Origin of the sequence: Enterococcus sp. DIV2449a, from assembly GCF_051711225.1 — a bacterium.
Lineage (GTDB): Bacteria > Bacillota > Bacilli > Lactobacillales > Enterococcaceae > Enterococcus_D > Enterococcus_D casseliflavus.
Genome location: NZ_JBIOME010000001.1, coordinates 1962672 through 2078014, shown reverse-complemented (window position 1 = coordinate 2078014; position 115343 = coordinate 1962672). Strand labels below are relative to the sequence as shown.

The 115343-nt window shown below is 43.0% G+C and carries 98 protein-coding genes, 1 tRNA gene, 1 pseudogene, 2 riboswitches and 1 other annotated feature (2 of these 103 cut by a window edge); of the genes and pseudogenes, 80 read left to right on the top strand and 20 right to left on the bottom strand.

Annotated elements, in window-relative coordinates; all coding sequences use genetic code 11:
* The 6 genes from IGI76_RS09750 to IGI76_RS09725 all read left to right on the top strand — a co-directional run.
* Positions 1–334, top strand: partial view of a DUF4064 domain-containing protein gene (locus IGI76_RS09750; RefSeq protein WP_311902419.1) — the 3' portion only. It extends 113 nt beyond the left edge of the window; only the last 334 of its 447 coding nucleotides appear in the window; its start codon lies beyond the left edge, outside the window; its stop codon occupies positions 332–334.
* Positions 331–1923 (top strand): glycoside hydrolase family 43 protein, encoded by a 1593-nt coding sequence (locus IGI76_RS09745; RefSeq protein ID WP_221693407.1) that lies wholly within the window; start codon positions 331–333, stop codon positions 1921–1923. Before IGI76_RS09750 ends, IGI76_RS09745 begins: the two co-directional genes overlap by 4 nt.
* 3 nt (positions 1924–1926) lie before the next feature.
* Entirely contained in the window at positions 1927–3420 is a 1494-nt protein-coding gene (locus IGI76_RS09740; protein ID WP_015509909.1) for an extracellular solute-binding protein, read from the top strand.
* A gap of 149 nt (positions 3421–3569) precedes the next feature.
* Positions 3570–4403, top strand: a complete 834-nt coding sequence (locus IGI76_RS09735) for a sugar phosphate isomerase/epimerase family protein (protein WP_156235906.1) — start codon at positions 3570–3572, stop codon at positions 4401–4403.
* 165 nt (positions 4404–4568) lie between these two features.
* Entirely contained in the window at positions 4569–5441 is an 873-nt protein-coding gene (locus IGI76_RS09730; RefSeq protein ID WP_194193763.1) for a VOC family protein, read from the top strand.
* Between the two features lie 64 nt (positions 5442–5505).
* Positions 5506–5733: a hypothetical protein gene (locus IGI76_RS09725; RefSeq protein ID WP_005229963.1), complete on the top strand. Its 228-nt coding sequence runs from the start codon at positions 5506–5508 to the stop codon at positions 5731–5733.
* A gap of 92 nt (positions 5734–5825) precedes the next feature.
* Here IGI76_RS09725 and IGI76_RS09720 read toward each other — a convergent pair whose 3' ends face one another.
* The 3 genes from IGI76_RS09720 to IGI76_RS09710 form a co-directional block, all read right to left on the bottom strand.
* Positions 5826–7097, bottom strand: a complete 1272-nt coding sequence (locus tag IGI76_RS09720) for a hypothetical protein (protein ID WP_311902421.1) — start codon at positions 7095–7097, stop codon at positions 5826–5828.
* Positions 7098–7293: 196 nt separating this feature from the next.
* Positions 7294–8520 carry an Ltp family lipoprotein gene (locus IGI76_RS09715; RefSeq protein ID WP_333719295.1) on the bottom strand — a complete coding sequence of 409 codons (1227 nt, stop codon included), beginning with the start codon at positions 8518–8520 and terminating at the stop codon, positions 7294–7296.
* 405 nt (positions 8521–8925) lie between these two features.
* Positions 8926–9008 (bottom strand) — tRNA-Leu (locus IGI76_RS09710).
* A gap of 195 nt (positions 9009–9203) precedes the next feature.
* On the opposite strand from IGI76_RS09710, the gene IGI76_RS09705 reads away from it, so the two are divergent.
* From IGI76_RS09705 to IGI76_RS09690, 4 genes are all read left to right on the top strand, one after another.
* Entirely contained in the window at positions 9204–10316 is a 1113-nt protein-coding gene (locus IGI76_RS09705) for a hypothetical protein (RefSeq protein WP_438781454.1), read from the top strand.
* Entirely contained in the window at positions 10313–11527 is a 1215-nt protein-coding gene (locus IGI76_RS09700; protein WP_333719294.1) for an ABC transporter permease, read from the top strand. Before IGI76_RS09705 ends, IGI76_RS09700 begins: the two co-directional genes overlap by 4 nt.
* Before the next feature lie 10 nt (positions 11528–11537).
* Positions 11538–12413, top strand: a complete 876-nt coding sequence (locus tag IGI76_RS09695) for an ABC transporter ATP-binding protein (RefSeq protein WP_074535217.1) — start codon at positions 11538–11540, stop codon at positions 12411–12413.
* 167 nt (positions 12414–12580) lie between these two features.
* A complete protein-coding gene (locus tag IGI76_RS09690; protein ID WP_005229975.1) occupies positions 12581–13798 on the top strand; it encodes a pyridoxal phosphate-dependent aminotransferase in 1218 nt (405 codons plus the stop codon).
* Positions 13799–13853: 55 nt separating this feature from the next.
* Here IGI76_RS09690 and IGI76_RS09685 read toward each other — a convergent pair whose 3' ends face one another.
* Positions 13854–14033, bottom strand: coding sequence for a hypothetical protein (locus IGI76_RS09685; RefSeq protein WP_005229977.1), 180 nt, complete (start codon positions 14031–14033; stop codon positions 13854–13856).
* A gap of 159 nt (positions 14034–14192) precedes the next feature.
* Between IGI76_RS09685 and IGI76_RS09680 the strand changes: the two genes are divergently transcribed.
* From IGI76_RS09680 to IGI76_RS09660, 5 genes and pseudogenes are all read left to right on the top strand, one after another.
* A complete protein-coding gene (locus IGI76_RS09680; protein WP_015509901.1) occupies positions 14193–15038 on the top strand; it encodes a helix-turn-helix domain-containing protein in 846 nt (281 codons plus the stop codon).
* Positions 15039–15106: 68 nt separating this feature from the next.
* Positions 15107–16252: an N-acetylglucosamine-6-phosphate deacetylase gene (gene nagA / locus IGI76_RS09675; protein WP_194193768.1), complete on the top strand. Its 1146-nt coding sequence runs from the start codon at positions 15107–15109 to the stop codon at positions 16250–16252.
* A gap of 123 nt (positions 16253–16375) precedes the next feature.
* Positions 16376–17215, top strand: a complete 840-nt coding sequence (locus IGI76_RS09670) for an SDR family oxidoreductase (RefSeq protein ID WP_311902425.1) — start codon at positions 16376–16378, stop codon at positions 17213–17215.
* A gap of 195 nt (positions 17216–17410) precedes the next feature.
* On the top strand, positions 17411–18112 hold the full coding sequence (locus tag IGI76_RS09665) for an ABC transporter ATP-binding protein (protein WP_015509898.1): 702 nt from the start codon (positions 17411–17413) through the stop codon (positions 18110–18112).
* Positions 18113–21535, top strand: a pseudogene (locus IGI76_RS09660) (FtsX-like permease family protein).
* Positions 21536–21579: 44 nt separating this feature from the next.
* On the opposite strand, the gene IGI76_RS09655 reads toward IGI76_RS09660, so the two are convergent.
* Positions 21580–22179, bottom strand: coding sequence for an FUSC family protein (locus tag IGI76_RS09655; RefSeq protein WP_005231932.1), 600 nt, complete (start codon positions 22177–22179; stop codon positions 21580–21582).
* Between the two features lie 98 nt (positions 22180–22277).
* Here IGI76_RS09655 and IGI76_RS09650 point away from each other — a divergent pair, with 98 nt between their 5' ends.
* Complete coding sequence (locus IGI76_RS09650) at positions 22278–23240, top strand: aromatic acid exporter family protein (protein ID WP_311902427.1); 963 nt, start codon at positions 22278–22280, stop codon at positions 23238–23240.
* Between the two features lie 32 nt (positions 23241–23272).
* Here IGI76_RS09650 and IGI76_RS09645 read toward each other — a convergent pair whose 3' ends face one another.
* A complete protein-coding gene (locus IGI76_RS09645; RefSeq protein ID WP_311902428.1) occupies positions 23273–24229 on the bottom strand; it encodes a Gfo/Idh/MocA family protein in 957 nt (318 codons plus the stop codon).
* 123 nt (positions 24230–24352) lie between these two features.
* On the opposite strand from IGI76_RS09645, the gene IGI76_RS09640 reads away from it, so the two are divergent.
* The 9 genes from IGI76_RS09640 (at position 24353) to purB (ending at position 32581) form a co-directional block, all read left to right on the top strand.
* The gene (locus tag IGI76_RS09640; protein ID WP_005229993.1) at positions 24353–24856 is read left to right on the top strand and encodes a hypothetical protein; all 504 of its coding nucleotides are present in this window, start codon (positions 24353–24355) and stop codon (positions 24854–24856) included.
* A 32-nt stretch (positions 24857–24888) separates the two neighbouring features.
* Positions 24889–25899, top strand: coding sequence for a M15 family metallopeptidase (locus tag IGI76_RS09635; protein WP_034696034.1), 1011 nt, complete (start codon positions 24889–24891; stop codon positions 25897–25899).
* Positions 25896–26501, top strand: coding sequence for a glycoside hydrolase family 73 protein (locus IGI76_RS09630; protein ID WP_311902429.1), 606 nt, complete (start codon positions 25896–25898; stop codon positions 26499–26501). Before IGI76_RS09635 ends, IGI76_RS09630 begins: the two co-directional genes overlap by 4 nt.
* A gap of 20 nt (positions 26502–26521) precedes the next feature.
* Positions 26522–27199, top strand: a complete 678-nt coding sequence (locus IGI76_RS09625; RefSeq protein WP_010749577.1) for a hypothetical protein — start codon at positions 26522–26524, stop codon at positions 27197–27199.
* An 82-nt stretch (positions 27200–27281) separates the two neighbouring features.
* Positions 27282–27379, top strand: a riboswitch (purine riboswitch).
* Positions 27380–27455: 76 nt separating this feature from the next.
* Complete coding sequence (locus IGI76_RS09620) at positions 27456–28037, top strand: xanthine phosphoribosyltransferase (protein ID WP_010749578.1); 582 nt, start codon at positions 27456–27458, stop codon at positions 28035–28037.
* Positions 28037–29341, top strand: a complete 1305-nt coding sequence (locus IGI76_RS09615) for a nucleobase:cation symporter-2 family protein (protein ID WP_010749579.1) — start codon at positions 28037–28039, stop codon at positions 29339–29341. The genes IGI76_RS09620 and IGI76_RS09615 overlap by 1 nt, the downstream gene beginning before the upstream one ends.
* Before the next feature lie 328 nt (positions 29342–29669).
* On the top strand, positions 29670–30158 hold the full coding sequence (purE, locus tag IGI76_RS09610; RefSeq protein ID WP_077453801.1) for a 5-(carboxyamino)imidazole ribonucleotide mutase: 489 nt from the start codon (positions 29670–29672) through the stop codon (positions 30156–30158).
* Entirely contained in the window at positions 30142–31269 is a 1128-nt protein-coding gene (purK, locus tag IGI76_RS09605; RefSeq protein WP_015509893.1) for a 5-(carboxyamino)imidazole ribonucleotide synthase, read from the top strand. Before purE ends, purK begins: the two co-directional genes overlap by 17 nt.
* Positions 31270–31282: 13 nt before the next feature.
* A complete protein-coding gene (gene purB, locus IGI76_RS09600) occupies positions 31283–32581 on the top strand; it encodes an adenylosuccinate lyase (protein WP_005231933.1) in 1299 nt (432 codons plus the stop codon).
* A 48-nt stretch (positions 32582–32629) separates the two neighbouring features.
* On the opposite strand, the gene pbp4 is transcribed toward purB, so the two are convergent.
* The 3 genes from pbp4 to IGI76_RS09585 all read right to left on the bottom strand — a co-directional run bounded on the left by pbp4 (position 32630) and on the right by IGI76_RS09585 (position 35820).
* Positions 32630–34678 carry a penicillin-binding protein PBP4(5) gene (gene pbp4 / locus IGI76_RS09595; protein WP_311902431.1) on the bottom strand — a complete coding sequence of 683 codons (2049 nt, stop codon included), beginning with the start codon at positions 34676–34678 and terminating at the stop codon, positions 32630–32632.
* A 1-nt stretch (position 34679) separates the two neighbouring features.
* Positions 34680–35285, bottom strand: coding sequence for a DUF1054 domain-containing protein (locus IGI76_RS09590; RefSeq protein WP_074932671.1), 606 nt, complete (start codon positions 35283–35285; stop codon positions 34680–34682).
* Between the two features lie 100 nt (positions 35286–35385).
* On the bottom strand, positions 35386–35820 hold the full coding sequence (locus IGI76_RS09585) for a hypothetical protein (RefSeq protein ID WP_016611022.1): 435 nt from the start codon (positions 35818–35820) through the stop codon (positions 35386–35388).
* A gap of 214 nt (positions 35821–36034) precedes the next feature.
* On the opposite strand from IGI76_RS09585, the gene purC reads away from it, so the two are divergent.
* The 19 genes from purC to IGI76_RS09490 all read left to right on the top strand — a co-directional run bounded on the left by purC (position 36035) and on the right by IGI76_RS09490 (position 61394).
* Entirely contained in the window at positions 36035–36760 is a 726-nt protein-coding gene (gene purC / locus IGI76_RS09580) for a phosphoribosylaminoimidazolesuccinocarboxamide synthase (protein WP_081116641.1), read from the top strand.
* Entirely contained in the window at positions 36751–37023 is a 273-nt protein-coding gene (gene purS / locus IGI76_RS09575) for a phosphoribosylformylglycinamidine synthase subunit PurS (RefSeq protein WP_010749587.1), read from the top strand. The genes purC and purS overlap by 10 nt, the downstream gene beginning before the upstream one ends.
* Positions 37020–37697, top strand: coding sequence for a phosphoribosylformylglycinamidine synthase subunit PurQ (gene purQ, locus IGI76_RS09570; RefSeq protein ID WP_010749588.1), 678 nt, complete (start codon positions 37020–37022; stop codon positions 37695–37697). The genes purS and purQ overlap by 4 nt, the downstream gene beginning before the upstream one ends.
* Positions 37690–39918, top strand: coding sequence for a phosphoribosylformylglycinamidine synthase subunit PurL (gene purL / locus IGI76_RS09565; protein WP_270275789.1), 2229 nt, complete (start codon positions 37690–37692; stop codon positions 39916–39918). The genes purQ and purL overlap by 8 nt, the downstream gene beginning before the upstream one ends.
* Complete coding sequence (purF, locus tag IGI76_RS09560) at positions 39903–41327, top strand: amidophosphoribosyltransferase (protein ID WP_016611027.1); 1425 nt, start codon at positions 39903–39905, stop codon at positions 41325–41327. The genes purL and purF overlap by 16 nt, the downstream gene beginning before the upstream one ends.
* 115 nt (positions 41328–41442) lie before the next feature.
* Positions 41443–42489, top strand: a complete 1047-nt coding sequence (purM, locus tag IGI76_RS09555; RefSeq protein WP_010749591.1) for a phosphoribosylformylglycinamidine cyclo-ligase — start codon at positions 41443–41445, stop codon at positions 42487–42489.
* Positions 42486–43070: a phosphoribosylglycinamide formyltransferase gene (gene purN / locus IGI76_RS09550; RefSeq protein ID WP_016611029.1), complete on the top strand. Its 585-nt coding sequence runs from the start codon at positions 42486–42488 to the stop codon at positions 43068–43070. Before purM ends, purN begins: the two co-directional genes overlap by 4 nt.
* On the top strand, positions 43063–44598 hold the full coding sequence (gene purH / locus IGI76_RS09545) for a bifunctional phosphoribosylaminoimidazolecarboxamide formyltransferase/IMP cyclohydrolase (RefSeq protein WP_333719292.1): 1536 nt from the start codon (positions 43063–43065) through the stop codon (positions 44596–44598). The genes purN and purH overlap by 8 nt, the downstream gene beginning before the upstream one ends.
* 16 nt (positions 44599–44614) lie before the next feature.
* On the top strand, positions 44615–45901 hold the full coding sequence (gene purD, locus IGI76_RS09540; protein WP_311902434.1) for a phosphoribosylamine--glycine ligase: 1287 nt from the start codon (positions 44615–44617) through the stop codon (positions 45899–45901).
* Positions 45902–46070: 169 nt separating this feature from the next.
* Entirely contained in the window at positions 46071–46985 is a 915-nt protein-coding gene (locus IGI76_RS09535) for an aldo/keto reductase (protein WP_213336599.1), read from the top strand.
* Between the two features lie 210 nt (positions 46986–47195).
* Positions 47196–48173 carry a GMP reductase gene (gene guaC, locus IGI76_RS09530; protein WP_005230038.1) on the top strand — a complete coding sequence of 326 codons (978 nt, stop codon included), beginning with the start codon at positions 47196–47198 and terminating at the stop codon, positions 48171–48173.
* A 121-nt stretch (positions 48174–48294) separates the two neighbouring features.
* The gene (gene wecB / locus IGI76_RS09525) at positions 48295–49395 is read left to right on the top strand and encodes a non-hydrolyzing UDP-N-acetylglucosamine 2-epimerase (protein WP_010749597.1); all 1101 of its coding nucleotides are present in this window, start codon (positions 48295–48297) and stop codon (positions 49393–49395) included.
* 390 nt (positions 49396–49785) lie between these two features.
* A riboswitch (M-box (ykoK) riboswitch) is annotated at positions 49786–49957 on the top strand.
* Positions 49958–50144: 187 nt separating this feature from the next.
* The gene (gene mgtA, locus IGI76_RS09520; RefSeq protein WP_010749598.1) at positions 50145–52736 is read left to right on the top strand and encodes a magnesium-translocating P-type ATPase; all 2592 of its coding nucleotides are present in this window, start codon (positions 50145–50147) and stop codon (positions 52734–52736) included.
* A gap of 434 nt (positions 52737–53170) precedes the next feature.
* The gene (gene pdhA / locus IGI76_RS09515) at positions 53171–54280 is read left to right on the top strand and encodes a pyruvate dehydrogenase (acetyl-transferring) E1 component subunit alpha (protein ID WP_005231936.1); all 1110 of its coding nucleotides are present in this window, start codon (positions 53171–53173) and stop codon (positions 54278–54280) included.
* A gap of 2 nt (positions 54281–54282) precedes the next feature.
* Positions 54283–55260: an alpha-ketoacid dehydrogenase subunit beta gene (locus tag IGI76_RS09510; RefSeq protein ID WP_005230047.1), complete on the top strand. Its 978-nt coding sequence runs from the start codon at positions 54283–54285 to the stop codon at positions 55258–55260.
* Between the two features lie 25 nt (positions 55261–55285).
* A complete protein-coding gene (locus IGI76_RS09505; RefSeq protein WP_333719249.1) occupies positions 55286–56932 on the top strand; it encodes a dihydrolipoyllysine-residue acetyltransferase in 1647 nt (548 codons plus the stop codon).
* Positions 56933–56939: 7 nt separating this feature from the next.
* Positions 56940–58346, top strand: coding sequence for a dihydrolipoyl dehydrogenase (gene lpdA, locus IGI76_RS09500; protein ID WP_005230052.1), 1407 nt, complete (start codon positions 56940–56942; stop codon positions 58344–58346).
* A 110-nt stretch (positions 58347–58456) separates the two neighbouring features.
* Positions 58457–58710, top strand: a binding site (T-box leader).
* Between the two features lie 50 nt (positions 58711–58760).
* Complete coding sequence (locus tag IGI76_RS09495; protein WP_333719247.1) at positions 58761–60032, top strand: O-acetylhomoserine aminocarboxypropyltransferase/cysteine synthase family protein; 1272 nt, start codon at positions 58761–58763, stop codon at positions 60030–60032.
* 162 nt (positions 60033–60194) lie between these two features.
* Positions 60195–61394 carry an MFS transporter gene (locus tag IGI76_RS09490; protein ID WP_325843841.1) on the top strand — a complete coding sequence of 400 codons (1200 nt, stop codon included), beginning with the start codon at positions 60195–60197 and terminating at the stop codon, positions 61392–61394.
* A 72-nt stretch (positions 61395–61466) separates the two neighbouring features.
* On the opposite strand, the gene IGI76_RS09485 is transcribed toward IGI76_RS09490, so the two are convergent.
* A complete protein-coding gene (locus tag IGI76_RS09485; RefSeq protein WP_201689339.1) occupies positions 61467–61991 on the bottom strand; it encodes a type 1 glutamine amidotransferase domain-containing protein in 525 nt (174 codons plus the stop codon).
* Positions 61992–62179: 188 nt separating this feature from the next.
* Between IGI76_RS09485 and IGI76_RS09480 the strand changes: the two genes are divergently transcribed.
* The 3 genes from IGI76_RS09480 to IGI76_RS09470 all read left to right on the top strand — a co-directional run bounded on the left by IGI76_RS09480 (position 62180) and on the right by IGI76_RS09470 (position 64341).
* Complete coding sequence (locus tag IGI76_RS09480) at positions 62180–63085, top strand: hypothetical protein (protein ID WP_333719246.1); 906 nt, start codon at positions 62180–62182, stop codon at positions 63083–63085.
* A 207-nt stretch (positions 63086–63292) separates the two neighbouring features.
* Entirely contained in the window at positions 63293–63565 is a 273-nt protein-coding gene (locus IGI76_RS09475) for a UPF0223 family protein (protein ID WP_140966325.1), read from the top strand.
* Between the two features lie 8 nt (positions 63566–63573).
* Entirely contained in the window at positions 63574–64341 is a 768-nt protein-coding gene (locus IGI76_RS09470; protein WP_333719245.1) for an inositol monophosphatase family protein, read from the top strand.
* Positions 64342–64476: 135 nt separating this feature from the next.
* On the opposite strand, the gene glf is transcribed toward IGI76_RS09470, so the two are convergent.
* On the bottom strand, positions 64477–65604 hold the full coding sequence (gene glf / locus IGI76_RS09465) for a UDP-galactopyranose mutase (protein ID WP_333719244.1): 1128 nt from the start codon (positions 65602–65604) through the stop codon (positions 64477–64479).
* Between the two features lie 234 nt (positions 65605–65838).
* Between glf and IGI76_RS09460 the strand changes: the two genes are divergently transcribed.
* From IGI76_RS09460 to IGI76_RS09335, 26 genes are all read left to right on the top strand, one after another.
* Positions 65839–68271, top strand: coding sequence for a glycoside hydrolase family 3 C-terminal domain-containing protein (locus IGI76_RS09460; RefSeq protein WP_333719243.1), 2433 nt, complete (start codon positions 65839–65841; stop codon positions 68269–68271).
* A gap of 91 nt (positions 68272–68362) precedes the next feature.
* Positions 68363–69373, top strand: a complete 1011-nt coding sequence (locus IGI76_RS09455) for a glycosyltransferase family 2 protein (protein WP_333719242.1) — start codon at positions 68363–68365, stop codon at positions 69371–69373.
* A gap of 193 nt (positions 69374–69566) precedes the next feature.
* A complete protein-coding gene (locus tag IGI76_RS09450; protein ID WP_333719241.1) occupies positions 69567–71951 on the top strand; it encodes a glycoside hydrolase family 2 TIM barrel-domain containing protein in 2385 nt (794 codons plus the stop codon).
* 10 nt (positions 71952–71961) lie between these two features.
* The gene (locus IGI76_RS09445; protein ID WP_333719240.1) at positions 71962–74523 is read left to right on the top strand and encodes an alpha-L-rhamnosidase; all 2562 of its coding nucleotides are present in this window, start codon (positions 71962–71964) and stop codon (positions 74521–74523) included.
* A complete protein-coding gene (locus IGI76_RS09440) occupies positions 74520–76094 on the top strand; it encodes an MFS transporter (protein WP_333719239.1) in 1575 nt (524 codons plus the stop codon). The genes IGI76_RS09445 and IGI76_RS09440 overlap by 4 nt, the downstream gene beginning before the upstream one ends.
* 81 nt (positions 76095–76175) lie before the next feature.
* Positions 76176–79247, top strand: coding sequence for a glycoside hydrolase family 3 protein (locus tag IGI76_RS09435; RefSeq protein ID WP_333719238.1), 3072 nt, complete (start codon positions 76176–76178; stop codon positions 79245–79247).
* A 5-nt stretch (positions 79248–79252) separates the two neighbouring features.
* Positions 79253–79705 carry a hypothetical protein gene (locus IGI76_RS09430; protein ID WP_438781438.1) on the top strand — a complete coding sequence of 151 codons (453 nt, stop codon included), beginning with the start codon at positions 79253–79255 and terminating at the stop codon, positions 79703–79705.
* 196 nt (positions 79706–79901) lie between these two features.
* On the top strand, positions 79902–80603 hold the full coding sequence (locus IGI76_RS09425; RefSeq protein WP_087627605.1) for a LytR/AlgR family response regulator transcription factor: 702 nt from the start codon (positions 79902–79904) through the stop codon (positions 80601–80603).
* A gap of 27 nt (positions 80604–80630) precedes the next feature.
* Positions 80631–81968 carry a GHKL domain-containing protein gene (locus tag IGI76_RS09420; protein ID WP_438781437.1) on the top strand — a complete coding sequence of 446 codons (1338 nt, stop codon included), beginning with the start codon at positions 80631–80633 and terminating at the stop codon, positions 81966–81968.
* A gap of 127 nt (positions 81969–82095) precedes the next feature.
* The gene (typA, locus tag IGI76_RS09415) at positions 82096–83934 is read left to right on the top strand and encodes a translational GTPase TypA (protein ID WP_005230064.1); all 1839 of its coding nucleotides are present in this window, start codon (positions 82096–82098) and stop codon (positions 83932–83934) included.
* A 240-nt stretch (positions 83935–84174) separates the two neighbouring features.
* Positions 84175–85542 carry a 23S rRNA (uracil(1939)-C(5))-methyltransferase RlmD gene (gene rlmD, locus IGI76_RS09410; RefSeq protein WP_115232445.1) on the top strand — a complete coding sequence of 456 codons (1368 nt, stop codon included), beginning with the start codon at positions 84175–84177 and terminating at the stop codon, positions 85540–85542.
* Positions 85543–85966: 424 nt separating this feature from the next.
* Complete coding sequence (locus IGI76_RS09405; RefSeq protein WP_333719237.1) at positions 85967–87628, top strand: phosphoenolpyruvate carboxykinase (ATP); 1662 nt, start codon at positions 85967–85969, stop codon at positions 87626–87628.
* Between the two features lie 73 nt (positions 87629–87701).
* Positions 87702–88130, top strand: coding sequence for a VOC family protein (locus tag IGI76_RS09400; protein ID WP_074932636.1), 429 nt, complete (start codon positions 87702–87704; stop codon positions 88128–88130).
* Between the two features lie 335 nt (positions 88131–88465).
* A complete protein-coding gene (locus IGI76_RS09395) occupies positions 88466–89296 on the top strand; it encodes a prenyltransferase (RefSeq protein ID WP_333719236.1) in 831 nt (276 codons plus the stop codon).
* A 107-nt stretch (positions 89297–89403) separates the two neighbouring features.
* Positions 89404–90096: a response regulator transcription factor gene (locus tag IGI76_RS09390; protein WP_010749609.1), complete on the top strand. Its 693-nt coding sequence runs from the start codon at positions 89404–89406 to the stop codon at positions 90094–90096.
* Positions 90089–91072, top strand: a complete 984-nt coding sequence (locus tag IGI76_RS09385) for a sensor histidine kinase (RefSeq protein ID WP_142974086.1) — start codon at positions 90089–90091, stop codon at positions 91070–91072. The genes IGI76_RS09390 and IGI76_RS09385 overlap by 8 nt, the downstream gene beginning before the upstream one ends.
* Positions 91073–91165: 93 nt before the next feature.
* Complete coding sequence (locus tag IGI76_RS09380) at positions 91166–91924, top strand: ABC transporter ATP-binding protein (RefSeq protein WP_010749611.1); 759 nt, start codon at positions 91166–91168, stop codon at positions 91922–91924.
* Between the two features lie 3 nt (positions 91925–91927).
* Positions 91928–93901: an ABC transporter permease gene (locus IGI76_RS09375; RefSeq protein ID WP_333719235.1), complete on the top strand. Its 1974-nt coding sequence runs from the start codon at positions 91928–91930 to the stop codon at positions 93899–93901.
* Between the two features lie 323 nt (positions 93902–94224).
* Positions 94225–94917, top strand: coding sequence for a M23 family metallopeptidase (locus tag IGI76_RS09370; RefSeq protein WP_333719234.1), 693 nt, complete (start codon positions 94225–94227; stop codon positions 94915–94917).
* A 128-nt stretch (positions 94918–95045) separates the two neighbouring features.
* Positions 95046–95597 (top strand): CDP-alcohol phosphatidyltransferase family protein, encoded by a 552-nt coding sequence (locus IGI76_RS09365; RefSeq protein ID WP_123833709.1) that lies wholly within the window; start codon positions 95046–95048, stop codon positions 95595–95597.
* A 141-nt stretch (positions 95598–95738) separates the two neighbouring features.
* Positions 95739–96722 (top strand): serine hydrolase domain-containing protein, encoded by a 984-nt coding sequence (locus IGI76_RS09360; protein ID WP_333719233.1) that lies wholly within the window; start codon positions 95739–95741, stop codon positions 96720–96722.
* Positions 96723–96992: 270 nt separating this feature from the next.
* On the top strand, positions 96993–97367 hold the full coding sequence (locus IGI76_RS09355) for a hypothetical protein (protein ID WP_333719232.1): 375 nt from the start codon (positions 96993–96995) through the stop codon (positions 97365–97367).
* Positions 97368–97532: 165 nt separating this feature from the next.
* Entirely contained in the window at positions 97533–97835 is a 303-nt protein-coding gene (locus tag IGI76_RS09350; RefSeq protein ID WP_333719231.1) for an antibiotic biosynthesis monooxygenase family protein, read from the top strand.
* Between the two features lie 59 nt (positions 97836–97894).
* Entirely contained in the window at positions 97895–98359 is a 465-nt protein-coding gene (locus IGI76_RS09345; RefSeq protein WP_333719230.1) for a hypothetical protein, read from the top strand.
* Between the two features lie 48 nt (positions 98360–98407).
* The gene (locus IGI76_RS09340) at positions 98408–98866 is read left to right on the top strand and encodes a DUF3788 domain-containing protein (protein WP_333719229.1); all 459 of its coding nucleotides are present in this window, start codon (positions 98408–98410) and stop codon (positions 98864–98866) included.
* Between the two features lie 316 nt (positions 98867–99182).
* Positions 99183–99596, top strand: a complete 414-nt coding sequence (locus tag IGI76_RS09335) for a VOC family protein (RefSeq protein WP_034858575.1) — start codon at positions 99183–99185, stop codon at positions 99594–99596.
* Between the two features lie 88 nt (positions 99597–99684).
* Here the strand turns inward: IGI76_RS09335 and IGI76_RS09330 are convergent, their stop codons facing one another.
* Positions 99685–100569, bottom strand: a complete 885-nt coding sequence (locus tag IGI76_RS09330; protein WP_015509864.1) for a LysR family transcriptional regulator — start codon at positions 100567–100569, stop codon at positions 99685–99687.
* Positions 100570–100780: 211 nt separating this feature from the next.
* Here IGI76_RS09330 and IGI76_RS09325 point away from each other — a divergent pair, with 211 nt between their 5' ends.
* The 3 genes from IGI76_RS09325 (at position 100781) to IGI76_RS09315 (ending at position 103105) form a co-directional block, all read left to right on the top strand.
* Positions 100781–101878, top strand: coding sequence for an alpha/beta hydrolase (locus IGI76_RS09325; protein ID WP_074535249.1), 1098 nt, complete (start codon positions 100781–100783; stop codon positions 101876–101878).
* 122 nt (positions 101879–102000) lie between these two features.
* Positions 102001–102513 (top strand): cyclophilin-like fold protein, encoded by a 513-nt coding sequence (locus tag IGI76_RS09320; RefSeq protein ID WP_333719228.1) that lies wholly within the window; start codon positions 102001–102003, stop codon positions 102511–102513.
* A 22-nt stretch (positions 102514–102535) separates the two neighbouring features.
* Complete coding sequence (locus IGI76_RS09315; protein ID WP_153884054.1) at positions 102536–103105, top strand: sugar O-acetyltransferase; 570 nt, start codon at positions 102536–102538, stop codon at positions 103103–103105.
* 78 nt (positions 103106–103183) lie between these two features.
* On the opposite strand, the gene IGI76_RS09310 is transcribed toward IGI76_RS09315, so the two are convergent.
* Positions 103184–104638, bottom strand: coding sequence for a flotillin family protein (locus IGI76_RS09310; protein ID WP_005230116.1), 1455 nt, complete (start codon positions 104636–104638; stop codon positions 103184–103186).
* 25 nt (positions 104639–104663) lie between these two features.
* Positions 104664–105209: an NfeD family protein gene (locus IGI76_RS09305; protein ID WP_016611105.1), complete on the bottom strand. Its 546-nt coding sequence runs from the start codon at positions 105207–105209 to the stop codon at positions 104664–104666.
* Between the two features lie 409 nt (positions 105210–105618).
* On the opposite strand from IGI76_RS09305, the gene IGI76_RS09300 reads away from it, so the two are divergent.
* Positions 105619–105747: a hypothetical protein gene (locus IGI76_RS09300; protein ID WP_005236316.1), complete on the top strand. Its 129-nt coding sequence runs from the start codon at positions 105619–105621 to the stop codon at positions 105745–105747.
* Between the two features lie 78 nt (positions 105748–105825).
* Here IGI76_RS09300 and spxB read toward each other — a convergent pair whose 3' ends face one another.
* The 3 genes from spxB to IGI76_RS09285 form a co-directional block, all read right to left on the bottom strand.
* The gene (spxB, locus tag IGI76_RS09295) at positions 105826–107559 is read right to left on the bottom strand and encodes a pyruvate oxidase (RefSeq protein WP_333719227.1); all 1734 of its coding nucleotides are present in this window, start codon (positions 107557–107559) and stop codon (positions 105826–105828) included.
* A gap of 127 nt (positions 107560–107686) precedes the next feature.
* Positions 107687–108379, bottom strand: coding sequence for an N-acetylmannosamine-6-phosphate 2-epimerase (locus IGI76_RS09290; RefSeq protein ID WP_010749630.1), 693 nt, complete (start codon positions 108377–108379; stop codon positions 107687–107689).
* A gap of 180 nt (positions 108380–108559) precedes the next feature.
* The gene (locus tag IGI76_RS09285) at positions 108560–109045 is read right to left on the bottom strand and encodes a MerR family transcriptional regulator (RefSeq protein WP_005230125.1); all 486 of its coding nucleotides are present in this window, start codon (positions 109043–109045) and stop codon (positions 108560–108562) included.
* A gap of 137 nt (positions 109046–109182) precedes the next feature.
* On the opposite strand from IGI76_RS09285, the gene IGI76_RS09280 reads away from it, so the two are divergent.
* Together IGI76_RS09280 and IGI76_RS09275 are read left to right on the top strand one after the other, a co-directional pair.
* Entirely contained in the window at positions 109183–110661 is a 1479-nt protein-coding gene (locus IGI76_RS09280) for an MDR family MFS transporter (protein WP_010749631.1), read from the top strand.
* Positions 110658–111365 carry a DUF4811 domain-containing protein gene (locus tag IGI76_RS09275; RefSeq protein WP_005230129.1) on the top strand — a complete coding sequence of 236 codons (708 nt, stop codon included), beginning with the start codon at positions 110658–110660 and terminating at the stop codon, positions 111363–111365. The genes IGI76_RS09280 and IGI76_RS09275 overlap by 4 nt, the downstream gene beginning before the upstream one ends.
* A gap of 134 nt (positions 111366–111499) precedes the next feature.
* Here IGI76_RS09275 and IGI76_RS09270 read toward each other — a convergent pair whose 3' ends face one another.
* From IGI76_RS09270 to IGI76_RS09260, 3 genes are read right to left on the bottom strand one after another with little or no spacing between them, the layout of a single operon-like run.
* Positions 111500–112654: a pyridoxal phosphate-dependent aminotransferase gene (locus IGI76_RS09270; RefSeq protein WP_115232426.1), complete on the bottom strand. Its 1155-nt coding sequence runs from the start codon at positions 112652–112654 to the stop codon at positions 111500–111502.
* Between the two features lie 17 nt (positions 112655–112671).
* Positions 112672–113394, bottom strand: coding sequence for an amino acid ABC transporter ATP-binding protein (locus IGI76_RS09265; protein WP_005230134.1), 723 nt, complete (start codon positions 113392–113394; stop codon positions 112672–112674).
* Positions 113387–114868, bottom strand: a complete 1482-nt coding sequence (locus IGI76_RS09260) for an ABC transporter substrate-binding protein/permease (protein ID WP_123833723.1) — start codon at positions 114866–114868, stop codon at positions 113387–113389. Before IGI76_RS09260 ends, IGI76_RS09265 begins: the two co-directional genes overlap by 8 nt.
* 415 nt (positions 114869–115283) lie before the next feature.
* Here IGI76_RS09260 and IGI76_RS09255 point away from each other — a divergent pair, with 415 nt between their 5' ends.
* On the top strand, positions 115284–115343 hold the beginning of the coding sequence (locus IGI76_RS09255; protein WP_438781429.1) for a 2,3-bisphosphoglycerate-dependent phosphoglycerate mutase. The gene runs 603 nt beyond the window's last position; 60 of the gene's 663 nt are visible here — the first part of the coding sequence; it begins with the start codon at positions 115284–115286; its stop codon lies beyond the right edge, outside the window.

Genomic DNA, 115343 nt, shown 5'->3' with positions numbered 1-115343 from the left:
TCAACGTGCGTTTCCCACTATACTGAATCAAATGACGGCAGAAGCAGCATTGGCGCAATTTCAAACACTCGGCGCTTGGTTTGGCTTCACGCTGTTGGCACTCCTGATATTGGTTTCAGTGGCGACGATGCTTGTTCGCTATCGTAATTATCGAAAGCAATCTTGTGCTATTTATTTTTTGACTGGTGTCGTGACATTGATTGGTAGTCAAATGATCGCTTTTCCGATTGCCTTTTGTTTCTTTTTAGCGGCGGGTTTTTGTTTTCTCCATCGCGATGACGGACACAAGAAAAAAACAACGGACGCAGTCAGCAAACAAGGAGGGGTTGCATGAAGGCAATAATTAATAATCCGATTTTAAGAGGGTTTCATCCTGATCCGAGTATTTTAAAAGTCGAGGATACTTATTATTTAGCGGTTTCTTCCTTTGAGTGGTTGCCAGGAATTCGGGTCTACTGTTCTCAAGATCTAGTCAATTGGTCCCATGAAACAGATATTCTGACCAATCAAGTGGATTTATTAGGCAACGCAGCAAATTGCAGCATTTGGGCACCGCAAATCAGTTACGCAAACGGACAATACTATTGTGTCTATACAAATGTTCGCAACACGACACGCCCCTTCAAAGACTGTCGAAACTATCTCATCACGGCTCCTACCATTCATGGGCCATGGAGTGAGCCCATTTACTTAAATGGTAGTGGCTTTGATCCGTCCTTGTTTCATGATCAAGAGGGGCGTATCTGGTTATTGAATGCGCTTTGGGATTATCGTAAGGATACACCAAATAAATCGGTGGGGATCGTGCTCCAAGAATACTCTGAAGCACAAGGCCGCTTGATCGGTGACAGAGTGCCAATTTTTTCTGGAACCCAGCTGGCGAAGACTGAAGCACCGCATCTTTATTACCACAATGAGTGTTATTACTTACTGACGGCAGAAGGAGGAACGGGTGCAGGTCATGCGGTAACAGTTTGTCGTAGTAAAACCATCGCTGGACCTTATGAAGTAGATCCGCATTTTCCCATGATACGTGCCTATCAGCGCGAAGATTCCCCTTTTCAATGTACAGGTCATGGCAGTTTGACGATTGCGCCATCAGGAGAATGGGTCATGAGCTATTTGATGACTCGGCCAGTAGAAGGGGCAGCGATCCTTGGACGAGAGACAGCACTCCAAACTGTCTATTGGGATCACGAAGGATGGCTGCGTCTTAGCAATAACGATACGATCCCAGATCAAACCATCAGGCTCGCTAGCGACGCTCAGAAGCAAAGGGCATCACCTGCTGTTTTTATTGATGACTTTAAAGGATCGTTGCAAAAAGCATGGAACGGTAGACGATTGCTGCCCAATGAAGAGTGGTGCAATCTGAGTGAGCGACCAGGGTATTTGCGATTGATCGGCGGAGAATCGATGCAATCGAACTTTCATAAGCACTTATTGGCGATTCGTCAACAAGACTTTTGTTTTGAAGCTGAAACAGTGATGGAATACCACCCCCAATCGTTCAATCAGATGGCTGGATTGTCGCTTTTCTTAAATGAAGAAAACTATTTGTTTTTCTACGTAACCTATGATGAAAAAGAAGACAAGGTCCTTCGGTTGCTGCGGTGTTGTGAAGGAGAATTTCACTTGTTCCCAGATAAATTGCCCCTCGCTGCTGCAAGTGAGCCGATTGGATTGAAAGTAGTCGGTTCTTATCTAGAAGCCCAATGGTTCTATCGGCAATCACAAACGTGGCATCCCTTTAAAAAGCAAAACATCCAGTTCTTGTCTGGTGGTTTTACGGGGAATTTCATTGGAATCAGTGCCCATGATTTAGATCACTTTGGCAAAAGCTATGCCGATTTTGAATATTTTACGTATCAAGGGAAAGATCCGCTCGATGATGGCTCCCTAAAAATAGAGAAAGAAGGTTAACAAATGAAAAAATTGAAAGTTGCAAGTTTATTATTATGTGCTGGACTGTTTTTAGCAGGCTGCGGCGATGGTGGAGGTTCACCTGAAGGACCAGAAAGCGAAGGGAAATCAAGTATTTCTTGGATGGCGATGCTACATACTGCTTCCCCACCATCTGGAGATGTCACGCAAAAGCTAGAAGAATACACAGGGGTCGAGATCGACTTTACGTGGGTGCCAGATGCTTCAAAAACAGAGCGCTTGAATGCAGCATTGGCGTCGAATTCTTTAGCAGATATCGTTAGTCTGACAGAAATCAATAACACAACCGTCCGCAGCTCACTCGCATCTGGAATGTTCTGGGATGTGGAACCCTATTTAGAAGAGTTCCCGAATTTGGCAGAAATTTCCGAAGATCGGTTAGAGTCTTCTCGAATTGATGGTCGAATCTATGGTGTTCCGTTTTTAAAACCGATCGCTCGTTATGGCGTCCTTGTCAGAAAAGATTGGTTGGATAATTTAGGCTTGGACGTGCCATCGACATTAGAAGAATTAGCTGCTGTCGCCCAAGCCTTTACGGAAGATGATCCAGATGGAAACGGTGCGGATGATACGGTTGGTTTCGTAGAGCGTGATGAGTCCTTTAACGTTGGGTTCCGTTCGCTTTCAGGTTACTTTGGTGCAGACAATTGGTTTACGATCACGGATGATGATGAAGTGATGCCATCCTTTATGCAACCAGAATACAAAGAAGCAATGGAATGGTTCCGTAATATCTATGATAACGGCTGGATGAATTCTGATTTTGCGGTAATGGCGAAAAATGATCAGAAGAACTATATCGTTCAAGGTCGTGGTGGGATCGTATTGAGTGGTTTGCAAGAAGTACGTAACTACATTGATGATGCAGCTGGTACTGATGAAGAGCATATGGAATGGGTCTTGATCAATGATATCGTCCATGAAAATGTGGAACGTCGTATCCTTTCTGATACCAATGGTGGAATGGGCGGCTGGTTAGCCATTCCGAAAAACAATGTTGAAACCGAAGAAGACTTACGTGTTGTTTTGAAATTTATCAATGATTTGATGGACGAAGAGCCGTTTACGTTGATGACGCAAGGGATCGAAGGGGTTCATTATGAAATTGATGATGAGGGTGTCTATGTCCGTTTAGATGATACGAAGTGGCAACAAGAAGTACAACCATTTTCTTCGTCTCGTCCATCAGAATTAGTAACAGTTTTCCCTTCAAGCAACCCATATGTCAACTTAGCCAATGAAAAGATTCGCGAAAATGAAGAGTTTGCGGTGATCAATCCTGCACAATCGCTGACCTCTGAAACCTATGATCGTTCATGGTCAAGCTTGATTGAAGGAATCTCAGACGCTTACTACCAATATATGACTGGGGAAATCGAGATCGATGGGTTTGATACAGCAATCGAAACCTTCTTAAGAAATGGTGGACAGCAAATCATTGACGAGTTCACGGAAGACTATCGTTCACAACAATAAAGGTCACAAAAGGTTCTGATCATCTATTGAGAAGAAATAGATGAAGTGAGGAGCCGCTACTGCTGAATGATTTGAAGACCAAGACCAGTTGAAGTGATTCGCTGCTTGGTCTTCTTTTTGCTTCAAAAGCAGTGAAGAAAGGAGAAGCTATGTTTCAACTAACTGTTCGGGGGCATGATTTAAAGAATTATGGGTCCCCAGAAGAATTAGCGCAAAAAATTGCCGCCCAAAACATTCATAACATTCAATTTGCATTAAATAAATCCTTCCCACAATGGGCAGAGCCAGAGCAATTAAGCCCTGGTTTAGGCCGCTTTTTCAAACGAGTTTTTGGTCAATCTCACGTTCAGGTCGCTTTATTAAGTTGTTATTGTAATCTGATCCATCCTGATCTGGAAAAACGGGAAGCGATTTTATCCAGATTCGAGACCTATCTCGCACATGCCAAATATTTTGATGCAGCTATGGTCGCAAGTGAAACTGGTTCGGTTTTGCCAAATATGGGGTATACCGAGGAAAATTTTAGTGACGTCGTTTTCGATGATTTGGTTCAGGTGATCAAGCGTTTGGTCCAAGTGGCTAAGAGACATCAAGTGATGCTAGGAATTGAAGCGGGCTTGAATCATCCACTATCATCGATCGACCGAATCCAAGAATTGCTGGAACGGGTACCCTCTGACTATTTAGGGATCATCTTTGATCCAACCAATCTGATTACTGCGAAGAACTATCAAGAGCAAGTCGCTTTGACAAGGGAAGCTTTTTCCCGCTTTGGCGATGCCATCGTTTGCTTGCACTTGAAAGACTATCAAGTAATCGATGGGAAAATCAAGGTAGTCCCATTGGGAGAAGGAATGATTGATTATCAACAACTATTGGCCATCACCGCTGAATACAAGCCATATTGTTATGTTGTGTTAGAAGGGACGACCGAAGAAGCGATGCAGCCAGCCATTTCACTGATTGAAGCACTGAAAAAGTGAGCGAGTTGTCTTTGATTGTGACTGATGAGGAAATGCTTTGTTTCTAGGAATCACGGAAGATCACGGAGTCCTTTCCTCAACAAGCAGATTTATTTACTTACTAAAAGTTAGTGTTATACTTAAAGGTACAAGTGAATGTAACTGTTTAGAAAAGAGGAAATAGCGATGAAAATGATTCAATCAACCTATCAAATCGATGCAGCAGCCGCAATTGGCAAAGTCGTTTTAAAAGTAGCAAACATAGAAAAAATGAGCCAGTTTTATTCGGACGTGATCGGCCTGACTTTATTGGAGCAAAGTGTAGATCACGCGCGATTAGGCGTGGGAGCGCAAGAGCTTTTAGTTCTAGAGAAGGTGAGTGATCCGTTGCCTTTGACACGGAAAACAGGCCTTTTCCATACGGCGTTTCTTTTGCCTAGCCGTAAAGACCTAGGAAATATGCTGATTCATTATTTGGAAGTCAAAGCTCCCCTCGATGGGGCCAGCGATCATGGATATAGTGAAGCGTTATACCTGACCGACCCAGAAGGAAACGGGATCGAAGTGTATCGTGACAAACCGATGAGTGAATGGGATATTCGAGCAGATGGTGAGATCGTAGGCGTTACTATCGAAATGGACGCGCAAGGCGTGCTGGGAGCCGCTGACCGATCTCAAACGACCTTTCCAGTTGGCACCACGGTGGGGCATGTCCATTTGAAAGTGGCGGACTTGGCAAAAACAGAAGAATTCTACACCGAAGTTTTAGGCATGCGTTTGACCTCAGATTTTGGTAGCCAAGCAAAGTTTTTTGCTGCTGGTTCGTATCATCACCATATCGGATCGAATATTTGGATGGGAAGAAATGTTCCAGCTATGGAAGAACAAGATCTAGGCTTAGCGTACTTTACGATCGTTTTGCCAGCTTTGGCTTTTTCTACGTTACGAAGTCATCTCAAGGCAAGAGGCGTTTCGTATGAGTTAGAAACAGACAGCCGCTTGCATTTGACTGATCCGAATGGGATCAATCTGATCATCGAAAGAAAGAATCAGCCTTAAGATGGAGGTTTTTTCATTCATGAAATGAGAGAATAACCTATAATCAAGTAAAAGGAGAGCAAGCATGAAAAAAAACGGGGCGGGACAATCACTATTTCTAGCATTATTGATCAGCATGGGCTTATTTTTCTTTGTCCAAGGGAAACAATTAATAGAAAGTGGGGCGTCTCCTGTGATTTTTATTGCTTTTTCGGCTTTTGCAGGAATTATCGGAGTTGGTGTCTATGGTCTTCAAGCAATAATGAAGCAGCATCGGCGCAAAGCCATGGTACCAATCAAAACCAAAAAATAAAGAAACCGGCCAATCTTAAACAGGAAGATTGGTCGGTTTTTTGTTTACGCTAAGAAAAAATGGGAAATTTGGTCTGTCTCGTCCACTACATACTAATTTTCCATGTTTTCAATCGCAAATTCGATCTCATCAGGTAAGAAGCCGTTCCCTTCAAGATGAGCAGCCATATTTCTTTGACGGATCCCTAACACCCGGCGGGATTGATTGGCGCGCCCTAAAGCATGGCGATACCAATCTACGTCAAGGGTCTCTAGTGCCCATTGTGTTTCCTCCGCAGTGAAACCTTCTGTTTCTAACAGTTCTGCCATCTCTTGTTTTGAATAAAAGCGACGATTTCCTTGAGCTCTAACGAGGAAAAAAGCTTCACGTTCTCGTTCTGTCGCATTGTTTTCGCGCTCATAGCGTGCTGCTACAGTCGGGGCGAGATGAAACCCTGCTAAAATCGTTTCCTCGGTCAATTCGTTATCAAACACGTAGGTTCTAAATTGAAAACGATTGTCGTTTTCCAGTTCAAGCCATAGTGATTCAACCAGAAATCGATAACCGACTGGAATCGTTTCATAAACTGCATCGGCAATTTCGTAAAAATAAGCGGAAACGGCTTCGTAAGGAGTCATTATCTCGGGAACGATTTCCGTCGTTTGCCCATTAAACAAAGTGATTGCGGCAGGGTATTTTTCGCCAGCATTCGTAAATGTGAGAATCTCCACTGGCTCATGTTTTGTTGAAAAGACATTCATGGTCACACCGTTCGCCAAATCAATAGCACTCTGCCACTCGATTTCTTGGTCATCGCTTTGTTGGTGTAAGTGTTCAAGTGTATCAGGTGTCAAACCAAGCTTTTCTCGTGTATCTTCATTAATTCCTTCTTCATCGGCAAGAGGACTGTTTGCTCCAGCGGTCACTAGTGCTAAATCCTCTTCGTATTCGTTGAATAATTCTTGCAATTTTGCTCGTCTACTGACGATGATCGGGCTCTCTTCATGGATGGCAAGTAAGGCTTCGATACGGCCATTGCGGGCGGCAACCCAACTGGGCATATCCAGATAGCGAGCTTCGATCGCTTCTTGAGCGAGTGCGATCATTTTTTCCGTGTTTTCAATGAATGCCGCCTTGTGTTTTGAGTTGCTATTGACCTGGTCTAGAAAGGCCAATTCTGCTTCTTTGCCTCGAATCATCAGTTCGAGATTTTCAATACTTAAATCATAAGTAAGATTTTCTGCATGATAGGTATGTTCCCAACCAGCATCTAAAGCTGCCCCGATGCGCTCAGAAAGTTCCTCAGGACTTGCTGAATTTATCGTCCCACATCCTGAAATCAGGGACAGTATTAGTAATAAAGGCAACAAAACTTGTTTTTTCATTTTTCTCCTCCTCGTGAGACTCTAGTAAACCTCGCCAATTTGTACGAATGAACGCATCAGAGCACTTTCTTGGGTATAAACATAGCCACAATATAAGGGACATCAACTGACCCCCAAAGTTAGACCCAAAAACCTAACTTTTTGGGGTCACTACAACAGTATATGGGCATCGTGATGCCCTTTTCTTCGCTAGCTTTTAGTTACCTATGTTTGTCATCGCGTAGTCGATTTGTTCTTCTGAAAAGTCTTCAAAAGTCAATAACCGGCGAATGTTCTCAGGAGGAAGACTCATCAAGGAATGGTAACTATTTGCTTTCTTCAACGCCTGCTCGTTCCAATCAATCGTGAGCTGATCAACTGCCCATTGTGCATCATTATGGGTAAACCCTTCAAATTCTAATTGTTGTATCAATCGTGCACGTGAGAAAGCCATGAGGTTCGTATAGGATTCGGCACGAGCGATCGCTCGTCTTTGTTCTGAAGATCCTTCATTCTCGGTCTGAGTTTGTTCGTCCTTGTTTTGCTCTTGCTGCAAAGCCGTAGCTGCTTCTTGTTTGGCGTTTGCTTCTTGAAGCTGTTGATACACGGTAGTGACCATGTCTTGATCAATGTCATGATCAAAGCCATAGGTCATCACCGCCAGCTGATGTTCATCAGAAGATTGATCGAATCGATTCATAAACATCATTGATTCACGAGGAATATTTACGGCGAGCGCTCGTAAAATCGTTTCATAGAAAGCAGCTTTTTGCTCGTCGGCAGTTTCCCGATTCAGAACAGTAAACCCAGATGCGTACTCCTCATCGGGCATCGCAAAAACGAAGACGTCAACATTCGTTTCGCTTGTGTGGTAAACGGTGGCAGTGAGTCCATCGTCAAGTTTGATTGTGCGATGAAGAGTAAGCGCATCTTCTGTGAGCTGCTGAAGCTGCTCGATATCGTCTGCCAAAAGCCCCAGCTTTTCCCGCGGGTCGGCTTCAGGAATCGTTTCGTTTGCTACCTCTAGTAGACTGTTGAGGTTGTCTTGATTACTGAGAATGATAGGGCTCCGTTCATGAATCGCAGCCAGAGCTTGGCTATAACCAATGCGGGCAGCAAACCAAGCAGGGACATCGATCCGACGCTCCACTAACGCTCGTTCAGCGGTTGCCATCAAATCAATCGTGTGGCTGATCAATTGCTGAAGGTCTTCGTCGGAAGAATCAAGTTCTTCCAAAATAGCCAGTTCGGCTTGGCTGCCTGCAATCAGCAATTCTAAGGTCGCTGGTTGATAATAGGCCCAACCCGTTCCAGACTGGTTTGTATATTCCAGTCGTGCGTCGATGCCAAGCGCAACGGTCTCTGACAGTTCTTCATCTGCCTTCGTGCAGCCGATAAGCAAAATAACGAATGACAATAGGGTGATCAGTATTCTTTTTTTCATTAGACTCCTTCTTTCTATCGAAAGTAACTGAGAAAACGGTCGGCAGAGGTTGGTTCATCTGGGGGAAGGAGGAGGGCAGGTGAATGGAAAAAATGTTGAAAAGATTTCCATCACAAGTTCATTCAAGCAATTGTTTCTGATACGCTAATAAGAAAAAACGGAACATCGAACTAAATTTTATGAATAGTCGTTGTATTATTCATTTTATATGAAAAATAGCGTGTAATGCAACGGAAAAAGAATTTTTATCGGTTTTTTATAATTAGGGAAAGGAAGCTTACTATCAACTTTTGAGGAGTAGGCGCTCAAGATCAAAGCGATCGAAGGAATTCATTGAAGGATCGCCAGGGGGGATCTTTTGTGTAAACAAAAAAACAGCTTCCCACAATGGGGAAGCTGTAAGGATGCGGAAAATGGGATTTGAACCCACACGAGCGATTGCTCACAAGACCCTCAATCTTGCACGTCTGCCATTCCGTCATTTCCGCAAATACTATAGAAGGAAACGCAGGCTAAGGTAGTTCTGTCACGCCGCGTCTAGAAAATATCTTACCTGATTTTCAGCAGGTTTGTCAATAACTTTTCCTCATGCTATTTGAAAGAATTTTCAGACTTTAGATTGCATTTTTTTCCATAAAAGGTATGCTAAAAGAATGAATAATTATTTTTTGAGAGGAGAGCAAATGAACTATTTTAAAAACCAACTGGCAAAAGCTGTTAAGCAGAAAACATTCATCTTCCTACTCATTGGTGCCTTTAGTTTGGGCTGCTGGTTTTCCATTTATTTGAAACTGATGGAACCTGTCAACTTGCCCGCTACCATTACCGCCGAAAAAGCGGAGGCTTCACGGCTTGTTGATCGCTACCAAGCCAATCAGTCGGGCTCGCCTGACCAGCAAGAGGTATATCAACTTTTGCTTGAAAATAATACACTGACCTCACGGCAGTTATCCAACTTGATTATGGAGGAATATGAACGATTTAATCAAACGAGTATTCAAATTGCGGAGCTAAAAAAGCAGATTTGGGCGTCTGAAGTTGATGACAAAGCCTTTTTACCGCCGATGTGGACGATCGAACAAGAGCAAACGGTCTATCAAGCCTTAGCCGAGCAAGAAAAAGATCCGGTTCTCACGGCTGCTAATACCCAGACGGCTGTCGCTTTGGCAATAACGTTTTTACTGAATTTTGGGTTCTTCTTCTGGGCTTTTTTTGCTAGTGACAATTTATTAGAAGAAAGAGAACACTTCTCCTTGATCCGCTCATACCCGCAGATTTTCCCAATTCGGATGGTCAGTAAGGTTTTTGTCAAAACGATCACCAATTTAGGAATCTTGCTCGTGTTTTTCTTAGGCGTCTTTCTTTCAATGAGCCTTCTGGGGGAGTTCGGGGATTGGCAGTATCCAGTAGCCGTCTATCTCAGTGGGGATTGGGTAGCCTTACCTTTTTGGCAGAGCGTTTTATATAGTATGGCTTCTTTTGCCTTGCTGATTGGTTTGATCGAATGCTTAGGTTTTGTCATGAACATGGTCGCAGCCAATCGATACGTCTCTTTCTTTTTACTGGTGCTTTTTTATGGATTCGGCTTGATTCCGATGCTGCAAAAGATCCCTATATTACCAGTTCATCTAGCTGCTATGGATAAATTTTATTCGGGTGCCTTTGCTTTGGGCTCTGGCACTTCTTGGGGCGTCTATGCCAGTTGGCTGCTGACGCTAGTGTGGATCTTCCTTTGTTTAAGCATCATGCTCGTTGCGGATAAACAGAATCGCTTGTTGAGAGGAGGCAAAGGATGAAAGACTATTTTTTCTTTGAATTACGCCAGTTGTTAAAAAGCAAGAAAACCATTGGCCTTTTTTGCTTGCTGCTGATCTACAGCGGCGTTTACAGTTTTTGGCAAAGAGACTTTCGCCCGATTGAACGAGTAGATAAAACAGAAATGCAACAACGCTATACTGTGCGACAAGATTTTCTTGATCAACAAGCAGCCAATCCCTCTGACCATTGGTCGGCATTCATGGCAGTCGAAATGTTTACCCCATGGAATGAAGCAGAAAAACAACGGCTCGACGCGCTAGCCGAGAAAGACTGGCAAGCATACGCACAAAGCACAAGTACTTGGTACCATCTCGCTTTGCAATTTACCGATGAACGAAATATATTTTATACCCCTGATTATTACACGTTTCGAAATTACTATGCTGGGTATGACGGGCGCTTCGGCTATGCATCAACCGCAAAACTGATGGAGGCTTTTAGCCAGCTGCCCAATAGCAAACTCTCTCAAGCAGTCATGGAGCAAAAAACGGGGGTGCAAGCATTACAGCGAAGCTTCACTGAATATTTACCGATTCTATTAATTGCTGTTTCTTTATTTTTGGCGATCGATTGCTTACCAAAAGAACGAAGACATAAATCCCTGTTTCTTTCACTGCCATTATCGGCAGAAGAGATCCTTTGGAGCAAAACGGCAGCATTGATGGTTGGTTCTGCAATCGCAACGCTAGGAACCATGTTCTTTATCTGGTTTGGCTCTGGAATTCAATTCGGCTTTGGTTCCTTGGAACTGCCAGTCACGATTTTATCATCGACCTTTGATGCCCGCTACCCGATCACAGATTTCAATGCTTTTGAGACCCAATCCATCGGTCTTTTTCTAAGTCAATGTTTTCTTGCGACGCTTTTCTTGCAGTTTATCTATTGTCGTGGCATCTTGCTGTTCAGTGCCCTGTTTCGCTCAGAGCTGATTAATCTGCTTGTGGCTGGTTTTTGTTTGCTTTCGCCCTTTCTTTTCCAACGGCGCTGGTTTAGTGCCTACCTTGATAAAACGCTGTATGTCTATCTGTATCAAAATGTGGGACAAGTCCTTTCAGGCTGGACACGCTTTTACTTTGGTTCTGCAGGATTTACGATTGAGAAAGGCTTACTTTTATTAGGCGGGGTTTGGCTTCTGATCGAAATGTGTTTCTTTTTGACGATCCAACGCAAAAAATTTCATTTAGCATAGGAGGAACGATATGTTAGAACTGAAAAATGTGACCGTCACGTATACGAGAAAAGTATTGGATCAACTTTCCGTTGCTTTTTCTCCCGGGGAGATCGTCGGGTTAGTCGCCCCTAACGGCACTGGGAAATCCACACTATTGAATGTGGTGATGAATTTCATCCAGCCGAATGAAGGCGCAGTATTTTTAAACGGCAGTCAAGTATATGTGACCAAAAAATCAGAAGTGGCAGCGCATCAACAAATTTCATTTTTTCCTGACCAAAATGATTTGTACAATGATTTAAGCGGACTCGAGCATTTGAAACTGTATCAGCGAATGTGGCGTTCAGAGGAACGCTTGGTGGAAGAAACGATTGCTCGTTTGCGAATGAGTGATTACATCAAACGCCCAGTGGGAACCTATTCGCTGGGGATGCGGCAACGTCTGTGCTTTGCGATGCAGATCGTGACAGATACGCCATACATGTTGATGGATGAGGTGATGAATGGCTTAGATCCGACAAATGTCGAATTGATCTCCAACGTGTTGAAAGCCTTGCGGGAGCAAAAGAAAGCAATCGTGATCGCTTCGCATATTTTGACGAATTTAGATTCTTACGCGGATCGGGTCTTGTTTTTAAAAGACGGTAAGATCATTCACGAATACCTTGGCCGCAAGTCGTTAGTCAATGAACCGTTGTATGTAAAGACGGATTCGGCGGATTTCTTGGTGGCTTTTCCAGAGTTAACGACAGTGACTATCGATCTGCAAGGGCGGATCTATCTAGTAGAAATCAGCGATCCGCAGTTGCCGCAACGTTTTATCGCAGCAGGAATCACTGATTTTTCGGTGGGGCATTTGGCGTTAAATGAATTGTACTTGAAGTATTTTCCTGAAAATTCCTGAATGAACCAAATTCAGTGGATGAACGCAGGGCAAGCGCTCTCGACCCAGAGGTGAAAAATTTTCGCCACAGTTAAAATTTTTTTGCTATAATAGGTTCAATCTGAAAAGAGATCAACGACGAGAACCAATAACCTGACGTTGACCTATGGTTAAAGGAGAAATGGAATATGAAGAAATTTTCAAAGTCGTCAAAACTTGAAGGGGTCAGTTATGATGTACGCGGCCCTGTTTTAGAAGAAGCTGATCGGATGCAAGAAGAAGGCATCAGTATCTTAAAATTAAATACTGGGAATCCCGCGCCCTTTGGCTTTGAAGCCCCAAATGAAATCGTTAGAGATTTAATCATGAATGTGCGAGAGTCGGAAGGCTATTCTGATTCAAAAGGGATTTTCTCGGCACGTAAAGCGATCGAGCAATATTATCAATTACAAAAATTTCCTGATGTGACCATCAATGATATTTACACAGGTAATGGTGTTTCCGAGCTGATCACGATGTGTATGCAAGGGTTATGTAACAATGGGGACGAAGTGCTCGTGCCGATGCCAGACTATCCCTTGTGGACTGCTTCGATCTCATTAGCTGGCGGAAAACCCGTCCATTATATTTGTGATGAACAAGCAGATTGGAATCCTGATATCGAGGATATCAAAGCCAAAGTAACCAGCAAGACGAAGGCCATCGTCATTATTAATCCAAATAATCCCACCGGCGCCGTTTATCCGAAAGAAGTTTTACAACAAATCGTCGAGGTTGCTCGTGAGCATGACTTGATCATTTTCTCCGATGAGATCTATGACCGTTTAGTCATGGATGATTATGTCCATGTACCGATTGCTACACTAGCACCAGATCGCTTCGTTGTGACGCTAGGCGGTTTGTCTAAGTCTCACCGAGTGGCAGGCTTCCGCGTTGGCTGGATGGTTCTCAGCGGGGATAAGTCCAATGTCAAAGACTATATCGAAGGCTTGAATATGTTGTCTTCGATGCGGCTGTGTTCCAATGTTTTATCGCAACAAATCGTCCAGACTGCATTAGGCGGCTATCAAAGCTCCGATGAGCTGCTGCTGCCAGGTGGTCGAATCTATGAACAAAGAGAGTTTATCTACAAGGCGATCAATGATATTCCTGGATTGTCAGCAGTGAAACCGAAAGCAGCCTTTTATATTTTTCCTAAAATTGATATTCAGCGCTTTAACATTACCAATGATGAACAATTTGTTCTCGACTTTTTACATGAACACCATATCTTGTTGGTGCACGGCGGTGGGTTCAATTGGCAACAGCCCGATCATTTCCGTATCGTCTACCTTCCTAATATGGAAGATTTAAAAACGACTGCTGAAAAAATGACAGAATTCTTGGCAGCGTATCGCCAGAAGTAAGTACATGAAAAAGCACCGCTCCTTCAGCAATCGTGAGGGAGCGGTGCTTATGTTTTTATTCGGTAACTGGTTGACAAATTTTTTTGCTGACAATCATCCGATTGGTAAACTTATCCAGCATTTCAGCACTAGGATCGGTCACTTGAACGAGGACCGAATTTTCATATTCCCGTTCGATGATCCCTTGGTATTTTTTGCCTTCCCATGTAAAAAAGATCGTACTGTCGATCGTCATCTTAACACCTCATTTGAAATTGTGGAAAAATAACAAGACATTCTTGAAATTGCTTTCCTTTTTGTCATTATGTGCTAAAATAAAGAAAATTAAAAATGCGAATTCGCATTTTTGACAAGAAACGTTCGATTTTTTTAGAATTCCCCCTGGAGGACGATTATGAAAAAAAGAGATGAATCTTTTGGTCAAAATATCCGTTCAATTCGGTTGAAACGAAAGATGACCCAGAAGATGTTAGCGGAAGATATTTGTTCGCAAAGTGTGTTAAGTCGTATCGAAAACAACGAAGAGCTGCCCAATGTCTGGGTGATGTATCAAATCTGCCAACGCTTAGGCGTCACCTTAGATCAAGTAATGATGCTTCATTCGGAAGAGATCAACAAAACCAATCAAATCTTTGCCGAGATCGAATCACATTTTGTCCATAAACAATTTCAAGAAATGCGTGAAAAAATGGAAGACAAGGCGATCAAGGATTATTTGTATCTGGATTCAGATATGCAAATGTATTACTACTATCTAGGAAGCTGTGATTATTTCCTCGATCAAAACTATGATGCCGCCCTTGAGGCGCTGAAAAAAGGACTGGCCTATTCCTATCAACAGGATAAGACCAATGTTTCGGTGATGGAAATTCGTATCCTGAGCTGCATGGGTCGTGTCTATAGTGATTTGCTGCAACTGGGTGAGGCGCGTTTTTATTTAGAAAAAGCCTACGATGCCATGCATGCCTTGCCGCCGGAGCGACTGTCCACAGCGCTGACGAAAATTTATTACAACTATGCGGTCTTTTTAAAGGAGCAACAAGAAGACTGTCGCGCGCTAAAAGTAACCAACGAAGGCATTGCCCTAGCAAGAGAGAAAAATAGCTTGTATTTTCTTGAAGAATTGTTTGAACTAAAAGGACAATTGCTTCAAAGACTAAAAGAAGAAAAAGCAGCTGAAAAAAGTTTTCAACTGTATCGTGCCGTCATGGATATTCGCCAATCTGACAAAGTGGTGTAGACCTTTCTTGACTTCTGCTACAAATAAGAGTACTTTTAAGGAAGAAAAGAAATAGAGGAGCGATCAAGATGAATAAATATATTTACGCAGACAAATTCTTTCTGAAATCAGCGGTTCATGGCCCTGGTTACTTGGAGGTCAAGGAGGGAAAATTTGGCGCGATCGTCGATGAAGTCCCTGCTGGTGCAGACGTAGAAGATTATTCAGGCAAATGGGTAGCACCGGGTCTTGTGGATACTCATATCCACGGGTTTATGAACCATGATGTGATGGATAACGATGCAGAAGGCATCAAAGCCATGTCAGAAGGTCTTTTGTCTTGTGGTGTGACATCGTTCTTACCGACAACCTTAACATCCAGCAAAGAACGGTTGCGGGATGTTGCTGAAACCGTTGGGAAAGTCAAAGACGAAGTTACAGGAGCGAAGATCCAAGGCATCTACTTTGAAGGTCCGTTCTTTACTGAAGAACATAAAGGGGCGCAAAATCCAATCTACTTTGGTGATCCTGATATTGATACCTTCCATGAATGGCAAGAAGCTTCTGGTGGAATTATCAAGAAAATCGCCTTGGCTCCTGAGCGCGAAGGTGTGAGTGAATTTGTTTCGCAAGTGACGGAAGAAGGCGTAGTGGTTGCACTAGGGCATAGTAACGGAACGTTACAAGAAGCGCAAACAGCAGTAGAAGCTGGTGCCAGTGTCTTTGTTCATGCCTTCAACGGAATGCGCGGATTAAACCATCGTGAACCTGGAATGGTTGGTGCATTACTTTCATTAAAAGAAGTTTTTTCTGAGTTGATTTGTGATGGCCACCATGTACATCCTCAAGCAGCTGAGATTTTGATGGAAAAAGCTGGTCACGACCATGTGGCCTTGATCACCGACTGTATGATGGCTGGCGGTATGCCAGACGGTGATTACATTTTAGGTGAATTTCCAGTAGTGGTAAAAGATGGCACGGCTCGGATGGAAACAGGCAATCTTGCTGGCAGCATCTTGAAACTAAAAGAAGCCGTGAAAAATGTTGTAGACTGGGGAATCGCTACCCCCCAAGAAGCGGTCATGATGGCCAGCTTGATCCCAGCGATCAGCTGTAACATCGACCACGCTTGCGGCATGATCAAACAAGGTCGTCCAGCAGACTTCATTGTTTTGGATCAAAAAATGAATTTAGCAGCCACTTATTTAGATGGTGTTTGCCGTTACCAAGCATAAAATGAAACAATCTGCTTCAAGAAACAAGAAGAGAGCTTCTCTTGATCTGTTTTTTGAGCAGATTTTTTTGTTTTCAGTTATGATGAAAGAAAAAGGGGATTCTTAGAAGGGGAAGGTGGTAAATTGAAGACGATTTTAGTTACGGGTGCCAACGCTGGCATGGGCTTTGCAACAGCCAAACAATTGGCAGAAATGAGGATGCATGTGATTTTGTATTGCCGTTCTGCCGAACGAGGACAGGCAGCACAGCAACGTTTGAAGGAAGAGACTGGCAATCCAAGCATTGATCTAGTGATCGGTGATTTGGGGTCATTGGCTAGCGTGCGCAAGTCAGCCGCCGAAATCAACGCCCGCTTTGAGAAATTGGATGTACTGATCAATAATGCGGGCATCGTCAATTTAAAAAAAGAGCGAACAGCCGATGGATTTGAACAAATGCTGGGCGTAAACTACGTGGGGCATTTTGAACTGACCCGTCAGTTATTGCCGCTAATAAAACGTGCGGATGCTGGTAGGATCGTTAATGTTGCTTCTGGTGCTTACAAATTTGTAAAGAAAAAGGATCAGCGCTTTTTCGATGTACCGGATTTTTTACCTTGGCGGGAATATGGCCGCTCAAAAAAAGCCCTGATTTTATTTACGGATGCACTTGCCTTTCAATTGCGCAATACGACCGTTACTGCGAATGCCTTGCATCCGGGAGCTGTGGCGACCAGCTTAGGCGTCAGCCGACAAACAGGATTTGGTCAATCTGTCTACAAAATGCTCACGCCTTTTTTCAAAACACCAGAGGAAGGGTCTGATACAGCGATATATTTGGCACTAAGCCCCGAGGTGGCTGGCACTAGCGGGCGCTACTTTGTCGACCGTCAGGCAGTGCCGACGGAGATCCTTGATGAGCGGCAGCAAGCGCAAAAACTTTGGGAAGAAACCCAGCGAAGAATTGCCGACCAAGCACAATGATTGGTTTTTGTTCTTTGTCAATCAAATTAGATGGAAGTGTAAAATCGATTCTGGGACAGAATGAGCATCATTTTGTCTCAGATTTTTTAATTTGATAAAATGAGCTGCTTTTTTGCTGTTTCTTTCGCAGGAATAAGTATGATACACTATTAAGCGAGAAAGCGCATGCGGCGCTGGAATTCTTGGAGGAACATAATGAGTTATATCGAAGTTGTGAAAGAAGTGAAGAAATACACAATGGGCGACACGGTCATTGCTGCTAATGATGGTGTTTCGTTTTCTGTAGAAAAAGGAGAGATCGCACTGATCCTTGGTCCAAGTGGCGCTGGTAAGTCCACCGTTTTGAACATATTAGGCGGAATGGATCAATGTGATAGTGGCAAAGTGATCGTTGATGGAACAGATATTGCTGGCTTTGATGCCAAACAATTGACGACCTATCGCCGCAAAGATGTCGGTTTTGTCTTTCAGTTTTATAATTTGGTCCCTAATCTGACAGCCAGAGAAAACGTTGAACTCTCAGCACAAATCGTGCCAGAGGCACTTGATGCTGCTGAGATCTTGACCCAAGTTGGGCTTGGTGATCGCTTGGATCACTTTCCAGCGCAATTGTCTGGTGGCGAGCAGCAGCGAGTCACGATCGCTCGTGCTATTGCGAAGAAGCCCAAATTGCTGCTTTGTGATGAACCAACTGGGGCACTTGACTATGAAACGGGGAAACAGATTTTAGCAATTCTAGAAAAAACGGCTCGCGAGACTGGGACGACCGTTTTGATCATTACACATAACAGCGCATTGGCTCCCATGGCTGATCGTGTGATCCATATCAATGATGCAAAGGTCCGCAAGATGGAAAAAAATACTCATCCGATTCCAATTGCCTCTATTTCTTGGTAAATGCCTATGAAAAAAACATTATTACGTTCCAGTTTACGTGAAATTAGGCAAGCACCCGGGCGGTTTTTGTCCATATTAGGCATTATCTTCTTAGGGGTCGCTTTTTTTGTGGGGATCAGTGCAACAGGTCCGAATATGGAACAAGCAGCTGAAGATTACTTTGCTCGCCAGAAATTAGCGGACTTTACGATTGCGTCAACTTTAGGGTTGTCGACTGCCGATCGGGAAATCATTGAAGAAATGCCTGGTGTCACGTCTGTTGAAGCAGAGCAGATCGCCGATATCAATGCCGAAAATCACCGTGCCGTGATCCGTGTCTTTTCCCTTTCGAAGGAGCGGCAAGTCAATCAATATCAGGTGACTTCTGGTCGATTGCCGCAAAAGTCAGGGGAAATTGCTTTGGATCAAGCGGCACAAAGCAGCGGTGGGTTTGCACTAGATGAAACTTTTGAACTGCCAGAAAGCGGTGAAAACCAGCTAGAAACGCACACTTACACGATCGTTGGCTTTGTCAATAGTCCCGAATTTATTGAGAATTTTCATCGAGGCAATAGTACCGTTGGGAATGGGACGGTCGATTACTTTGCAGTAATTCCAGAAGAAGATTTTAAAGAAACTGCGTATGCTAGATTGTTAGTTCGTTTTGATGAGCTATCGCAAGTGGCTAGCTATTCAGAAGCATATCAGACAAAAAGGGATCAAGTAAGTGATGAAGTAGAAGAACAGTTGGCTCCGCGGGCACAAGGACGGCGGCAGGAGTTGATCGATGAAGCCCAACCAGCCATTGATGAGGCCAAAGAACAGATCCGTGATGGCGAAGAAGCATTGCAGCAAGCGCAAGCGGAACTTGACGACGCAACAGAGAAATTGGCGCAGGCGCATCAGGAGTTGACGGAACAAGAAGCAGCTTTTCAGACAGAGATTCAAACTGCCCAAGAGCAATTGAATGGAGAAGCGCAAAAATTAGCTGAGGGGAAACAGGCATTGATCGAAAATCAACGCCTGCTAGATCAAAATGAACAAGCATTGATTCAGCAAGAAGCCCAAGTACAGTCAGCCCAAGCTCAGTTGGCACCCGTTTTGGCACAAAGACCTGAACTGCAAAGGGGCATCCAGCAGGTAGAGGAGCAACTGGCGCTGGCATACCAAGGCATGGATCAAATCAGAAGTGTGGGTCAACTTTCTGCAGAGGAGCAAATGGCCCAGCTGCCTACCGTCTATGCACAAGTAACCGCCGCTCTGGCACAGTTGAACCTGCCGACAGATGTCCTTGGTCCGATTCCTGATCTGGAGGAAATCGATGAAACGATGATTGCTACTATGCTGACGGCAGCTGAAGATACATTGCGTCCACTCATTGCCAAAGGTGAGCAACAACGTGCGCAATTACTTGGGCAAATGGCTGCGATCAATGACCAAGAAGCGCAACTTCAGCAGGCACAACAGCAAGTCAATGCTGGCTGGAGCCAAATCAGAGCTGGGCGCCAAGAATTGGCACAAGCGCAGACCCAGATCACCCAAGGAGAGACGCAGCTGAGCGACGCTCGTGAGACCTTAGCTTCTGAAAAAGCCAAGGGTCAGTCTTTATTAGCTGCTGGTTGGCAAGAATATCGAGAAAACGAAGCAACCCTTCAAGAAAAGCTTGACGAATTTAAAGAAAGAGCACCAAAAGAACGCGAAAAACTTGAAGATGCCAAAAAAGAAGTTGCTGAAAAAGAGCAGGAATTGTTGGATCTAAAACCGGCAGTTTATCGTGTCGCAAACCGCGATGCGAATCCTGGTTATTCAGAGTACCAAGACAATGCGGAACGGGTTTCTTCGTTAGCGACGATTTTCCCAGTTATCTTCTTTTTGATTGCAGCGTTAGTCAGTCTAACCACCATGACGCGGATGATCGATGAAAAACGTAGTGAGATCGGTACATTGAAAGCATTAGGCTATCGTAACTGGGAGATTGGACAGAAATTTTTGCTTTATTCCTCTGCAGCAGGCATCACAGGTGCTGTATTGGGTCTAGCAGTCGGCTTTTCCTTTTTTCCAGCAATCATCATTCAAGCTTATGGACCGCTTTACAATCTCACGGAGTATGAAACCCCATGGTATTTGCGGCTTTCATTGATTGCTGTGGGAGTCAGCTTGCTTTGCACCATCGGTATCGCGTTGCTGGTTTGACGATTTGATTTAAGACAGTCATCGGCTTCATTGTTACGACCAAAGGCACCCAAAACAGGAAAACGAATTCTCTTAGAAAGAATCACCGTTATATGGCGGCACTTAAGTTTTATTCAAAAAGTTACAATGCGAAACCTGTTTCGCTACAAGTCAAGAATGCTCATGACCATCTTAGGGATCGCCGGATGTACGTCCATGATCTTGACTGGATTTGGCCTGAGAGATTCCATTAGCAATATCATTCCTTTACAGTTTGAGAAAATCTGGCAATATCAGGCGGTGATCACCTTTGATGATGAGGATTCGGAAGCAATGAGTGAAACAAAAGCCGCCGCAGAAGATATTGAAGGCTTTGAAGCAGGGTTATTCTTGCATACGGAAAGTCTGACGTTGGCTCAATCGGGGGTCACGCAGCAAGAAGTAACCGTCACCGTGCCAGAAGATCCTGCGGCTTTATCGAGATTTGTCCACTTGAATGATCGGGTTTCAGGAGAAGCTTACGAGCTAGAAGGAGAGGGTGCCATCATCAATGAAAAGCTTGCTAAGTTGTTTGGATTATCGGTGGGTGATACGATAACGTTGACGAATGAAAGCGGCGAAGCATTTGAACTGAATGTGGCTGCAATCGCAGAAAACTACACAGGGCATTTTGCTTATTTGACCCCAGATGCGTATCAAAAGATCTTTCAGGCCGCCCCTTCTTACAACAGTGAGTTATTGAAATTCAGTCAGCGTTTGACGAAATCGGAGGAAGAAGCGATCGCGGCTGATTTGATGGCACAAGACAATGTCATCAATGTTTCCTTCCTCTCAGCTTCAGCGGATGCCTTAGATGACACGACAGCAACCTTGAACATCGTCATCTGGATCTTGATCTCGTCTGCGGGGGCATTAGCCTTTATCGTGTTGTACAACTTGAACAACATCAATATAGCGGAACGCATTCGCGAGTTGTCGACCATCAAAGTATTGGGCTTTTATGATCGAGAAGTGACCATGTACGTCTTTCGTGATAATATCTTTCTGACGATCTTCGGCATTGCATTTGGTTTATTATTAGGGGTGCTTCAGCATCAATTTGTCTTACAGACCATCGAAGTCGATATCGCCATGTTTTCACCGACAGTCGAACCAATGAGCTATGTGTATGCCGCTGGATTGACCTGCTTATTTTCAAGCGTGGTAGGGATCGCAATGTATTTCAAACTGAAACATGTCAATATGATCGATGCACTGAAAGCCAATGAGTAACAAAAACAGCCTTTTCTCAGAATGATTCTGGAAAAAGGCTGTTTTTATTTTTCTTGTTTTTCTTGTTCGGAAATCTCACCTTGGACTTCTTCTAGCATGGCTTTTAGTTCAAGCTCTTTTTGCCTCAGCACCACCAGATCTTCTTGGATCTCATCCTTTTTCTCTTCCTCAGGTGGTCGAATGACGAAATTGATCGATAGGGCAACTAACGTGCCGATAAAGGTGTCCAATACACGGTCTAAGGCGAAGATGATCGATTCCCCTTGAGGGACACTGGAAGTGATCAAAAGCATCGTCGCAATAGCAGAGATAATGCCAGAATTGTTATTGATGCCATCTGAAAAAACGATGACAAAAATGACTAGCGCTGGCAAGACAAACAATTCGATCAGAAAGTCATTTTGAAAATATTGCTTCGTCAAAAAGTAAAAAATGGCTGTACCGCCGCCGATCGTATTTCCTAATACCCGTGACTTACCAAAAGAGATCGTTGTGGTCAGGTCTTGTCGCAAAGAAAAGACAGCCGACAAGGCAGCAATCAATGGTTGGCCACGATCAAGAAAATGAAAGAGCAGAATACAAAGCATGACAGCAATGGCTGTTTTTATCGTTCGCATACCCAAGCGAAAACGCCCCAGTTTCATGGTCAAATGCCCCCTTTACTTAATCATACCCAAAGCAGTTGAGAAATTCTAGTCTTATTCCTCACAATTTAGTATACTTTTCACAGGAGGTGACAAAAATGAAAATCGGAATGAGGACCGTGAAAACGGCGATTGCTGCTGGTTTATCAATGTTTCTGGCACAACAGATCGGTCTTTTGTATGCGCCAGCCGCAGGGATCATCGCCATTTTAAGCGTCGGTAATACAAAGAAAACGTCACTTTTTACGGGAATCGGGCGTTTGATCTCTTTGGCGATCGCAACGCTCTTAGCTTTTGTCAGCTTCCATTTATTAGGCTTTGGGCCGATAGGATTTGTTCTTTTTCTCTTTCTCTTTATCCCAACCGCTGTCTATTTCAATTTGACCGATGGGATCGTCGTCAATTCTGTCTTGGTGACCCATTATATGATGGAACGTTCGTTTGCTTGGCCACTGATTGGGAATGCTTTTTTATTGATGAGTATTGGCATTGGCTTTGCACTTTTGTTCAATTTATATATGCCAGATGGCGAACGAGCATTGAAAGAAAGACAGCAATTAGTGGAAGAAACGTTTAAAAATCTTTTAAAAGACATGTCGATTGCCTTAACTAAAAAAGAAAAGGCGACGCTTCCCCAGGTCTGCCAAACGCTTTTGGGGGATATCAAGCAAGGCAAACAACAAGCAATGGTGCATAGTGAAAATCAATGGCGAGGAGAAGCCTCCTATTATGAAGAGTACTTTACCATGCGCCAAAGTCAGGCACGCTTACTCTTAGAAATGGTTGACTTATTGCAGTTGTTTTGGGTAGAAGAAGCCTATACAAATGCGTTTCAAGAGTTGCTATCCTTTACTGCCGAGTCCTTTCACGAAAATAACGATGGGAAAGAGATATTGGCAAAAATTGCTGCGCTTTATGAAGATTATCGACAAAAGCCATTGCCCAAAACAAGAGCAGAGTTTGAAAATCGCGCTCAGCTGTTTCAGTTTCTGCAAACCTTTAAAAGTTTTATTGAAATCAAAGCCGACTTTTCTAATCAAATGCAAACAATGGCACGCTAAAAAAAGACTCCTAAAAAGGAGTCTTTTTCATTTTACTGCTGTTCCCAAAAAGCTTGCATTTGATCAAGAACGTCAATGACATCGGTGGTCAAATGGATCGATCCTTCGATCTCGCCATCGATGGCTTTGATCATATTGGCAATTTCATAATTAAGGGCTTGACTGCTTTCGCCAGCTTCAATCACTTCATTTGTTCCATCTCGGAAATGGATCACGGCTTTGTCCGCACGAGGGTATTCATCTACGGTAATGTATCCTTCTTCGAAAGCGACGATACCGGTTTTAGGCATTTTCGCTTGAAAAGTCAGCGTGACACTAGCCATTTCATCGGCTGGATTTTGTAGGATCGTGACTGATTGTTCATCCACACCTGTAGAGAAGGGCTTCATGCTGCTAAACGTCACTTCTGGTGTATCCGTCATGAAAAAGCGGGCAAATGAAACAGCATACGTACCGATATCCAATAAAGCACCGCCGCCTAAATCTGGATTGAAGAAACGATTGCTTGGGTCTGGATCTTTGTAGCTGCCAAATGGTGCTTGGATCATTTTTAATTTTCCTAAGCGTCCGGCATCGATCTCTTCTTTCAACCGAGCATAAACCGGCATATTGAAAATCGTCATTGCTTCTTCTAAGATTAGGTTTTTTTCTTTGGCTAAGGCTAGTTCTTCCGCTAGCTCATCGGCACTGGTGGTGATGGCTTTTTCGCAGAGGACATGTTTTCCTGCCATCAGAGCTTTCATAATAAATTCATGATGAAGATCATTAGGTACTGCAATATAAACAATATCGATTTGCGGATCTTCTAACATGGCATCTGTGCTTTCATAGGCATGGGGAATAGAGTGTTTCTCAGCAAATGCTTGGACTTTAGGGAAACTCCGGGCACTGACCCCATATAGTTCACTTGCTTCATTAGAAAAGCCAGCAGCAAATTGCGTTGCGATATCTCCGAGGCCAATCATTCCCCAACGGTATTTTTTCATCATTGATCATCTCCTTCGTATTTAGTATAACAAAAGAAATCAATTCTTTAAAATAATCAAAAACAATCGCAAAAAGTTTCCATTACGGCTGACTTTCAGTAAAATATAGAAGAGGAGGGATAACATATGCATAATGTATCAATTGCAATTATTTTAAATACCATCATCGAGCAATACGCATCAGAAAAACAGTTTTATGAAACACAATTAGGCATCACCGAGGAGCAATGGGAGGCATGGAAAAATGGCACAATGAGTCTGTCACCTGCTGAAAATCAGAAAGTGAAGCTGCTGTTTTCAGATTATGAATGGATGTTGATCCAAAAAATCATTCGGCAAACCGTCATTTATCCAGAAAAACGCAATCAAGCGGTCGTCGAGTTCAAAAAAATGAAGACTCAAATCGCCAGAACGTGGTTAGCAAGCGATTTAGCGAAAGTCGAATTGTTAACAGAATCTGAAGAAACAGCCCAATACCTTGATTTGAGAGTCAGTATTACGTATGATGAGTGGGGTTATGATGATATACTAAACTTCCGATTGCCCGCTTTTGTTCAGCAGCAAATTCGCAATGAAAAAATCGAACTGTTGGAGTGGGTCAAAGAAAATCTGGAAGAAACTTACAACTAAAGGTAGGATATTTTTTGAAAAAGTATTATGGAATGGCTGCGGCGGCGGGCTTCTTGTTTCTGGTTCTTTTAACCATTCAAGTGAACCGAGTGACCGCAGTCACCCCAACAAAGAGTGCAAGTATCGCTCGTTCAACAGATCAAGCATCAACGGGTGAAACAACAGAAACAAATGAAAAAGAGCCAAATGGGAACACGCAAGAGTCACAAGAACAAGCAAGTGCTAGTGATGAAGTGAACGAAGAGGATTTTCCAACTGTTTCATTGGATGATTGGTCATTGGTTTTGGTAGGCCCAAACAATAAAATCAAAAGCGAAATTGCCCAAAAAGATTTAGGGAAATTGTCGAATGGCTATCTCGTCGATCAACGCATCGTTTCAGCTTATGAAAAGCTGGCAGATGCCGCAAAAGCTGCAGGACATCCTTTGGTGATGGTCTCTGCCTACCGTTCAGTAGCGTATCAAGAGGAGATATTCAATGCCAATGTCAACACCCTGATGAGTCAAGGTCATACAAAAGAAGAAGCAATTCGTATCACGAAACTGACCTTTACTGAGCCTGGCTATAGCGAACACCATACTGGGCTTGCTGTTGATGTTGTGGATCAGGATTGGTATCAAAATCATACAGGAGAACTGCTCAATGAGGGGTTCGGTGATACTGAGGGTGGAAAATGGCTACAAGCTCATGCAAGGGAGTATGGGTTTATCATCCGTTACCCGAAAGGAAAACATGCTATTACGCAAATCGATTATGAGCCTTGGCATCTACGATATGTAGGGGTCGAAGTGGCAACCTACATTGAGGAGCAGGAGTTGACCTTTGAAGAGTTTCTGGAAGAAGCAAAAGAACACATCGCTCGAAAAGAAGCAGAACTGTCCTCTCACGAATGGGAAGATCCTCTGGCAGAGGACTGGATCTATGAGGGTTCTCTTGCTAAAAGTCAAGAAAGCAGTGAGCTTACACAAGATGAGTTGTTGCTGAATGGAGGCAATTTGTTTTCTGAAAATGTGTTTAGTCAGACAAAGGAAGTGAAAAAATGAGCGCAAGACGAAAAAAACAGAAGACTCGTTTCCCATTAGTCTTTCTAGGGTTATTCTTGATTGGGATTGCTTTTATTTTTTCCTTAAATAGTTTGGCAGCCCCCCTTCCCAAAGAGGAAGAAACAAACACGGAAGCCATCTCCCATGAAGAATTTATTGATCGCATCGCTCCTTACGCACAAGAACTGCAAAAGGGCTACGGGATTTTACCAAGTATCATTATTGGACAGGCAATCCTTGAATCAGATTGGGGTCAAAGTTCTCTAGCCAGTGAATACAATAATTTATTTGGAATTAAGTCGTTTGGCCATTCAAAAAAGGTGACATTAGATACCCAAGAGTTTTATAATGGAGAATGGGTCACGATTCAAGGAGATTTTCGTGTCTATGATACTTGGGAAGAATCAATGGATGATCATACGATGTTGTTTGTAAATGGTGTGGATTGGAATCCTGCACTTTATGTAAATGTCTTGACAGCAAACGACTACCGCAGTGCCGCACAAGCATTACAAGATGCAGGGTATGCAACGGATCCGGATTATGCCAGCAAAATCATTCAAGTAATTGAAACCTACCAATTGAATCGATTTGATCAATAAGAAAAGAGAGTTGGCTGCTTATGGAAGAAAAATATATGCCAAAAATCACCACCGATTTGCGCAAAGATATCGTGAAAGTGCCTAAAGTTATTCGAGAGGCTAGCGGTATTCAAATATTTGGAAAACAAATCCGCTCCATTATTTTCACAACGGATATTGCGATCATCCGCAATACAAATGCGGATGCTGTGATTGCGGTCTATCCCTTTACACCACACCCAGCAATTACGAAAGCAATCATCGAAGCAGCGGACATTCCAGTGTTTTCTGGTGTCGGCGGGGGCTTGACCCAAGGATTTCGCTCGTCTTATATGAGCATGTTTGCTGAAGCCCAAGGGTCGATCGGGGTCGTCTTAAACGGACCAACGCCACTGAAAACTGTAGAGCAGGTCTGTAAAGTTGTAGATATTCCCGTTATCAGTACCGTAACGAGTAAGTATACCGAAATTGATGCCAAGCTTGAAGCTGGTGTGAAAGTCATCAATATCAGTGCTGGCAAGGACACAGCAGATACCGTGGCTTTCTTCCGTAAAAAATATCCGAAGCTGCCGATCATCGCAACCGGTGGACCAACCGATGAAAGCATCTTAGAAACGATTGAAGCAGGCGCTAATGCCATCACCTACACGCCGCCGTCCAATGGGGAGCTTTTCAGTAAAAAGATGGAACACTATCGCGATATGGAGAAGCCAGAGTAGGAAATGATCCACAAATGAGAATATTTTTATTTATAAAGGGCATTCCATGCTTGTGTTTTTAATCAAAGACAGGCATAATCGAATCTATCATTTAAAAATTACTTGTATATCGTCGAAATATGGTCGACAGTCTCTACCCGATACCGTAAATATCGGACTATAAGTAAAAATCGTGCCTGTTAGACACTTTTTTTGCTTTGGCAAAAAGAGTGTCTTTTTTTTCAGGATGGAATAGAAAGGAACGAGGAGAGCTAGGATGGAAAAATTAGTTGAGCGTATCAAAACACACGGAAATGTGCTGGGCGAAGGGGTTCTTAAAGTGGACCAATTTTTGACCCACCAAGTGGATTATGAGTTGATGAAAGAAATCGGTGCAGTCTTCGCGGAACGGTTTCAAGGAAGCGGCATCACAAAAGTAGTGACCATCGAAGCTTCAGGGATCGCACCAGCCCTTTATACTGCAGAACAGTTACAAGTACCAATGATCTTTGCCCGTAAAGCAAAGAGTTTGACGATGGATGAAGAGCTGCTGACTGCATCTGTCTATTCCTTTACCAAGCAAGTGACCAGCCAAGTATCGATTTCCAAGAAATTTTTGTCTTCAGAGGATACAGTCTTGATTATTGATGATTTTTTAGCAAACGGACAAGCAGCAAAAGGGTTGATCGAACTGTGTCAACAAGCAGGAGCCAACGTCGTCGGTATCGGTATCGTGATTGAAAAATCATTCCAAAGTGGTCGACAATTACTTGAAGAAATGGGGATTCCTGTTGTTTCACTAGCACGGATCGCCTCATTGTCTGAGGGACAAGTCAGCTTTTTAGAAGGAGATGCCTAATGAAAGAAACGAATAGCCGTTCAGCAGTTTTAGGCTTGCAACATTTGCTAGCGATGTATGCAGGAGCTGTTGCCGTTCCTTTGCTGATTGGAACAGGCCTCGGCTTTAATGAAGCGCAGATGACGTATTTGATATCGATCGATATTTTCATGTGCGGAATTGCTACGCTTTTGCAATTAGTCGTCACCCGCTTTTTTGGGATCGGCCTACCAGTCGTTTTAGGCTGTGCCATCCAAGCTGTCTCCCCATTGATTTTGATCGGCACCAAATCGGGAATCAGTGCGATTTACGGAGCGATCATCGCCGCCGGGATTTTCATTGTTCTGATCGCCGGCATTTTTTCGAAAATCAAAGTTTTGTTTCCACCATTGGTGACGGGAACGGTGATTACCGTCATCGGTTTGACCTTGATTCCAGTCGCCATCACTAAAATCGGTGGAGGGGATGCCGCAGCTGCTAACTTTGGTGATCCAACGAATTTATTGTTAGGTTTTGTAACGATTGCCTTGATCATTGGGGTGCAGGTGTTTGGGAAAGGCTTTATTCGCTCGATTGCCGTTTTGATCGGTTTGATCGGTGGGACTATTTTAGCAGCATTATTAGGCTTGGTGGATCTTTCTGCCATCGCCCATGCGCCTGTGTTTCATTTGCCTCAGCCTTTTTATTTCGGCTTACCAACCTTTGATTTGTGGTCGATCGTTTTGATGATCATTATTTCCATCGTGAGTCTAGTAGAGTCCACTGGCGTTTATTTTGCACTTGGAGATATTACTGAAAAACCGATTACAGGCAATGACTTAAAGCGCGGCTATCGTGCGGAAGGCTTGGCGGTGATCCTTGGTGGGATCTTCAATACATTTCCTTATACTGGATTTTCACAAAACGTAGGTTTGGTTCAACTTTCAGGCATTAAGACTCGTCGCCCGATTTTCTTTTCAGCAATCTTTTTGATCGTATTAGGGCTGTTTCCAAAAGTTGGTGCCATCGCACAGATCATTCCAGAAGCAGTACTGGGAGGCGGCATGTTAGTGATGTTTGGCATGGTCGCTGTTCAAGGGATGCGAATGCTGAGCAAAGTTGATTTTATGAATGACAAGAACTTGTTAGTGATTGCGGTATCGATTGGTTTTGGTTTAGGATTCAATATGATGCCAACCTTATTCAGTCAGATGCCTGAAACCGTTCAAATGTTTACAGGCAATGGGATCGTCATGAGTAGTTTGACAGCCATTGTTTTGAATCTGTTCTTCAATGGATTGCCGAAAGAAACAGACGAAGTGACGGAATTGAGCTTGCAACAGTAAGTTGATTTGATCCAGACGAGGATTCGTCTGGATTTTTTGTATTGTTCCTTTATTTGTCTTATTATCGGCTATCTCACGTGTTGAATACATAACTTTGAGAGAAAAACGAACAATGGTAAGTAAATTTTGTTAATAGTTCGAAAATATTTTGACATTGCTCGGGCAACTCGTTACTATTTAGAGGTGAAAGTGAATGTTAGCAGAGCCGTGTGACTTCGGGATATCTCAGACGCCGCAACGAACTGCTGCTAACAAACTAATTTCGTGAAAAATACTTCTGAGCTTGTTTCAGAAGAAACTAGTAAAAAATCGTTGGAGGGAAAATCAAATGAAACCAGCAGTTGCAGTGATTATGGGGAGCAAGTCAGATTGGGAAACAATGAAGGAGTGCTGCTTGATTTTAGATGAGTTAGCGATACCTTATCAGAAAAAAGTCGTTTCGGCACATCGTACACCAGATTTGATGTTCGAATTTGCCGAAACTGCTCGTGCAGAAGGAATCAAAGTCATTGTCGCAGGAGCAGGAGGAGCAGCTCATTTGCCAGGAATGGTAGCAGCGAAAACAACGTTGCCCGTCATTGGTGTACCTGTACAATCTCGCGCATTAAACGGGTTGGATTCCCTTTTATCGATCGTGCAAATGCCGGGTGGTGTACCAGTAGCAACAACGGCGATCGGAAAAGCTGGCGCAACTAACGCAGGACTACTTGCAGCCCAGATGCTTTCCATGTATGATTTAGAGATAGCGGAGAAATTAGACGCACGAAGAAATACATTAAAAGAAATCGTATTGGAAAGTAGTGATCAACTTGATTAAACCTTTAATGCCCAACGCAACGATCGGAATCGTTGGCGGAGGACAGCTAGGTCGTATGATGGCAATGAGTGCCAAAGAAATGGGCTTTCGGGTTGGCGTTTTAGACCCTACTGCCAATTGTCCAACAGCCCAAGTCGCTGATTGGCATATTGTTGCTGCCTATGATGATGTGTTTGCTTTAGAAGAAATGGCTCGACGTGCCGATGTAATCACCTATGAATTTGAAAATGTCAGTGTTGAAGCATTGAACTCTATTTTGCCTTACTCCCATATCCCTCAAGGCACCGATTTGTTAGCAATCACTCAAGATCGTTTATTAGAGAAGTCATTTTTAGAGGCAAACAATATCGTGATTGCACCTTATGCCACGATCATCAGCCCGACAGACATCCAAGATGCCATCGACAGCATTGGTTACCCTTGTGTATTAAAAACCACTAGAGGCGGCTATGACGGAAAAGGACAGCACGTGCTTTACAGTACGGCTGATTTGGCGCCTTCCATGAATTTACTTCGCGAAGGAACTTGCGAATTAGAAGCATGGATTCCTTTTGAAAAAGAATTATCGATTTTAGTTGCCGGCAATGGAGAAACCTTTACCACTTTCCCAGTGGTAGAAAACATCCACCGCAACAATATTTTGCATCAAACGATTGCTCCTGCGCGCATTGATCCAGAAGTTGCCGAAGAAGCCAAACGGATCGCTCATATTATTGCGAAGGCCTTGGATCTGCAAGGCGTTTTAGCCATCGAAATGTTCTTGACTAAAAGCGGCGGCTTGTATGTCAATGAGTTGGCACCGCGACCGCATAATTCTGGTCACTATTCGATCGAAGCTTGTTCCATGAGTCAGTTTGATGCCCATATCCGGGGGATCTGTGGCTGGCCATTACCAGAAGTGTCATTGCTTTCACCAGCAGTCATGGTCAATGTCTTAGGCGATGAATTGACAGAAACCTATGAGTTGATTGCCACAAAACCTGCTTGGCAATTTCATTACTATGGCAAAGAAGAAGCAAAAACCGGTCGCAAAATGGGGCATATCACTGTTTTGACGGAAGATATTGCAGAAACCACTGAAGAAATCTATCAAACCAATATTTGGGATTAAAGGAGATAAAAACATGTTAGAGCGTTATACAAGACCAGAAATGGGTGCTATTTGGACCGATCAAAATCGCTACCAAGCGTGGCTAGAAGTAGAGATTTTAGCTGATGAAGCTTGGGCGGAATTAGGTGAGATACCAAAAGAGGATGTTGCTTTGATTCGTGAAAAAGCAACCTTCGATATCGACCGTATCTTAGAGATCGAAGCGCAAACGCGACATGATGTGGTTGCTTTTACCCGAGCAGTCTCTGAATCTTTGGGTGATGAAAGTAAATGGGTCCACTACGGCTTGACGTCGACGGATGTTGTTGATACGGCGTATGGCTACTTGATGAAGCAAGCCAACGATTTGATTCGGGAAGATTTAAATCGTTTTGTGACGATCATTGGTGAAAAAGCCAAAGAATACAAACATACCGTGATGATGGGACGTACCCATGGTGTTCATGCGGAACCAACGACCTTTGGCTTGAAATTAGCCTTATGGTATGCGGAAATGAAACGCAATGTCGAACGTTTTGAGCGGGCAGCAAAAGGGGTCGAAGCAGGAAAGATCAGCGGAGCAGTTGGAACCTTTGCAAATATTCCACCGTTTGTCGAAGAGTATGTCTGTGAAAAATTAGGGATTCGTGCACAAGATATTTCCACACAAGTGCTACCTCGTGACCTACATGCAGAGTATTTCTCTGCAATGGCGTTGATCGCAACGAGCATTGAGAAATTTGCCACCGAAATCCGGGGCTTACAAAAATCAGAAACCCGAGAAGTTGAAGAATTCTTCGCCAAAGGACAAAAAGGTTCTTCTGCCATGCCCCATAAGCGTAACCCAATCGGTTCTGAAAATATGGCGGGACTTGCACGAGTCGTTCGCGGCCATATGGTGACAGCTTATGAAAATGTCTCACTGTGGCATGAACGGGATATCTCACATTCATCGGCAGAACGGATCATTATTCCAGATACGACGATTTTGATCGATTATATGTTGAATCGCTTTGGGAATATCGTCAAAAATCTGACTGTTTTCCCAGAGAATATGAAGCGCAATATGAATGCGACCTTTGGATTGATCTACAGCCAACGAGTGATGTTGAAATTGATCGATCACGGTATGACAAGAGAGCAAGCCTATGACTTGGTTCAGCCAAAAACAGCGCAAGCTTGGGATGAGCAAACGGATTTCCGTCCACTATTAGAAGCTGATCCAGCCATTACGGATGTGTTGTCCAAAGCAGACTTAGACGATGCGTTTGATTACAACCATCATTTAAAACAAGTCGACACGATCTTTGAACGTGTCGGTTTAGCCGAATAAGAAAAAAGCCGCAACCTTCAGATCCTTGTCTGAAGGTTGCGGCTTTTTTTAATAATGTTCAGCTAAGTAGGTCAATAGCTCAGGTGCTAAACCAGTTGCTGATTGGTTTTCTTGACGATCTTCTAGCATGGAGACCATCAGAAATCCTTGGTCTTGCGAATCAAAGGCAAATAAGAAGCTGTTTTCCTGGCCTTTTTCATCTTGCTTTTCTTTGATTTCAGCTGTTCCTGTCTTAGCAGCTAATGGCATGTTTAATGCTGCCAAGGAATGTGCAGTTCCGTTTGGATCGGAAACAACGGCGGTCAAATCTTGATTGATTTGATCGATCGTTTCTGCTTTAAAGACTTCTTTGTCTTTTTGCTCTGCCTCTTTCACTAAACGGGGATAGACCAGCTTCCCTTGATTCGCAAAGACGGAGTAAATAGCCGCTTGCTGGATTGGATTCAATAGCAATTCTCCTTGGCCATAGCCGGTATCTGCCAGTAAAATGTCCGAATTGAAGGAGTCTTCATTTGAAATTTGAGCAGGATTCATCGCAATCGGTAAATCCAGTGTTTCACCAAAAATCAACTTCGACAAGCCGTCACGAAAGGCATCTTCGCCCATAGATAAGGTTTGCTGCGCCATATAAATGTTATCAGAGTATACCAGTGCATCCTTGAGATTCACAGAAGCTACATCAGTAACTCTCGTCACAAAGTAGTCGCCCCATGAGCTATCTTTTTGCCATTTCAATCCATCGATCGCGATAGTCTGCGTAGGATCGATCGTGCCATTTTCCAAGCCGATCGCACCAGTGATGGCCTTAAAGGTCGAACCAGGTGCATAGGCCGTAGCAAAGCGGCTGATGAAAGGCAGGTCTTCATTTTGTTCATACGCATCATAATCTTCTTGTGAGATCCCTTGGGTCATTTTATTGGGATCATAACTTGGCGAGCTGGCAAGTACCAACAGATCGCCAGTTTTGGGTTCGGTAACGACCGTTGCTCCTGCTTGGTTTTGTAAGGAGTCAAACGCCGTCTTTTGGGCTTGGGAATCAATAGTCAATTGGATATCCTTGCCATCTGCGCGTTCTTTTTCTAACAGGACGGCTTTCTCAGCACCATCTTCATCTGTGATGGCGATTTTTCCGCCGTTTTCTCCTCGCAACTCTTTATCGAAGGCAGCTTCCAGACCACTACGACCAATTTGTCCGTTGCTTGCTAGTGTTTCATCTTTTTCGATATCTTCCGCTGTTACATTTCCTAAGTAACCAATCAGTTGGGCGGCAGCTTCCCCAAGTGGGTAAGTGCGTCCAGTCGTTTCTTTTAAACTTGTTCCAGTTGGCATTTCATCCGTTGGTTCGATGATCTTCAAGGGGACGAACAACTCATCTTGAACCCAAGATTGCCCCAACGCTTGATTGATGGCTTCTTCTGTCAGGTCGAAACGTTCCGCGATCGCTTTGATATTGGCGTTTTTTTCGTCTCCCGTGCCCAGTTGCCCCGGAACGACGCCTAACTGATAAAGCGTGCCATTTTCTGCTAGTGGTTCGTTGTTTCGGTCGAGAATCTCACCGCGAGTGGCATTATCTACGGAAATACTGACTTTGTCTTGTCCCTCCATTCCTGGAAAGATCAACTGAGGGGACCAATCGATCTTGGCTTCGTTATCAGCTACAGTGATCGTGCCACTATAAGAAAGCTCGGTTAATTCACCTAACGAGGTGGTCAAGGAACCGTTGTATTGGAAATTGAATTGATCGGAATCCTTGTCATTAGGAGTTACCTCAATCCCAGAGGCTTTAAATGATTCGGCACCGATACCAGTGAAGATCGCTTCGTATTTTGCAGAGACTTCGTCTGCGGTAAAGCCGGTTGATGCTAAACTGTCTTCAGACACGAAGGCAGGCAAGTCACTGTACTTCTGATCGGCCAAAGCGTCGATAAAGGAAGTGAGGGCTTTTTTAGCAGCGGCTTCTTCTTGCCGATCCTGATAGACGGTATAACCATAATAGCCGCCGCCTAGTACCAATAAGGCGGCAGGAAGTGCCAACCAGACGAAGCGCTTGGGCTTTTTCGCTGGCTTTTCGTTGCGAGAGCGCCGATTTTCTGACATATTATTGTTCCTCCTTCAAAGCCGTCATACGGGCATGATAAAGCGGCAACAGCGTTTGATAAACTGCTAAAATATCCGCCATCTCAACGTCTTCGATCATTTCTTTCGGAAAAATCTTTCCAATTTGAAGCTCGCTTTTTTTGACTTTCTTCAATCGTTCCAGATAGGTTGGCCACATGGCGATAGGGTGGTGGTCGTATTTTGTGTGATCAGGAGAAAGTGTAAAGTCAGCTGGTAATTGATCGAATAATTCTTTTTGGGCCAACCAAGATTCAGCGATCGTTGCCTGATTTTTCGGTTGGTCGATCACGCTGAGCCAAACAAAGACATACGCTTGATTGATCCCAATTTGAAAGTGGGCATCCATTTTATAGCCTCGTTTGTTCGGACCGATCCCTGCCCAGGTTTCGGCAGGAGGGTAGACGGTTCTGCGTCGGTGCTGAGCAATATGCAAATAAAAAGGCTCTTGGCAGCTTTCTTCAATTAATGGGATCGCTGTCTCACCGATCGTTTGAAAAATCGGCTGAATCTCGGCACGGATTTTTTCCATTCGTTCGTCTAATGTTTCTAAAGAAAAAGCATCAAATGATTGTTTCGTAAATAGCATAATCGTATCCTTTCTGTTGTCTGAAAATAGTATAACAAAAAAAGCCCGATAAATTACGGGCTTTTGTTTATTTTACCTTTTTTTATCGAAGGATACTCAGTCAATTTGCCGCTGGACTCAATTTAAACGTTGGTGTCTGGCTTTGTTCCTTCAAAAGATGCAAAAGATCATCCAAGAAAGAAAAGTCCATTTCTTCTAAATTAAAATAAATCCGAAAAGAATACGTATGTTTAAATAAGCTTTGGCGATGGATTTGATGAATGATCAATTCGTCATTGCGCTCATTTTGAAATTGTAGAACACGCTTTTGTTCTTCGGCATAATGAGGGCGCGCCCCTTTTTTGAAGGGACTGAATAAATAGAAACTTGTTTGTTGGTTGATGGAAAGGATTTGCTGCACGGCCAATAATTCGTTATGGAGCTGTTGTTTTTCTTTGTCTGATAAATGAGCTAAAAAAAGTTCAGCACGATTCTTTAGCGACCACATATAGTACTCCTCCTTGAATGTAGCTACAATACGACCTAAATATAGCATGAAAAAAGAACATTGTAAACGCTTTATAAATCCTTCACTGCTTCTAAAGAGGAATCTGCTTTCAACCAACTAGGTAAAAAGCGAACATTTGTGTTTATTAATATGTAAATGTACAGATAATCGTTGACCCGCTTTTTCTGCGTTGTTAGAATAATAAGCAAATAAAGATGTGTGTCATCGCTATGTGAAAAATATTACTTAACTGAGGTGGATTATGGAATCAGAAGTGCTTCTTTATGAAGGAAAAGCCAAAAAATTGTTTAAAACCAACGAAGAGGATGTATTGAGAGTCGTTTATTTGGATCAAGCTACTGCATTGAATGGTCAAAAGAAAGATGCCGTTGTAGGAAAGGGTGCCTTGAACAATCAGATCACTGCGCATCTTTTTCAGCGGCTAGCCGACAAAAACGTCCCAAGTCACTTTCTTCAATTAGTGTCTAAACACGAACAATTAATTCGAGCTGTCACCATGATTCCTTTAGAAGTCGTTGTTCGCAACACGGCTGCTGGTAGTTTTTCAAAGCGCTTGGGCATCGAAGAAGGAACCAAACTGCCAAAGCCGATCGTAGAGTTTTACTACAAAGAAGATCGCTTGGATGATCCGTTTATCAATGATGATCATGTGTTTTATCTAGGGCTTGCCTCAGAAGAGGAGCTGGACCAGATCAAAACATTGGCGCTGCAAGTCAACGCTGCGTTACTGGAAATCTTTGCGAACATCAACATTCGCTTGATCGATTTTAAAATCGAGATCGGCAAAACCAAAAAGGGCGAGTTGCTTCTGGCTGATGAGATTTCACCAGATACTTGTCGTTTATGGGATATGGGGACAAATGAGCATCTTGATAAAGATGTTTATCGACGTGATTTAGGGGACATCGTTCCTGTTTATGAAGAAGTCTTAAATCGTTTAGAAAAGGAGAATTCAGCATGTATTTAGTCAAAGTTTATGTAACCTATAAGGAATCTGTTTTAGACCCTCAAGGAGAAGCTGTGAAAGGAGCGGTTCATCGCTTGGGGTATCAAGATGTCAGTGATATTCGGATCGGGAAATACTTTGAAATCAAAGTGACACCTTCAAACAATCAAACACAAGCAGCTGTAGCAGAAGAAATCGAAGCGATCTGCGACAAGCTTTTGGCAAATGTCAATATGGAAACCTACCGTTATGAAATGGTTCAAATGGAGGAAGCGGCCCTATGAAATTTGCAGTGATCGTTTTTCCTGGATCAAATTGTGATGTTGATTTGATGTGGGCAATCAAAGATATCATGGGGGCAGAAGCAGAATATGTGCGCCATGATGCAGACAGTTTAGCTGGTTTTGACGGTGTTTTGCTTCCAGGAGGATTTTCTTATGGTGATTACTTAAGATGCGGAGCGATTGCCCGTTTTTCTACGATCATGTCAGAGGTCATTCGTTTGGCAAATGAAGGCAAACCTGTCTTTGGTACCTGCAATGGGTTTCAAATTTTAACGGAAGCGGGCTTGTTACCAGGGGTTTTACAAAGAAATGAATCACTCCATTTTATTTGCAAACCGGTCCGTCTGCAAGTGAATAATCAAACAGCTTTTACTTCTGAGTATGAAACGGATCAAGTCATTACGCTTCCTGTCGCTCATGGTGAGGGCAATTATTATTGTGATGAAACGACTTATCAGGAATTGGTTGCCAACAATCAAATCGTTTTCCGTTATGAAGATAACGTCAACGGCAGCCTACACAACATCGCTGGTATCTGTAATAAAGCTGGCAATGTTCTAGGCATGATGCCTCATCCAGAACGAGCGATGGAAAGCTTATTGGGCTCAGAAGATGGCAAGAAGTTTTTTGCTTCATTATTGAAAAATTTTGGGAAGGTGCCGGTAAATGGATAAAATGATCGTAAAAGAACCTACACCACAAGAAATCAAAGACACGAAATTATACGAGCAATGGGGATTGACCCAAGAAGAATATCGGATGATCTCAGAAGATATTTTGGGACGTTTACCGAACTATACCGAAACTGGACTCTTTTCAGTGATGTGGAGTGAACATTGTTCTTACAAAAATTCCAAACCTGTTTTGCGGAAATTCCCGACAGAAGGGCCGCAAGTACTGCAAGGGCCTGGAGAAGGTGCGGGTATCGTGGATATCGGCGATGATCTAGCCGTCGTTTTTAAAGCGGAAAGCCATAATCATCCTTCTGCGGTGGAACCTTATGAAGGAGCAGCAACTGGTGTTGGTGGGATCATCCGCGACATCTTCAGTATGGGAGCAAGACCGATTGCTGTTTTAGACTCCTTACGATTTGGTGAGTTAGATAATCCAAGAACGAAATATCTTTTGGAAGAAGTCGTTGCTGGAATCAGTGGCTATGGCAACTGTATTGGGATTCCGACCGTCGGTGGTGAAGTGGCATTTGATCCTTGTTATGAAGGCAATCCATTAGTCAATGCGATGTGTGTAGGGATCATTGCCCACAAGGATATTCAAAAAGGGCAGGCCAAAGGTGTTGGAAACACCATCATGTATGTCGGCGCAAAAACAGGACGCGACGGGATACATGGGGCGACTTTTGCATCGGAAGAATTTGTCGAAGGGGAAGAACAACAACGTTCCGCCGTACAAGTCGGTGATCCTTTTATGGAAAAACTTTTGTTGGAAGCTTGTTTGGAATTGATCGTGGATCATTCGGACATTTTAGTCGGAATTCAAGATATGGGTGCTGCTGGATTGGTTTCTTCTAGTGCCGAGATGGCATCAAAAGCCGGATCAGGGTTGCGTTTAACGTTAGATGATGTTCCACAACGAGAAACCAATATGACGCCTTATGAAATGATGTTGTCAGAATCTCAAGAGCGGATGCTGATCTGTGTCAAAAAAGGACATGAAACTGAAGTGGAAGCACTCTTTAAGAAATACGATCTAGAAGCCGTCGTGATCGGTGAAGTAACAGATGATGGCAACTATCGTTTGTTCCATCACGGACAGGAAGTCGCTAATTTGCCAGTAGATGCTTTAGCTGAAGATGCGCCGACTTACTACAAAGAGATGGCAGAACCGAAACGGATCAAAGTGTTTAAGGAAACACCAGACTTTGTTCCAGTGATTCATTCAGCAACGTCTGTATTTGCCGATCTACTGCAGCAGCCGACGATCGCTTCAAAACGCTCGATTTTTGAAACCTACGACTCGCAAGTTCGTACCAATACCGTGGTAGGACCCGGCAGTGATGCCGCTGTTTTACGAATCAAGGGAACCAATAAAGCCTTGGCGATGACGACTGACTGTAATGCTCGTTACCTGTACTTAGATCCAGAAGTCGGCGGACAGATCGCAGTTGCAGAAGCTGCTCGAAATATCGTCGCTTCCGGTGGGCGTCCATTGGCGATCACTGACTGCCTTAACTTCGGCTCGCCAGATAAACCAGAAGGATTCTGGGAGTTATCCACGGCTGCTGACGGGATCTCAGAAGCTTGTCGTGTGCTAGAGACACCAGTCATTTCTGGGAACGTCTCCTTATACAACGAAACGGACGGACAATCGGTCTATCCAACGCCTGTAATTGGGATGGTCGGATTGATCGAAGAGCTGGCGCATATCACGACGCAGCATTTCCAAGCAGCAGGGGATGTGATCTATGTCCTAGGGGAAACCCATGCTGACTTCAATGGATCTGAATTGCAAAAACTGCAGACAGGAAAGATCGCTGGGCGTTTAATGTCCTTTGACCTTGAAACAGAAAAAATGAACCAACAATTGGTTACCGCAGCGATTCAAGCAGGTCTTGTTCAAAGTGCCCACGACTGTGCCGAAGGTGGTTTAGCGATCGCTTTAGCCGAATCCGCTTTTGACAAGGGCTTTGGTCTAAATGTGACCGTGTCATTGCCAGCAGCACAATTGTTTTCAGAAACCCAATCCCGTTTTGTGCTTTCAGTCGCACCTGATAAGCAAGCAGCTTTTGAAGCACTGGTAGGCGCTGCTGCAACAGCGATCGGGGAAGTGACTGCTGATGGCCAGATTCGCATGCAAGCACAAGATGATACGATCGAGATGCCCCTTGCTGAGGCGAAATTGAAATGGGAGGAAGCCATTCCATGTTTAATGAAGTAAAGAGCCTCAACGAGGAATGTGGGGTTTTTGGTGTTTGGGGTCATCCAGATGCCGCTCGTGTCACCTATTTCGGACTACACAGTTTGCAACATCGCGGCCAAGAAGGTGCTGGGATCGTCACGAATGATGCGGGAAAACTCAATGGTCACCGTGATTTAGGGTTGCTAGCGGAAGTGTTTTCGGATGAACGTGTCCTCCAGCGTCTGACAGGAGAGGCTGCCATCGGTCACGTTCGCTACGCAACTGCTGGTAATGGCAGCGTTGATAATATTCAACCATTTTTATTCAAATTTTTTGATCAGCAGATTGGCTTAGCTCATAACGGCAACTTGACGAATGCGAAAAGTCTACGGAAATCCTTAGAAAAGGCTGGTGCGATTTTCCACTCGAATTCCGATACAGAGATTCTCATGCACTTGATCCGTCGCAGCGAAGAACCGCTTTTTATGGATCGGGTCAAGGAGGCATTAAATCAAGTTAAAGGTGGATTTGCGTACCTTTTACTGACCGAAAATGCCATGATCGCAGCACTAGACCCCAATGGCTTTCGGCCATTGTCAATCGGGAAAATGGTCAATGGTGCTTATGTGGTGGCTTCAGAAACCTGTGCGTTGGAAGTCATCGGTGCGGAATTTATTCGTGATGTCCGACCAGGCGAAGTCGTGATCATTGATGATGCAGGCATTCAAATTGAACAGTATACCCAAGAAGTACAACCTGCGATATGTTCGATGGAGTTTATCTATTTTGCCCGTCCTGATTCCAACATCGCTGGGGTCAACGTCCATCGTGCCCGTAAAAATATGGGCCGTCGCTTAGCACAAGAGGCGCCGATCGAAGCGGATATGGTCATTGGTGTACCGAATTCATCCTTATCTGCTGCCAGCGGGTACGCAGAAGCATCAGGTATTCCCTATGAATTAGGCTTAGTAAAAAATCAATACATCGCACGAACGTTTATTCAACCGACGCAGGAGTTAAGGGAACAAGGTGTACGGATGAAGCTCTCAGCTGTTCGTGGCGTAGTCGAAGGCAAACGAGTGATTCTAGTCGACGATTCGATCGTCCGAGGAACCACCAGCCGCCGTATCGTGCAACTGCTAAAAGAAGCAGGTGCCAAAGAAGTTCATGTACGTATCGGTTCGCCGCCTTTGCGCTATCCGTGTTTTTACGGGATCGACATTCAAACAAGAAAAGAATTGATCGCAGCCAAATATACGGAAGCTGAAATTTGTGAAAAAATCGAAGCAGATTCTTTGGCCTTTTTAAGTGAAGACGGGTTGATCGAAGCGATCGGTTTAGATTTTGACGCACCTTACTCAGGCTTATGTATGGCCTATTTCAATGGCGATTATCCAACCCCTTTGTATGATTATGAAGAAAACTATCTCGCGTCTTTAGCTGAATAAATTGTAGGCAAAAATGGTTTTTCAAACGAAGCAGTGAAGGATCGCTGGTTTACTTGCGTTAACGACGAATGAGCTGAATGAAGAAAAGCGGATGAATGATTGAGGAGGAACGAACGTGGCAAATGCATATGCAAAAGCCGGTGTCGATGTCGAAGCCGGTTATGAAGTAGTCGAACGGATCAAAAAGCATGTGAAACGAACAGAACGTCTAGGCGTGATGGGGGCAATCGGGGGCTTTGGTGGCTGTTTTGATTTATCATCATACCAATTGAAAGAACCAGTACTCGTTTCTGGGACAGATGGTGTAGGAACTAAGCTTTTATTGGCGATCCAGCAAGAACAGCATACAACGATCGGCATTGATTGCGTCGCAATGTGCGTGAATGATATCGTCGCTCAAGGGGCAGAACCTATCTACTTCCTTGACTATGTTGCAGTCGGTAAAAACGATCCTGCAAAGATCGAACAAATCATTGCTGGTGTCGCAGAGGGCTGTGTGCAAGCGGGTGCTGCCCTGATTGGTGGGGAAACCGCTGAAATGCCGGGAATGTACCAACCAGAAGAATATGATCTTGCTGGCTTTGCCGTAGGAATCGTCGAAAAAAGTCGCTTGATCACTGGAGAAACCATCAAAGAAGGCGATGAGCTGATTGGTTTGCCTTCATCAGGCATTCACTCGAATGGGTACTCTTTAGTCAGAAAAGTCTTTTTTGAACAGCATGGCTATACAGGAGCAGAAACATTTGCAGAACTTGACAACCAAACACTTGCAGAAAGTTTATTGACGCCAACGAGAATTTACGTGGATGCATTGAAGCCTTTATTGACAGAAGGATTGCTAGCTGGAATTTCTCATATCACTGGTGGCGGATTTGTTGAAAATATCCCGCGGATGCTGCCTGAAGGTCTGGCGGCAGAAATCTCCTTAGACACTTGGCCGCAGTTGCCGATATTTGATCTGATCGCTGCTCATGGCGCGATTCCTCACCAAGAAATGTTCGAGATTTTCAACATGGGGATCGGTATGGTCTTAGCCGTTGCGCCAGAAAATGTTGCGGCAGTAATGGCGCTTCTATCCGCCAATGAAGAACCAGCGTATCGGATCGGTAAAGTGACGAAACGTGACAACGAAGCTGTCTGCTTTAAAGAGGCAGTCCGATGAGGATCGCCGTCTTTGCTTCTGGAACGGGCAGCAATTTTACAGCGATCGCCGATGCGATCCAGGCTAATGAAATCAAAGGGGCGCAGATCGGATTGGTCTTTTCCGATAAACCTGCAGCGCCAGTGATAGAAAAAGCCCGCGCAAGAGACTATGAAACGCTTGTCTTGGAGCCAGCGGCTTTTGCGTCAAAAGCAGCCTTTGAAAGGAAATTGATCGAAGAATTGCAGGATCATGCCATCGATTTTATTGTTTTAGCTGGGTATATGCGGATCATCGGGAACACCCTATTATCCGCTTATGAAGGCAGAGTCATCAATATCCATCCCTCGTTGTTGCCGAGCTTCCCAGGCAAATCTGGGATTGCCGATGCCTTCGCTTATGGCGTGAAAGTGACGGGGGTTACGGTTCATTATGTCGATGCTGGCATTGATACAGGGCCAATCATTGCCCAAGAAATCGTTCGGATTGACACCGACGATACGTTAACAAGTGTGACAGAGAAAATTCATCAAGTGGAACACCAAATCTATCCAGCTGTTTTAGCTGAAATTGTGGAAAAGGGGCTATCAAATCGTGAATAAACGTGCATTAATCAGTGTGTCTGACAAAGAAGGACTGGTACCATTTGTCCAAGAATTGACCAATTTAGGATTTGAGATCATTTCAACTGGCGGGACCAAAACCGTATTGGAGGAAGCAGGGCTTCAACCGATCGGCATCGAAGCGATCACAGAATTTCCTGAAATGATGGACGGTAGGGTAAAAACGTTACATCCGCGGGTGCATGGTGGTCTGTTAGGGCGACGTGATCTGCCTTCTCATATGGAGGCAATGGCTGAGCACGGTATTTTACCGATCGACCTCGTTGTCGTCAATCTTTATCCATTTAAAGAAACGATCAGCAAGCCTGATGTCACAGAAGCCGACGCAATCGAAAATATCGACATCGGCGGACCAAGCATGCTGCGTTCTGCGGCGAAAAACCATGCCTCAGTAACTGTTGTCGTTGATCCCAAGGATTACGAATGGGTCTTAACTGAGCTGAAGGAAGGCAATACGACGTTGGCATCAAGAAAGAAATTAGCTGCCAAAGTCTTCCGCCATACCGCAGCTTACGATGCCTTGATTGGTGAATACTTGACCAAAGCGGTGGCTGAAACAGAAACGGAGAACTTGACGAAAACCTATGTTTTGAAACAAACATTGCGTTATGGTGAAAATAGTCATCAGAAAGCTTCCTTCTATCAAGATGCATTAGCCGTGCCCTATTCGATTGCCAGCGCAAAACAAATCCACGGCAAAGAATTGTCTTACAACAACATTAAAGATGCTGACGCTGCCTTACGGATCGCAGAAGAATTTACAGAGCCAACTGCGGTAGCCCTAAAGCACATGAATCCATGTGGAATCGGAAGTGGAGAAACGATTGCTGAAGCTTTCCAAGAAGCTTACGAAGCAGACCCAGTGTCGATTTTTGGCGGGATTATCGTCTTAAATCGTCCAGTTGATGTGGCAACTGCGCAGCAGCTGCAGCGGATTTTTCTTGAGATCATTATTGCACCTGCATTTGAAGAAGAAGCACTTGAAATCCTAACGAAGAAAAAAAATCTGCGCTTGCTGGTGGTTGATTTCGAAAAAGCAGCCAAACAGCCAGAAGTTGTCTCTGTCCTTGGGGGCTTATTGGTGCAAGAACCAGACGATCAAATGGAGTCACCAGCAGATTGGACCGTGGTGACCAAAAGACAGCCGACACCAGAAGAAATCGCAGCCTTGGCATTTGCTTGGAAAGCGGTGAAACACGTGAAGTCCAATGCGATCGTTTTAGCCAATCAACAGCAAACCGTCGGGATCGGTGCTGGTCAGATGAACCGCGTTGGTTCAGTGAAAATCGCTGTGGAACAAGCCCGTGAAAACAATAAATTGGCTGGTTCAGTGCTGGCAAGCGATGCCTTTTTCCCGATGGATGACAGTGTCGAATATGCAGCACAACAAGGAATCAAAGCGATTATTCAACCTGGTGGTAGTATCAAAGATCAAGAATCGATCGACATGGCAGATAAGTACGGTGTGGCGATGGTCTTTACTGGTGTTCGTCATTTTAAACACTAAGAAATAGGAGAAGACGATGAAAATACTTGTTATTGGTAGTGGTGGCAGAGAACATGCCGTCGCAAAAAAGTTTCTGCAAGACCCTCACGTTGAAACAGTCTTTTGTGCAAAGGGCAATCCTGGAATGCGAAAAGACGGGATCGTGACAGTCGCAATTGAAGAGTCCGATCATGAAGGTTTGATTGCTTTTGCTCAAGAGCAGGAGGTTGATTGGACCTTCGTTGGTCCAGAAGTTCCATTACTAAATGGCATCGTAGATGATTTTCAGGCGGCGGGCTTGGAAATTTTTGGTCCCAATCGACAAGCAGCGATGATCGAAGGATCAAAAGAGTTTGCCAAAGAATTGATGCGTGCCAATCACATTCCAACAGCTGACTATCAAAGCTTTACAGATAGTGCGCAAGCAAAAGCATATATCCAACTTAAAGGTGCACCAATCGTTATCAAAGCGGATGGCTTAGCGGCAGGCAAAGGCGTAGTTGTTGCTGAAACCGTTGATGAGGCGAATGCAGCTGTTGAAGCGATGCTGGAGCAAAATGCTTTTGGTGAAAGTGGTGCAAAAGTGGTGATCGAAGAGTTTTTGGCTGGCGAAGAGTTTTCGCTCTTGGCGTTTGTTAAGGACGAAGCCGTCTATCCAATGGTCATTGCCCAAGACCATAAACGTGCGTTTGATGGCGATTTAGGGCCGAATACAGGAGGTATGGGGGCGTACACACCAGTACCGCAGATTCCGCAAGAAATGGTCGATCAAGCGGTCAAAGAAGTTTTACTTCCTGCAGCAAAAGGGATGATTCGTAATAAGACACCATTTACTGGTATTCTTTATGCAGGTCTGATTGCTACTAATGATGGACCGAAAGTCATTGAATTTAATGCTCGTTTTGGTGATCCAGAAACGCAAGTCGTGTTAAGTCGTTTAGATAGTAGCCTGGCACAGATCATTGATGATCTCTTGCAGGATCGAGAGCCCGCGATACGCTGGAATCAAGCGGCTTCGATCGGTGTCGTGATTGCATCGCAAGGATATCCTGGCAAGTATCAGCAAGGAATACCTGTTCCATCTCCTCAAGGAGAAGGAACACAATTCTTTTATGCAGGAGTGGAGGAGACTGCTGATCAAGGCGATTTGACGGCAGCTGGTGGTCGTGTTTTTCTTGTGGAAGCTTCAGCTGAGGATTTAGCTACTGCACAAAAGAACGTCTATGAAGCAATCAATAAATTGCCTTTGTCGGGTTTGTTTTATCGAAATGACATTGGTGACAAAGCCTTACACTATAGCAACTCATCAAAGGCGATGAAGTAAAGAACGTTTCAATGCGTAATGCAAATTGAAAGTAAAGGATGACTGCCAGTAGAACCAATCGGTTGTGCTGGTGGTTTTCATTTTATAGGAGGTTTTTTTGACGTTGGTGTAGCGTTTTCATCTTGTTGTGCTAAAATAAAAATGTAGTTTAAATAAGGAGGAACTTTACGTGAAAAAAATTAAATTCGGTCCCACTGATTTAGAAGTATCTAGCGTGATTTTAGGTTTGATGCGAATCAACAATGCCAAAGACCCAGTGAAAGTATTGACGACAGCGATTGAAAATGACGTTACCTTTTTTGACCATGCCGATATCTATGGGCGCGGGGAGTGTGAAACGATTTTTGCGGAAGCGTTAGCAAAAACGGATGCCAAAAGAGAAGAGTTGTTCATTCAATCAAAATGTGGCATCGTTCCAGGTGAAATGTTTGATTTTTCGAAAGAGCATATCATTTCTTCCGTGGAAGGTAGTTTACAGCGTTTGAAAACCGATCATTTGGATGCGCTACTATTGCATCGCCCTGATACTTTGTTTGAACCAGAAGAAGTGGCAGCTGCCTTTGATCAATTAGAAAAAGACGGCAAAGTGAAATACTTCGGTGTCAGCAATCAAAAACCTGGTCAAATCGAATTGTTGAAAAAATATGTTTCTCAACCTTTAGTAGCGAATCAGCTGCAATTCGGGATCATGCATACGGGAATGATCGATCAAGGAATTCATGTCAACATGACGGATGCTGGTAGTGTCGATCATGATGGAGAAATTCTTGAATATTCTCGCTTACATGAGATGACGATCCAAGCTTGGTCTCCGTATCAGTATGGTTTCTTCGAAGGTGTCTTTATCGGTAATGAGAAATTCCCAGAGTTGAACGAAAAATTGACTGAACTAGCGGACAAGTATCAAACGACACCGACAGGTATTGCTTCTGCGTGGATCTTACGTCATCCTGCAAACATGCAAGTGATTGCTGGAACGATGACCCCGCATCGGATCGAAGAAATCGCGCAAGCATCTTCGATCGTATTGACTCGCCATGAATGGTATGAGGTGTATAAAGCAGCAGGGAACATCTTGCCGTAATTTATTAGTAAATCCCGTTTTTTTCAGTACTTATAAGGATGAATGTTCGTAAAAGACGAACATTCATCCTTTTTTTTCAAAAAGTATTTCTAAAAAGCTTGTATTTCACTTCTAGGTGGTTTAAATTGTTGTGGGCGTTAAAAATAGGCTGAGGCCATTTGATGCTTGCTTCACTCTTAGTAAGATTTGGAGGATATTTTTATGTTTGACATGAAAGTTTTTGATTACGAAGATATACAACTGATTCCTAACAAGTGTATCGTGAACAGTCGTTCAGAATGTGATACCACGGTGACATTAGGCGGACACTCTTTTAAGATGCCTGTCGTTCCTGCAAATATGCAAACGATTATTGATGATTCGATCGCAGAATTTTTAGCTGAAAATGGCTATTTTTATATTATGCACCGCTTTGATGAAGAAGCGCGGATTCCATTTATCAAAAAAATGAAAAGCCGTGGCTTGATTGCTTCTATCAGCGTAGGTGTCAAAGAAAATGAATATGCCTTTGTGGAAGAACTAGCTGACAAAGAGCTTGTTCCTGATTTTATTACGATCGATATTGCTCATGGCCACTCAAACGCCGTGATCAATATGATCCAACACATCAAGAAGCATTTGCCAGCAACGTTTGTGATCGCTGGAAATGTTGGAACACCAGAAGCAGTTCGTGAATTGGAAAACGCTGGTGCAGATGCAACGAAAGTCGGCATTGGACCTGGGAAAGTGTGTATCACAAAAATCAAAACTGGTTTCGGAACTGGCGGCTGGCAGTTAGCAGCACTACGCTGGTGTGCCAAAGCTGCTCGCAAACCAATCATTGCAGATGGAGGCATTCGGACACACGGCGATATCGCTAAATCTGTCCGTTTCGGTGCAACAATGGTCATGATCGGTTCATTGTTTGCAGGTCATGAAGAATCACCAGGGGAAACCAAGGTAGAAAACGGCGTTGTGATGAAAGAATACTTTGGTTCTGCATCAGAATTTCAAAAAGGTGAAAAGAAAAACGTGGAAGGAAAGAAAATTTGGATTCAATACAAAGGTTCTTTGAAAGACACGTTAGTTGAAATGCAGCAAGACTTGCAGTCATCGATCTCTTATGCAGGTGGAAAAGATTTAGAATCGATTCGTAAAGTGGATTACGTAATCGTGAAAAATTCGATTTTCAATGGAGATACGATCTAAACAGGATACTAAAGAAGCGACCTTCTATTGGTCGTTTCTTTTTTTGTAAGAAGAACCATTTTGTTTTTCTGTTTTCTTCGTTATAATAGAAGCAATGAAGAGTAGAGGAGCGGGTGACCAAATGACAATCAAAGTGATGTCAGTGTTCGGTACCAGACCGGAAGCCATCAAAATGGCGCCACTAGTAAAGGAATTGGAAAACGACCCGCGTTTTGAATCGATCGTTGTGGTGACGGCGCAGCATCGAGAAATGTTGGATCAAGTATTAACGGTTTTTGAGATTACACCAGACTATGATCTGGATATTATGACTTTAGGGCAAACCTTGACAGGGATCACCACCAAAGTTTTGCTGGATCTAGAACCGATCCTGCAAAAAGAAACTCCTGATATCGTGCTGGTTCATGGGGATACGACCACCGCTTATGCAGCCGCGACGGCCGCCTTTTATCAGCAAATTCCTGTGGGTCATGTGGAAGCCGGTTTGCGCACATGGAACAAAAAATCTCCTTATCCAGAAGAAGCCAATCGTCAGTTAATCGATGTCTTAGCTGATTTTTATTTTGCGCCAACTTCCCAAAGCAAAAAAAATCTGCTGGCTGAAAACCGCAATGAGGCTGCGATTTATGTAACAGGTAATACCGCCATTGATGCGATGCGTTATACGATCTCGGAGGAATACCAGCATCCAGAACTTTCCGCAGCAGATCAAACCATGATTCTATTAACAATGCATCGTCGAGAAAACTTAGGTGCTCCGATGCAGCAGGTCTTTCGTGCTTTAGCGCAGATCGCAAAGGAGAAGCCAACGATCAAAGTGGTTTTCCCTATGCACAAGAATCCCCAAGTCCGAGGGATTGCTCAGGAGATTCTTGGGGAACTAGCAAATGTTACGTTGATTGAGCCTTTAGATGTCATTGATTTTCATAACGTTGCGAATCAAAGTACCTTGATTTTGACGGATTCCGGTGGTGTCCAAGAAGAAGCGCCGTCATTAGGCGTTCCTGTTTTGGTCTTGCGAGATACAACAGAGCGTCCAGAAGGCATTGCTGCAGGTACGCTAAAACTGATCGGTACGTCTGAAGCTGCGGTTTATCAGGAAACAAAGCGACTGCTAGAAGATCCAGAAGCTTACAATGCCATGGCACATGCAGAGAATCCATACGGCGATGGGAAAGCAAGCCAGCGAATCCTGCAAATTTTAGCCGATCATTTTTCGTGAGAGCTAGAGTGAATAATAATTCTCCCAGTATAGGTGAACATAGAGAAAGAGGCAGCTGTTTGTTAAATGGCTGTCTTTTTATATACATGAAACCTGCGTGAACGCCGTTTCCATTTTTTCGTTGATTGTGACAAACGAAGAAGCTTGATTAAGTGTGAGTTTCGCTTTGAAAGGATTTCTGTTCATCTGCTCGTATATAAAGGTTTATCAAGTATAAAATCACATCAGTTCTTTAACGTTGTTATTTTATTGTAAGACCTTTCATTTGAAAACCTATGGAAAACTTTGAAAAAAGGGTACTTTTTTCCTTAGATGCTGTTGACATTGGTTAGGATAGCAGTTATTATGTGGGTAGTTGGAAGAAAGACTTCCGACGAACTGACATTTTATACAAATAATTGTTAGGTGAGGCTCCTATATGGACACAAGCTGCTGCCGCAAAAGCATCGAGAGATGCTTAGTTGGTAGGACAGGTCTAATCGTGAAGGTTAAACCCAAAGCAGCTGATAGCAAATTTGCTATCTACGCCCTATAGTGCTAAAGCTCTACAATGATCATGAGTTTTTTACGCATGCTTATTGGGAGCGTGCGTTTTTTTGTGTCTTTTGCGCGCGTTCCACAGTGACTTACCTAATAAAAAGAAAGGAAGATTCACATGGAATACCCCAGTCCCCAGATGAAACAGCGGAGTAGTTATCGAATCGCTAGGGGTGGCGTAAGCAACTCCTAAGTGCTAGGAGGAAAAAAAGATGTTAAAAAAACTATCGAAAGATCAAGAACTAAAATTACTTGCAAAATTGACCGAAAGAGAATTATTGATGGAGATGCGGACCTCCTTTCAAGGGTTATCGGAAGAAGATGCTGCAGAGCGTTTAGCAGAGTATGGTCCAAACAAAGTCGACGCACAAAAACCAACACCCGCTTGGTTGATGATCTTAGGCGCTTTTAAAGATCCCTTTGTGTTAGTTTTAGCCCTATTAATGATTATTTCTTTTGTAACAGGCGATATTGAAGCAGTGATCGTGATGGGAATCATGATTTTAGCCAGTGTCATGATTACTTTCGTCCAAGAATACCGTTCCCAAAAAGCAAGCTTAGCGTTAAAAGAACTTATTGAAAATACTTGTTCCGTAACCAGAGATGGAATCACGAGAGAAATTCCAATGGATGAAGTCGTTCCTGGAGACATCGTCACCTTAGCAACTGGCGACATGATCCCTGCGGATGCGATCTTGATTTGGACCAAAGATTTATTTATCAATCAATCTTCATTAACAGGCGAATCAATGCCCGTTGAAAAATTTGTCGATGCTGGGATCAAAGAAAGCGATGAACAAATTTCTGCACTAGATATGCAAGATCTTGTTTTCATGGGTACCGATGTCTTAAGTGGTCAAGGAAAAGCCATTATTTTGAAAACCGGTCAAAGTACATTCTTTGGCGATATTGCTAAAAATGCGACCACGAAACGCGGCAAAACAACCTTTGAAGATGGCTTAACGAAAGTCAGCAAACTATTGTTGCGAATGGTCATGGTTCTTTTCCCAATCGTTTTATTGATCAATGGATTAACCAAGGGTGATTGGGGCGAAGCGTTGTTCTTCGCGATTGCAGTAGCAGTTGGTTTGACGCCAGAAATGCTACCAATGATCGTTACCAGTAACTTAGCCAAAGGGGCGATCTCTTTGTCAAAAGAAAAAGTGATCGTCAAAGAATTGCCTTCGATTCAAAACTTAGGTGCAATGGATGTCCTATGTACCGATAAAACGGGTACGATCACCGAAGATCGTGTCGTGCTGGTACAACATTTAAACCCGTTTGGCGTAGAAGATAAACAAGTTCTTGATATGACCTATTTAAATTCTTACTATCAAACAGGGTGGAAAAACCTGATGGATATCGCAGTGCTAAACTACTATGAAGAAGAAGGTTTGGCAGCGCCATTTAACGATGTGACAAAAATCGATGAGATTCCTTTTGACTTTTCACGTCGTCGCTTGACGGTTGTTGTCAATGCGGATGGTCATCAACTGATGGTCACAAAAGGTGCAGCTGAAGAAATGGAACAAGTCTGCAAATACGTAGAAGTTGATGGCAAAGTGATGGAATTGACTCCTCAATTGAGAGAGCAATTACGTCAAGTGAACCTGCGCTTGAATAAACAAGGAATGCGCGTGTTGACAGTTGCCGTAAAACGCGATGCTCACGCAGATGCCGTTTATTCTGTAGCAGACGAACAAGACATGATCATGATTGGCTTTATGGGCTTCTTAGATCCAGCAAAAGAAACAGCCAAAACAGCGATTGCTTCTTTACACGGTCATGGCATTAATGTCAAAGTGTTGACTGGAGATAATGCGATAGTTGCGCAAAAAGTTTGCCGAGATGTTGGTATCGATGCAGATGAATACTTATTGGGAACCGATATTGATCATCTGTCAGATGAAGAGTTAGCAGCGAAAGCTGCAAAAACCAATCTGTTTGCAAAATTAAACCCAATGCAAAAATCACGAATCATTGAAACCATTCAAGCAGCAGGCCATACAGTCGGCTTTATGGGAGATGGCATCAACGATGCGCCTGCTTTACGCACGGCAGATGTTGGCATCTCGGTTGATACAGCAGCGGATATCACCAAAGATGCCAGCTCGATCATTTTATTAGAAAAAAGTTTAAATGTCCTTGATAAAGGGGTCATCGAAGGGCGCAAAGTATTTACCAATATGATGAAGTACATCAAAATGACGTTGAGTTCGAACTTCGGGAATGTCTTCTCGATCTTAGTTGCTAGTGCCTTTTTACCTTTCTTACCAATGTTGTCCATTCAATTGTTGGTTCAAAACTTGGTGTACGATATGGCACAATTGACGATTCCATGGGACAACGTAGACAAAGCAGAGTTAGAAAAACCAGTCAAATGGCAAGTAGGCGGACTATTGAAGTTTACCGTCGGCATTGGACCGGTCAGCAGCATCTTTGATATTTTGACCTTCTTTGTGATGTGGCATGTCTTTAGTGCAAATACGATCCAAGAGCAAGCCTTGTTCCAAGCAGGATGGTTTATGATCGGCTTAACGACACAAACCTTAGTCGTTCACATGATCCGAACAAGAAAATTACCATTTATCAATAGTATTGCTTCACCGGCAGTCCTGATCTCCAGCGTCCTAGCAATTGCAGTTGGCTTCTTAGTTATCTTGACGCCATTGCACACAGTCTTCGATTTTGCGGCGCTGCCATCAAGCTACTGGCCATGGTTTATTGGTATCAATTTCGCTTATTTAGTAACAGTTGAATTTGCCAAACGCATTTACATTCATGTAACGAAAGAATGGATTTAAAAAAACAGGTCGGCGTTCTTCCTATGGAGGGGAGAATTGCCGATCTGTTTCTTTTTATCCGATCTCTGTATTATTTTTTTCTCATCTTAAGAAAATTCTTTTTGATTCAAGTCGAATCCTTCACAAGTAATAAAAGGAGGTTAATGGTAAATCTGTTTAGCCAAATGATGATTGCTGTACTATTCTTAAATAAAAAAAAGAATCTGAAAAGAAAAAATTGAAGAAAGCGATTGCTTTAATGTGATTAATTTCACTAATGTTTTCTTAAGAGTTGCTACAGTGGGAATTGTTTTATTAAAAAAAATACCCTTTTCACTTGTCATTTTCGAAGTTAAATGATAATTTATAAGAGTAAATGAAATTTCGATAGTACAGATTTAAACCCTGTTACATACGAAAGTGAATTTTTATATCAGAGAGGAAAGTGTGTCAAGATGGCAAAAAAACAAAAAGCACTTGATTTCCAAGCGATTTTGGAGCAAGTCAATGCGGATTTTCCAACTTACCAAGCTTTGGACAAAGACGGGAAAATTGTAAATCAAGAGTTAGTACCAGATTTAAGTGACGACGAATTAGTTGAATTGATGACTCGTATGGTATGGTCTCGTGTATTAGACCAACGCTCAACTGCGTTAAACCGTCAAGGTCGTCTAGGTTTCTTCGCGCCAACTGCTGGACAAGAAGCAAGCCAATTAGCAAGTCAATTTGCTTTTGAAAAAGAAGACGTTCTATTACCTGGTTACCGTGATGTACCACAATTGATCCAACACGGTCTGCCATTGAAAGAAGCTTTCTTATGGTCACGTGGTCACGTTGCTGGGAACCTTTACCCAGAAGATTTAAAAGCATTGCCACCACAAATCATCATCGGTGCACAATACGTCCAAGCAGCCGGCGTTGCTTTAGGATTGAAAAAACGCAATAAGAAAAATGTTGTATTCACTTATACAGGTGATGGCGGTTCTTCACAAGGGGACTTCTATGAAGCAATCAACTTTGCAGGGGCATACCATGCAAACGCTGTATTCTACATCCAAAACAATGGTTTTGCGATCTCTACACCTCGTGAAGTACAAAGTGCGGCACCAACATTGGCACAAAAAGCAGCAGCAGCTGGGATCCCTGGTATCCAAGTTGACGGTATGGATCCATTGGCAGTGTACTATGTTTCTAAAGCAGCTCGTGAATGGGCAGCAAACGGCAACGGTCCTGTATTGATTGAAACCTTGACTTACCGTTACGGTCCACATACATTGTCTGGTGATGATCCAACCCGTTACCGTTCAAAAGACATGGACAGCGAATGGCAACAAAAAGATCCATTGGTACGTTTCCGTACTTACCTAACTGAAAAAGGACTTTGGTCTGAAGAAAAAGAAGAACAAGTCATTGAACAAACAAAAGAAGAAATCAAAGCAGCGATCGCTGAAGCTGACCGCGTGCCAAAACAAAAAGTTTCAGATTTCTTGAAAAACATGTTTGAAGTTCAACCACAAAACATTAAAGAACAAATTGCAACTTACGAAGCGAAGGAGTCGAAATAGTCATGGCACAAAAAACAATGATTCAAGCAATTACAGATGCCTTAGCTGTTGAAATGGAAAATGACAAAGAGATTTTAGTCTTTGGTGAAGATGTCGGTAAAAACGGCGGGGTTTTCCGTGCAACAGAAGGTTTACAAGAAAAATTCGGCGAAGATCGTGTCTTCGATACCCCTCTTGCTGAATCTGGTATCGGCGGCTTGGCTTTCGGTTTAGCATTAGAAGGTTTCCGTCCAGTTCCAGAAATCCAATTCTTTGGTTTCGTATTTGAAACCTTTGACGAAATCGTTGGTCAAATGGCGCGTACTCGTTACCGTATGGGTGGTACACGTAATTTACCAATCACTATTCGTTCACCATTTGGTGGCGGTGTGCACACACCAGAATTGCACTCAGATAACTTGGAAGGATTGATCGCTCAATCACCTGGTATCCGTGTCGTTATTCCATCAAACCCATATGATGCAAAAGGATTATTGATTGCTTCTATCCGCAGCAATGACCCAGTTGTTTTCTTAGAGCACATGAAACTTTACCGTTCATTCCGTGAAGAAGTGCCAGAAGAAGCATACGAAGTTCCTTTAGACAAAGCAGCAGTAACTCGTGAAGGTTCTGATGTTTCCATCATCACTTATGGTGCGATGGTTCGTGAAGCAATCAAAGCTGCTGATAACTTAGCGAAAGAAAACATCAACGCTGAAATCATCGACTTGCGTACAGTTGCTCCTCTTGATGTTGAAACGATCATCAAATCAGTTGAAAAAACTGGTCGTGTGGTTGTCGTTCAAGAAGCACAAAAACAAGCAGGTGTTGGCGCTCAAGTCGTTTCTGAAATTTCTGAACGTGCGGTTCTATCACTAGAAGCTCCAATCGGACGCGTGTCTGCACCAGATACGATCTTCCCATTCGGTCAAGCTGAAAACATTTGGTTGCCAAATGCAAAAGACATCGAAGACAAAGTGAAAGAAATCGTGAACTTTTAATAGTTGAAGAAGGGAAGAATAGAAAATGGCATTTCAATTTAAATTACCGGATATCGGTGAAGGAATTGCAGAAGGCGAAATCGTAAAATGGTTCGTCAAAGCAGGGGATACCATCAATGAAGATGATACCTTACTAGAAGTTCAAAATGATAAATCAGTGGAAGAAATTCCATCTCCAGTAACAGGAACAGTGAAAAACATCGTTGTCCCTGAAGGTACAGTCGCAAACGTTGGGGATGTCCTTGTTGAGATCGATGCACCAGGACATGAAGACAACGAAGGCGATGAAGGTGTAGCAGCAGAGTCTCAAACACCAGCAAAACCAGCGGCAGAACCTACAACGGAAACGGCTGAAGCATCAGCTGGTTCTTCTGAAGGCGCAGGCGTTTTCCAATTCAAATTACCAGATATCGGTGAAGGTATTGCAGAAGGTGAAATCGTAAAATGGTTCGTTAAAGCAGGAGATACCATCAATGAAGATGATACGTTGCTTGAAGTTCAAAACGACAAATCAGTGGAAGAAATTCCATCTCCAGTAACAGGAACAGTGAAAAACATCGTTGTTGCTGAAGGAACAGTCGCAAATGTTGGGGATGTTTTAGTTGAAATCGACGCACCTGGTCACAACAGTGCGCCTGCTTCATCAAGCACATCTGCAGCAGCACCAAAAGAAAAAGTGGAAACTTCTGGTTCAGCAAGTGTTGTTGAAGCAGCAGATCCTAACAAACGCGTCTTGGCTATGCCTTCTGTACGTCAATTTGCTCGTGAAAAAGATGTTGATATTTCTCAAGTATCAGCAACAGGTAAAGGCGGCCGTGTAACAAAAGAAGACATCGAAAACTTCCTATCAGGTGGCGGACAAGCTGCAAAAGCTGAAACTCAAGCTCCTGCGAAAGAAGAAACAAAAGCTGCAGCAACTGAAAGCAAACCAGCAGCTCCAGCAAAAGCCTTCAAATCAAACTTAGGTGATTTGGAAGAACGTGTGGCCTTAACACCTACACGTAAAGCAATCGCTAAAGCGATGGTAAACAGCAAACAAACAGCACCTCATGTAACCTTGCATGATGAAGTTGAAGTAACAAACCTATGGGATAACCGTAAGAAATTCAAAGAAGTTGCTGCTGCAAACGGCACAAAACTTACTTTCTTACCATATGTTGTGAAAGCATTGACTGCAACAGTGAAAAAATTCCCTATCTTGAATGCGTCGATCGATGATGCAAAACAAGAGATCGTATACAAAAACTATTACAACATCGGTATCGCAACAGATACTGACCATGGTTTGTATGTACCAAACGTAAAAGATGCAGATCGTAAAGGCATGTTTGCTATCGCTGATGAAATCAACGAAAAAGCAAAATTTGCTCATGACGGCAAATTAGCTGCAGATGATATGCGTAACGGTACCATCACGATCAGTAACATCGGTTCAGTTGGTGGCGGCTGGTTCACACCAGTAATCAACTACCCTGAAGTAGCTATTTTGGGTGTAGGTACGATCGCGCAACAACCAATCGTAAACGCTGAAGGCGAAATCGTTGTCGGACGTGTGATGAAACTTTCATTAAGCTTCGACCACCGTATCGTTGATGGCGCAACAGCGCAACAAGCAATGAATAATATCAAACGTCTATTAGCTGATCCAGAGCTATTAATGATGGAAGGATGATTAACAAATGGTAGTTGGAGATTTTGCTGTTGAATTAGATACAGTTGTAATCGGTGCGGGACCTGGCGGCTATGTAGCTGCCATCCGCGCTGCTGAAATGGGACAAAAAGTAGCAATCATTGAAAGAGAATACATCGGCGGCGTTTGTTTAAACGTTGGTTGTATCCCTTCAAAAGCTTTGATCGCTGCAGGTCATCATTACCAAGAATCTTTGGATTCAACAATGTTTGGTGTAACAAGTGAAAATGTTTCCCTTGATTTTACCAAAACACAAGAATGGAAAGACAACAAAGTCGTTAAAACGTTAACTTCTGGTGTTGGTTTCCTATTGAAAAAACATAAAGTTGAAACAATTGAAGGAGAAGCTTTCTTCGTTGATGATCACACATTGCGTGTCATCCACCCAGATTCAGCACAAACTTACTCTTTCAACAATGCAATCATCGCAACAGGTTCTCGTCCAATTGAAATCCCTGGTTTCAAATTCGGCGGACGTGTCCTTGATTCAACTGGCGGATTGGCATTAAAAGAAGTTCCTAAAAAATTCGTTGTTATCGGTGGCGGTGTCATCGGTTCTGAACTAGGTGCAGCGTATGCAAACCTAGGTGCAGAAGTAACAATCCTTGAAGGTTCTCCTCAAATCTTGCCAACCTATGAAAAAGACATGGTCAAATTGGTTGAAGAAGACTTTGCGAAAAAAGGTGTAACAGTCGTTACCAACGCAATGGCGAAAGAAGCAATTGACAATGGCGATAGCGTAACTGTGAAATATGCCGTAGATGGTAAAGAAGAATCAGTTACTGCTGATTACGTGATGGTTACTGTTGGCCGTCGTCCAAATACTGATGACATGGGCTTGGAACAAGCAGGTGTTGAAGTAGGCGAACGCGGATTGATCACGGTTGACAAACAAGGCCGTACCAACGTATCAAACATCTACGCAATTGGTGATATCGTTCCTGGTGCTGCATTAGCACATAAAGCCAGCTACGAAGCAAAAATCGCTGCTGAAGCAATCTCTGGCAAAAAAGTTGCTGTTGATTACAAAGCGATGCCTGCAGTTGCCTTTACTGACCCAGAATTGGCTTCTGTCGGTATGACGATCAAAGATGCCAAGGATGCTGGAATTGAAGCAAAAGCATTCAAATTCCCATTCTCAGGTAACGGTCGTGCGTTATCTCTAGGAAAAACCGAAGGATTCATTCGCTTAGTAACAACGGTTGAAGACAATGTGATCATCGGTGCGCAAATTGCTGGTTTAGGAGCAAGCGATATGGTTTCAGAACTTGCTCTTGCTATTGAATCTGGCATGAACGCAGAAGATATCGCGTTAACCATCCATCCACATCCATCTCTAGGTGAGATCACAATGGATGCTGCTGAGTTAGCTCTAGGTTTACCAATCCACATTTAAGCTTTTTGAAACTCGTTCATCATTTGGTGAACGAGTTTTTTTATCACCAAAAATAAAGCGATCATAAGCTATTGACAGAATCTTCTGTAAATGATACGATGCTCTTAATATTTCAACCGTTGATGAGGAAAGTACATTGATTTGGCAAGCCTAGAGAGTCTTCGTAGGGTGCAAGAAGAACTTGTAGAATCAATCGAAAATGGCCTCAGAGGTGATCTTCTGAACTTGTACGAAAGATAAGAAGATCCGGGTGCGCCCGCTATCGCGTCAGAGTATAACGACGTTAATTTGTCGCGTACTTGCTGAGAAGCATGCTGGAAAGTCTGCTTGAATAAAGGTGGTAACACGTAAACACGTCCTTTGATATCTCGATATCAGAGGGCTTTTTTATTTGTATTATTAAGGAGGAATAGTATGACAGAAAGATTTGAGACGATTCAATTACACGGAGGACAAACACCAGATCCTACCACAGGGAGTCGCGCCGTACCCATTTATCAAACCACATCGTATGTGTTTGAGGACGCAGATCAAGCGGCAGCGAGATTTAGTCTTAGTGAGAATGGCAATATCTATACCCGTATTACCAATCCGACAACGGCTGTTCTAGAAGAACGATTAGCCCTCTTAGAAGGCGGTGTCGGTGCGTTAGCAACGGCTTCTGGCTCAGCAGCGATCACCTATGCGATTTTAAATCTTGCACAAGCAGGAGATCATATCGTTTCTGCTGCTTCAATTTATGGGGGGACCTATAATTTATTCGCTCATACGTTGCCAGATTTTGGCATCACTACAAGCTTTGTTGATAGTGAAGATCTGGCAGCACTAAAAGCAGCCATCCAAGAAAATACTAAAGCAGTTTTTCTAGAGTCTTTAGGCAATCCAGATATTGATATAGCCGACTTTAAAAAGATTGCAGCGATCGCTCATGAAGCAGGGATTCCCCTCATCATTGACAATACCTTTGCGACTCCCTATCTGTTTCGAGGATTTGAGCATGGGGCGGACATCGTCGTTTATTCCACGACAAAATACCTCGGTGGTCACGGTGCTGCTTTGGGAGGGGCCATTATCGACAGCGGCAACTTTGATTGGACAAATGGCAAATTTCCCAAGCTGGTCGATCCCGATCATAGCTACCATGGAATCTCATGGGTAGAAGCCGCTGGTAACGCTTCCTATATCACTCGGGCACGAACGATTCTTTTACGAGATACAGGCGCTGCGATTTCTCCCTTCAATTCATGGGTGTTGCTGCTAGGCATCGAGACGCTTTCGTTGCGGATGGAACGTCATGTAGAAAATGCGCAACAAGTTGCTGAATTTTTAGCCAAGCACTCGGAAGTCTCTTGGGTTCATTTCCCAACACTGCTGGACAGCCCCTATTTTGAACGGGCGCAGGAGTATTTCCCCAAAGGGACCAGTTCCGTCTTTTCCTTTGGATTAAAGGGTGGAGCAGAAGCAAGCAAAACCTTTTGTGGCGCAACCAAGCTCTTCTCTTTGCTGGCAAATGTCGGGGATGCAAAGTCCTTGATCATCCATCCAGCTTCGACGACCCATTCCCAGCTTAGCGTAGAAGAACTTGCAGCAGCCAAAATTCGTCCAGAGACGATTCGCCTATCCATTGGATTGGAAAACATCAACGATCTATTGGAAGATCTCACGCAAGCCTTCCAACAGCTCTAAATAGTTGAAGCAGTAGGAAAAGCGCAGGATACTATGCTGCGCTTTTTTGTTGTCGGTTAGTGTTTCAAATAAAACTGCGGTTTCTGTTGTTAGAAGGATAGTAAATCCATCGGTTCTATGCTATATTTAGTTGCTAAGGAATATGGATAAGGTGGGAGATGTATGCGTAATCATGCAAGTGACAAGAGGATTCGATTTTACTACACAAGTTTGCAATTTCTTTATTGGATGATGTTTTGCTCAATCTATGGCTTTGCGACCCTTTTTTTGATTTATTTCAAGGTCGATCCAGCAAAAATTGGCGGTATTTTAGCCTTAGTCAATATTGCGTCTACGATTTTGCAGCCCTTCATCAGTCAAGTCATTATCAAAAAAAGTAAAGTACCGCTGATCGTTGTCTTGAAAACGATGACAATCGGCGTGGTCGCGGTGCTCTTAGCAGGTGTGATTTTCCCTGCATTATCAATACTGACCTATGTTTTAGGAGGGATTTTGCTCGTTTCCATGCAGTCCTTTCTCAACGCCTTGGCGTTTGAATACACGAATAGCGGCAACAAAATCAATTTTGGCTTTTCTCGTGCGGGTGGGTCACTAGGATTTGCGGGGACCTCCTTTTTACTGGGGCAGCTCTTGGAGGAGTTTTCGGCAGCCCTTTTGCCAATGATCGCTATCGGGCAGGCCGTTTTGTTTCTCATTATTTTGCTTTTGCTGCCAGCGATCAAGAAGCCAGAAATGCCCGTGATGCTGACAGAACAAAGTCATTCAGGTGCCTTTTTGAAGAAATATCCTTTTCTACTCTTTCTCTTTGTCGGGTTTAGCTTTCTTTTCAGCTTCCACACGATGATCAACAGCTTTTTGGCACAAATTTTTGCCGATATTGGCGGTGGCAGTAAGGAAGTTGGCATCGCCCTGATGGTTGCGGCGTTATGCGAATTGCCAGGCATGATTTTCTTTGAACAGTTAGTGAGGATACGGTCTAGCCGTTTTTGGCTGTTGTTTTCCAGTGTTGCCTTTGCCATTCGTGGGGTGCTGATGCTGTTGATCAGCTCCATTATCTTGATGGAATTGAGCCATTTGATGCAAGGGGTTAGTTTTGCTTTGTTTATTCCAGCTTCGGCTTATTTGTTCAACCATAGTTTGGCAGATGAAGATCGGGTTTTTGGACAAACGATTATTATCATTGCTACCACGATCGGTGGCGTGATTGGCAATCTTTTGGGCGGGATGCTGATCCAAAGCTTCGGTGTTTGGGAAATGCTTTTGATTGGGACTGGGTTTGCCGTTCTAGGTGCTGCATTGACCTTTATCGGTGTGAAAAAAATCCCTAAAAGTAACAAGAAACTAGCGATCCTAAGCGAATGATCGATAGGTAGAAAAAAGAGTTGCGGCCGTATTTGCTTCGGTCGCAACTCTTTTGAATCTGATTAACGGGTACTATTTCTTTTCTAATACAGCGATAAATTCCCGCATATAGTCTGGTAGATCTGGAGGACGGCGGCTGGAAACGATATGTCCATCCGTAACCACAGGTGTATCTACCCATGTGGCTCCAGCATTTGTCATATCATCTTTGATGCCTGGTGTACTGGTGACCGTCTTGTCTTGCAAGATATTCGCAGAAATCAAGACCCAGCCTGCATGACAGATTTGACCAATGACTTTTTCGTCTTTGTCCATCGTTTGCACGAAAGAGATGACCTCTGGGAAACGTCGTAATTTATCAGGCGCCCAACCACCTGGAACTAAGATGGCATCGTAGTCATCGGCATGAATATCAGAAAAAGCATAGGCTGATTCTGCGGGTACACCGTATTTGCCAATATACGTTTTATGCGCTTCTTCACCGACTAAATCGACTTGCGCGCCTTCTTCCCGTAACCGATGGACCGGGTACCACAGTTCTAAATCTTCGAAATCATTGTCGACTAAGGCAATGATTTTTTTGTTTTCTAAACGCAAGAGAATTCCTCCTTTTTCTTGTTATTCTTACTGTAACATCATGCAAAGAGAAACACCAAAAGTATGCTTCTTAAAAAATGCCAAGAAGCTATTTTGAGAATGGTCATTCAGAGAAATGGTATTGATGTAAGCGTTGTAATCATTAGGAAAGTAAGAGATAATGAAAGAAAGCCAAAGGAGGCGAAGATGTGGAAGCATTCGTAAATGCTCGAAAATTTATTTACAAAAACGCGCGCCCTTTAGACCTTGCTCGTTGGCAGTATCATTTTGAAAATGGATCTCGCGAGGCTGTATTACAGGCGTTACAATTCTACCAAAATGAAGATGGTGGGTATGGGCATGGTTTGGAACCTGATCATTGGAATCCCAACAGTACACCGATTGCAGTGTGGGAGGCATGTCGAATTTTAAAAGAGCTTGAATGCCTTCATTCGACAAATCCACAAGTCCAAGGGATTTTAAGGTATTTAGCTAGTGGAAAAGAGTTTTCTGAAGGGAAATGGTTCAACCAAGTGCCGTCAACGGTATCCTATCCGCATGCGATTTGGTGGGAGAGTCCTGTAGGCGTGCCAGCAGACAACCCAACAGTAAGTCTAGCTGGTATGATCTTAAAAACAGGGGAAACTACCCTCTATCAAAAAGCACAAGAAATCGTCGAAACAGCAGTTGCAAGTTTCCTTAAGGAACCAACCAGTGAAATGCACACATTAGTCGTCTATCTAGAATTATTACAAGACTGTGAAGAAATCCAGTATCAGCCTGTTTTAGCAAATGAACGCTTTCGCGAGATCTTATTCCAGCAAATTCGCCATACTGTCTCAAACGAGCCAGAAGAGTGGTTCACGTCTTATGTCAGCAAACCTTCAAATTTTTTCTTTACAAGAGAGCAGCTGCTTGGGATCTTTAGTGAAGAATTATGTAAAAAAGAAGCCCAAGAAATTTTAAAATACCAACAAGAAGATGGATCATTTGTCATTCCATGGCAATGGGGAACGGATTACCCAGAGTTTTTCATAAGTAAACAGTGGTGGAAATCAATTACTATCATTAAAAATTTTTTGTTTTTGCAGGCTTTTCTAGACGAATCATTTTGAAATCGGTCATTTTCTAATAAGCAATCTCGTTGAAAGAACAAAGGAATTTCCTTCTTATTTGAGATTCATGGGTTTCAGCTTCTAAAAATCTCAATAGTTTGTATACAAGAGGTACATTCATTGCTAGGATGTACCTTTTTTGCAGCGGAGGCTCTGACCTATTTTTAATTTTGTGGTACACTGAATAAGATGAATAGGAGTGGTAATATGCGGGATTATCAATATCCTCTTGACTTAGATTGGTCGACAGATGAAATGGTCGTCGTCATGAAGATGTGGGAACGACTAGAACAAGCCTATGAAAAAGGCCTTCCTAGCAGCACGTTTCTTGAGGCGTATCAAGCCTTTAAGAAAGTCGTTCCTAGCATTGGCGAGGAACGTCGTTTAGGCAGAGAATTTGAAGAACTATCAGGCTATTCGCTATACCATACTGTGCAGGCAGCGAAAAAGACTGAGGGAAAACTAAAAATGAAAGGGTAGATCAACGAATGCATGAAATCGTTAATGAAGTTCGCCAGTGGATGATCGCTGCAGGTGAAACGATCAAAGACAATTTAAATAAAGAAAACTTAGTGGTCGAGACAAAATCAGGACGGAAAGATTTAGTGACAGAATTGGATAAAGCCACGCAAGATTTTCTGATTGGTAAGATCCAATCCTATGATCCGGATGCCAAAATTTTAGGTGAAGAAAACGGACTGGACACACTTGCCGACATGAGTGGACGGGTCTTCATCATTGATCCGATCGATGGAACGATGAATTTCGTGTTAGAAAAAGAAAACTTTTGTATCATGATCGCGATTTATGAAGAGGGCAAAGGGCGCTTTGGCTTTGTCTATAATGTCATGAAAGATGAATTCTTATGGGGTGGCCCAGAGATTGGTGTTTATAACAATGGCAAGAAGATTGAACCGCCGAAAGATATTGCCTTATCCGAGGGTCTCGTTGGCTTGAATTCACCCATGTTGATCCATAACCGCCACCACGAAACCGAGGTCAGTGACAAAGCATTAGGCATTCGTATGACTGGATGTGCTGGGGTAGAGTTGATCGCCCTCGCTAAAGGACAAAGAGCAGGCTATCTTTCTCATCTTGCACCATGGGATTATGCGCCAGGGGGCGTTTTGTTAGAAACTCTTGGATTAAAGATGGCAAACATCAAAGGAGAGCCGCCATCCTTGAATGGACGGGAATTGTTTATCGGCGGTACACCGAAAGCTTTTGAAGAATTATTGGCGATCGTCAATCAATAAGAAAGCTTGCGTACTATCTGATAATCGATGAACTGATACGCATAGAAAAAAAGGCTGGAAACTCCGTTTCCCACTCGTTGGACCTGGTGGGAGTCAACGCTGTCCTTAAGTAGCGAAAACGGTAGCCCAGCCTTTTTAGTTCGCAGTAAGTTCTTTTTGTACCAGCTTTAATGCTTCACTGACGATTTGATCCATATCTAAATACCGATAGGAGCCGAGACGTCCCCCGAATAAGACTTGCGACTGTTTCGCTGCCAGCTGTTTGTATTTTTTATACAGCTGGTTATTTTTTTCGTCATTGATTGGATAGTAGGGCTCAGCATCCGTCGTGAATGGCGCTGGATATTCCTTGGTCAGAATGGATGTGTCAGGATCACCTTGCTTATCGAAGTGTTTCCATTCCATGCTGCGCGTATAGGGAATCCGTTCATCCGTGTAATTGATCACGGGATTTCCTTGAAGGTTTGGTGATGGATGTTTGGTTGTTTCAAAACGTAACGAACGATATTCTAGAGGACCGTATCTTTGGTCAAAAAAGGCATCGATCAGCCCTGTATAGATTATTTTAGGAAAACGTGCTAAATAGGCTGCTTTTTCAGCTTCAAAGTCCGTTTTCAAACAAACATCGATCCGATCATCATCTAATAATTTCTGAAAAATCGGCGTATAGCCGCCTTCGGGAATCCCTTGAAACCGATGATTGAAATAATTGTTATCATAGGTGAAACGAATCGGCAGTCGACGAATGATAAAGCTCGGCAGCTCGCGAGGGGGCTTTCCCCATTGCTTCTGAGTATAGCCGGCAATCAGCTTACGATAAATATCGGTTCCCACTAATTGGATCGCCTGTTCTTCAAGATTTTTAGGCTTTCCTTTCACTCCAGCACTTTCAATCTGTTGAGCGATCATCGCTTGTGCCTCTGTCGGTGTTCGTACCCCCCAGAGTTGATAAAAGGTGTTCATATTAAAAGGCAAATTATAAAATTGATCTTGATAGTTCGCTAAGACTTGATTGGTAAAAGGAATGAAGTCAGCAAAGCGATGCATGTATGCCCAAATATGTTTACTATCCGTGTGGAAAATATGGGCGCCGTATTGATGAACGGTGATGCCGTCTTCTTGATAAGTATATAAGTTGCCTCCGATGTGGTCACGCTTATCGATCACTAGACAACGATGCCCTTTTCTGGCTGCTTCATGAGCAAAGATCGACCCGAATAAGCCCGCACCAACGATCAAGTACTGGTAGTTGCCAGTCTTCATGTGTTCGCTCCTCTCAGCTTTTGTTTAAGATATACAAATTCTAAGATAAAGGCTGCCACCGATCAAAGCAAGCGTTTTCTAAAAGAGTCAAAGAATCTTTATAATTGGCTGGTTATTCATGAGCAAAAAGCGACCGTTCATGAAAGGGCGCTCATTGCTTGGCGTTTCCATGATAAACTACTGCTAGTAGATTTATAGACGTATGATTTATACATAGCAGAAAGTTGGGTTTAGATGAATAGCCAAGAAAAAATCGCAGAATTAACACGTTTACAAAAGGTATTGTTTGTTTCAGGAAAAAATACTTGGGAGACACATGAGCTACCAGCGATCTGTCCATCGATTTTTATGGCAGATGGTCCGCACGGTATTCGTAAACAAATGGGAGAAGCAGATCACCTGGGGCTGAATGAAAGCGTTCCAGCAACTTGTTTTCCGCCGGCGGCAACAATTGCAAACAGCTGGGACTGTGAACTTGCTGCGAAGGTTGGTGAATGTATTGGATCAGAAGCAAAAGCGTTAGAGGTTGATGTCGTTTTGGGTCCAGGTCTGAACATCAAGCGAAATCCTAAAGGCGGGCGCAATTTTGAGTATTTCAGTGAGGACCCTTATTTGGCAGGGAAAATGGCGGCTGCAAATATCAGAGGTATTCAAGAAAACGGGACGATTGCCTGCCCGAAGCATTTTGCTGTCAATAGTCAAGAAACGAGACGAATGGCATCGGATTCCATCGTTGATGAGCGGACATTACGAGAAATGTATTTAACAAATTTTGAAATCGCCGTCACTGAAGGAAAACCTAAAAGTATCATGAGCGCCTATAATATGATCAATGGCATTTACGCCAATGAAAACAAACGCTTATTACAAGAGATTCTCCGAGATGAATGGGGATTTGCTGGCTTTGTTGTCTCCGACTGGGGCGGGGATAATGACCATGTCGAAGGGATCAGAAATGGCTGTCATTTGGCGATGCCAGGGCAAGGGATCGCTGGCGCACAAGAAATTATTGAAGCAATTGAAAGGAATCGTTTGGCTGAGTCGGAGCTTGATGTACGGGTTGCTGAACTAGCAGCGGTCTTCTCAGAGACGAAGAAGCAATCTGGAACAGATGCGATCGATTGGGCACAGCATCATACAGTCGCAAGAGAAGCAGCCAGAAGCAGCGTGGTTCTGCTTAAAAATGATGACAACTGCTTGCCTTTAAATCCTAAGCAAAAGGTTGGAATTATTGGCGATTTTGCTCAAACACCTCGGTACCAAGGTGCGGGGTCTTCGATGGTAAATGCGAAACAAGTCGAGTCGATTTTAGAAAAGATTGGCGATTATACTCCTGAAATGGCAGGTTATGCACAAGGCTATGTCCGAAAAAGTAGTAGTAAAACAGCAACAGAACAAGCAGCATTGATCGAAGAAGCTGTTTCTTTAGCAGATGACTGTGAGGTGGTGCTGGTCTTTGCCGGACTTGATGAGAGCTATGAAAGTGAAGGGATCGATCGTGAGACGTTGGCGATGCCCGCAAATCAAAATCAGTTGATTGAAAAACTTTGTCAGACGACTGCAAAAGTAATCGTTGTTTTATCGGCGGGAGGGGTTGTTGAAATGCCCTGGCTGGATAAAGCTGCTGGTGTGCTTCATGGCTACTTAGGTGGACAAGCAGGCGCTTCTGCGATGCTGGATGTGATCTTCGGTCGATATAATCCGAGCGGAAAACTAGCAGAAAGTTATCCATATTCCTATGACGACGTTTTGTTCGGTCAAGAATTCCCAGCAACAAGCCGCTTTGCCTATTACAAAGAGCGACTGTTTGTTGGCTATCGCTATTATGACACGTTTAAAAAACCAATTTTGTTTCCGTTTGGCTACGGTCTAAGTTATACGGAATTTGCTTATAGTGGTTTAATCATTGAAGAAAATCAGGTAAAATTTACAATTGAAAATGTTGGAGACAGAGATGGTGAAGAAGTAGTCCAATTGTATGTTGGTTTGAAAGAAAGTCAACTGATGCGACCGAAAAAAGAATTAAAAGGATTCAAAAAAGTAGCCTTAGCCAGTGGTGAAAAACGCACGGTCACATTGCCTTTTGATGATAAGACCTTTCGTGTTTATGACAGCCAACAAAATTGCTGGGCAGTTGAGGCAGGAGAATATACCCTATTTATTGGTGGGAATTGTGAAGAGAGCCAACTTCAAGGCACGCTTTTGATCGATCAGAAAGCCGCCACTTTACGACAAAGAACGGTGAACGAACAAGCTATTTATCCTGAGCGGATCGAACAAGCAACGCTACATGATTTTGCACAGTTTTTGAACCAACCATTACCGCAAGAATCAAGCGATCAGCCATTAGCCAAAAACAGTACTATTGCAGAGTTGCAGCAGGCAAAAAGTCCTCTAGGTCGTTTGGTTTTTCTTGTCTTGAATACCATGAGGAAGCGCAACGAAAAAAAAGGAAAATTGGATCTAAACTTATTGTTCATTTGGAACATGCCGTTTCGTGGCATCGCCAAAATGACCAATGGGATGGTCAGCATGGCAATGATCGACCAATTGTTGATTATATGCAACGGGCACTTCTTCAAAGGAAGCTTCGGGCTTTGTCGGGCATTTATCCGCAACAAAAAGCTACAAAGAAAGTATAAGAAACAACTATCGCAGCTTCACTGATGGTTTCATGTTTTTCAAAAGACAAAAATAAATCTGCTGCAACACTTTGGGGAAAGAAGCAAAAAAGTTAAATGTGGGGAAGGGATCAAGCGTGAAAACTTTAAGTATAATTGTTCCATGCTATAATTCGCAAGATTATATGGAACGCTGTATTGATTCATTATTAGTAGGAGGGGAAACCGTTGAGATCATTATTGTAAATGACGGGTCCCATGATCAAACCGGAGCGATCGCTGAACGCTATCAGCGTTCTTACCCAAAGCAAATCAAAGCAGTCCATCAAGAAAACGGCGGACATGGTCAAGCGATCAATACGGGCTTAGAAGTTGCTAGTGGCACCTTTATCAAAATCGTAGATAGCGACGATTGGGTAGATGAAGAGGCGTATCGACAAATTTTGACCTTTTTGACAAGCGATTCACAGGCAAATTCGATCGATATGGTTATCAGTAATTACGTCTATGAAACCCAGTGGAAGAAAAACAAGCGTTGCATCCATTATCAGCGCTTCTTGACAGAAAATGAACCATTCGGCTGGGCGGACGTGCGTTTTCCGTTCAGTAAGTACCTATTGATGCACTCAGTGATCTATCGCAAAAGCGTATTAGAAAAAGCAAACCTACAGTTGCCCAAACATACCTTTTATGTAGATAATCTGTATGTCTATGAACCATTGCCGTACGTCAAAAAAATGGTCTACTTAAATGTCGATTTTTATCGCTATTATATTGGTCGATCGGATCAGTCCGTCAATGAAAAAGTGATGATCAGTCGTATCGACCAGCAATTGAAAGTCAATCGGACAATGATCGATTACTATCTTTCACTGGATCAAGCTGGCAAAGAAGTCACTCGTTATATGCGACGATATTTAGAAGCAATCACAACTGTTTCAACGATTTTGTTGATCAAAGAAGGGTCGAAAGAAAGTTTGCTAAAGAAAAAGGATCTTTGGAAGTTGATTCGCTCTCGAGATCAGCTGTTGTATTTTCGTTTACGGTTCGGTCTCTTAGGACACGGCGTCCATTTTCCAGGAGCCATCGGGCGAAAAGCTTCCTTAGGCTTTTACCACCTTGCTCAAAAATTTTATGGCTTTAATTGATGCAACTTATATTAGATGAGATCGTTTCAATACTATGGACAAACCTTACGGATAAATGAGGTTTGTCCTTTTTATTTTTAGAATCATAACCGTTCGTGCAAAAAAGTCGACCATTCGTGAGAAAGCGTTTTTTCGCTTGTTGTGCACGCTATAATTGGTTTCGTAAAGAATTGAGGAAGAAAGAGGGATTCTTTTGGAGATCATAAATTTTAATGAAGGTTGGGTCTGTGGTGTTTTAGGCACAAACAATCAGAAACCTGTTTCCATCCCACATGATGCAATGCGCGAAGAGCCACGAAGCGAATCGAGTTTAGGCGCTGCCAACATCGGCTGGTATGAAGGGCTTGATTACCTCTATAAGAAAACATTTTTCGTGCCTGAGGACTACCAAGAAAAAAAAGTCGTTTTTGAATTTGAAGGAGTCTATCGCAACGCCGAAGTGATCATCAACGGAAAAAAGGCTGGTTTTCGTCCATACGGATACACCAACTTTTATGTTGAAGCGGATGCGTTTTTGCATTTTGGATCGGAAAATACTATAGAGGTCATTGCTCGAAATTCCGATCAGCCAAATAGTCGCTGGTATACGGGTACAGGGATTTACCGTCCCGTCAATCTACTCGTTTTACCGAAAAAGCATCTTTTGCTAAATGGCATAAAAATCACTACTGTATCAACAAAACCACCAGTCATTTCATTGACTTTAAAATCCAACAGTAAAGGCGAAGCGCTGGTCTCGATTATCGATGGGGAGGAAGTGATTGCAAGGTCAAATGTCTCGATCGACAGATCAGCACAGATCAACCTACCGCTGCCCAATGCAAAGGCATGGTCACCAGAAGAGCCGAACTTATACCAGTGTCAAATTGAGTATGAAGGCAGTCAGTATCAAACTCGATTCGGCTTACGAACGCTGACATGGGATTCGGAAGCGGGGCTTTTGATTAATGGGGTTCGTCGCATTTTAAAAGGTGCCTGTATACATCATGACAACGGTTTGTTAGGCGCCGCTGCTTTTCCAGATGCCGAAAGACGAAAAGTCAAACTCTTGCAAGAAGCTGGCTATAATGCGATTCGTTCAGCTCATAATCCTTGCTCAAAAGCACTACTTGATGCTTGTGACGAGTTGGGAATGCTGGTCATGGATGAATATGTCGATATGTGGTACACCCATAAAACCCGTTACGATTATGCCAATGATTTTAGTGATTGGTGGCGTCAGGATCTTGCTGATATGGTGGACAAAGATTTTAATCATCCTAGCGTGATCCTCTATTCGACGGGGAATGAAGTCTCGGAAACAGCCGAGCCACGGGGAATCGAGCTGACGAAAGAGTTAACGGAACATTTGCATGGGTTGGACCCAACGCGACCGGTAACATGTGGTGTCAACATCTTTTTCAATTATCTAAGCTCACTAGGCTTTGGGGTCTATACTGATGAAAAAGCCCAAAAAGAAAAGAAAAAAGCTGTCGGAAGTGAGTTTTATAATAAGCTGGCTGGTTTGTTGGGCGATAAGACCATGAAGTTGGGGGCAACCCTCAGAGGAAGTGACCGTACGACCTATGAATCATTTGCCAATATGGACATAGCCGGCTACAATTACGGCATTTTACGCTATAAAAAAGACTTGAAAAAATATCCGAAGCGGCTGATTTTAGGGACAGAAACTTTCTGTAAGGATGCTTTTTATTTCTTGGAACTGGCAAAAAAACACCCTCGAATTATTGGAGATTTCGTGTGGGCAGGCATGGACTATATCGGTGAAGCCGGTATTGGTTCGTGGGTTTATGAAGATGCCTATCCTAAAAATGCCAGTCCAGCTGGTTGGTTGACCGCTGGAAGCGGTCGCTTGGATATCACTGGTGCAGCAGGTGGCGAAACCCTTTACACAAAAGTGGCATTCGAAAAAACCACAACGCCCCTTTTAGCGGTGAAGCCTGTTTATCAAAAAGGCAAACATTCACCATCCGCATGGAAATTGACGGATGCGATGCCTTCTTGGACTTGGCCGGGCTGCGAAGGTCAGAAAGCCGAAGTCGAAGTCTATGCTCGAGCGGCTCAAATCGCTCTTTATTTGAATGATCAGCTTGTCGTTAAGAAAAAAATGAAAAATGATTGTCGAACCGTCGTCAAGACCACTTATCAAAGTGGCACATTGACCGTTGTTGCTTATGACGAAAATGAGCAAGAAATTGGCCGTAGTTCTTTAGTGACCGCACAAAAAGAAACTCAGTTAACGCTTGAACCTGAAAGTAGTACTGTTTCTCCTCGAGGGTTGGCCTTTATTCGTTTGCGGTATACCGATCGCAACGGCATTTTAAAGCCGATGGAAAACCATGAAGTCGCGGTTTCGGTCAAAGGCGGTAAGCTATTAGGGTTAGGTCATGCTTGTCCTTACAACCCAGAAGGCTATACTGGTTCGAAAACGAAAACCTATTATGGCGAAGCACTAGCGATCGTGCAAGCTGATTCTGAAGCAAACGAAATCGAACTGATGGTAGCTGACGGAAGTAGGTCTGAGCGTACAGCCATTCAGATAAACGAAGTAGTGAAAAAAAGCAATGACACGAAATAAAGGAGGATGTATGCTAGAGATTACGCGTTTTACTGTTGAAGATTTAGAAAAAGAATGCGTCACTGATAAGTCCAATCCTTGTTTTTCCTATACCGTTGCCAGTCAAAGACAAAATACAATGATCAAAAAAGCAGTCTTAACGCTGGGGGAATGGACGTGTGATGCGACCAGTGGGAATCATCATTATTACGATGGTCCGCCATTGAAGCCTTTCTCCACCTATACCGTACATTTGACAGTAGAAGATGATCAAGGAAATCAAGCAGCAGCCAGTTGCGATTTTGAGACGGGGAAGATGGACGGTTCATTTGCAGCATCATGGATCACCAATGGAAGTTATCGTTTTACGGAGAAGAAAACATCACCAAAACCGATGTACTTCAAACATACCTTTACCTGTGAAAAGTCAGTTGTCAAGGCACGGATTTATGCCACAGCGTTAGGGATCTATGAGATGACCCTTAATGGAGAAAAAATTGGTCACGACTATTTTGCTCCAGGTTTCACCTCTTATAAACATCAGTTGCAGTATCAAACGTATGACATCACAAAACAGTTGGCAAAGAGCAACGAAATGGAAGTTGTCGTGGCAGGAGGATGGGCTTCTGGTGCGTTTACCTACGCACGACGCAACCGCGTCTATGCCAAAAGACAAGCCTTTTTAGCGGAGGTTCACATTGAATACAGTGATGGGTCTTTTGAGAAGATCGTTACTGATACAAACTGGCAAACAGCAATGGAGGGTCCGTTAAAAGAGGCGGAATTTTACAACGGCGAAATTTACGATGCACGGTTCCATGAAACGCAACGCTCGTGGCAACCAGCTTCCCTTGAAACAGTCAAAATCAAGCCGCGGATCATTGCCCAAATTGGTGTACCTGTGCGAGAGCATGAGGTTTTTGAGCCGAAGTCAATTACACGATCACCGAGTGGAAAATGGCTCTATGACATGGGGCAAAACTTTGCCGGTATTGTCAAGCTGACCATTCAAGGAAATGAAGGTCAGAAACTAACGATCAGACATGCTGAGATTTTGATGGATGGCGAACTGTTTACCGAACCGCTCAGGACTGCGAAGCAAGCAATTATTTACACCTGCAAGGAGGGAAAGCAAGTCTATCAGCCACGGTTGACCTACATGGGCTTTCGCTATCTGAGTGTCGAAGGAATCGATCCAGAAGCAATCACCATTGAAGGAATCGCTTTGTATTCTGACGTAAGGGAAACCGGCTCTTTTACTTGTTCTAATCCTCAGTTGAATCAGCTGCAAAGTAACATTTTGTGGGGAGCAAAATCTAATTTTGTCGATATTCCCACCGATTGCCCCCAACGGGATGAACGAATGGGCTGGACCGGGGATATTGCTTTGTTTGCTCGAACGGCTTCTACTAACTTTGATATGCGTCGTTTTTATGAGAAGTGGCTTCAAGATGTCCGTTCAGAACAAAGAAAAAGTGGCGGAATTCCAGTAACCGTACCGCTGGTGGTCGTGCCTTTTCAATGGGAGATCATGATCCCAATGGCCGTTGATCACTGGGGAGATGCCGTGATTTTGGTTCCATGGGCGGAGTACTTAAGTAGTGGTGATCCAGAAATCCTGCGCACCACATACCATGCGATGAAGAAATACCACAAAGCGTGTCTGTTTTGGGCACAACTGTTTTCCTTTGGCAAGCACCGACGAATTTGGCGTTTGCTGCATCATTATGGCGATTGGGTCGCCCCTGAAGGCAAACTTTGGACGTGGATGCTGCGGGGCAAATGGACAGGCACGGCTAGCCTTGCCAATACCAGCAATCTTTTAGCACAGATTGCAACGATCTTGGGCTATTCTGAAGATAGCACGTACTATCAGAAAATTTTTCATGAAACATCCACTGCTTATCGCCAATTACTGATGGACAAAGATGCCCGTGTGAAAAAAGAATTTCAAACTGCGTACGTCTTACCGCTGTATTACCAAATGCTTTCAGAGACAGATGCGAAAAAAGCGGCAGCCAACCTGGCACGTTTGGTACGAGAAAACGAATATCATATCGGCACCGGTTTTCCTGGTACCCCGTACATTTTGTTTGCATTGGCAGATAATGGGTATGTAGAAGAAGCCTATCGAATGCTTTTAACAGATACCTGCCCATCTTGGCTTTTTCAAGTAAAAGCTGGCGGCACAACGATTTGGGAACGCTGGGATGCCTTGAGAGAAGACGGTACTAGTAATACGGGTGCCGATGATGGAACCAATGGAATGGTTTCCTTCAATCATTATGCCAGCGGGGCAGTCGGTGACTTTTTCTATCGGCGGATCGCCGGGATCGAACCGATCAAAGGCGGCTATCAAGCGTTCACTGTGCGACCGATCATTGGTGGTGATCTGACCTTTGCTAAGACGAAAGTAAGGTGTAGTTATGGCGAAATTATCAGCAATTGGCAGATCGCTGATGGTTACTTTTCGATTGAAGTGCAGGTACCTATCGGGACGACCGCTTATTTACAAATGCCTAGTGGTCAGCGCCATCAGTTGACCAACGGACAGTATCATTTTTCAGAAGCAATAGGAGGAAGCAGCGCATGAAAGTCAAAACACTCTTTGAAGCGCCCGCCTTCAAGACCAAAATCACCACCGCAAAAGTCGAAAAGAAAGAAGTTTTTCTAGGATATTTTATTGGGCCTTTTTTGGCATTGCTTTCCAATGCGATCTTCGGTGCCTATTTGAACCGTTATTATTCAGATGTGATTGGTTGGACAGATACAAATCAGTTCGGGCATTTTTCAGCCTTATTACCATTAATCTCAGTGGTCTTTGTCATTTTGGGTAACTTATTCGTTGGTCGATTGATCGATAATACGCGAACCAGCCAGGGAAAAGCTCGACCGTATATGTTGATTTCTGCACCGTTATTGGTGATAGCGATCGTATTTCTATTCATTACACCAACGAACGCATCCCCGACGTTACAGATGATCTGGCTGGCGTTTTCCTATAATTTTTATTACGCCGTAGCCTATCCATTCTTTTACACAGCACATAGTTCCATGGTCGCCTTATCCACACGAGATAGTAATCAGCGCGGCAAATTAGCGACATTTTCTAATGCCTCGGGTGTAGCGGCTGTCGGGTTAGGCGGAAGTATCTTAGTGCCGATCTTGTTACAAAGCTATCTTTTCGTTTCGACGGAGGGTGTGATCGATCGAGCAGCTAGCTATAACAACTGGCGCGTGATGATGATCTTTTTATGTGTCACGACGTTTCTAGCCATTTTCTTAGAGTATTACTTTACCCGAGAACGAATCACTGAAGAAAACGCCAAACTAGCGATCAAAGAAGAGAAGATTTCTTTGGAAAAGCAGTTCTCCGCCTGTATTTCGGATAAGTATTGGTGGTTGATCATCTCTTATTTCTTCTTGTTCCAGTTCGGTGGGCTCGTAAAAAACGGATCGATGGGGTATTACGCTCGCTGGATGTTTAGTTCCGTGGTCGACGAAGCCTCTGCCGGTGTCGCAATGGGCTCACTAGGTTTGATCGCTGGTTTACCGACCGCAATTGGGATGTTGGTGGCATGGCCGCTGGCAAACAAACTGGGTAAACGCAATTCCGTTTTGCTAGGGATCGTTTTTGCTGTGGTAGGTGGCCTGATCAGTTTTATCGATGTCCATGATTTCACAACGGTTGCCATCGGTTTAGTTTTAAAAGGGATCGGTACTGTGCCTGCGATGTTTGTGACACTAGCGCTACTTTCAGATGTGCTGGATCACTTAGAAGCCAAAAATGGCTTTCGTAGCGATGGGTTTACGATGTCTGTTTACGGTTCGATCATGGTAGGTCTGACAGGGGTTGGGAATGCCTTAGTCAACAGTTTGCTGACGCTCAGCGGCTATGACCCGACTGCTATCACCCAAAACGCACAAGTTTCGTCCGTTCTTGTTTGGGCATTTTTAGGGTTTGAGTTGATTTGTTATGCGGGTATTGCGATCTTGCTCCTTTTTCTAACCGTAGAAAAGCACACGAAAGAAGATCAGGCGCTGATCTTAGCTAGTCAGAAGGAAAAGGTTCTCCAATCTGGCGGAGAATGGATCGATCCCCAAGAACGATTGATTTTAGAAGAACAACGGGCAAAACAATCGCAAGAAGCGATGAAAACCTAAAGGAGGGAGTAGATAAGAAAATACCATTCAAGAAACGTATCCAAAGGGAAAACATGAGTTGAAAAAAGGGAGGAAATCTACATGAATCAAAATCTATCACGACTATGCAGAGGGATGACTGCACTGTCATTATCGATGTCAGGTGCTTTGATGGGCTTGACCGGCGTTGCGGATCAGTGGCGCCCGATCATTGATGGTGCCCTTGGGACTTCAAGTACCAAAATCATCAATGATGACAAATTCACTTCTGATTACGAAACTAGTGCGGAGCTGATCCAAGCACATCGTGACCTGGGTGAACGAATGTCAGCAGAAGGGACCGTTTTATTAAAAAATCAAAATCAAGCGTTGCCCCTAGCGGAAACAGAGAATCGGGTCACCTTGTTGGGGATGGGGAGTGCTTATCCATTTTTAGGTGGGACAATGGGGAGTACCGTTGTTGGCGATTCCCAAATCAATCTGCAAGAAGCTTTAGAAGAACGGGGATTTGAATTAAATCCTACGATGACGGAGATCTACAATGGTCTGGGGGAGATCCAGACCGGCTCTTTTGAGCGTTTTGGGAATACCGTTCCGATCTACGGGCATCGTCCAGCTAATTTTTCAACCCCTTATGAACCATCTGAACCAGCAACAGATCTTTATGAGACGGCGCAAAATGATGATTCCGACTTTACAGAAAGCTTTGCTGAGTATAATGATGCCGCCATTGTGGTGATTTCACGACCAGGCTCTGAGGGCAGTGATTACTATCCTGGAGAAAAAGGCATCGATCAAGAAGTTTATGGTACGGATACGCCGCTAGGTCTAGTTGAAAACGAGAAAGCCTTGATTGAGCTTGCGAAAGAAAACTTCGATCGCGTGATCGTTATGATCAACAGCAGTTCGACGATGGAAATCGACGAGCTGGAAAAAGACGATGCCATCGATGCTATTTTGTACGTTGGGTTCCCTGGTGCTTATGGCTTCTTAGGTGTTGCCGATATTTTGACGGGAGCAGTCAATCCTTCAGGACGTTTGACGGACACCTATGCTGTTGCAACTGCGAATTCCCCTGCGATGCAGAATTTTGGTAAAATTGAGTTGGATGATCTATCTCAAATTCGTTTTGAGGAATCCTTGATGGGGGAACTGTCAGCAACTTCTCCTTTAGGAAGCTTTGGTGGGGATGCGTCATTAGCTGCCGACCACTACTTGATCCAAGCCGAAGGAATTTATACCGGTTATAAATATTATGAAACCCGCTATTATGATACAGTGGTCGGTGCTGGACAAGCCGATAGCAACGTCGGTGCGATCGATGGGGCAGACGTTTGGGATTATGCCAATGAAGTGACCTATGATTTTGGGTTTGGTCTTTCTTATACGACCTTTGACCAGCGTTTAGATGCGATCGATATCGACGAAGAAAACAATAAAGTAACTGCGACAGTGACTGTTACCAATACAGGAAATGTAAGCGGTAAATTTGCTAGCCAGCTATACTTTAATGCGCCATACACGGACTATAATCGTGAGCAAAACATCGAAAAGGCAGCTGTCAATCTCATCGGATTTGAGAAAACAGAGCTATTAGAGCCTTCTGAATCGCAAACAGTTACGATCGAAGTTGACATGAAATATATGGCTAGCTGGGATTCGACAGCGAAAGACGGATTAGGCGGGTATATTTTAGATGGCGGCGATTATTATTTTGCTGTTGGTGATGGAGCACACGAAGCCGTCAATGCAGTATTGGCAGCTAAAGGGCATGATACCGATGGAAATGAAGCTCAGGTAGTGAGTGTGGCGATCGGTGAAGAAGGAACCGTTGACGAAGAAACATTTGCTTATTCTGAAAATGGCACAGCGATCGTGAATCAGCTGGAAGATGCCGACATCAACTACTACAAACCAGACTATGCCACCTATCTTACTCGACAAGATTGGGCAGGAACTTTTCCTCGAACCTATGACGATTTGACGATCGACGGTGACAAAGTGGAAGAATGGGTCCAAAACCTTGCGAATGAAAACTATCAATTTACGGAAAATGGGGAAGCCAATGTAGATGGAATCGAAGACCCATTGATGTTTTCTGATATGGCAGGGGTTACTGACATTGATGATATTCGTTGGGATCAGCTAGTTAATCAGATTCCTTTAGACATCTTGATACCGCGAATCGCTAAAGGTGGAAGTACGAGTGATGTCATTGAAGAAATCAATTCGCCACTCGTTTATCAAAATGACGGTCCGAATGGTTTCGGCACAACGCTAAGTGGTCGAGGGTTAAATGAAGAGGATGAAAATGCAGATTACCATCTAGGAACGATGGCAAATGCTACGATCATCGGCAGCACCTTTAGTCATGAGCTGGCAGAAGAATGGGGCAACTTACTTGGTAATGACGGTCTATGGAGTGGAAATTACTTGATTTGGGGCACAGCAGCTAATATTCATCGGACCCCTTACAACGGAAGAAACCATGAATACTATTCTGAAGACCCAATGTTGTCTAATTATATGTCGGCAAATACAGTCAAAGGTGCCTTGGACTACGGAATCATTATTGGTCCAAAACATCTGGCATTTAATGATCAAGAAACACAACGAAGTGGCATCGCGCCTTATATGACGGAGCAAAAAGCCCGTGAAGGTGATTTACGTGCCTTCCAAGGATCATTTGAAGATGCCGGCGCGTTAGGCGCAATGGTGACCTTCAGCCGGATCGGTGCAACGAACGGGAATAATTCTGTCCCAATGTTGATCAATATTTTACGAGAAGAGTGGGGCTTCAATGGCTTACTGACGACAGATATGGTCAACAACAACGGCTACTTCCGTCCAGAATCCATTATTATGGCAGGCGTTACGATGATGGCAGATTTTGCCTCAAATGAGACGATGGCGAATGTCTTAGAGGCTTGGCCTTATCTGACCGTTGATTTGGCAGCCCAAGATGCGCAATTTGTTGAACAAGCGAGAGAAAACATGAAGTATCAATTATATGCCTATGCCCAAAGTGCCGCCCAAAATGTTCAGACGATCCGAATTACGCCATGGTGGGAGACAGCCATGACCGTCGGAATCTATGGCGGCCTTGCAGTAGCAGTTATTAGCTTTGGTGGCTATGTCTTTATTTCAATGAAGAAGAAGGGAGCGGAACAATGATGACAATGTTAAAGAAACAAAAAATCAGTTTGTATATCTATCTGCTGGTTTTCGTCCTCACGACGAGTTTGGTCTTCTTGTATATCTCCAACGTTAATAAAGCGTATTATCAAGACATGCAAGTCAATGTTCTGTATTTGTTAGCAGCAGCGCTAGTATTCCTGCTTTTGACGATTGGGCTATCCTTTTATGCAAAAACCAAATCACTGTTAATGGCAGCTGATATCAGCCGTATCGTAGCTAGTTTATTGATTATCTTAGGTGGTGTGCGCTTCATCAGCATGCGACTTGAATCCTTTGGCTATATTTTCGGTTCTAACCTTGAAATGAACAATGAAGCGGCGTTCGATGCTGGCTCTCAAGCCATCATGATCATTGTTATCTTCGTAGCCACTTGGTTGATCTCTGTCATCGCAGCCTTTTTCGATGTTGGACAGAAGAAAACAGTTACCGAGTAAAGCGATAAAAATAAAGCATAGAGAAGACGTGAAAGCGCTCGTTCTCTATGCTTTTCCTGCGTAAAAATAACCGCTTCATAAATAACAAATTATGTTAAAATAAAATAAGAAAAACGACGAAAAAAACGCTTTACTTTTTTAAAGAAGGGAGATTAAACACTATGACTATAAAAAAACGCAGCGGGCTGGTGAGCGCATGATCCGTGTTGGAATCGTGGAAGATCAAGAAGAATATCGGCAACAGCTCTTGTCATATTTACAGACATTTCAAGAAAAAGAAGGAGTCGTTTTTCAAGTAGAAACCTTTCATGATGGGTATGATTTCGTAGAACGTTATGACTCGGAATTTGATTTGCTGCTGATGGATATCCATCTACCATTGATCGATGGAATGTCAGCGATCGAGGAAATTCGCAAGCGGGATTCTGATGTCTTCGTCATTTTTATTACCAGTACGGCGCAATATGCAGTCAAAGGCTATGATGTCAATGCAATTGGCTATATCCTTAAACCCTTTAATTATTATTCGTTGTCGGAGTATTTAAAAAAAACAATCAAGCGACTGAAGATGAAAGAAGACAGTTTTCTGCGTATCAAAGCCGGACAGAATTATTATCGCGTCAATCAAGATGCGATTCAGTACGTGGAAAGCCAAGGACATAAATTGATTTTTAAATTAACTGATCAAGAATTGGAATCGATCGGTGTCATGCGGGAATTGGAGCAGCAGTTACAACCGGATCGTTTTTTGAGAATCCATCGCGGGTTTATTGTCAATCTGAGGCATATCACGGGTATTAATCATTCGACTGTGATCGTTGGAGAAGCAGAGTTGCCTATCAGCCGAGGAAAACGCAAATTGATCATGGATACACTGGCGAAACAATGGCATGTCTAAATGACTATTAGATGAGGTGAAGCAATTTTGTCCCCGTATCAACTATCAGAAACTCCAGGTATTTTTTATGCGATCGCTTATTGGATGAGTACCTTACTTTTCGTATTACTGACGAAAACAGAGAAGCTAACCAAGAAAAAAATTGGACGGGTTTTTGTATTCCTTTTGATCTTGTATCTGCATATGGAAATCATTAATTCCGATGTCTCACAAGTCTATTTTATTCCGATCATTATCATTTCAGCACTTATAATGTTTCTATTTCTTTTTACCACTGCTGAGATTCCGTGGAAAAATGCCTTGTATTTCACTGCACGGGCATTTATCGTAGGTGAATTTGCTGCATCACTCACGTATCAAATCTACTATTTTCTTGTATTGGATTTCAAAGTTTCCTTCGATTATATCGGAACCTATGCGTTTATTTTTTTGGGATGCAGTATGCTGTTAGGCCTTTTGTACAAATTGGAAAAACGATTTGTGATCGAAAGTGCCGAACAAGTAATCACCTATCGAGAAATCGCTTCGGTGATGATTATCGTGATCGTGGTATTCACCATGAGCAATATCAGCTATGTGTATCAAAATACGCCTTTTAGTGGGAGTATGGCTAGAGATATTTTTAATATTCGAACGATGGTGGATTTTGGGGGAGTGGCGCTGCTATTTGCCTACCACGTTCAATTGAATGAAATGAAACAAAAGTTTGAAGTACAGAAGTTAGAAAGCTTGCTAAAAAATCAAATGATCAATTATCAAACCTCGGAAAGAAGCATTGAGATCATCAATCAAAAGTATCACGACCTGAAACATTTGATCAATGTTTTGAAAAATGATCCTCTCTCACAGGAGACACAGGATTATTTGGCTGTCATGGAAAAAGAAATCAACTCGTACGACTCAAGGATGGATACCGGCAATAGTGTGTTAGATATTGTTTTGACAGGAAAACAAATCTTTTGTCAGAAAGAAAAAATTACCTTCACCGTGATTGCAGATGGGGCAAGCCTTTCTTTTATGAATTCAGTGGATATCAGTACGCTTTTCGGTAATATTATCGATAACGCCATTGAAAGTGTCCGCAAAATTACCAAAGAAGATAATCGCTTGATTCAATTGAAAATCAGCCGTAAAGGGGAGATGCTTTTGATCTGCCTAGAAAATCGCTACGAAGAACCCTTGACGTTTGAAAACGGCTTGCCGATCACCACCAAGAAAGACAAACATTTTCATGGGTATGGGTTAAAAAGTGTCCGCGAAACGGTGAATAAATACAAAGGAACGATGGTGATCCAAACAGAAGATGGCTGGTTTGAACTGAAATTGCTGTTTCCCGTTAAGCATTCTATGCCAAAACGAGGATGAATTGGAGCAGATATCGACAAGATGTCTGCTTTTTCTGTAAAAATGAAAACTTTGCACTATATTTCAGAAAGAAATTCTGGTATAATGGCTTGTCGAGTGCAATGTCACCAAAAAAGGAGTTTATAAATTGAATATTAGAAATGATATCCGCAACGTCGCTATTATTGCCCACGTTGACCACGGAAAAACTACATTAGTTGATGAATTATTGAAACAATCCCAAACGTTAGATAGCCATACCCAATTACAAGAACGGGCGATGGATTCAAATGCGATCGAAAAAGAACGTGGTATCACGATCTTAGCGAAAAATACAGCGGTTGAATACAACGGAACCAAAATCAATATCATGGATACCCCAGGACACGCGGACTTCGGTGGTGAAGTAGAGCGGATCATGAAAATGGTCGATGGTGTTGTTTTAGTTGTTGATGCTTATGAAGGAACGATGCCTCAAACACGTTTCGTATTGAAAAAAGCGTTGGAACAACATTTAGTACCAATCGTTGTTGTTAACAAAATCGACAAACCATCTGCTCGTCCTGAGCACGTGGTAGATGAAGTATTAGAACTATTTATCGAATTAGGTGCAGACGATGACCAATTGGACTTCCCAGTGATCTACGCTTCAGCGATCAACGGAACCTCAAGTGAATCAGATGATCCTGCCGATCAACAAAAAACGATGGCACCATTGTTTGATACGATCGTAAAACATATTCCAGCGCCAATCGACAACAGCGATGAGCCATTGCAATTCCAAGTATCGTTGCTTGATTATAATGACTACGTTGGACGTATCGGAATCGGACGTGTCTTCCGTGGAACGATCAAAGTTGGTGACCAAGTTGCTTTGATGAAACTTGATGGCCAAGTGAAGAAATTCCGTGTCACAAAATTATTCGGTTTCTTCGGTTTGAAACGTTTAGAGATCCAAGAAGCGAAAGCTGGCGATTTGATCGCTGTTTCTGGGATGGAAGACATCTTCGTTGGTGAAACAGTCACACCGATCGATCACCAAGACTCGTTACCTGTTTTACACATTGATGAGCCAACGTTACAAATGACCTTTGTAGTGAACAATTCACCATTTGCAGGTCGTGAAGGGAAATTCGTAACCGCTCGTAAAATTGAAGAACGCTTGATGGCGCAACTACAAACAGACGTGTCTCTACGTGTTGAACCAATCGGACCAGATTCTTGGACTGTTTCAGGACGTGGCGAACTTCATTTGTCGATCTTGATCGAAAACATGCGTCGTGAAGGTTTTGAATTGCAAGTTTCTCGTCCAGAAGTTATCGAACGCGAAATTGATGGCGTGAAATGCGAACCATTTGAACGAGTGCAAATCGACACACCAGAAGAATACATGGGTTCAGTGATTGAATCACTAGGGATTCGTAAAGCAGAAATGCAAGATATGATCAATACAGGAAATGGACAAGTACGAATCATTTTCTTAGCACCAGCTCGTGGCTTGATTGGCTATACGACAGAATTCTTATCAATGACTCGCGGCTACGGTATCATGCACCACACCTTCGACCAATACTTGCCAATGATCCAAGGGCAAATCGGCGGACGCCACCACGGCGCACTTGTATCGATCGATACAGGAAAAGCAACGACTTACTCAATCATGAGTATTGAAGAACGTGGAACGGTCTTCGTTGAACCAGGTACTGAAGTATATGAAGGAATGATCGTCGGCGAAAACTCTCGTGACAATGACTTAACGGTCAATATTACGAAGGCAAAACAAATGACTAACGTCCGTTCAGCGACGAAAGACCAAACATCTGTCATCAAGAAACCAAGAATCCTTTCACTAGAAGAATCATTGGAGTTCTTGAACGATGACGAATACTGTGAAGTAACACCAGAAAGCATTCGTTTGAGAAAACAAATCTTAAACAAGAGCGAACGGGAAAAATCACAGAAAAAGAAAAAAACAGCTGACAAATAAACAATGATCGAGGTTTTTACCAACTTCTGATCTGTTCGATTTTCCGAAGGATGGAAAAGGGATTGCTCCTGTGGTGCAGCGGCTCTTCGCCGCAACCCCTAGAAAAGCAATCAGCCGATTTCCCTCCTTCGGTTCTTTTTTGCACGTCTACCCGATCTGTTGAACCGTTAAAATAAGCACCGCTTGCAATTTCGACCATTCCTTTTTAAAATGGAGAAAGTAAGCACAAAGGAGAAATCTATGAAAAATTATCCTGTTAAAAAGAATCAGGAACTTGAAGTCGATATTTTGGACCTTTCCCATGAAGGAAATGGGATCGCCAAAGTCGATGGGTACTTATTATTTATTGAAAACACCCTGCCAAATGAACGTGCCTTAGTCAAAGTGTTGAAAGTCGGCAACAAATTTGGTTTTGCCAAAGTGATGAAACTGTTGCAAGCAAGTCCTGATCGACAAGAATTACCGAATGAAGCATTGTTGCGCACCGGGATCGCCCCATTGAGTCATTTGAGCTATGACAAACAATTAGCCTTCAAACAGCAGCAAGTAGAGAATGTTTTGGCTAAAATCGCCAAACTGCCTGAAATCAAGGTCAAGGCACCAATCGGAATGGAAAAACCATTTGGTTACCGCAACAAAGCGCAAATCCCTGTGCAAAAGATTCATGGAAAATTAACGACTGGATTTTACCGCAAAAACAGCCATACTCTGGTACCGATCGAAGACTTTTATATTCAAGATCCAAACATCGATCAAGCAATCATCAAAGTCAGAGATATTTTGCAGCGCTTCAATGTCAAAGCCTACAATGAAGAAGCCCATGAAGGGTTCTTACGCCACATTGTCGTTCGTCGTGGGCATCACTCAGGTGAAATGATGGTCGTATTAGTGACACGTAAACCGAAATTCTTCAAGGGAGAAGAGATCGCGGAAGTGATCCACGAAGAGATTCCAGAAGTTGTTTCTGTCATTCAAAACATCAATGAAGAAAAAACCAATGTGATCATGGGCGAGTTCGAGCGTGTCTTGTATGGCAAGTCATCGATCGATGATCAATTATTAGGCAAAACCTTCCAAATCTCAGCGAAATCTTTCTACCAAGTCAACACAGCGCAAACAGAAGTCTTGTACCAAACCGCCTTCGAGATGGCACAACTGTCTGAAAATGATGTCGTTGTGGATGCCTATGCAGGAATCGGAACGATCGGGATCAGTTTGGCTGATCGCGTGAAAGAAGTGTTAGGGATGGAAGTCATTCCTGAAGCAGTGAACGATGCCAAAGCCAATGCCAAAAGAAATGGTGTCGAAAACGTGCATTACTTTATCGGTAAAGCCGAAAAAATCATGCCGCAATGGCTACGTGAAGGCATTCAACCGACAGTCGTCTTCGTTGATCCACCTCGCAAAGGTTTAGATGCCAGCTTTATTGAAACGACCGCTGCAGTTAAACCAGAGCGCATCGTTTACATTTCCTGCAATCCAGCAACCTTGGCTCGTGACCTCGCGTTGTTTGAAGAAGAAGGGTATGTGACAAAAGAAGTCCAACCTGTTGATTTGTTCCCACAAACGACCCATGTGGAGTGTGTCGTGTTGTTAGAACGTCGTTAAGAAAAAACGAGTTCTTTTCAGTGATTTTGACCGTGAATTCTTTTTATGGTAATTGTCATAAAATCTTACGATAACAAAGTTACTAGAGAAGGCGAATCAATTGAGAAATAAGCAACTATAACCCATCTGTCTATCTAATTACGTCGATTGTGACGTTTGGAATGGATGAAATATAAAACCAGAAACTGGAACAGAAAGACATTCTTTTTTGTTCCAGTTTTTTTGTTCTTTCTCACTAATGATGAGCGGGGACAAAATCAATGCAAAAAGCAGGGAAGCTACAAATATGCAGACAGCCAAATCCTTTAACAAAATGTTTTGTCGGCAATTTATAGTTAATGTGTATAAAAATATGGCGTGTGGTGATTAGAAAGTATTATAATAAACGTAGTGAATAGAAAATTTTTGTTAGGAGGGATTGCACATGGCAACGATTCGTGCATTTTCACACAAAGAAATTACACCGCAAAATACGCATTTGTCGAGTTTTAAAGTGTTGATAGAGTCAGCTTTTTATGGGAACAATGTCACTTGGATTGATGATCTAGCCACTGCCTATCACTTAGCAAAAGAATCTTCTGGCGCTATTCTTACGGATATGTCGGTCACACACACCAAAGAGTTAGGACTACCAGAGGATGCAAAAGTCATCGTGTTTAATGACGGAAAAGTAGTTGGACGGACAGCGGCAGCTCGACGCATCATCGGGCATCCTGGAATCCAGCGAGAATTATATGAAGACATTTTGCGAGATGCCTTATACCAAGGAACCCGCAAGCAATTTTATGGTGGTGAAGTTGTTGTAGGATTAGATGAAGCGTTTATGGTCAAAGCTCACCTGTTGATACCAGAGCACTATGAAACCAACTTTTACTCTTATTTGTTGAATTTTCAATTGATGACGAAATCATGGGAAGAAAGGTACCAACGTTCCAAAGAATATCCAGAGACGGACATTTTTTTGTACGCTGATCCAGATTGGTCTCATCCTGATTTTCCTTATGGACTGTCTCTTTTTGATCCTGAACACAATGTTGCGGCAGTCTTAGGTTTAAACTATTTTGGTGAATTGAAAAAAGCGACATTAACTTTGGCTTGGGCTACCGCGCATCGCCATGGCTTTGTGGCGTGTCATGGGGGAATGAAGCAGTATCAGTTACCGAATCGAACATTTACGATGGCTGCTTTTGGTCTTTCAGGATCAGGAAAATCGACTATCACATTGGCAGAACATGATGGCAGATATGAGATCAAGGTTCTGCATGACGATGCGTTTGTGATTAATCAAACAAATGGTGCATCTACTGCTCTGGAGCCTTCTTATTTTGATAAAACGCAAGACTATCCATTAACCAACCCAAATGTCCGCTACTTTATCACCTGTCAAAATGTTGGGGTTACTTTAGACGAGAAAGGAAAAAAGGTCCTCGTGACCCAAGATATTCGTAATGGGAATGGTCGAACCGTCAAATCACGATATGTCACACCTAATCGGGTGGACCATTTAGATTCGCCGATCGATGCCGTATGTTGGATCATGAAAGATGACACGCTGCCTCCGGTAGTAAAAATTGACGATCCGATTTTAGCCGCTGTTTTTGGTTTGACCTTAGCTACGAAGCGCACGACAGCTGAACATATTGTCGAGACCACGGATATAGATAAACTGGTCATCGAACCTTATGCCAATCCATTTAGAGTCTATCCTTTAGGGGAAGATTTTGCCCATTTCATGCACTTGTTTAAAGAAAACCAAACGGCTTGTTATATTCTAAATACAGGCTTTTACAAAGGCAAGAAAGTCACGCCTAAAGTCACACTAACATCGATTGAAAAAATTTTGGAAGGCGAGGCTGAATTTAAAAATTTCGGTGGGATCACCGAAATGAGTTTCCTGCCAGTAACAGGCTTTAAAGTCGATTTTCAAGATGCCTCCTATGTTGCTCATTTAAGAGAGCGGATGCAAGGTCGGCTGGACTTTATTTTGGCTCAAGAGACAGAAAATGATGGCTATAATAAGTTGCCTAAAGAAGTAGCAACGGCAATGGAAAAGGTGATTTCTACATTAAGTGAGCTTCCTAGCTAATTTAGTTGAATCAAACTTCCGCAAGCGGCTTTTTTCCTGAAACACTTATTTTGTTAGCCAGAAAGGAGCGAATATGAACATTCAGTTTCACCATATCCAAATTACAGTCAATGATGTAAAAAAAGCAGAAGGCTTTTATGATCAATTATTTGCAGTATTAGGTTTTGACCTTCAGAAGAAATATTCTGGGTACTTAGAACATGCCGATATGGAAGTAGTAGAATATATAGGCGATTCATTTGATTTCGGCATTTGTTCCCCGCGAAAAGAATGGAAGAACGAGAAAATCGATTCAAGAAAACCGGGCTCTGTTCAACACATAGCATTTAAGGCGGAAAGCCGCGAAGTCGTAGATGCGATCTTTGCCAAAATAAAAGCTTTAGGGGTAAAGATCCTTCACGATCGACCAATGGAATACAAAGAGCGCATCGCCCCTAACTACTATGCCTTATTCTTTGAAAGCCCAGAAGGCATTCGTTTTGAACTATTTCATTATGCCTGATTCCTTAAACTAAAAGAGCGTGGCATGAACTTGTTGCGTGAGCGTGTTCCTATTCAGGTGATCTTTCATTATGGGGTTCGGATGATCATGCGATTTCAGAGACAAACTTTTTTAAAACCTGTCATCAGGAAAACTAGAACATTCTTTTTAAAAGTACGTCCGTCGGGAAAAAACTATTTGATTTCTAAAATTCATTTGGACAATTCAAAAACAAAAACTTAACTCATGTGTTAAAAAACGTTCGAATTTTTATCATTCTAGAAGCGAGTGCACCGTGGGTCAATGAGGATTATTGGGTTGATTGCACGACACTTAAGAGATGGAGGAAGATCAATATGGATCAGAGGGTTCAGCAAGACATCGAAGCAATCATTTCCCATCAATATGATCATGGCGCCGATTTATGGTCGACGCCAGACCATAAATTACTAAAAGGAGCACCCTTTACGACCTTAGAAAGTCCTCTTTATTTACTTGAACTTGGCATGTCACGTGAGGAGAACTTATTAAAAGAGACAGCCGCATTGATCTTTCAAGGATGGAGAGAAGACGGCAGATTTAAAATTTCTCCGTCAGGGGGGATCTATCCATGTCATACGGCGTTGGCTTTGCGAACGCTGTGTGCTCTTGGTTACACAAGGGACCAGCGGCTGCAACAGACCTTTCACTATTTTCTTGCTACTCAGGAAGCAGATGGCGGCTGGAAGTGCAATAAGTATAGTTTTGGTCGCGGCCCTGAGACCCACTTTTCCACGCCAATGACGACGTTAACGGTCCTTGATGCTTTTCGCTATACTCATGATCGTGAAAAAATGGAAACGCTTAAGCAAGCAAGCGAATTTTTGCTTGCTCATTGGGAGATCCGTCAGCCAATCAGTCCCTGTCAGTATGGGATGGGTACATTATTTATGCAGACAGAATACCCCTTTAGAGGATACAATCTTTTTTATTATCTGTATGTCTTGTCTTTTTATCCTTCTGCCAGAAAAGACGCACGATTTTTGGAGGCTTTGCAGCAGTTTGAATCGAAAGTTCAAAATGGCAATGTCATCGTAGAACGGGTCGTACCCAAACTGGGGAAACTGAATTTTTGCCAAAAAGGGCATATCAGTCCCTTTGCCACACAGCGTTACCAAGAAATTCTTGCTCGATTGGCAGAGGATTGAGGAAAAACAGCCCTTTGAAAGGTTCCCCCCATCTAGACGATTCTTTTTCTTTTCTGGTACACTGTCTGTAAAGAAGCAAGTGATTAATCAACAGAGAGGAGAAAGACATGCAAAAAATATATCTTGTTGAAGATGATGCAACGATCGTCTCTGTTCTAGCAGAATATTTACAGCAATGGGGGTACGAATGTGTTTCCGCGAAGAATTTTGCTAGCATCTTGCAAGAGTTTCATGAGATCAAACCGGATCTCGTTCTTTTAGATATTTCGCTGCCTTATTACAACGGGTATCATTGGTGCCAAGAAATTCGCAAGAAGTCAGAAGTGCCGATCATTTTCCTTTCGTCGATGGATCAACAGATGAATCAGATCATGGCGATGAACATGGGAGCAGATGATTATTTAACAAAACCCTTTGATTTAGCCTTCGTTTTGGCAAAAATCCAAGCATTGCTGCGGCGGAGCTATCAGTATAGCCACCAACAAGCGCTGACCTTTGAGATAGGGCAAGTAACCTTTTATCCCACAGAAAATGTATTAAAAAAACAGGGGGAACAGTTGCCACTGTCTCCAAATGAAGCTCGGATTCTTTCCTTGCTTTTGCAGCATCGAGGGAAGATCGTAGCCAAAGAGACCATCATTGAAATGCTCTGGAATAGTGAAGAATTCATCGATAATAACACATTAGCGGTCAATATGACCCGCTTGCGAAAAAAATTAAGCCAGATCGAACTATCCGATTTGATCCAGACGGTAAAGAATAAAGGGTATTTGATAGAAAAGGAACACGCCTATGACTAACGTGAAAGAATATTTCGTCCTTTATGGAAAGTTTTATCTCGTTTACCTGCTGTTTAGTGCGGGCCTATTTGGGCTATTCTTTCTCCACAGCCTTTCGTTGGAGCCCTTCATTGACTATGTGGTCTTTTCAGGGGTGATCTTAGGGGGACTTTCCCTTTTTCATTATTTTCGTTACGCACAAAAAAGAAAGCAGCTGCAGCATTTATTAAGAAAAGAACGTATGACGGAAGCGGCGTTGGCGTTCTTGCCTGCCACTCGAAATCGTTTAGAAGACGAATACCAAGCCCTTCTTAAACAATTGGCAAGAGAAAAAACCACTTCTGATTACAAGGCAGCGTTAAAAAATGAAGAAATTTATGAAGATTTCGGCCTATGGCTTCATCAAATCAAAACGCCTCTAGCTGCGCTAGATCTTTTGGTCCAAAGCGATTCGTTGTCACCGACGGAGGTCAAAGCGGAATTATTTAAGGTGAATGATTACTTGCAAATGATGTTGAATTATTTACGACAAAATTTAGCGAATGAAGATTTTGTCTTTGAGTCGATTGCTTTAGCGCCCCTCGTTCGTCAAACGATCAAAAAGTATGCCTTGTTTTTCTCGAAAAAGAATCTGCAACTGGACATGGCGGTGGATTTGACGGTGACATCCGATCGAAAGTGGCTCGTTTTTATTTTTGAACAGGTTCTTTTCAACAGCTTGAAGTATACCGAAACTGGTGGCATCAACGTTTTCACTAAAGACAATGCCTTAGTGATTCAAGATAGCGGCATTGGTATTCGTAAGGAAGACTTGCCAAGGGTGTTTGAGAAAGGATATACGGGACAAAATGGTCGCTTTCAGCAACGAGCGAGCGGCCTAGGCTTATATATGAGTCAACAAGCGGCTGAAAAAATCGGCTGCCGTTTAGCGATTGATTCTGAAGTAGGACAGGGAACCATCGTCACACTTCATTTTCCCACCACAAATAACGGATAGCCGCAAACTTTCAACACTGTAAGTTTGCGGTTTTTATTGTAAGTCGCTTTTTTCTGCCAGTCAGCTTATTCTAAAAAGGAAGGAGGGAACAAGATGACACTTTTAAACATTCAACAAGTAAAAAAAATCTATCAAAGCCAGCTGAACGGACAACCCGTTGAAGCGTTGAAAAATATTACCTTTATGGTAGAAGAAGGGGAATATGTCGCTATCATGGGGGAATCAGGTTCGGGAAAGAGTACGTTGCTGAACTTGATGGCGACGTTAGACCAACCAACAGCGGGTGAAATGCAGCTGAATGGCATCGATCTGACCACGATCAAAGAAAAAGACGCAGCGAGTTTTCGACGGGATCACTTAGGCTTTGTTTTTCAAGACTTTAATTTATTGGACACCTTTTCGGTAAAAGACAATATTTTATTGCCATTAGTTTTATCAAAAGTTTCCGTCAAACAAATGGAAAAGCAGCTTCAGCCTATCGTACAAACTTTAGGGATCGCCGATTTATTGCAGCACTATCCGTATGAATTGTCTGGCGGACAAAAACAACGAGTTGCTGTCGCACGAGCAATCATCACAAAACCGGAACTGCTATTAGCAGATGAGCCAACCGGAGCGCTGGATTCGAAAACCTCTGATCAATTACTGACATTATTTCAACAGATCAATCAAAATGGACAGACGATCGTGATGGTCACTCACAGTTCGATCGCAGCCAGTCGCGCACAACGCGTCTTGTTTATCAAAGACGGGTATGTGTTTCACCAGCTGTATCGAGGGGATCGCAGCAATACCGCTTTTCTAGAAGCAATAGCCGAAACAATGACTGCTGTCTTTGCAAAGGAGGAGTAACCAATGTTCTTTCAAAAAATCGCCTTCTCCAATTTGCGTAAAAATGCCAAAGCTTACACACCCTTTTTATTATCTATGAGTTTCTTGGTGGCTGTTTTGATGATGACGCAAATCATCGTGAACAATCCAGGAATGAAGGAACTTCCTAGTAGTCAAAGCGCCATCTTCATGTTTCGTTTAGGAAATATCATCCTCATGATTTTTGCGGCGATCTTTTCCTTTTACACCAATAACTTTTTGATCAAGCAGCGAAAAAAAGAATTTGGTCTCTACAATGTTTTAGGACTAGGAAAACGTGAGATCGCCTTCGTGGTCTTTTGGGAACTCTTTTACAGTTTTCTCATTAGCCTTGCCGCCGGACTGATCAGTGGCTTATTGTTTGCACGATTAGGATTTTTGATACTGAAGAAAATCTTAGCCGTAGGCGAGTTCTTTGTCTTCAAACTGTCATTTGAGAGCATTGGCTTGGTGATCCTGTATTTTATGTTCGTCTTTGGTTGTTTATTTTTATTTGACATACTGCAAGTCCGCAAAACCAATCCACTTCAATTACTGCAGGGAAGCAAGCGAAATGAAAAAGAACCACGAGCAAAAGGTATTTTGGCAGTATTAGGTGTCCTATGCTTAGTGGCAGGCTATACGATCTCTGTGACGATCAAGTCGCCCATCAGTGCATTAGGCCTGTTCTTTGTCGCCGTCGTCCTCGTAATCTTGGCTACCTATTTGTTGTTTATTGCGGGCAGTATCAAAGCTTTGCAGTTTTTAAGAAAACGAACGACCTATTATTATCAAACGACCCATTTTATCAATGTCTCTACCATGTTGTATCGGATGAAACAAAATGCGGCTGGTTTAGCAAGTATTTGTATTTTATCAACGATGGTGTTAGTGACCGTTGCTACGACCGCCAGTCTTTATTTTGGACAAAAGAATGTGATCGAAACCCGTTTTCCTTACGATGTTCAAATTGAGTCAGCGGCTGATTCCCTGCAAATCAACACAGCAATTGATGGACTTGAAGATAAGCTAACGATCAAAGAGCGCCAACAAGTCACTACAACAAGACCGTTGCTTTTTACCTTTGAGGAACCAAATTTTGTTCCCTCAACCACTTTTGAAGAAAATAGCGGTAGTTTAGATAAAGCCGTGTATCTTATTTTTCTTACCAGTTCTGAATACCATGAAATCACCGGGAAAACAGGACCCGCTGACGACGAACTATTCGTTTTTCCCGCCACCTGGACGCATCAAGCATTACCAGAAAAGACGACGATCGATGATCGTCAATTTCGCTTGCGGGAATTGAAAGAACTGCCAACATTCACGAAAGTAGAAAACCCCGTTCAGCATCTTGTTCTCGTGGCGGATGATCAGTGGCTTGCCGAAAAGCTAAGCGCTTGGTATCAAAACGAAGAGTTTCAACTTTACCAGCAACCAGTGACAACAACAGTCTTTAATTTTCAAACAGAAGAAGCAAGCGATCGCGAAGCCATCGCAAAAGAGATTCGCAGCGAACTTCTGGCAGCAGATGCTCAGGCGAGCGTTGAATCAAAAGATCTTTTTGAAGTTGAGACAAAAACCTTTACCGGCGGCTTCTTCTTCTTAGGCTTGATTTTTGGTGTGATCTTTATTTTAGCTGCTGCATTGATCATTTATTATAAACAAGTTTCCGAAGGGATGGAGGATAAAGAACGTTTCGAGATCTTGCAAAAAGTTGGGTTAAGCCATAAGGAAGTCAAGCAAGTGATCCAGCAGCAAGTTTTGATGATCTTCTCATTTCCTTTGGTGGCAGCGATCATCCATTTGGCGTTTGCTTTACCAATGATTCGAAAATTACTGATTCTTTTTGGTCTGACGGATCGTAACTTATTGATCACGGTAACGATTATTTCTGTCCTGTTGTTTACAATGATTTATCTGCTGGTGTATTTCATCACCGCAAGAGTCTACTATCGATTGGTGGAGCGCAAACAGTAGCGGGGGGACAAATGTTATTTTGTCAGACGATAGCTAGATGGATTAGTCGTCACCGCCAAGAGCTACAAAAAAATAAAATGTAAGAACACCTCATCCATGAAGCGATGCTCAAAAGTTAGAATTTTTGGTCTAACAGTTTGGAATCACTACATGATTGAGGTGTTTTTTTGATAGGCACGCCCGCTAGCCCACTTTTTTAGAGTTGAAAAAAAGCCTTAGGTGACCTATAGTGAAAAGGAGTAAAGCACGGGTATAGAGTGCCGCGCGATTGATAGTCATTTCAAAATAAAAGAGATCATGTGATCCAAAAAGGAGAAAGCCTTATGAAAGAGCAGCCGATAACCATTGGATTCCCCTTAAGAGGTGAGTGGCTTGCGCCGACTACACCAGCCGAGAAGATTCCTAGCCATGGTACCGATCGAATGGGGTTGTGTTATGCCTTTGATTTTTTACAAGTTAATTTTGAGGGGAAAACCAAAGCTTTTCATAGTCGAAGCTTTCTGAGCTATTTCTTCTTAGGGGTTCCGCTGGAGAGCTGTTATTGTTGGGGCGAAAAAATCTATGCGCCTTGTGATGGCGAAGTAATTGTTGCAAGAGATGGCTATCGGGAACGGAAAATCGTTCACTGGATCAGAGATTTTTCGATCGCTGTAAAAAATGGTTTGTTTTTTAATGAACACAAAGATGATTATCAACAAATAGCCGGCAACTACATTGTGATAAAAGCTTCTGAGGGCGTTTATATGGCATTTGTCCATCTGCAAAAAGGATCTGTCACTGTCTCCGTAGGACAAAACATCACCAAAGGGATGGTGATCGGAAACGTTGGCCATTCAGGAAATTCGACTTCGCCTCATCTGCATTTTCAAGTGATGGACACAAGTGATATCGCTCATGCGAAAGGTCTTCCTTGCCGCTTTGAAGAATATGAAGTGTACCAAGCAGGGGGATGGACAAAGGTGCAGAATCGGATACCAGGTAGTACGGATCGGATACGATTGTTGAAGGAAGACTAAGGACCAGATTTGAAACATTCGCATCAGGACTTGTAGGTCGCTCAAAAGAAAAAACGTTTAAAAGTCTTTGGACTTCTTTTAAGTACGTGAAATAATCTTAGGTTTTCAAAATTTGTGAAGAAAATGAAATGCAGGGAGAACAAATGAATCATTTACCCAATATCCTTACCACTTCTCGACTGATTCTCGCACCACTTTTACTATTCCTTCAGCCAATGTCTGGCTGGTTTTGGCTGCTCTATTCCTATTGTTTTTTAAGCGACCTCGTCGATGGGCTGCTTGCAAGAAGGATGAATCTTACGAGTGAGGTGGGTGCCTTACTAGATAGTTTCGCAGATGTAAGCTTTTTTCTCGCAGTTTTTCTTTCTTTTCTACCACAGCTGTTGGCGGTACATACGCTTTGGGTCTGGCTACTAGTGATTGCTATGATTCGTTTTGTCAGTTATCTGATTGGCTATGTAAAATATCGGTCTTTTAGTAGTCTGCATACATGGCTCAACAAAGCAGTCGGTTTTCTTTTAGGTATTTACCCATTGCTGCTCATGGTGAGTCCTGCAAAAATTGTTGTCTTAATTTTGGGGACCATCGCCACTGTTTCCGCATTAGAAGAATTGCTGATAACGATCCTCTCAAAAAATCTGGATAGAAATCAAAAATCGATATTCGAAAGTTTTAAGTAAGGCGCCTCTATCATTGAGGGCTTTTTTTTGCGTATTCATCGCTAATAGACTTTTAAAAGACCCTTCAAAAACAATTTTAAAAATAACATTGAAAACAATTTTTAATGGTATTATGCTTATCTTTGAAGGGAGGCTTCACAAATGAATAGACAAGAACTGCATGCATGTATCAGTAAAAACCAGCCTAATATTTGCCAAATTGCTGCCTACCAAAATGGAAAGGAAGTTTACTCGGATGAATGGCATGAGTATAAGCCAGAGGATACTTGCCACCTTATGTCCGCTACGAAAAGTATCGTTTCTCTACTAGTTGGGATAGCGATCGATCAAGGCCTCATCAGGAATGTCAATGACAAAGTCCTCGATTATTTTCCAGACTATCAAGTAAAACGGGGCGAAAAAACGATTCAGGATATTACGATCAAACACCTATTAACGATGCGAGCCCCGTATAAATGCAAAGGTGATCCATGGACAAAGGTTTGTTCGAGTGACGACTGGACCAGCGCCTCGCTTGATTTATTGGGAGGAAGAAAAGGAGTGACAAATGAATTCAATTATCAAACCGTTTGTCTGCAGATCCTCACTGGTTTGTTAGCGAAAGCTTCTGGAATGACGACCGTTGATTATGCGAACCATTATTTATTTCGACCTCTTGGTGTAGCCGAACTGACCAATTATTATGCGGAAACGGCACAAGAGCATAAGCACTTTACGATGAGCAAGGTACCAAAAAAACCGGTTTGGTTTTGCGATCCTTTAAATATTGGCACTGCAGGTTACGGGCTTTGTCTTTCAGCAAAAGATTTAGCCAAAATCGGTGAGCTATGCTTGAACCAAGGCATCCATCAAGGACAACAAGTGATTTCTTCACAATGGCTCACTGAAATGGTCAATCCGCTAGAGACAAACATAGAGAAATTTCATAATATGAGTTATGGGTATTTATGGTGGATCTTGGATGCTGAGAAAAGCACCTATGCCGCCATCGGCAATAGTGGAAATGTCCTTTATATTGATCCCGAATCAGAGACTGTTATCGCCATTACGGCGTATTTTAAGCCAACTGTCTTTGATCGCATCGACTTTATCGAGACAGAGCTAAAACCGTTCCTTTTGCACTAATGAGCGTTAAGAAAAAGCAGTCTGCTGTCAAAAGTTGATTGCTTTTTTTGTAGTCGAAAGCTTAATGATCCCTTTTGTGACTATGGCAGGCAGGTGACCTACTGATAAAGCTCGGCTGCTAGCCTTTTTATGAAATTATAATTTAGCAATTTGATCCCGCAGGTAGGAGGCTAAATCAATAATAAACGGAAGATAAATGAGAAATGAATAAAATGACCAAACTATCAACGACGTAAACTTGGTATACTATAATTGAGAAGAAAATCACAAGTGAAAGGAGCGGTCGGGGTGTTTTCAGAAATCAGTATCTATCAAGTGAAACCCAGTAGTGTTGAGACCTTTGAAGCAGTCATGCAGGAAGCAACAGAGGCAATGAAGGCCATGGAGGGAGCTTTGTTCTTTCGATTAATGAAACGAACCCATTACATCAAAGAAATGAGGACCATCAAGGAAGGTCGCCTGCCAGATCCATTGACGAGAGTCATAAAATGTGTGAAATATGCTCACTATTGGGAGTTTGATAGCGAAGAAAATTATGGCAAAGCTCAAAAAAAGTTGTATGAAAGTTACTGGAAAGCAATGGAGAAATGTTTGATCGTTCCCCACGACAAGCTAATGGGGAAAGTTCTTGAGTGCTCGCTTTAGTACCAAATGCTCTCCTGCTGAACGGACTTTTTGTTGCAACTGTTAAGAAAGGACAGGGTAGAAATACAACGGACGTTAAAAAGTCATTTGAACGGTTGAATGGAGAACTGTTAGTTTTTTTTAAACGCTCTATTACTTGATGGAATCTAAAAGGAGGAAGCCCCGATGGCACATGTTGCTTTTCATAATTCGTACAAATTAAAAAAAGGCGTTTCAACAGCGGAATTTGTTCGTGTCGTTGAACAATTAAACCGAGAATACATTTCCAAACAAAGAGGATACCTTTCTTTTGAATTATTAGTAGATGGAGAAACTTGGGCGGACATCACCAAGTTCGAAACGAAAGAAGATGCGGAAACATTTGCCCGATGCGGCACGCCTAATGCCTTTGCACAAAAGTTTTATTCATTCATCAATCTAAACAGTTGCAGCTCTCACCTATACACCATTGAAAAAACGTTCCCATAACTTAGCCACCATGGAATGAACAACGCAAAAAACAATTTATATGAAAAGAGGAACTTCTTATGACAAAACCAGCAGAATGGTATCAAGGAAAAACCGGTCGGGCAGAACATTTGGTCTATTTAAATAAAGAAGCCAAAGAGCTTGAGAAACTGATTCAAGGTGACAAAACAATGATCATCCGAGGGGCTGCCGGCAGAAAATCACCTTTAGGAGGAAGAGCCAAAATCAACGATCTTGTTTATTTTGTGGAGACCGGCGGCGATTTGACCATCACTCATCGGGGCATCATTGCCAACGTGATTGAATCTGAAAAGATGACGAAAGAAGAATCCATAGATTTTGTAAAACGCTATGAAAAAGAGTTGAATTTATCGAAAAAACAAGTCGATCGATGGGCAGGGAAAAAGTATCTAGCGGTCTATGAAATCGCTGAATTAGAAGAAATAACACCATTTCAGTACAATCGTGAAAAAAATATGGATGATTGGGTCATCACAGATGATATCAACAAAATCAAATTGTAACGTAGCGAAAACCTTAAAAAACGAAGCGCAAAGGAGTTGAGTGGAAGGATGGAAGGCAAAAAGCAATTGTTTCGAGACAAAAACGTGAAACCAACAGAGCAGCTGATTGCAGAATCTCTGGGTGAAGGATATGTCATTTATCAACGTTTTATCGAAACCCTTGAAAACGAGGGCATCTCTCTTATGGATTGGCGCTATTACCAAGATGGAAAAGCGTGGTTGTCAAAAGGCGAAAACAAATGGACAACGACTCGTGGAACGAATAAAGTGAAACCAATTTTTTGGCTCTCGATGTGGGAGGGCTTCTTCAAAGTCTCCTTTCACTTTAGCGAGAAAGTCCGAACACAGTTATTGTCTTTACCAGTCAGCGATGAGACAAAGGAAACCATTCTTAAGGCGCCAACTAATGGCACGAAAATGAAGTTTTTTTCTGTGATTTTTGATGTCGCTAATCCATCACTCTTTGAAGATATCACCGAATTGATCGTGTTCAAAAAAAGTAAATAAAGTAAGAGTATGATTTATTTAACTTGGATAGTCTGATTTTATTACATCTATCAAAAAGGAATCTTCGTTATAGTTTACCCATTTTTTAGGTTAAGAAAAGTAAAAGTCAATCAGAAGACTCTAAGTTTATCGCCTTTCCTCTGATTGGGTTTTAATATAAGTAACTCTTGGGAAAACCAACGCTAATTTTGATTAGATTATCGGATAAAATTCACAATGAAATAAATTTTACTCGCTAAATATGCTATTATGGGTAAAATATGCTTTAATTACTTTTGAATTGATGGAAGACACATTGGAAAAGGAGAAAAGACAAATGACTATTCAACGAATCACAGCTTGCGTTCAAGTCAAAGGAGACTATCAGAAGTGTTATCATTTTTATACGGAAAAAGTTGGTTTGGTACCAACTTATGGCGATGAGTCAGGTCCTTATACAAGCTTTGCATCGAAGAAAGAGGAGGCGCCTTTTTTTGGTATGTTTCAAGTGGATGCCGTGATCGATCAAATGGAGGGCTATCCGATTTCGGATAATCGGATTTCATCTGATACGCTTTCGGCAACGTTTCACACCACGGATTTTGAAGAAGATTATACGAGAATGAACAATGCTGGTGTAGTGTTTGAAGTGAGTAAAACCGTTTTGGGGGAAGGGGACCAAGCTTTTCATATTGCCTATTTCCGCGATCCAGAAGGAAATTTGCTAAGCTTGGAGGATGGTGGTGTCTAAAGAGTTCACATTCAAAAAGAATCAGAAAAAAACGTAAAGAAAGATTTATCTCATAATTGTTTTGAGATAAATCTTTTTTTATTTGAAATCATTCCTCTATAAAGCGTTCCTTCATCCGCTCCAAGAAAAGTCCAGAGGCTTTTGAAAAAACTTGGGTGTTCTTCCAAATGACTGCAAGATCTGATTCAAGAGTGGGACTCAATTTTCTAAAGCATAAAGGACTGTCAGGGGTGAAGTTGATTAATTTGTCGAGGGTCAATGCATAGCCGACGCCTTCTTCAACCAACTTTGACGCATTGTACACGAGATTATACGTGGCAACGACAGTCAATTTGTTCATGTCTTTTTTCAACCATTTAGAAAGCTCACTGCTGACCAGACTTTGTCGTGAAGTAATCAAGGGAACCTCCCAGAGATCCTTTGGTGTGATGACTTCGTTACTAGCAAGGGGACTGTCTTTTCGCATCAAGACGCCCCAGGTGTCTCTGGCAGGTAAGCGCAAGGAATGGTATTTTTTGACGTCGACGGGGCTGATCACGACGCCAAAATCCAACAATCCTTTGTCCAACCGTTCTTTGACCTCGTCAGCATTGCCGCTAAACAAATGAAATTTGATGTTAGGGTACTCAACTTGAATCTCCTTGATGATTTTTCCCAACAGCTGGATCACGTAGGTTTCTCCAGCACCGATCGACACGTTACCGGCAATCGTATCTCGAGGCGACAAAAATTCAGAACGGGTCTTTTCTAACAATTCTACAATTTCTTCCGCCCGCTTACGAAACAAGAGGCCATCTTCCGTCAGCGTGATTTTGCGATTGCCTCTGGTGAACAGCGTGACACCTAATTCTTTTTCTAACTCCATTAACTGTCGTGACAGGGATGGTTGCGAGAGATGCAGATGTTTTGCCGCAGCTGAAATCGTTTCTTTTTCTGCAACTGTTAGAAAGGTGGTTAAACTTTTTAATTCCATAGGTCTATACTCCTTTTTCTATGCTATATATGAATAGTTGGGTATTTGATATTAGTATTTTACATAGAAAGATGCTGCAAGTACAATAGGTTTATCTAAAAATAGCTCAAGCGATCAAGAAAAAACGATCATCCAGACCTTGATCATTTGAGAAACATTGGAGAATCGCCCTAAGGTACAGGATAGTTGACCGAGAAAGAAGGCGAATGAAATGAAAAAATGGCAAAAGAAGGCCCTTGTGTCTTTAGTTGTGCTGGCACCGTTGGTTTTAGGTGCTTGTAGCAGCAATAATGAGGAGACGAATGAAGAGCCGCAAGCCAGCTCAGGAGGAGAAACGATGACAGAAAATGTTTCATTGACAGATGAATGGGATAAAGTTTTCCCAGAAAGTGACACGGTGAATCACCGAAAAGTGACTTTCCAGAATCGTTACGGGATCACTTTAGTTGCTGATCTTTATGAACCAATTGATGCGCAAGGACCACTTCCAGCAATCGCCGTTAGCGGACCTTTTGGAGCAGTCAAAGAGCAGACATCTGGTCTATATGCGCAAACGATGGCAGAGCGTGGTTTTGTTACGATCGCTTTTGATCCGTCCTATACAGGTGAAAGCGGTGGCGAACCACGCTATGTGGCTTCCCCAGACATTAATACAGAAGATTTTCAAGCAGCAGTCGATTTTCTATCTGTCCAAGAAAACGTAGATGAAGAAAGAATCGGTTTGATTGGGATTTGTGGCTGGGGTGGTCTAGCTTTGAATGCCGCAGCTATCGATACCCGTGTGAAAGCGACTGTTTCTGCTACCATGTATGACATGTCGAGAGTCAATGCTCAAGGGTATTTTGATGAAATGGGGGCTGAAGGACGCCATGAATTGCGCCAGCAGCTAAACGCCCAACGTACAGTTGATTTTGCCAATGGCAGCTACGAACGAGCAGGTGGGGTACCAGATACACTGCCAGAAGATGCGCCTGTCTTTATGCAGGATTATTTTGATTATTACAAAACAGAACGAGGCTACCACGAACGTTCCTTGAACTCTAATGATGGTTGGAATGTCACGTCTTCGCTGTCATTCTTAAATATGCCACTTTTGTCTTACATTGATGAGATCCAAAGCGCCGTTTTATTGCTTCATGGAGAAGAAGCCCACTCACTTTACTTCAGTCAAGACGCCTTTGAGCAATTGCAAGGCGATAACAAAGAGCTGACAGTCATTCCTAATGCTTCGCATGTTGATCTATACGACCAAACAGAGGTGATTCCTTTTGACCAAATGACCGAATTCTTCCAAGAGCATTTGAATTAAACCGCAACAACCAGCTGCACGACTGTTCAGTCCCATATCTTCTGCTGAGCATTCGTGTTTTAGAAAATAAGCATTCCGTTGCCCGCCGCTACATCGAATCATCAGCAGAAAGGAGCGAAGCCATGTTGATAAAACTCATCCCTGCTGTCTTGCTGTTCCTACTAAGTGCCTGTGGGACAAGTGGAACAGAGGAGAGGCATGCGCTGTCTGCCAGCGAAACTTCCTCTGAGGCAAGTCAGGATCATGATCAACCGACGATTGAATCAGCAACAGATGTGGTCATTACGGTTGGTCAACAGGATTTTATAGCGAAGTTTTATGAAAATGAGGCGTCTGAATACCTAATGAATCAAATGCCCTTCACGTTGACAATGAGTGACTTGAACAACCACGAGAAATATTATCGTTTTTCTGAGAATTTGCCAGAAATGACTACAGAACGGCCGGAGATCATTCACGAAGGAGAAATCATGAGCTGGAATAGTCATACATTGGTGCTGTTTTATCAGACCTTTACCAATTCTTATGGTGGCTATAGTCGTATCGGCGTTATTGAAGATCCAGCAGGATTAAGAGAAGCGTTGGGGGGAGAAGACGTGGAGGTTGTCTTTTCGCTAGAAAATACTCGTGAGTAACGAATGATTAGGAGAAAAACAAATGACGATCGATCAATTAAACAAAATTATGGCAAGTGGTGAACCCTTACTTGCCGGTTCGCAAGCTTCAAAACAAATGATGGCTTTGAGTGCTGAGGCGAGAAAATTGACCATGAAAATCAATACGGTTTATCATGAACCTCATGAATTACAAGAACTTTTTGCTCAATTGACTGGGAAAGCAGTTGAACCGACATTTTCGCTTTTTCCGCCTTTTTATACAGATTACGGCAAAAACATCCGCATTGGTAAAGGGGTGTTTCTTAACGCCGGTTGTCATTTTCAAGACCAAGGAGGGATCACGATCGGTGATGGTACCCTAATAGGGCACAACGTAGTTCTAGCTACCTTGAATCATGGCCTTCACCCTGAAGATCGTAGTACGCTTTATCCAGCACCCATTACGATTGGGAAGAATGTCTGGATTGGCTCAAATGCAACGATCGTGGCTGGTGTGAACATCGGTGACCATGCAATCATTGCTGCTGGGGCAGTGGTGACCAAAGATGTCGCTGAGCGCACGATCGTGGCTGGTGTACCTGCAAACTATGTCAAAGAGGTCACTGAGTAAGCACAATAGCAATGAGTAAGAAAAAAACTGCTGTTCGCCTTGTCGCTTTTGAAGCGATGAAGACGAACAGCGGTTTTCTTATTCTTGAGGCGGCTCGCTCGTATTGGAACCGGCGAAGTTTTCGATCAACGATTTCACATCCAGACCGAGGGTTTCTTTCAATGTTTCTTGTGTGGTCGACAAAAGATTGGTGGCGTAATTGGTGACACGATTGGCACCGCCGCCTTCACCTGATCCTGTATCAACGACCGAAATTTTATCGATATTGCCTAATGGGGCGGCAGCCTCTTTGACTAATTGCGGCATGATCTCAACGATCATGCTAAGGATCGCTGCTTCATCATATTTCTTGAAGGCTTCAGCGATTTTTTCCTTCGTTTCAGCTTCCGCCGTTCCTTTCGCCAAGGTCGTCTCGGCTTCTGCCAAACCAATCAGACGAATCTTATCGGCTTCAGCTTTTGCCAACGACTCTGTTCGAAACTGCTCAGCTTCAGTGGTTGCTAACGCAGACGCTTTTTTCGCTAATGCTTCTTGTTCAAGCGCATAACGATCGGCATCGGCTTTTTTCTTGATCTCAGAATCAAATTGGCGTTCACGACGCAAGATTTCTTTTTCTTCCAATTCGATTTGTTTTTGTCGTTCAACGACTTCGACTTCAATCTCTTGTTCTCGGACTTTTTGTTTCATGATGGCACTTTGCAGATGATAGGCTTGATCGGCATCGGCTTTGGCGATGTCTTGTTCTTTCTTATATAGCGCCAACTTCAATTCTTTTTCCTTCAATGCTTCAGCGATTTCGGTCATGCGTTTTGATTCCGCTGTTTGCGATTCTTGTTCCGATTGGGCTTTTTTGATGCGGGTTTCTTTCAGCGCTTCAGCTTCCGCAATTTCAGCATCCCGTTTGACTTGGGCGATTCTAGGTTTTCCAAGAGAATCTAAATAGCCATTTTTGTCTCGTACTTCTTTGATCGTAAAGGAGACAATGATCAAGCCCATTTTCGCTAGATCGACAGAGGCCACTTCTTGCACGCTTTGGCTGAATTTGTCGCGATTTTGATAGATTTCTTCGACGGTCATCGAACCAAGGATCGAACGCAGGTGACCTTCCAAGACTTCTCGTGCCTCATTTTCTAATTCTTCACGGGTTTTTCCTAGAAACTGTTCCGCTGCCGTTGCGATTTCTTCCACGGATGAGCCGATCTTGATAATGGAAGTTCCATCACACATAACGGGAACTCCTTGTTCCGTATACACTTCTGGTGTTGAAACATCTAGCTTGCTTGAAAGCAAGCTGATTCGGTTTGATCGTTGGAACACTGGCAAAACAAAGGCTCCGCCACCACGCACGATTTTGATTTTGTTATTGCTCTCATCCGCATGAACATTTTTGTTGCCAAGGTAACTTCCGCTAATAATCAACGCTTCATCGGGCTTGGCTGTTTGATATTTCGTGACAAAGATGATCAAAAGCATCAGTAAAATGAACGCCACGATTGCGATCGGAAAGACAATTGGTGATAAGAAAATATCCATAGATGCACCTCTTTAGTGATTTATTTTAGTTGTCCAAAAATTTTTCTGTATAGGGAACGACGTAGCAAATACGCTCTTTGACTTCAATAATCAACACTTTTGATCCTGCTGCTAATGGTTCATCGATAGGTTGAAAAGCCGAGGCTGGACGATTACTTGAACCAGTGACACTTGTGAGTTGAATTTCACCCATTCCTTCACAAGGAATCGGCGTCAGCACCGTTGCGATTCGACCTTCAAAGTCTTTCTCGGAACTCGAAAGCGTCGCTTCAGCATTCCTCATGGGAATCAGCACGTAAAAATTCAAGAGAAAAACGAGCCCTGTAGAAAGACAAGCGCTACCAATGAAAAGCATCATCGAATAGCCTGGGAAAATAGTTTCCCCTAAGTAACCGAAAAGACTCGTAAAGGCAAACCAGGGGATGATCAACATCGGATCAATTGGACCATCAAAATCGAAGATATCGCCAAACAGAAGCAGCAAAAAGGCTAAAATGGCACAGCCAATCAATACATACAAATAAATCTGATCAGGTGCATAAGTGTGCAGCACGTATCCACCTCCTTTCAAATAGAGTGATTTGTAAGAACAATGAAAGCTAAGAAACAATCGAAAGAAGAACGAGGGAAGGAAAAGAACGGAATAGGTGTTCTGTTATAATTATACCAATAAATAATAAAAAAAATTAAATAAAATAGTAAATTTGAATAAATAGTACAACAAAGGGAGGTTTATTTTTCTTGAAAGAGCCGATCAAAAATCAGCTTTTTTTCACCAGCCATTGACAAACCAGGAAAATCCAAGTAGATTAAATCAGGGTACTAGAAAAAGGCAAAATCAGCTGCAGATGATTTGAATCGTAAGAGGCAGCTTTTATTTTCTATTACCATAGATCGAAGGTAGTTGTTCGCAAACATAAAAGAAGTCAGGAACACTTCTTTTCAACCGACAGTATTGCTAAGAAATAGAGGTGGAATCGATGGATCAAAAAGAAAAAATGTTAGAGCTAATCAAGAAAAAACAAGGCGGCGGCCGTTCAAAAAAAATGGAATCCCCAAAAAACGATCGAAAAAACATGCGTAAAGGCCCGAAAATTTATAATAAGTAAGGCAATGCATTAGAAACATGAAATGGTTGATGAAAAAAAGAGAGAAGGACAGGATTTCTGTCTTTCTCTCTTTTTTATTTACTCTTGAGAATCCACGTACAACTCACTCAAAGCTGGCAGATCATGAACTTGGTATTTTGCTTTAAAAGCTGCGATTTCTTCAGCGCTGAAGCGGTTCGGATCAAGTTTCAGTTCTTCGACAGGAAGAGGTCGTTCGTTAGCGATCTTGACATCGATCACCACAGGTCCGTTGATTTCTTTAGCTTGTGTAAAGACGGATGCTAATTCTTCTTCCTTCGTTACCGTGAAGCCTTTCGCACCTAATGCTTCCCCAACTTTACCAAAATCAGCACCGGCTAGTTGGACACCGAACTTGGTTTGCTCGGTATCTTCTTGCTCCGCTTCGATGAAGCCGAATGAGTCATTGGAAAAGACCACGTTGATGATTGGCAAATCATATTTCACTTGGGTGATGATGTCTTGCATTTGCATCGCAAAACCGCCATCCCCACTAAAGGTAAATACTTGGCGATTCGGATAGCTCAATTGAGCTGCGATCCCACCAGGTACACCATTACCCATTGTCGCAAACCAGCCAGACGTTGTAAAACGCTGTTCACCCGTCATTTCTAAATGACGGATACTGTGGATCGTCACATTACCGACATCCGTGACAAACAGAGCATCAGGAGCTGCAATCCGGTTGATTTCTCGATAGACAGGTTCAGGACGCAAAGTCTCTTGCGAATCATGGTAAAAACGATGGCGCCATTCATGCCAATTGCGACAGTTTTCTTGATTGGCTTTTAACCAAGCATCTGCAGGACGAGGGGCTGCCATCTCTGTCCATTTTCTAAGAGCGGTCGCACCATCTCCTAAAACGGAGACATCCGTCTGATGACGACGACCAAATTTCGAGGCGTCGATATCAACTTGGACAAAGTTGGCACCAGGATTGAAAAAGCGGCGGCCAAAAGGGAAGTCACTGCCGACAAAAACGATGAGATCGGCTTCTGCCAAAGCTTCATTGGCAGGTTTTGTCGCAACCCGTCCAGCAAATCCAAGAAAGTTTTCATAAAGATCAGGCACGATGCCTTTGGCTAAGACAGAAGCTGCGATAGGCATCGAGAAATGCTTAGAAAAAGCATCGATGGCATCAAAATGACCAAAGAGACCTTGTCCGATATAAAGGACGGGTTTTTTTGCTTGTTCAAAATAAGGAAGGGCAGCATGTAAATCCTCTTCATCAGGCTGGAGAACACCTGTCTTATGATTTTTTGCGGTTGCAATCTCCTGTTCGTCGATTTCTGCAAACCCGTAATCGACCGGGATCGTTACCACAGCGACTCCTTTAAATTTGTAGGCTGCTTTAATGGCTTCATCCACCACGTGGGGCAAACTTTCAGGGGACATGACCGTGCGATTGTAGATACTGACATCAGCGAACATCGGATTTTCATTCATTTCTTGAAAATCATTGTAGTTCATTGAGCTCGAAGCTACTTGTCCTAACAAGGCAACGACGGGCACGTTATCCATTTGAGCATCATATAAGCCATTGATCAAATGGGTGGCACCCGGACCAGCAGAACCAAAAACCGCACCGACTTTTCCCGTTAGCTTGGCATCAGCCGCTGCTGCCAGCGCACCTGCTTCTTCATGACGTACTTGAACATATTTGACCGATTGCCGTTCATGGTACAAAGCATCCATCGTTGAGTTGAAAGATCCACCGGGGATTCCATAGATATGGTCGATGCCCCAAGCTTCAAAAACCTTGATCATTGCTGTACCAGCATTGATTTTTGTCATTTTCTTCACTCGCTTTCTCTGTTGTCATTCGTTCTCTTTTAAGTATAAACGTTTCTCAAAAAGACAACAAAGAATGCGCCTTCTGTCACAAGGCGCAGTGAAAGACTTATTTTAGGAAATGAACGACTCAGTTGCGCAGCTCTTGCACGAATCGGCTGGCGATCTCTTTTGGTCGGGTGATGGCACCACCAACCACGATACCCGTCACACCCATATCTTGGATTTTCTTTGCTTGTTTCGGGGTGTGGATCTTGCCTTCGGCTATCACTGGAACCTTTGCCGCAACCAATTGCTGGATCAATTGATAATCTGGTTCGTCAATGGTGGGACTATTCGCCGTATAGCCGGACAAAGTTGTACCTACAAAATCGACACCCGCTTCAAAGGCATTGATGCCTTCCTCATAGGTGGCGATATCTGCCATGAGTAGTTGATTGGGATAAAGAGTTTTGATTTGTTTGATAAAGGCATTGACCGTCAAGCCATCGTGACGTTTGCGCAAGGTGCAGTCCAAAGCGATCACCGCAATCTGTAAAGCTGCTAATTCGTGCACCTCTTTGATGGTCGCTGTGATAAATGGTTCTTCAGGTGGATAGTCTTTTTTGATGATTCCGATGATCGGCAGATCAACAGCGGCTTGGATTTCGCGAATATCGCGAACGGAATTGGCACGGATGCCAACAGCTCCAGCTTCTTGAGCTGCTTTTGCCAATAGGGGCATGACACCGCCGTTTTCGGTATACAAGGGTTCTCCAGGCAATGCTTGACAAGAAACAATCAACCCGCCCTTGATTTGTTGGGTAAAGACTTCTTTTTCCATTTATATGACACTTCCCATTCTACTAAAGGTTCGTTTCTCCCTTCGACTATATCATGAGGTTTTTTGCTTGTAAATGAATCAACACCTCTTTGAATCAAAGGCAAGACATTCAAAAAACGTGCAGCAAGCATCATTGTCATGGATACTTGCTGCACGTAACGAATAGGCTAGGCAGATTTTTTATTCTGCTTGTTTTGACGTGCATTGCTTGAACTTTTCAAAATCGATCGTTTGATTAGCAGGCAGCACTTCGTATTGCAATCGTTCTGTTTCTTCATCGTGAATGATATGGAGGATTTTTCCTTCGTCATCTACTGGTCCCAGACTGATGATCGTAAAGCGTTCATTGATGACTTCTAAATTTTGTAAAACCCCAGAAAACACTTTGCGAATATGATGGGCGGTTTTGATTTTTTTGTCCGCTTTTTCAACAGCCTTGGCCAACGTAAAGCCTTCATCTAAAAACGTTTTGATCATTTCCACTTTGACGACCGTGGGCAGTCGGTATTTTCGTGGGGCATTTTCTTCTTGTGGGACCGATTGAATAAATCCTTTTTGTTCCCAATAACGCAATTGGCGAGGGGAGATATCACACATTTGGCTAAGTTCGCTGATGCCGACCAACAAGTTTTCATTATCAACGAGTTTTCGAAAAAGATGAGACATACGGACTCCATTCTTGTAAAGGTATTTGTTAATATTGTAACTTGTTTTACTTTTATGTCAAGTAGGTTGACAAATTTCAGGGAAAGATTTAAAGTAAAGAAGGTTTTATGAAAAATATACTGAAAAGAGTGTGAAATATGTCAACGAGTCGTCCTTTAGATATCTACGGCAAACCTTACAACCGTTCCTTACTGGTCATGGTTTTGCTGATCGGTACGTTTTGTACTGTTTTGAACCAAACATTGTTAACAACGGCTTTTCCAACTTTGATGGATGCCTTTGACATCTCAGCATCTGATGTTCAATGGCTGACCACTGGTTTCTTGCTGGTCAATGGGATCATGATCCCGATCACCGCATGGCTGATCAACAAGTTCAGCTCGAGAAGTCTTTACTTAACGGCAATGAGCATCTTCCTTGCAGGAACGATCGCTTGTTTTGCTGCACCGAACTTTTCTACATTATTGATTGGCCGCTTAGTGCAAGCTGCCGGTGTAGGGATCTCGATGCCGCTTTTGCAAAATATCATGTTGTCGATCTTCCCACCAGAAAAACGCGGTTCAGCCATGGGCATGTCAGGAATCGTTATTGGGTTAGCACCAGCCTTAGGCCCAACGTTATCTGGTTGGATCATTGATCATTATGACTGGCGCTATTTGTTCGGAATGGTCATCCCAATCGTCGTTTTAGTCTTAGTCTTAGCGCTCTTTCTAATGAAGAGTGTGATTGAATTGTCGCATCCGAAAATCGATCTGTTCTCAGCGATTTTATCAACCCTTGGTTTTGGTACATTGCTCTATGGCTTTTCAAGCGTCGGCGACAAAGGGTGGGGCAGTATGGAAGTAATCGGTTTTCTAGCAGCCGGTGTCTTTTTCATTGCTTTCTTTGCATGGCGTCAATTGCACATTGAGCATCCGTTCTTAGAGTTGCGCGTGTTCAAATCAACGACCTTTACCTTGGCGTCGATCCTTTCAGGGGTCACGAATATGGCGATGATCGGTGCTGAAATGGTTCTCCCATTGTATATCCAAAACATTCGTGGTGAGTCAGCGTTTCATTCAGGATTGATGTTATTGCCAGGTGCGTTGATCATGGGGATCATGATGCCGATCACTGGTGCGATCTTTGATAAGTATGGTGCAAAACGTTTAGCTATCACCGGGATGTTTATCTTGACTGCCGCAACCTTACCATTTGCTTTCTTAACAAAAGATACACCGATTTTGCATATCATCATTCTTTATGGGATTCGGATGTTCGGGATCTCAATGGTGATGATGCCAGTAACGACTTCAGGAATGAATGCCTTACCTGGTCATTTGATCAGTCACGGTACCGCGGTAAACAATACGTTCCGTCAAGTAGCCAGCTCAATTGGTACGGCTATCTTGATCAGTGTCTTGACAAACGTCACCAAGGGCAACTTGCCAAGTGATTCTTTGCTGGATGCAACGCCTTTGGCATACAAAGAAAAAGCAATCGAAGCGACTTTATCTGGCTACCATGCCGCCTTTTATGTGGCAGCGGTCTTTAGCTTCTTAGGATTCTTGATCGCCTTCTCCTTAAAGAAAAAAGAACCACGATTGACGGTTCTTGAAGGAGGTGCGGACAAATGATCTTGCTTTTGATCGTTCTTAGCGTGTTAGGGTTTGCGGTACTGAATGTCTTTGCCAAAAATAAGCTGCAAACAGGTTTATCATTGGTCTTAGGTCTAGTCTTCGTGGCAAGTGTCGTCGCATTGATGGCCAATTTGACTTATCATTTTGGAATGGAAAAAGAAACGACTGCTAAAACAACCCCACTGGTTTCTAGTGCCGATAACGAGAATTTTGATTTGCTATTGTATCAGCCATTAGGAGATGGTACGGAAAAAATCTACCTATATAAAACGGATGCTGATCAAGAGGAACCAAAACAAACCGGTACTGATAAAGTGACCAATGTCGTGGAAACAGGGGCTGATTCAGCTCAATTAGAAACAAAAACGACGCGCTGGGTTTATAAAAGTGACCTATCACGCTTCTTGTTCGGGATCGCTGATAACGATGGCCAATATGTCAGCCGTACCAATACGTTCTCATTGCCAGATTCATGGGAAGTCTTGAGTGTGGATCAAGCAAAAAAACTGGCTTCTTTAGCGAAAGAACAAGCGGACACCATGAAAACACAAGGACAAGCGTATGTCCAAGAAAAAATGCAAGCTGCATTAATGGCTGATCCAACTATGGATGAGGCAGCCCAAAAAGCAAAAATCGCTGAATTGACAGAAGCTTATCAAAAAGAAGCGATGGCAAAACTGCTGGAAGAAGCAAAAAAGTAAAAACGAGCAGATAGTCAGGGGACGGAAGAATCCAATCGGATTCTTCTGTCCCTTTTTTATATGGAACGTGATACTTTTGAAAAACGGCTGCCACTAAAAAAAATCCCACACACTAGAAGTGAGTGGGATTTTCTTTAGTCAAATGAGCACGCGGCAATCCGATCGAAAGCTTCTTTCAACAAGTCCAACGATTGGGTGGCAGCTAAGCGAACATAGCCATCGCCGGTTGTTTCTCCAAAGGCTTTCCCAGGGATCATCAGCACACTGGTTTCTTTTAATAATTTCTCGACAAAGCTGACAGAGTCCAACCCCGTTTGTTCAATGTTGATGAAGGCATACATGCTTCCTTTGACAGGGGATAAGGAAAGGAAGGGGATCTCAGCAACCCGTTGTTCAATGTAAGTCAGTCGTTCCTTGAAGACAGCAACCACTTGCGGCACGAGGGTATCATAGTGATTCAATGCGTAAATACCTGCCCGTTGTGAAGGAGTTGGTGCCGAATAGGCGATCGCCTCATTGATCAGTTTTGCCGTAAGATTGATCGATTCAGGTGCGATCATGTAACCGATTCGCCAGCCTGTCATGGCAAAGGCTTTTGAGAAACTGCTGAATGTGATGGTGTTCTCAGGTGCGAAGGCTGCCATCGGTACAAAGGTGTCATCAAAGCAAAAGGCTTCATAGACTTCATCTGAGAGGATTAGTAAGTCATGGTCAATGGCAACTGCTGCGATTTTTTCAAAAGTTTCTGGAGAAAAAACAGCACCAGTAGGATTGTTGGGTGAATTGATAATGATTGCACGGGTTTTCTCAGTGATAGCGGCCTTTAAAACCTCGACGTCGATTTGAAAGCCATCTTTTTCAAAGGTCGGAATAAAGACTGGCACACCACCGACTAGTTCGACTTGTTGTTTGTAAGGCGAAAAGTACGGTTCGTGAATAATCACTTCATCACCGGGATCAATGATGGCAGCCAAAGCTAAGTACATGCCATGCAATGCACCGACAGTTCCTCGTACTTGGCTAGGAGAAAAAGTAAGCTGGTATTGCTTTTGATAAAAATCAACGACGGTTTGGATAAAATCAGCACTACCGTCTGAAGCGGTGTATTTTGTATGACCCGCTTTGACGTCAGCAAAAGCTGCATCAATGATTGTCGCATCTGTAATCAAATCAGGATCACCAATCGACAAATCAATCAAATTCGGGGTTTTCTTCGCAAGAGTGGCGATCTCCATTAAAAGATTTTCTTCTGGTTGTAAAAAACGTTCTGCAATCAACGGACGGTTCATTTTGTCATCTCCAATTTCTATAAAACTTTGCTTAAAAAATCCTGTGTCCGCGCATTTTGCGGATGCTCAAAGATTTGTTCTGGTGTTCCTTGTTCTTGAATGATACCGTCAGCCATAAAGATGACACGATCGGCGACTTCTTTTGCGAAGCCCATTTCGTGGGTAACGACGACCATCGTCATGCCTTTTTCTGCCAAAGCTTGCATGACTGTCAACACTTCTCCAACCATTTCTGGGTCCAATGCTGAGGTTGGTTCGTCAAAGAGCATTACATCAGGATCCATTGCCAACGCTCTAGCAATAGCCACCCGTTGCTGCTGCCCGCCAGAAAGGCTAGAGGGGTAACTATCCGCTTTTTCAGCTAAGCCAACTTGCTCCAGCAATCCTTTCGCTGTCTCTTCGGCAGCAGCTTGCTCTTGCTGTTTGACTTTGATCGGGCTGATAGTCAGATTTTCTAACACCGTTTTATGAGGGAATAAATTGAAGCTTTGAAAGACCATTCCCATTTTTTGACGAATCTGATCGATTTTCACCCCTTTTGCCAATAAATCATTGCCTTCGAAGGTGATTTTCCCGCCAGTCGGCTGTTCAAGAAGATTCAAGCAGCGTAAGAAAGTACTTTTCCCACTTCCTGAGGGTCCGATGATCACAACGACTTCACCAGGTGTCACTTCAAGATCGATTTCTTTTAAGACGGTATTCTCGCCAAATGTTTTCACTAATTTTTCAACTTTAATCACTAGTTTTCATTCTCCTTTCAGCAACACCCAATAGACGTGAGAGGGCGAAGGTCAATACAAAGTAGATCAATGATACGATAACGTATGGTAAAAATGGTTTGAAGCTGGCCCCTTGAACGACGCCTGTTTGGAAAATCAGTTCAGACACACCGATCACCGATACGACCGAAGACTCTTTGATGACCGTGACAAATTCATTTCCTAAAGCAGGCAAGATGTTTTTGATGGCTTGCGGGAAAATGATGAAGCGCATCGCTTGGATCTGATTCATGCCTAATGAACGAGCGGCTTCCAGCTGTCCTTTATTGACGGCATTGATCCCAGCACGAATGATTTCTGCCACATAGGCGGCACTGTTTAGTGCTAAGGCAATACAGCCAGCAGCTAACTTCGAAAGCTCTAAGCCTAACACGCCTGTTCCAAAGTATACAATAAATATTTGTACTAACAAAGGTGTTCCCCGAACATATTCAATATAGACAGCGGCAATGACTTTCAATGCTTTTGACTTAGAAAGCTTCATAAAGGCTAACAAGCTGCCACCGATAGAGCCGAATAATACCCCAACCAAGGCTAGGAAGATCGTATAGCCAGTTCCAGTGATGTAAAAAGGCAGATATTTTTCCCAAAAGCTTTGCTCTTCATCGATCGTGCCTTCTTCGGTAAACATCAATCGATAGGCATCTTCTTTGTATTGGCTTAAAAGATCATTACTAATGATAGTTTCAATGGAGGAATTGAGTTTTTCCAGTAAAACTGGCGCTTCTTTCGAGATGGCGATCGCGGTCTCCTTCACGCCGTTTTCAAACGTGACATTTTCGGCTAATGCCAAGGTATCATTCGCCGTCACATAAGCTTCAGCGACGGGACCTTCCATCACGATCGCATCGATCTTGCGTGATTTTAGATTGGTGATCAAATCAGGCACCCTTTGCAAAGAGGTGACGGTCGAGCCAGTCAATTCTGTATTTGCCAGCTCTTCTTGTGTGGTTTGTCGTTGTGCACCGACAGCTACACCATCAAAATCAGCCGTCGATTGGAAACGATCCGCATCTTCTGCTCGAACCAGGACGGTCTGTTGGACTTCCATATAGGTGTCAGTGAAATTGACTTCTTTACGGCGCTCATCCGTAGCAGCCATCCCAGAGATGACGACATCGATTTTACCCGTTTTTAGAGCCCCTAACAGCGCGTCGAACCCAAGCTCCTCAATCTTCAGGTCGACCCCTAAGTCATCTGCAATTTTTTGGGCAATCGAGATATCGATCCCCACGATTTCATTTTTTCCGTCAACATTGGCACGGAATTCATATGGTGCATAATCGGCAGATAAACCCACGACCAATACGCCATTTTCTTTGACTTTTTCATAGATGGGATCGGTTTCTTCTGCATGTGCTTGTCCGACAAAGAAAAACGGCAGCAACGCTGTGATGATCCCTAATACAACAGTACCCTTACTAAACCTTTTCATGTAAACGCCCCTTTAACTTTTTCTGCGCATCTATTAAAAATGCAAATAATAACTAATAAATGTATAAAAATACATATAAGTGATAGAAACTATCATAGCATAACATCAGTTGAAGTCAATAAGTCAGAGAAAAAAAGTCAAAAATTGTTGTAGAGCGTAAAACCATTTATTCAAATTATTTGCAATCCAAGGAAGAAGAAAGTGGAAAAGGCGCAGCAGCCATTTTCTATACACATCTGTTTGAAAGGATGCTTAGAAAATAACGGATAGTGAAGAAAGAAAGCAGCTTCGCTTAAACGAGAAACAGGATCTGTAATGACAAAATTAAAAGTGGTTTTAAACAAAGCGGCAAAAACGAAACATAAGACATTTTTTGGATTTCTTGCGATAATAAAAGAGAAGAGGAGGCGATAGAATGAAGGTCGTATTGATTCGACATGGTGAAAGTGAAGCAAATTTTGAAAATTACTGGACA

What these genes read in the sequence shown, in the direction of transcription:
- purS (WP_010749587.1), top strand. Translation starts at nt 36,751, where the DNA reads ATGTATTTAGTCAAAGTTTATGTAACCTATAAGGAATCTGTTTTAGAC.
- IGI76_RS09445 (WP_333719240.1), top strand. Translation starts at nt 71,962, where the DNA reads ATGCTAGAGATTACGCGTTTTACTGTTGAAGATTTAGAAAAAGAATGC.
- IGI76_RS09290 (WP_010749630.1), bottom strand. Translation starts at nt 108,379, where the DNA reads ATGGAAAAAGAAGTCTTTACCCAACAAATCAAGGGCGGGTTGATTGTT.
- IGI76_RS09715 (WP_333719295.1), bottom strand. Translation starts at nt 8,520, where the DNA reads ATGAAAAAAAGAATACTGATCACCCTATTGTCATTCGTTATTTTGCTT.
- IGI76_RS09720 (WP_311902421.1), bottom strand. Translation starts at nt 7,097, where the DNA reads ATGAAAAAACAAGTTTTGTTGCCTTTATTACTAATACTGTCCCTGATT.
- IGI76_RS09505 (WP_333719249.1), top strand. Translation starts at nt 55,286, where the DNA reads ATGGCATTTCAATTTAAATTACCGGATATCGGTGAAGGAATTGCAGAA.
- IGI76_RS09285 (WP_005230125.1), bottom strand. Translation starts at nt 109,045, where the DNA reads ATGTCTCATCTTTTTCGAAAACTCGTTGATAATGAAAACTTGTTGGTC.
- IGI76_RS09615 (WP_010749579.1), top strand. Translation starts at nt 28,037, where the DNA reads ATGAAAGAAACGAATAGCCGTTCAGCAGTTTTAGGCTTGCAACATTTG.
- IGI76_RS09315 (WP_153884054.1), top strand. Translation starts at nt 102,536, where the DNA reads ATGACGATCGATCAATTAAACAAAATTATGGCAAGTGGTGAACCCTTA.
- purD (WP_311902434.1), top strand. Translation starts at nt 44,615, where the DNA reads ATGAAAATACTTGTTATTGGTAGTGGTGGCAGAGAACATGCCGTCGCA.
- IGI76_RS09350 (WP_333719231.1), top strand. Translation starts at nt 97,533, where the DNA reads ATGGCACATGTTGCTTTTCATAATTCGTACAAATTAAAAAAAGGCGTT.
- IGI76_RS09630 (WP_311902429.1), top strand. Translation starts at nt 25,896, where the DNA reads ATGAGCGCAAGACGAAAAAAACAGAAGACTCGTTTCCCATTAGTCTTT.
- guaC (WP_005230038.1), top strand. Translation starts at nt 47,196, where the DNA reads ATGAAAGTTTTTGATTACGAAGATATACAACTGATTCCTAACAAGTGT.
- IGI76_RS09585 (WP_016611022.1), bottom strand. Translation starts at nt 35,820, where the DNA reads ATGCTATATTTAGGTCGTATTGTAGCTACATTCAAGGAGGAGTACTAT.
- IGI76_RS09440 (WP_333719239.1), top strand. Translation starts at nt 74,520, where the DNA reads ATGAAAGTCAAAACACTCTTTGAAGCGCCCGCCTTCAAGACCAAAATC.
- IGI76_RS09490 (WP_325843841.1), top strand. Translation starts at nt 60,195, where the DNA reads ATGCGTAATCATGCAAGTGACAAGAGGATTCGATTTTACTACACAAGT.
- lpdA (WP_005230052.1), top strand. Translation starts at nt 56,940, where the DNA reads ATGGTAGTTGGAGATTTTGCTGTTGAATTAGATACAGTTGTAATCGGT.
- IGI76_RS09405 (WP_333719237.1), top strand. Translation starts at nt 85,967, where the DNA reads ATGGCAACGATTCGTGCATTTTCACACAAAGAAATTACACCGCAAAAT.
- pbp4 (WP_311902431.1), bottom strand. Translation starts at nt 34,678, where the DNA reads ATGTCAGAAAATCGGCGCTCTCGCAACGAAAAGCCAGCGAAAAAGCCC.
- IGI76_RS09620 (WP_010749578.1), top strand. Translation starts at nt 27,456, where the DNA reads ATGGAAAAATTAGTTGAGCGTATCAAAACACACGGAAATGTGCTGGGC.
- IGI76_RS09730 (WP_194193763.1), top strand. Translation starts at nt 4,569, where the DNA reads ATGAAAATGATTCAATCAACCTATCAAATCGATGCAGCAGCCGCAATT.
- IGI76_RS09460 (WP_333719243.1), top strand. Translation starts at nt 65,839, where the DNA reads ATGAATAGCCAAGAAAAAATCGCAGAATTAACACGTTTACAAAAGGTA.
- IGI76_RS09650 (WP_311902427.1), top strand. Translation starts at nt 22,278, where the DNA reads ATGAAAATCGGAATGAGGACCGTGAAAACGGCGATTGCTGCTGGTTTA.
- pdhA (WP_005231936.1), top strand. Translation starts at nt 53,171, where the DNA reads ATGGCAAAAAAACAAAAAGCACTTGATTTCCAAGCGATTTTGGAGCAA.
- IGI76_RS09470 (WP_333719245.1), top strand. Translation starts at nt 63,574, where the DNA reads ATGCATGAAATCGTTAATGAAGTTCGCCAGTGGATGATCGCTGCAGGT.
- rlmD (WP_115232445.1), top strand. Translation starts at nt 84,175, where the DNA reads ATGAAAAATTATCCTGTTAAAAAGAATCAGGAACTTGAAGTCGATATT.
- IGI76_RS09735 (WP_156235906.1), top strand. Translation starts at nt 3,570, where the DNA reads ATGTTTCAACTAACTGTTCGGGGGCATGATTTAAAGAATTATGGGTCC.
- purB (WP_005231933.1), top strand. Translation starts at nt 31,283, where the DNA reads ATGTTAGAGCGTTATACAAGACCAGAAATGGGTGCTATTTGGACCGAT.
- IGI76_RS09635 (WP_034696034.1), top strand. Translation starts at nt 24,889, where the DNA reads ATGGCTGCGGCGGCGGGCTTCTTGTTTCTGGTTCTTTTAACCATTCAA.
- IGI76_RS09370 (WP_333719234.1), top strand. Translation starts at nt 94,225, where the DNA reads ATGAAAGAGCAGCCGATAACCATTGGATTCCCCTTAAGAGGTGAGTGG.
- IGI76_RS09680 (WP_015509901.1), top strand. Translation starts at nt 14,193, where the DNA reads ATGAAAAAAAGAGATGAATCTTTTGGTCAAAATATCCGTTCAATTCGG.
- IGI76_RS09330 (WP_015509864.1), bottom strand. Translation starts at nt 100,569, where the DNA reads ATGGAATTAAAAAGTTTAACCACCTTTCTAACAGTTGCAGAAAAAGAA.
- IGI76_RS09685 (WP_005229977.1), bottom strand. Translation starts at nt 14,033, where the DNA reads ATGACGATCGACAGTACGATCTTTTTTACATGGGAAGGCAAAAAATAC.
- IGI76_RS09360 (WP_333719233.1), top strand. Translation starts at nt 95,739, where the DNA reads ATGAATAGACAAGAACTGCATGCATGTATCAGTAAAAACCAGCCTAAT.
- IGI76_RS09280 (WP_010749631.1), top strand. Translation starts at nt 109,183, where the DNA reads ATGTCAACGAGTCGTCCTTTAGATATCTACGGCAAACCTTACAACCGT.
- IGI76_RS09700 (WP_333719294.1), top strand. Translation starts at nt 10,313, where the DNA reads ATGAAAGACTATTTTTTCTTTGAATTACGCCAGTTGTTAAAAAGCAAG.
- wecB (WP_010749597.1), top strand. Translation starts at nt 48,295, where the DNA reads ATGACAATCAAAGTGATGTCAGTGTTCGGTACCAGACCGGAAGCCATC.
- nagA (WP_194193768.1), top strand. Translation starts at nt 15,107, where the DNA reads ATGAATAAATATATTTACGCAGACAAATTCTTTCTGAAATCAGCGGTT.
- purN (WP_016611029.1), top strand. Translation starts at nt 42,486, where the DNA reads ATGAGGATCGCCGTCTTTGCTTCTGGAACGGGCAGCAATTTTACAGCG.
- IGI76_RS09340 (WP_333719229.1), top strand. Translation starts at nt 98,408, where the DNA reads ATGGAAGGCAAAAAGCAATTGTTTCGAGACAAAAACGTGAAACCAACA.
- IGI76_RS09320 (WP_333719228.1), top strand. Translation starts at nt 102,001, where the DNA reads ATGTTGATAAAACTCATCCCTGCTGTCTTGCTGTTCCTACTAAGTGCC.
- IGI76_RS09725 (WP_005229963.1), top strand. Translation starts at nt 5,506, where the DNA reads ATGAAAAAAAACGGGGCGGGACAATCACTATTTCTAGCATTATTGATC.
- IGI76_RS09335 (WP_034858575.1), top strand. Translation starts at nt 99,183, where the DNA reads ATGACTATTCAACGAATCACAGCTTGCGTTCAAGTCAAAGGAGACTAT.
- IGI76_RS09365 (WP_123833709.1), top strand. Translation starts at nt 95,046, where the DNA reads ATGCAGGGAGAACAAATGAATCATTTACCCAATATCCTTACCACTTCT.
- IGI76_RS09380 (WP_010749611.1), top strand. Translation starts at nt 91,166, where the DNA reads ATGACACTTTTAAACATTCAACAAGTAAAAAAAATCTATCAAAGCCAG.
- mgtA (WP_010749598.1), top strand. Translation starts at nt 50,145, where the DNA reads ATGTTAAAAAAACTATCGAAAGATCAAGAACTAAAATTACTTGCAAAA.
- IGI76_RS09270 (WP_115232426.1), bottom strand. Translation starts at nt 112,654, where the DNA reads ATGAACCGTCCGTTGATTGCAGAACGTTTTTTACAACCAGAAGAAAAT.
- purC (WP_081116641.1), top strand. Translation starts at nt 36,035, where the DNA reads ATGGAATCAGAAGTGCTTCTTTATGAAGGAAAAGCCAAAAAATTGTTT.
- IGI76_RS09345 (WP_333719230.1), top strand. Translation starts at nt 97,895, where the DNA reads ATGACAAAACCAGCAGAATGGTATCAAGGAAAAACCGGTCGGGCAGAA.
- IGI76_RS09375 (WP_333719235.1), top strand. Translation starts at nt 91,928, where the DNA reads ATGTTCTTTCAAAAAATCGCCTTCTCCAATTTGCGTAAAAATGCCAAA.
- IGI76_RS09435 (WP_333719238.1), top strand. Translation starts at nt 76,176, where the DNA reads ATGAATCAAAATCTATCACGACTATGCAGAGGGATGACTGCACTGTCA.
- IGI76_RS09625 (WP_010749577.1), top strand. Translation starts at nt 26,522, where the DNA reads ATGGAAGAAAAATATATGCCAAAAATCACCACCGATTTGCGCAAAGAT.
- IGI76_RS09395 (WP_333719236.1), top strand. Translation starts at nt 88,466, where the DNA reads ATGGATCAGAGGGTTCAGCAAGACATCGAAGCAATCATTTCCCATCAA.
- IGI76_RS09590 (WP_074932671.1), bottom strand. Translation starts at nt 35,285, where the DNA reads ATGCTATTTACGAAACAATCATTTGATGCTTTTTCTTTAGAAACATTA.
- IGI76_RS09475 (WP_140966325.1), top strand. Translation starts at nt 63,293, where the DNA reads ATGCGGGATTATCAATATCCTCTTGACTTAGATTGGTCGACAGATGAA.
- IGI76_RS09310 (WP_005230116.1), bottom strand. Translation starts at nt 104,638, where the DNA reads ATGGATATTTTCTTATCACCAATTGTCTTTCCGATCGCAATCGTGGCG.
- spxB (WP_333719227.1), bottom strand. Translation starts at nt 107,559, where the DNA reads ATGACAAAAATCAATGCTGGTACAGCAATGATCAAGGTTTTTGAAGCT.
- IGI76_RS09740 (WP_015509909.1), top strand. Translation starts at nt 1,927, where the DNA reads ATGAAAAAATTGAAAGTTGCAAGTTTATTATTATGTGCTGGACTGTTT.
- IGI76_RS09325 (WP_074535249.1), top strand. Translation starts at nt 100,781, where the DNA reads ATGAAAAAATGGCAAAAGAAGGCCCTTGTGTCTTTAGTTGTGCTGGCA.
- IGI76_RS09655 (WP_005231932.1), bottom strand. Translation starts at nt 22,179, where the DNA reads ATGAAACTGGGGCGTTTTCGCTTGGGTATGCGAACGATAAAAACAGCC.
- IGI76_RS09390 (WP_010749609.1), top strand. Translation starts at nt 89,404, where the DNA reads ATGCAAAAAATATATCTTGTTGAAGATGATGCAACGATCGTCTCTGTT.
- IGI76_RS09400 (WP_074932636.1), top strand. Translation starts at nt 87,702, where the DNA reads ATGAACATTCAGTTTCACCATATCCAAATTACAGTCAATGATGTAAAA.
- IGI76_RS09665 (WP_015509898.1), top strand. Translation starts at nt 17,411, where the DNA reads ATGAGTTATATCGAAGTTGTGAAAGAAGTGAAGAAATACACAATGGGC.
- purE (WP_077453801.1), top strand. Translation starts at nt 29,670, where the DNA reads ATGAAACCAGCAGTTGCAGTGATTATGGGGAGCAAGTCAGATTGGGAA.
- IGI76_RS09640 (WP_005229993.1), top strand. Translation starts at nt 24,353, where the DNA reads ATGCATAATGTATCAATTGCAATTATTTTAAATACCATCATCGAGCAA.
- IGI76_RS09705 (WP_438781454.1), top strand. Translation starts at nt 9,204, where the DNA reads ATGAACTATTTTAAAAACCAACTGGCAAAAGCTGTTAAGCAGAAAACA.
- IGI76_RS09695 (WP_074535217.1), top strand. Translation starts at nt 11,538, where the DNA reads ATGTTAGAACTGAAAAATGTGACCGTCACGTATACGAGAAAAGTATTG.
- IGI76_RS09425 (WP_087627605.1), top strand. Translation starts at nt 79,902, where the DNA reads ATGATCCGTGTTGGAATCGTGGAAGATCAAGAAGAATATCGGCAACAG.
- IGI76_RS09385 (WP_142974086.1), top strand. Translation starts at nt 90,089, where the DNA reads ATGACTAACGTGAAAGAATATTTCGTCCTTTATGGAAAGTTTTATCTC.
- IGI76_RS09745 (WP_221693407.1), top strand. Translation starts at nt 331, where the DNA reads ATGAAGGCAATAATTAATAATCCGATTTTAAGAGGGTTTCATCCTGAT.
- purL (WP_270275789.1), top strand. Translation starts at nt 37,690, where the DNA reads ATGGATAAAATGATCGTAAAAGAACCTACACCACAAGAAATCAAAGAC.
- IGI76_RS09260 (WP_123833723.1), bottom strand. Translation starts at nt 114,868, where the DNA reads ATGAAAAGGTTTAGTAAGGGTACTGTTGTATTAGGGATCATCACAGCG.
- IGI76_RS09690 (WP_005229975.1), top strand. Translation starts at nt 12,581, where the DNA reads ATGAAGAAATTTTCAAAGTCGTCAAAACTTGAAGGGGTCAGTTATGAT.
- IGI76_RS09510 (WP_005230047.1), top strand. Translation starts at nt 54,283, where the DNA reads ATGGCACAAAAAACAATGATTCAAGCAATTACAGATGCCTTAGCTGTT.
- glf (WP_333719244.1), bottom strand. Translation starts at nt 65,604, where the DNA reads ATGAAGACTGGCAACTACCAGTACTTGATCGTTGGTGCGGGCTTATTC.
- IGI76_RS09275 (WP_005230129.1), top strand. Translation starts at nt 110,658, where the DNA reads ATGATCTTGCTTTTGATCGTTCTTAGCGTGTTAGGGTTTGCGGTACTG.
- purF (WP_016611027.1), top strand. Translation starts at nt 39,903, where the DNA reads ATGTTTAATGAAGTAAAGAGCCTCAACGAGGAATGTGGGGTTTTTGGT.
- IGI76_RS09300 (WP_005236316.1), top strand. Translation starts at nt 105,619, where the DNA reads ATGGATCAAAAAGAAAAAATGTTAGAGCTAATCAAGAAAAAACAAGGC.
- IGI76_RS09495 (WP_333719247.1), top strand. Translation starts at nt 58,761, where the DNA reads ATGACAGAAAGATTTGAGACGATTCAATTACACGGAGGACAAACACCA.
- IGI76_RS09430 (WP_438781438.1), top strand. Translation starts at nt 79,253, where the DNA reads ATGTTAAAGAAACAAAAAATCAGTTTGTATATCTATCTGCTGGTTTTC.
- purQ (WP_010749588.1), top strand. Translation starts at nt 37,020, where the DNA reads ATGAAATTTGCAGTGATCGTTTTTCCTGGATCAAATTGTGATGTTGAT.
- IGI76_RS09645 (WP_311902428.1), bottom strand. Translation starts at nt 24,229, where the DNA reads ATGATGAAAAAATACCGTTGGGGAATGATTGGCCTCGGAGATATCGCA.